The following is a 113,876-nucleotide window of genomic DNA, read 5'->3' as shown; positions in this document are numbered from 1 at the left end:
GCAGGCAAAATGTCGTCCACATTGTAAGCGTCAGAAAGGCCGTCTAGTGGCACGAGCCAGCCATTGGCACCCCAGATCGGCGTCTCGTACATGCCGATGGTCATGATGTCGAACTGACCGCCATTGGTGGTGATGTCAGTGGTCACACGCTGGCGAAGAACGTTTTCTTCGAGCGTCACCCACTCAACGGCAATGCCTGTCTGTTCGGTGAATTGATCGGTGTAGCCCTGCATCCGGATCATATCGCCATTGTTGACGGTCGCGATCGTGATGGTGGCATCCTGGGCGAAAACGGCGCCGCCGGTCATTGTGAGAGTTAGTGCTGTGGCCGCGCCAAGCTTTTTGACGAGAGTCATGTTTTTCCTCCGGTTCTTTGTTGTTATTGGCCGAAGGCTACCGAATGTCGCAGTTCTGAGTCAACAAAATTTTACGCGTGTAAAATTATGACGTGATTTCAAGCAGACTCACGCACCACCAGGCGACCATTGAACAGAGTGGTTGAGCGCTCACCGGCGTCAGCGCCATCCTCTTCGACATGCGCGCGAAGCAGTTCAACCGAACGCCGAGCGATGGTGTCAAAGCTCTGTGAGACGGTGGTCAGTGTCGGGCAGGTGAAGCGCGAAAAGGGGTGGTCATCATGACCGGCCACGCGCAGCGCGCACCCGCTCCCTCGCCCGACGCGAAGACCCGATTCATAGGCCGCGGCCAGCACGCCAACCGCCAGGCGATCATTGCCGCAAAGAATGGTGTTGGTCGACAAGGCACGGTCGGCAAACGCTTTTTTTGCGCCATTATAGCCGATCTGTTCAAAGTCCCAGCCCTCGCCGTCGGCATAGACGATCTGGGGCTCATGGCCGAGCTGCTCCATGGTCTGCACATAGGCTTCAAGCTTGGATCGTACGTTTGGATTGGGGGCCATCCGGCCCTCAAACAGGCAGGGCGGCTCGCCAGTTTCGCAGAGATAGCGGACAATCTCGCCGATGCTCTGGCTATTGTTAAGGCCAACAAAACCCTCGCCAATGCCTTCAATATTGCTGTCAAAAAGCACCGAAGGCACGGCATCGCAGAAACGCGCCAAAGCGCCATGGTCAGACGTCCGACCCAAAGGCGCCAGCAACGCACCGGCGGGCTTCAGCGCAAGAAGACTTTCCAGATTCTCGGCTTCAACCGAGGGCGCACCATGGGAACTGAAAACGATGGGCCGATAGCCAGCGTCGATACACAGCCGCTCGATCTGACGCGCCATTTCCGCAAAGAACGGGTCAGCCAGATAAGGCACCAAAACACCGATACTCTTGGTCAGCCGACGGTTCTGATTCACCGCATAAACGTTTGGGCGGTAGTCATACTGTTCAAGCGCTTGTTCGATCCGCGCACGGGTGGACTTGCGAACGCTGTTGGGATCGAAAAAGTATTTTGAAACGGTCGGACGCGACAGGCCGCTAACGCTCGCGAACTCTTCCATGTTGCGAATTTTCTTATTGCCCTCACCCATGGCTGGCTCCTTGAAGCGTTGCGCCAAGTATGCAGATCGACCCACGGAACAAGCGTCATGAAAACGGACGCCATTGAGCAAGTGAAACTTTACGCGCGAAAAGAATGTTAAGCCCAGCGTAAAAAGCTCGACACCAAGCCGTCAAGGGCACAGCACACTCGGCGGACCCAGAAAGAGCCGCCACCCTAGCGTCAGATGCCCCAAAACAGAGTGGATTGGAGCCTGGCAAGTTTTCAGTCGCCGTTGATCTTGCTCAACACCTGAACACGCAAATTGGTCACATCGTGGATCGCCAGGCGCGAGCCAAATCAAAGCAGCGCGAGCCCGATCAGAGATGCATGACCAAAGAAACTGTCTTTCGTACGTCCAATGTCAGCAAGGTCTACGACACCGGAACCGTAAAGATCAAAGCGCTGCGCGACGTCAGCCTGGAGCTTTATTCTGGCGAACTCGCCGTGCTTCTCGGCCCATCCGGCAGCGGTAAATCCACGCTTCTCAATATCCTGGGTGGCCTGGACCATGCCAGCTCCGGCGATGTCTGGTTTCGTGACCTAGAACTCACCAACCTCAATGATCGTGGACTGACCTACTATCGCCGTGACCATGTCGGGTTCGTCTTCCAATTCTACAATCTGGTTGCCAGCCTGACGGCCCGCGAAAACGTGCAATTGGTCACAGATGTTGCCAAGAACCCGATGAAGGCCGACGACGCATTGGCTCTGGTCGGCCTGACCTCTCGACTGTCCCATTTTCCCGCAGAACTCTCCGGCGGTGAGCAACAGCGCGTTGCCATCGCCCGCGCTATCGCCAAACGCCCAGAGGTATTGCTCTGCGATGAGCCGACCGGCGCGCTCGACAGCAAAACCGGTGTTCAGGTGCTTGAGGCGCTCGACCAAATCAATCGTGACTTCGGCACAACAACCGTGGTCATCACCCACAATGCGGAAATCCGCAGAATGGCCCACCGCGTGGTGCGTTTCCAGGATGGCGGCATCGTCGATCTGGAGGTCAATGACCACCGCATTGCCCCAGCCGAAATCGTCTGGTGAGCGCGATGCACGCTATCGACCGAAAACTGCTGCGAGATTTCAGACGCCTTTGGGCGCAGGCGCTGGCCATCGCCATTGTGCTCGCCTGCGGTGTGGCGATCCTGATCACCTCGTTCGGCATGTACCGAGCGCTCGATGAAACGCGCGATGCCTATTACGAGCGCAACCGGTTTGCCGATGTGTTTTCCGCCGCGCGCCGCGCGCCGATAGATCTTGTGCGTCAGGTCATGGAGATCCCAGGCGTGCAGATGGCCGAGGCGCGGGTGACCGGCGATGTCGTTCTCGACATTCCCGGCAGTGTGGAATCGGCCGTTGGGCGCATCCTCTCACTGCCCGACTTTGGCGAGCCGCAGCTCAACGTGCCTCTGTTGCGATCCGGGCGCCTACCGACATCCACCGGAGAAGTCGCTGTCAACAAACCCTTTGCAGTGGCCAACGGGTTTGCGCTTGGCGACCAGTTTGAGGCCAACCTCAATGGGCGCAAGCAGACACTGACGATCACTGGAACGCTCGACTCACCAGAGTTCATCTACACGCTGGGGCCAGGCGCACTGATGCCAAACGATCTCACGTTCGGGATATTGTGGATGCCGCGCAGCATGGCTGAAGCCGCTTTCGACATGACCGGCGCGTTCAACGACATCAGCCTGGCAATCGATGCGCGCACGCCTGTCGAGCCGGTGCTAGAGGCGTTGGACAATCTGCTCGATCCCTATGGCGGGCTGGGTGCCTATGACCGCGCGGACCAACTGTCCAACGCTTTCATCGATGCCGAAATCACGCAACTACGCAGCATGGCGTTCATTCTGCCACCAGTGTTTTTCGGCATCTCAGCCTTCCTGGTGGCCATGGTCATGGGTCGGATCATCGCCTTGGAACGCAGCGAAATCGGGCTTCTGAAGGCGCTCGGCTATTCCGACCTTGAAATCTGCCTGCATTATTTGATGCTCGCCGGGCTCATCGCGATAGCCGGCATTTTGATCGGCTGGGGCGCTGGCACCTGGCTCGCCCGCGGCCTGGCCGAGCTCTATGCCGGTTATTTCAATTTCCCCTTTCTCATTTTCAACGTGGCGCTTTGGATCTATGGCGTCTCGGCAGCCCTTGCTCTCGCCACAGCCGCCCTTGGCGCAGCACGCAGTGCATTGAAGGCCGCAAGGCTTGCGCCTGCCGTGGCCATGCAGCCGCCAACCCCGGCGCGCTTCCGCCAGAACATCATCGATAAGGCGATGGCCGCCGCCCGCCTTTCGCAGCCCACCATCATGATCCTGCGCAGCCTGACCCGTTGGCCCTGGCGCAGCGCGCTGACCGCGTTGGGCATGACGATGGCGGTCGCGGCTGTGATGACGTCATCTTTCATGGGTGACAGTCTGGACGCCATCGTCGACAGCGCCTTTTACCAATCCAACCGCCAACATGCGATGCTGCTGTTCACCGACGATGTGCCGATCAGCACCTTGGGTGAGGTTGCGCGCTTACCGGCCGTGCGCCAGGTCGAAGGTCAGCAATATCACGGCGCCGTTTTGCGCAATCTCCATTATGAAAAACGCGTGTCCATCGAGGCCCGTCTGCCTGGCATGGACCTCAGCCGGGTTGTGGACGCGGACGGCGCGGTCTTGGACATCCCTCCAGGCGGCATTGTGCTGTCGAACCGCTTGGCAGGTCAGCTTCAGGTCTCGCCGGGCGATGGTCTGGAAGTGGAATTTCTGACCGGACGGCAGGAAACCCATGAGGTGGTCGTGTCCGGACTGATCGACCAATATCTGGGCCTTGGCGCCTACATGGACCTCAACTTTATCAATCAGCTGTTCCGCCAATCGCCGCGCATTTCCGTTGCCAATGTCACCTTGGACGATGCGCAGATTGACGCGCTACACGCCGCCGTCACCGAGATCCCAGAGCTTTCTGGCACCATCATGATGACGCAGTCGCGGCGATCCTTTCAGGAAACGATCCGTCAGAATGTGATCGTCATGAACACGATTTACATGATCATCGCCGTGCTGATCACCATCGGCGTTGCCTACAATGGCGCGCGCGTTCAGCTCTCCGAACGCGCCCGCGAACTGGCGAGCCTGCGTATCCTTGGCTTCACCCGCGGGCAGGTCTCCTACATTCTGGTCGGCGAAACCATGCTTTTGGCGCTGCTTGCTCAGCCGCTTGGCTGGGCGTTTGGGCGGCTTTTTACCGGCGCGATGGTCGAAGCTTTTTCGAGCGACCTTTACGCCTTGCCGCTTGTTTTAAAACCCGCGACCTTTACCACCGCCAGTCTCGTCGTCCTCGCCGCAGCGCTTGGCTCGGTGCTGGTCGTCCGCCGCAGGCTCGACCGGCTGGACCTCGTCGCCGTCATGAAAACCCGGGAGTGATCTGATGCCCAAAGCCGTTCGCATGCTGCTGCTCATCGGCCTTGGTGTCGTTCTGGTCGGCGGGCTTCTCTGGGTGACCTTCCGTACCGAGCCAGTGTTGGTCGACCTGGAAGAGGCGGTGATCGCACCGATGCAGGTGACCATCGACGTCGACGGCAAGACGCGCATTCGCGACATCTATGAGATTTCCGCGCCCATCACAGGTCTTGCGCAACGCTCCCCGGTCGAGGTCGGCGACCAGGTCATGGCCGGTGAGACAGTAGTCGCCGTTGTCGAACCCATCGAGCCGAGCCTGCTTGATGCCCGCAGCCGCCTGCAGGCCGATGCGGCGATACGCGAAGCAGAGGCACGGCTTCTCGTCGCGCAGACCGAATTGGCCAGCGCCGAAGAACATCGTCGGCGCGCGCAGTCGCAATTTGATCGGACCGAGACGCTGGTCTCGCGCGGCGTGGTGAGCACTACACAGCTTGAGGACGCCACCGAGCAGTTGGCTATCGCCAACGCCGCCCAGGCTGCCGCCATCGCAGGCATAAGCATGGCGCAAAGCAGCCTTGAGCGCGCGCAAGCTGAACTGATCGAACCAGGCGATGAGCAGAGCCAGGATGGCGCCTGCTGCGTCCCGCTAATGGCGCCGGCGAATGGGCGCGTGCTCGCCATCAATCAGATCAGTGCCCGTCCCGTTGTGGCGGGAGCACGTCTGGTCACGATCGGCGATCCGACAGAGCTGGAAATCGTCGCCGACATTCTCTCCGTCGACGCTGTGCGCTTGGAAGTCGGTGCGCTGGCGTTCGTCGACCGTTGGGGAGGATCGGATGCCCTGGAGGCGAGGCTGGTGCGCATAGAACCGGCGGCGCGCACCGAAGTCTCAGCCCTTGGTATCGAAGAGCAGCGCGTGGACACGGTCTTTGAGATCACCTCACCCTTGGAGGCGCGCGAAGGACTTGGCGATGGATTCTCCGTTCATCTTCGCATTGTCGAATGGCAATCCGACCAAGCCCTCCAAGTGCCATTGAGCGCGACTTTCCGCGTTGGCGAGGCCTGGGGGCTGTTCGCGGTCGAAGACGGCGTCGCGCACGAGCGTTTGGTCGAGCTTGGCCGGCGCAATGCGCGAACTGTCGAAGTGCTCGGCGGCTTGGAGGCCGGCACCATGGTGGTGACCCATCCCAGCGATGATCTCAGCGACGGCTCGCCAGTGCGCCAACGCACCATCGACATGCGATAGATGGCCGCTAGTCTGACCTTTTGCCAACCTTCGTGAGCGACCCAAAAAGGACCCCCCCGGCGATGAAGGCCGATCAACGCCAAGGCTTGTCAGAACCCGAGGTTGCCGCACGTCGGCAGAGCGCCGGCTGGAACGAAATCCCAGAAGGCCGAAAGGCCCATCCGCTTGCCGTGTTCGTGCGGCAATTCACGGGGTTGCTGGTTCTCATCCTAATCCTTGCCGGCGCGATCGCGATCTATCTAGGCGAGGTCGTGGACGCTCTGGCCATCGGTCTGGTCGTCCTGCTCAACGGTATCTTGGGGTTCGTTCAGGAATGGCGCGCAGAGAATGCTTTACAGGCCCTGCGCGCTATGATGGCGCCCACTGCCCTGGTTCTGCGTAACGGCGAAGAACAGATCATCGCCGCCCGCGAACTTGTGCCCGACGACATCGTCATCCTGGCCACCGGCGATCGTGTGCCCGCCGATATCGATCTGCACGAAACGATCCAACTGAAGATCAATGAGAGCGTCCTCACCGGCGAATCCACAGCCGTCGACAAGGACACAAGCCCAGAGGGCCGGCAGATCTTCTCCGGCACGTCGGTTGTCGCAGGGCGCGGTGAAGGGATCGTCACGGCCACTGGGCTCGACACCGAGTTCGGCAAGATTGCCAAGCTCACCGGCGGCGTTTCGAAACAAAAAACCCAGTTACAAGTCCAGCTCGGTCGCTTGGCCGGTCAATTGGGAGCGGTCGCGCTGCTGGTCGCCTCACTGGTTGTGGGCATCGGTGTTTGGGCGGGCCGCGAGGCGGGCGAACTGTTCATGACAGGCCTGTCACTGGCGGTGGCCGTTGTTCCAGAAGGCCTGCCGGCGGTGGTCACGATCACCTTGGCCTTGGGTGCAACGGCAATGGCGCGCCAAAATGCCGTCGTGCGGCGTTTGCAGGCCATCGAGACGCTGGGCGCGGCTTCGGTCATCTGCACCGACAAGACCGGAACCCTGACAGAAAACAAAATGACCGCGACCCGAATTTGGATGCCGCACGCAGCGTTTTCCGTCACCGGGACTGGCTATGACCCGATGGGCCATATTGCCCGCGACAATCAACGCGTCCGCGCATCCGATGATCTTTGTTTAGATGCTGCGCTTTCTACCGCTGCCCTTTGCAATCACGCCAGCCTGCGACGCCACGAGGGTGAATGGGTCATGCAGGGCTCGCCAACCGAAGGCGCGCTGGTGGTGCTCGCTCACAAGGGTTGGGTGAAGCTGCCGGACGACCGCGAACCGGTTAACGAAGAACCCTTTTCAAGCGAACGCAAACGCATGAGCGTCCTTGTGGGGACGCCACCGACCCTCCATTGCAAGGGAGCGCCGGAACAGGTCCTTGAACGCTGCGATCGTATCGCAACCCCAAGCGGTGCAACTGCCCTCGATGACGCTTGTCGCGGCAGTGTCATGGAAGCCTACCACGCCATGGCCGAACAAGGCCTGCGTGTGATCGCCCTCGCCTCGCGACCCGCCACTGACCCTACCGACACAGCCGAGGAACGGCTGATATTCAGCGCCTTGGTCGGGATCATCGACCCACCGCGCCCGGAAGTTAAAGACGCCGTTCGCCTCGCCCAGTCCGCCGGTATCCGCGTCATCATGATCACCGGTGACAGCCCTGTCACCGCGCAAGCGATCGCTGGCCAACTGGCTATTCCGGTCGAACGCGCTGTGACTGGTCCGGAGATCGAAGCATTAAACAACGACGAGTTGCGCGAAGCACTTGCTGGCGATCTTCTGTTTGCCCGCGCCAAACCGGCCCAGAAAATCCGCATCGTCGAAGCGCTGCAAGCGCAAGACAAAATCGTTGCGATGACCGGGGATGGCGTCAACGATGCGCCGGCGCTCAAGCAAGCCGACATAGGCATTTCCATGGGCCAACGTGGCACGGCTGTCGCCCGCGACGCGTCCGACCTTATCCTGCTCGACGACAACTTTGCGACGATTGTCGCCGCCATCAAAGAGGGGCGGCGCCAGTTCGACAATGTCCGCAAGTTCGTGCGCTACCTGCTCACCTCCAACGCCGGCGAGATCGTCGCCATCCTCGCCAACATCCTGATCGGCGGGCCACTGATCTTCTTGGCAACGCAGATCCTTTGGATGAACCTGGTGACCGACGGTGTGACCGCCGTGGCGCTGGGTTTGGAAAAAGCCGAAAAGGGACAAATGCAGCGCAAGCCGCGCGCGCCCTCAACGCCGATAATCGGTTGGGACGGGCTGTTCTTCATCGTCTTGTTCGCAATCTACACAGGATCCGCCAGCCTTTGGATTTTCTACCAAACGCTACCGCTTGGCGTCGAGGTTGCCCGCACAGCAGCGTTCACGGGCATGATCGTCTTTGAAAAGGTCAGCGTGTTCGCGTTCCGATCGCTGCGCCACCCCTGCTCGCAGATTGGCTGGCTGAGCAACCCGTTCCTTATCGTCACGCTCACCATCACTCTGTTGGCGCAAGTGGCCGCCGTTTACTGGCCGCCGCTTCAACTGCTTTTGCACACTGCTCCCTTGGGCCAAGAGCAGTGGGTAATGATCGCCATACTCGCTCTGCCACTTATTGTGATCCCCGAACTGGTCAAGCTCGTCACACGGCCGAAGATCGCTTGACATTGCTCAACGGATTTCTCGCTCACCGCGCAACAAAAAAGGTCGCAAAGGAGAGGCTCACATGTGGGGTCGCACGCTTCGGATCGTCCGATTAGCTGGCTTCGACATCAAAGTGGATGCCAGCTGGCTCTTGATCGCAGGGCTCATTGTTTGGAGCCTGGCAACGGGCTATTTCGCGCAGACCACACCTGCGCTGAGCGCCGACTGGCGGTTGCTGCTGGCGACCTTGGCGATGCTCGGGCTGTTCGCCTCGCTGATCTTTCACGAGTTGGCCCACGCACTGGTGGCGCGCCAGTTTGGCGTTGGCACGACAGGTATCACCTTGTTCCTGTTCGGTGGCGTCGCCGAGTTGGAAAGCGAACCAAAGACCCCAGCCAGCGAGTTCAAGATCGCCGTGGTAGGGCCGTTGGCCAGCCTCTTCCTGGCACTTAGTTTTTGGGTTGCAACCCATGTGACGCAAGAGCTGTTCGGATGGACGGTGGCTGCCGCCGTGTTCAGCTATCTGGCGGTCGTCAACCTCGCTCTTGCCTTGTTTAACATGGTGCCCGCTTTTCCTCTCGATGGTGGGCGGGTGTTTCGCGCACTCCTCTGGTCGCGGGCTCGCGACCTGATGCAAGCAACGCGACAAGCAGTGATGGTCTCAAGCGCTTTTTCCTGGCTACTGATTGCTTTGGGGCTGATGGGCCTGTTCGCCGGTCAGCTCGCAAATGGCCTTTGGCCGATGCTTCTCGGCCTGTTTTTGTTGGCCGCCTCCCGGGGCACGCTGCAAAAAATGGAAACCGATCTGGCTCTGAAGGGCCGCAGCGTGGCCGACCTCATGAGCCGGTCCGCAATCACCGCCTCGCCGGACCTGTCCTTAGAGACGCTGGCCAACGACATCTTTTTGGCCAATGCGATTAGTTTCGCACCAGTTATCGAAGGAGACACACTTCTCGGCTCCATCGACACGCGCACAGTTCGGCGCATCGACCGCGAAAATTGGCCGACGACAACCGTCGAAGACGTTTTTGAAAGCCTATCGAGCGACAACACCGTTGCGCCCAACCTCAGCGCGCAAAGTCTCATGGAACGCATTGGGCGCACGAACCGCCGCAAGTTTCTGGTTGTCGATGATCACCAGTTGGCCGGTGTGGTCAGCCTGTCGGACCTGGCGAGCTTCCTCGCCGTCTCCAAATCACTTCATCCGTCAGCAGCTTCGACGCGATAGCCTTACGATTTCGATCAGACCGGCCAGAGGTCGCGTATGGATTGCTGCAGACCGGCACGCACATCCTCAACCTCACCAGCAGAAATTTTCTCGTTCAAGGTTTCAAACACGGCCGTGACATCGCTCGCACCACGCCACCCCTCCACGTCGCCCAGCTTGGCTTCGATCGGTTCCATGAACGCCTCAAGGCTTCGCTCATGGACCGGCGTGTGCGAGGGCGACCAGCCTTCGAAGAACATGCCGCGAATGATGAGCGGCATCTGCGCCGAAAGCTGCGCCATTTCATCATGACCAAGATGGTCACGCACCTGCCGAAGCGTCGTCCGCAGCAAGCGCAGACAGTCGCGACTGCTTTCCCACCCCAACCTTTCTTTCAGCTCGTTGATCCACTGGTGGGTGAGTTGAACCGTGTGGTCGATAACCTCCAAACCCTGTGCAGACATGGGACTCTCCTTCGGTTTTCGCGCAACAGAGCGCCGATCAACGCACTACCCTTCCCGGCGATGCAGCCAGTTGACCGCGGTCAACACGATGTGGATGCGGCTTGCTAAACCGCAGGAGCCGAGGCCCAACAGCGGGATCTTGGCGAGCGAAAATCCGACGAACTGGAGGTCTTTCTCATGTCTGATGACAAACAGGTTTCCCAGACGTCGCCCAAACAGGGCGAGTGGCCGTTCCTGCAGACGTTTCAAACCGAAATGAACCGGCTGTTCGATCGTTTCAACGGACCCGATCATTGGCGCGCTGCGCAGGTTGTTCCAGCGATCAATATGGCTGAAAGCGACACCGCCGTTGAGGTGACGGTCGATGTGCCAGGCGTTGAACAACAGGATCTGGACGTTTCGATCGCCCACGACAGCCTCATCATCAAAGGCAAGAAGAGCGACGAGCGCGAGGACAGCGACAAAGACTGGCATGTCGTTGAGCGCAGCTTCGGCAGCTTCCGCCGCGCCATTCCATTGGGCTTCACGCCGGACGACAAGGCGGTCGACGCCAAATATGAAAATGGCGTCTTAAGCCTGCGCATCGAAAAACCGACCGATGCAGATAAGAACGCGCGCAAGATCGAAATCAAACGCAGCTGAACACAAGCGCGCAGGTCTACGATCCATGATGATCGACCTGCGCCAACCACCAAGTGCGAGACGCCCTTATGGCCATCAAGACGATCCTGGTCTGTTTGACCAACGAAGAAACCAGCGACAGCTTGATGCGCGCGGCGTGCGTGTTGGCGCGCGCCCACACCGCGCACCTGATTGGCCTGCACACGATCGAGGCAATGACGGTTTATCCGGGCATCGCCGTGCATATTCCAAGCACTGTCTTTGAGCAGTTCAGCGAGTCGCAGCTTGATCAAGCCGAGAAGATCAAAGCCATTTTCGAGCGGCACACGGATAAGGAAGATTTTGTCGCTGAATGGCGGCTCCAGCACACAAAATCTACCAAAGCCTCTGATCGGATCATCGATAGCGCGCGCATCGCCGATCTGGTCCTGGTCCCCAACGAAAATCCAGCGTTGGAGCGGTCCGACCAGCATCATCTTCAGGAAGAAGTGATCTACGAATGCGGTCGCCCTGTCCTGGTGGTGCCAGCTGACTTCGACGCTGAGACGATCGGCACCCACGTGATCGTCGGTTGGAACGACACCCGCGAAGCGGCCCGCGCTGCCCATGATGCGTTGGATATCCTCCAAGAGGGAGCACGAGCCCATCTGCTGCGCGTCCATGGCGAGGACGATGACCTAACCCATGACGCAACGCTCACCGAGCTGGCGCAGGCCTATGCGCGCCACAATGTCGAGACCAGCATTGGGCACCGGGCCTGGCAGCGGCATCAAGTGGCCGAAATCATCGAGCTGGAAGCCTTTGAACGCGGCTGCGACCTCATCGCCGTTGGCGCTTTCAGCCACTCACGCGCCTATGCCGTGATCCATGGCGCGGCGACCCGCGACCTGTTGCGTGACGCCAAACGACCGGTTCTTTTTTCGCGGTAATCGCCAAAGCAACCTGAACAGGTCTTTCGCCGACCAATTGGCCATGGTCTCACCTAAATCGCGACGCTGGTCCTTACTCCTTGATGTAGGGCTTGCCGTCGGCCGCTGGTGCCCTCGCGCGGCCCACTAGGCCAGCCACCACGATAATGGTCGCGATGTAGGGCGCCATGGCCAAGAACTCTGACGGAATCGGCGTGCCGAGCAGTGCCAGCTTCTGTTGCAGCGAGTCGGTGAAACCAAACACCAGAGCGGCCGCCAGAGCCCCAACCGGATGCCAGCGGCCAAAGATCATCGCGGCAAGCCCGATATAGCCACGACCGCCCGTCATGCCCTCATCGAACCGGCCAACAGAACCCAGCGTGAACCACGCGCCACCAAAGCCGGCCACCATGCCGGCGACCGTGACGTTGATGTAACGGGTACGGTAGACATTGATGCCGAGCGTATCGGCGGCACGCGGGTGCTCACCGACGGCGCGAGCACGCAACCCATGACGGGTGTAGAAGAGATAGTAGGTCGCCACAGCCACCATCACCAAAGCGCCGTAGACGAAAAGGTTCTGGTGAAACAGCACCGGCCCAATCAGCGGAATGTCGCCTAAAAGCGGAACCTTCCAACGCGCGAAAATCGGCGCGTTGTTGAGATGCTGATGCTCGGAAAAAACTTGGCTGCTGACATAAGAGGTCAGGCCTAGCACCAAGAGGTTGATGACGACGCCAGCGATGATCTGATCGACGCGATAAGTCACCACCAGCGCCGCCAGAATGAAGCCGAACAGCCCGCCCACGCCGACTGCGGCTACCAGCCCAAGCGGGCCGCCCAGAAGCGAGCCCATCAGCGCGCCGGTGAAGGCCCCGGCGAGCAGCATGCCTTCGATGGCAATGTTGACCACCGCCACCCGCTCTGAGAGCACGCCGGCCAGCCCGCCAAGCGCGATAGGCACCGCCGCGACCATGGTGGCTTGGAGCATGCCGACCATCGAGAAAGACTTGCCGGCCGTCGCCCAAACCAGGAACGCACAGACGAGCAGTGCCAGGCCGATCCCCAAAGCAAGATTGCTCCACTTGCCGCCACCGCGCAGAACTTCGCGCGCTCCGAGAAAGGCAAGAACCGCCGAAAGCAAATAGAGGACCGGCGCCGCTGGCACGGCAAGAGGCGGCAATTGCAGCGTGTCGCGCGGATGCGACAACCGGAAGACTGCCACGCCCTCGCTTCCAATCGCGAAAACACCAGCCACGAACAGCGCTATCCCAAGCAGGATGATGCCAGTCGTCCGCGACTGGCGGCGCGCTGGTGCGACCCGGGTGGCAGTTGGCGCCATCGTCATGGCTGTGAGGCCTTCTTTGTGCTGGCAAAGCCCCAAGGAAAGATCGCCCGGACGAGCAACGGCGCAGCGATGAACACAATGATCAACGCTTGGATGATCCCAATTAGGTCGATGCTCACCCCAGCATCCACCTGCATCTGCCGACCACCCGCTTCGAGCGCGCCAAACAGCAGGCCGGCGGCCAGAATTCCAAAGGGATGCGAGCGTCCAAGCAGCGCCACGGCAATGGCGTCGAACCCGATGCCGGCCGAAAAGCCGGGCGTCGCGCGACCCAACACACCGAGCGCTTGGTTGGCGCCACCGAGCCCTGCCAAAGCCCCAGCCAACGCCATTACCATCACGATGATGAGGCCGGAGCGCATACCGGCAAAACGGGCGGCGTCAGGATTCTCGCCACTTGCACGGAACTCGAAGCCCCAAGTGGTGCGAAACAGCAGCCAATAAACGAACCAGACCGCGGCAAAGGCCAGAAAAATTCCGGCATGCACCCGAAGATTCGGATCGATCCAGGCCAGCAGTCGCGGCAATTCTGCGGACACGGCGACGGACTGCGAAATTGGATCGGCTCGGCCTGGAAGTTGGACCCAGTCTAGGCGGAGCACATAATCCAGGAAGCGGTAGGAGATGAGGTTGAGCATGATCGTGGAGATCACCTCATGGGCGCCGGTCGCGACGCGCAGCCAACCGGCAATGGAGGCGTAAAGGCCGCCTGCAACGGCGCCAGCCAGCAGGGCCAACGGCAAATGGATGAAAAGGGGAAGGCCTGCGCCAAGAAATCCGACCAGGACCGCGGCTAAGCCGCCCATGAGCAGTTGGCCTTCAGCGCCAATGTTAAACAGGCCGGCGCGAAAGCCGATACCGAGGCCAAGCGCCGCCAGGATGAGGGGCGCCGCTGCCGTCAGCGTTTCGGAGATGGCGTTTAATGAGCCAACCGAGCCGACCAACAAAGCGATGTAGGAACGGCCGATCGTTGCCAGATCGACATCCGTGGCCAACATCACCAACGCGCCCAGCGCCAAGGCAACAATCACCGCGAAGATGGGAACGATCACCAGATCTTCCCATTCGGCACGCGCTGGAGCGGCGCGCTCCAACAAGTGCTGGCTGGCCGTTTTTGTCGGCGTCTTTTCAGGCGCTTTGGCAGGAATGTCGCTCACGCTGCCACCTCCGCGCCTGCACTGGCCGCGCCGCCAGCCATAGCCAGACCGATCTGCGTTCGGTCCGGTGGGCCAGCCGAGGCATCAAACTCGGCGACGATGCGGCCTTTGAACATCACCAGGATACGATCGGAAAGTCCGAGGATTTCGTCGAGCTCGGAGGACACAATTAGGACGCCGTCGCCCTCGTCACGCGCCGCTTTGATCCGCCGGTGGATATAGTCCACCGATCCCACATCCAGGCCGCGTGTTGGCTGGGCAGCGATGAGCAGTTTGGTATCGCGCGCCATCTCCCGTGCAACGATCAGACGTTGCTGATTACCGCCTGAGAGTGTCGCCGCCTTCTCGTGCACGCTCGGTGTGCGGATATCGAAGGTCACGGCAGCTTCGGCCGAGGCCTCGTAAACCGCCGGCCAATCCATATTCGGCCCGCTGGAGAACCGCTCATTGTAGTACGCATCCAGCACCATGTTTTCGGCGATGGTGAAATTGGGAACCAAGCCGTTGCGTTGCCGATCTTCTGGAATGTGGGCGATGCCCATTCGGTGCCGGTCGCGAGCCGAGGCGTTGGTGATGACCTTGCCGTCATAGCTGACCTGACCGGCATCGACCGCGCGTACGCCCCAAAGAGCCTCGACGAGCGCTGTCTGCCCGTTGCCCTGGACGCCAGCAATACCAACAATCTCGCCGCGTCGAACAACCATGTTCAAGTCCGTTACGGCCCGGCCGCCATCATCATGGGAAACGTAAAGTTCGTTGACCTCAAGTAATGGAGCACCGGGCTCAGCCGGTTCTTTGCCAAGATCGAAGTCCAACGGGTGTCCCACCATCATTTGAGCGAGATCAGATTCGGTCAGGGATTTCGGATCGCCCTCGCCCGTGATCCGTCCACGTCGAATGACGCTGATCCGGTCAGAAATCTCCAGGAGCTCATGGAGCTTGTGGGTGATCAAAATGATCGCTTTGCCTGCGTCGCGTAGGGTGCGCACAATGGCGAAGAATTCGTCCACTTCCTGAGGCGTGAGGACGGCGGTTGGCTCATCAAGGATGAGCACATTCGCCTGCCGAAACAGCACTTTGATGATCTCAACGCGCTGCTGAATCCCGACGGGCAGATTTTCGATCAGCGCATCCGGCTCGACTTCCAGCCCATACTGCGCGCTGATGCTCGCCAACTGCTCGCGCGCCTTGTCGATATCGAGCCGATCGAGCTTGCCGACCGGTTCGACGCCGAGCACCACGTTTTCTGCCACCGTGAACACTGGAATGAGCATGAAATGCTGATGAACCATGCCGATACCAGCGCGGATCGCATCGCCCGGGCCCTTGAATGTGACCGGCTCGCCGTCCAGGAGGATGGAGCCCGATGTCGGCGAGTAGAGCCCGCAGAGCACATTCATCAGCGTGGATTTGCCGGCACCATTTTCACCCAATAGCCCGAGCACCTCGCCGCCGCGCACGCTAAGACTGACATTCTCATTGGCCACGACAGCGCCGAAGCGCTTGGTGATGCCGCGCAGTTCAACATCCATCGCGCTGCCCTCAATTGCCGACCATCAAATCCCCGGAGATGATCTGGCTTTGCAGGCTTTCGAGCTGCGTTTTCAGCGTCTGCGGAACCAGCGCGTCCATGTCGTGGAACGGTGCCAGCGCAACACCGCCATTGTCGAGCGTGCCAAGCAAAACGCCGCCCTCAAAATCGCCGCGCATGGCCATCTCGATCACTTCGAACGCGGTCGCGTCCATGCGCTTGGTGACCGACGTCAAATAGACGTGCCCGTTCTGCGCGTCGGTAACGTAGAGGTCGGCATCGACCCCGATGATTTTGAGCAGATCGGGGCCAAGTTCATTGGCAAGCGCTGCGGACCCCAGACCAACCGGCCCGGCCACCGGCAAGACGATATCGGCACCTTCGTCATAAAGGTTCTGCGCGAAGGCACGGCCATCATCGAGCGAGTCAAAATTATTGGTGAAGAGCCCCTGACGTGTCTCCGGGTCCCAACCGAGCAAGGTCACCGAGGTCCCGTTGGTGGCGTTGTAATGGTCAATGCCCCACGCAAAACCGTCCATGAAAATGGTCACCGGAGGAATGTTGATACCGCCAAACGTACCGACCACGCCGGTCTCGGTCATGCCGGCCGCCAGATAGCCAGCCAGGAAAGCCGCCTGATCTGTGGCATAGACTTGGCCGAGCACATTGGGGATGGTCGGGTCGTAGGCGAAATCCACGATCGAGAACATCTGATCGGGATTGGCCTCGGCGGCCGTTTGCGTGGCTTCACCAAGCAAAAAACCGACCGTGATGATCAGGTCGCAATCGCCATCGAGAAGGGAATTGAGATTGGCGTCGTAATCGGTCTCCGCCTGGCTCTCCAAGAAGCGTGCAGTGATGCCCAACTGATCGCGCGCATCCTGCACACCCTGCCATGCGGTTTGGTTGAAACTGTTATCGTCAATGCCGCCTGTGTCCGTTACCTGGCAGACGGAAAAAGCACTTGCCGGGCTGGCTAGGCCAAAGCCGGCGAGAAGGGTTGCAATGAGCATCATCCGTTTCATGGCAGGTCTCCCAATCGTTCCTGTCACGGCCCGTTCGAGCCGCATCAATAAGCAAACACTAAGAGGCAAAGCGTCGGGACCGTTGACATTGCGCAACGCGATGCGCCGGCAAACAGCACGCAAAGCGACAGGCTGCGCTATTGACGAATGATGATCTGCGTGGCGCTGCGACCATGCTCCAGAACCAGGTCAAACAAGGTTCGCGCATGGTCAGGGTGCAACCGCACGCAGCCGTGCGAGGCTGGCTGACCGAGGTTGCCGATCTCGGTCGTACCGTGGATGGCATAACCGCCGTGGAAGAAGATTGAATGCGGCATCGGTGCATTGTCGTAGATCGTCGAATACCACATGCGCTCAAGGCGGACCGGGCGGTAGGTGCCAACCGGCGTGCAGTAACCCGCCCGTGCCGTGGAAACGGACCAAGTGTGCGCGATTCGCGCGTTCTCGCGCACCACCATCTCCTGATCGGAAAGATCGATGGTGACCGACAATGAAGCGGCGAACGCCAGTGCTGCACTCATCACCAGGAGGCAGAACGCGAGAAGCGCCTGTTCGATCCATCGCCCAATGCCTGTCCGTCGGATCATTTGGACCCATCCGTCGCCGCGTCGCCATCATCCTCGATGCCAGGCAGGAGCTGCTCATCAGCCGATGGTGCAGCAGGCTTTGGCAGAAGGCCTTGGCAGTCGATGCGCCCCACAATCATCAGAGCGATCGCGCCAGCACCCAGCAACACCACTGCCAGATTGATCATCCAACCAAGGAACGGCACGAAATTGAGAACGGCCAACACCACCAACCCAACGGCCAGCAGCACAAGTTTCGCCGCGTTGGTGGGACCGTCGGCACCAAAGGCTCCACCCATACGCAAGGACAGCGTGTAGGTGCCGAGCAAATAGGCCGCGACCCAACTGACCACAATGAAAAGCAAGACTATTGGGACCAAGGGCGCGCCGATCAATGTCATCGCGCTAACCGGCACAAGACCAAACAGAAGGGCCATCGCCAGGAACCCCAACAGCAGGGCCAGGCCCGGCCTTGCCAAAGCCACGTGATGCCCCTCCTCGACGCGCCGCGGCAGGAAGGCGAGGAAGACGGCCGCCACAACCAACAGGAAGGCGAGCGTGATCACGAAGCCACCGATCACCGCCACCAGCGATGGCCAGAGCAGGTCTTTCGGGTCCTCCATCGCATCGCGCATTTGCTCAAAGCCATCAAAGCCCGAAAGCTCCACAAACCGCACCCGGTCAGCGGAAATGACCGACTCTGGAATGGCAATTTCCTCCGGCGCCGCATAAACCAGCGTGCCACCAATGCGCGCATCATCGCCAAACCTCAGGCTGCCGCCGCTGAGGTTCACATCGCCCGAAACAGGCGCATCAAGGGTGACACTGCCGCCGGTCGCCATCAGGCTGCCGGCAATGGGGCCATCGACCCGGACCGAGCCGGCCATCAGACGGGCGTTGCCTTCAACGCGGCTGTCATTGAGCAAACGGACAGAGAACCCAGACGCCGTCAGATCCTCGCCGATCCGGGCACCGATGCCGACACTTGCCCCGGCTACGTACAGGTCACCGCCGATCGATCCATCGATCGTGACGTCAAACCCAGCCGCATGCCCGTCGCCAGCGATCGTCCCGTCCAAAGATGCCGAGAATCCAGCTACGAAAGCATCGCGTGCCTGCGTCCCCGAGATAGAAGCATCGGCATCGGCCTCAAAAGCATCGCCGCCTACGATCTCTGCGCCTAGGCCTTGGAGCGGAACGAGAGCCGCAAGCAGCATGGCAATAAGGGTTGTCGGGATCGCGCGGATCATTGCTGGTCTCCTGCTTTGGGAGGCGGGAGAATGCCGCTTGGCACCGTAGAATGGTTGACAAAAGTCAGCCTGGAACATGGCTCCCGGCGCGTTGCCGAGGCTCGTACCCGCGATTCATTGACCAATATCAGTCGGACCTTTTCCTTCGATGAAAGACTCGCCTCCCAAAACCAATAAGAGGAGGAAACGATGTCTATTCGATTGGCCCTTGCTGCCGGCGCCGGTCTGGTTCTGATGATGGGAACCGCCATGGCCGATAGCCATGACTGCGCGCTCAGCTATGAAGTCTTTGAAGGCTCCGTGCCGCACACCGACATGGAAGAATGCCCTGCATCCCTCGAGGCTGGCGACGATGCCTTCTGCCGCGTGGCGGTTCTTGCTGAAGTTGCAACGGTGTTCGTGTTCTCGTTTGAGACGGGCTGCCTTATGCAGGCGCGCAACTATTTCGAAGATGAGTTCACGTTCGAGATTGACTAAGCACTGGCACGGACGGCGTGGCGGTTGAGCATGTCGATGACCGCCGCGTCGTCCACTTGACCAAAATCCAGATAGTGGGCGCCGACTGAGCCGAAGGACGTAGGCGCAGCCAGATAGACAAGCTCATCGCAGAGCGCTTCGAACTCGACCACGCTGCCCGACGGCAGAACCGGCACAGCCAAAACCAATCGCGCCGGATTGGCATGGCGCAAGGCTGCCAGCGCGGCTTTGACGCTGCAGCCGGTGGCGATCCCGTCATCGACCAGAATCACGGTTCTACCCGACGGATCGCTCAAGGTTCGCTGCCCGAGATACTCCGCGCGGCGATGAGCGATCTCATTGAGCTTCTGTTCCATTTGCTCACGCACATAGTCAGAGCTGAGCCGGAGCTGGCGCGTGATATGTCGGTTGAGAACAAGCTCAGGGTTCGCTCCATCGGCGACAGCCCCAATGGCCAATTCCGGTTGATCGGGCGCGCCGATCTTCTTGGCAAACATCGGCTCGAGCGGTGCATCCAACGCTTCGGCAATCTCAACCGCCACCGGAACACCACCGCGCGGCAACCCCAAGACGAGCGGCTGTGCGCTCTTCAGATGGATGAGCCTCGCGGCGAGCCGTCGCCCAGCTTCGGAACGGTTTTGAAGGGGAAGAATGGTCATGGCCGGATCCTACCGGGGACCAACTCAACACCGTTGACCCGCATCAACTCCGATGAGTCCTGCTGGGCTTTCGATGGCGGCGCAGTCAATCCTCAATCGGCGACGGCGAGCCTTTCGACCAAAAAGTCCATCTCGCTGGCAAAGGCATCACCTGACAGGCCGACGAAACGCTGTTCGACGCTGACCGTCACCAGGCCATGGACCGCAGCGAAACAAGTGCGCGTGCGTTCCTGGAGTTGTTCCGGCGAAAGGTCAGGATTCAAGGCGAGCAATGCTTCGCCAATGATCGACAGCAAGGCAATGTTCTCATCGCGATGCTCTTGCGGGATGGACCTCCCCTCCGGCAAACGATGGCCAAAAAGGGCTTCCCAAAGCGCCCGATTGTCCGAGGCAAAGGCAAAATAAGCGTGCGCAAGTGCCTTCAGACGCTCAAGCGGATCGGTTTTTTCCGCAACGGCGACGCCTATAACGGCCTTCAAACGCGCCAGCGTCACCGAGTTCACCCGCGTGATGATGTCGTCTAAGTCCTCATAATACTTGTAGACCGATCCCACCGAATAGCCCGAGCGTTTGGCGATCTCGCGTGCATGCAGGGCGTCGATGCCGCGTTCCTCGACGCAGGTGACAGCGGCTTCCAATAGTTTGCGTGCAGCCTCTTCGCGTTTGGCCTTTTGAACGCCCGCCATGAACTAAAAATCCCTCCGCCTAATTAAAAATGAACTCAGTTCACTTTTTTCTTGACGGTGCCTGAGCACTGTGGTTTTGTCAAATGGTGAACAATGTTCATTTTTTGGAGAAGCCCCATGCTGAAACTGCTGAACACTCTATCTAAGGCGCTGGTATCGAACGCGACTGAACGGGCCGAAGAACGTCACGGCGTGGCGATCCTCGGCCAACAGGTGCGAGAAGCGGCCGCTTCGGTCCGTGCGGCACAAAAGGCCGCCGCCCTGGTGAAAGCTCAGAATGAGCAAGAAAAACAGCGCGCTACAAAAGTTGCCGCAATGATCGACGACCTAGAAACCCGCGCTGGTGCGGCACTCGACAAAGGCGAGGAGGATCTGGCCCGAGAGGCGGCAGAAGCCATCGCGGTTCTCGAAGACGAACGAACTGCTTCAATTAAGGCGCAAGCCGTCTTTGGCGAAGAAATCGCCCGGCTGACGGTTGCTGTGCGCCGTGCCCAAGCCCGCTTGCGCGAACTTCATCGAGGCCAACGCGTCGTCACCGCCCGTGACCAAGTGCGCAAAGTTGGCAACCGCGTTTCTGTCACCGGCCAAGGCGCATTGACCGACGCCGAAGAGACGTTGGCCAAGATCGAAAGCCGCCAGGAGGAGGTCGATCTTGCCGATGCCGCCTACGCGCAGATGACCGTCAGCGACTCCCCTGCCGACATTGTCGATCGCTTGGCCGGCGCTGGTTGCGGCCCGTCCACAACAACATCAGCCGATGACGTTCTGGCGCGCCTCAAAGCCCGCGCCGGCACGGCATCGCCCACCCAGAACGACGCCGCCTAACCGCGCAAAAAAGGAGACAGATCATGAGCGAACAAGCCACCACCCACTCCCGCTATTGGACGATGTTCACGGCGGCCAGCTTCGGCATCGCCGCCACCATGATGGCCCTTGGCATCTACAATCTTCAGGCGAGCTTCTCGGCCAAAGGTTTCTACGCCATGGCCGCGATCATGCTGGTCCACTCTGCGCTCACGCTCAGCAAAACGCTGCGCGATGCTGACGAAGCCAAGAAGCTTCACTACCGCCTGGAGGACGCCAAGACCGAGAAGTTGCTTCTCGATACCTCTGCTTCCGACACCCTCTGACACCGACCCAGCCTGCCGGTCTCCCGAGAGCGGCAGGTCCCCTCGTCAATCGCAGACACGATGGAGCGAACCATGTCTCAGTCACTGATGAAATCCCGGCGGTTTGCACCGCTTTTCTGGACGCAGTTCCTGTCTGCGTTCAACGACAATTTTTTGAAAAATGCGCTGGTCCTGCTGATCCTTTTCCAGGTGTCCGGCGCCAACTCTCCGACCGCCGGTTCTGGCGTACTAGTCACGCTAGCAGGGGCGGTTTTCATCGCACCCTTTCTGTTTCTTTCCGCGCTTGGCGGCCAAATCGCCGACCGCAACGACAAGTCCAATATCGCACGTCGCCTAAAACTTGCCGAGATCGGCGCAGCGGGATTGGCAGTGGCCGGCATGGCGCTTCAATCCTTGCCCGTTCTGTTCGCCGCGCTGTTCGCCTTCGGCGTTGTCTCGGCGCTGTTCAGCCCGATCAAGTTCGGCATTTTGCCCGATCACCTGGAAGCCAGCGAACTGCCCAAAGCCAATGCCTGGGTGGAATCGGGCACCTTTCTGGCCATCCTTGGCGGCACAATCGGCGCTGGCTTCCTATTTGCCACCGGCGCGCCGGTCGCGCTGTTCGGCCCCGTCATGATCAGCCTGGCCGTAGTTTGCTATCTCGCATCGCGCGCTATTCCGGCGACAAAGGCCGGTGCGCCCGACCTGGCCATCAACCCGAATATCTTTGCCTCCACCTGGAGCATTCTTGCTGGGCTGCGCGCTGATCCCCGCCTTTGGCGCACGGCCCTGTTCAACGCCTGGTTCTGGTTTGTTGGCGCGACAGTGCTCTCAGTCATGCCGATCATCGTGAAAGACGTGTTGGTCGGCAACGAGATGGCCGTCACCTATTTCCTCACCGTTTTTGCTGTCGCTGTTGGGCTTGGCTCGGCAGTCGCCGCCTGGCTCTGTGCCGGACGCGTGGTTTTGCTGCCTGCCGTCATCGGCACGGTACTGATGGGCCTCTTCTGCCTTGACTTGTTTCTCGTGCTCGGCGCCTTGGACATGACTGCTGCGCCCAGCCTTACCACCTTCCTGGCTCAGCCGGAGGTGATCCGCGTCAGTGCATCAATGGCCGGTCTTGCCTTCTCCGGCGCGCTTTTAGTGGTCCCGGCCTTCAGTGCCCTACAAACATGGGCGAAGGCTGAACGCCGCGCTCGCACCGTTGCTGGCGCCAACGCCTTGTCCGCCGGATTCATGACAATTGGCGGTCTGGTACTGGCTGGATCGCTCGCCGCAGGTTTTTCCGCAGTCGAGGTCCTGGCCGGGTTGGCTGCACTCAATGCTGCAGCAGCCGTGCTGATGCTGAAGTTCCTGCCCACCAACCCGCTACGCGATCTGGTTTCGATCATCTATCGGGCCGTGTTCCGCCTGAGAGTCGAAGGCGCGGAAAATCTGGAAAAGGCCGGCGAAGCTCCAATCCTGGCGCTCAACCATACCAGTTTCCTCGATGCCGGCTTGGCCTTGACGCTGACGGAGAAGGCGCCGACTTTTGCGATCGACACGCGCATTGCCAAGGCCTGGTGGGTACGCCCGTTTCTAAAGCTTGCCACCGCTCTGCCGCTCGACCCCACCAACCCGCTGGCCATGCGTTCGTTGATCAACGTGGTGAAGTCCGGAGAGCCAATGGCCATTTTCCCGGAGGGTCGCCTCACGGTGACCGGTGGCCTGATGAAGGTCTATGATGGGGCCGCGATGGTGGCCGACAAGACCGGCGCAAAGATTGTCCCCATCCGCATCGATGGCCTGCAGAAAACTCACTTCACCCGCTTGTCGGACGCGCAAGTGCGTAAAAGCTGGTTTCCCAAGGTCAAGGTCACCATCATGGAGCCGCAAGAGCTCGCGCTTGACCCAGACCTGAAAGGCCGTGCGCGCCGCAGTGAGGCTGGATCCAAGCTCTACGCCATAATGTCCGACCTGATGTTCACCACCAGCTTGGACAAAGGCTCGACAGTGCTTGATCGTGTCATCGCGGCCGGCAAGGAGCATGGCATGCGCACGCTTGCCAGCGAAGACCCAGTGACTGGCCCGATGAGCTACGGCAAGCTGCTCACCGGCACCGCTGTGCTCGCCCGCAAGCTGGCAGTGCTGACCGAAGGCGAGAAAACACTAGGCGTTATGCTGCCCACCGCCAACGGTTCTGTGGTGACAACGCTGGCCGTCATGTCGGCAGGCAAGGTGCCAGCCATGATGAACTTCACGGCCGGAACAACCAACATCCTGTCGGCCTGCCAAGCCGCAGAGGTGAAGACCATTCTCTCCTCACGGGCTTTTGTCGCACAGGCCAAACTGGAAGCCGTCGTCGCAGACTTGGAAGGTCATGTCCGCTTCCTCTGGTTGGACGAGTTGCGCCAGACGATCAGCCTGGCTGACAAGCTGAAGGGTCTGCTGACCCGCACGCGTCCGCTCGTGCCGGGCAACAGCCACGACACCGGCGTCATCCTGTTCACATCAGGGTCCGAAGGCGCGCCCAAAGGCGTCGTGCTGACGCATCGCAATATCCTCGCCAACGCGACGCAAGCGGCAGCCAGCATTGACTTTAACCCGACCGACAAGGTGTTCAACGTGCTGCCGGTGTTCCATTCCTTCGGCCTGACGGCGGGCACCATCCTGCCGCTGATCTCCGGCGTGCCGACCTACCTCTACCCCTCGCCGCTGCACTATCGGGTGATCCCGGAACTGATCTACAGCTCCAACGCGACGATCCTGTTTGGTACAGACACCTTCTTGAACGGTTATGCGCGTGTCGCTCACGGGTATGACTTCCGCTCGGTGCGTTACTGTTTTGCAGGTGCTGAGCCGGTTCGGGCCTCCACGCGTGCGCTCTACATGGAGAAGTTCGGCGTGCGCGTGCTGGAAGGCTATGGCGTGACAGAGACCGCGCCGGTCATCGCGATCAACACGCCGATGCACAACAAGCCGGGCACGGTTGGCCGGTTGATGCCGGGCATGCAGGCTTACTTGGAGCCCGTGCCAGGTGTAGACGATGGCGGTCGCCTGATGATCGCAGGTCCCAATGTGATGGCCGGGTATGTGAAGGCCGATCAGCCCGGTGTCCTGCAGCCGCTCGTCGATGGCTGGCACGACACGGGCGACATTGTGAGCATGGACAGCCAAGGGTTCATCACCATCAAGGGTCGCGCCAAGAGGTTCGCCAAGATCGGCGGCGAGATGGTGTCATTGGCCGCTGTTGAGGGCTTGGCAGCTGATGTCTGGTCGGGTGAACTTTCAGCCGCCGCAACCGTCAGCGATCCGCGCAAGGGCGAACGCATCTTGCTCTTCACCGAGGCCGAGGGTGCTGATCGCGCAGCGTTCAACGCTTTTGCAAAGGCAAACGGCGCGCAGGATCTGATGGTACCCGCCGAAGTCCATGTCGTCGATACGATCCCCGTCCTCGGGTCCGGCAAGGTGGACTTCGCCAAAGTGGCCGAGGTTGCGCGGGCCTACACGCAGCCGGTCGCGGCCTAACTCGTCGTAAACAGGGTGCTGTGGCGTGCCAGCGTGCGCCACAGCCCTCACACGGAGCGCCAGCTTCGCCAGCCGCGCCAGAGTGCAACGGTCAAACCGATCAGCAAGAACGCTGCCGCAATCGGCTCGGTGGCAAAAATCGCCCAACCATTGCGCGACAGCAACAGGCTTTGCCGAAGCGCCTCTTCCGCTCCTGGGGCTAGAATGAAAGCGATGATGAACGCTGCCGGCGGAAAGCCGAGCTTGCGCATCGCATAGCCAAGCACTCCGGCGCCAAGCATCACCTGCACGTCCCAAAAACTTAGGCGACCGGTGTAGGCAGCAATCAGCGTCACCATGAAGATGACCGTGTAGACGAAACTTGCCGGGATTCTTGCGATCAGTCGGCCAATCGCCGGCCCAAAGAACCAACCGATCAGGCCATAGAGCAGAATGCCGATGAGGCCGGCGGCAAACAGTCCATAAATCAAATCGCTGGCGGCCACGAAAAGTGTCGGCCCAATGGGGATACCGTGGATGAGAAACACGCCCATCAGAATTGCCGCCACCGTCGTGCCTGGAACGCCAAGGGTCAGCAACGGAATCATCGATGGCCCTGAAACAGCGTTGTTGGCGGCTTCCGGCGCGGCGACACCCGCCAATTTGCCGGTGCCCCATTCATCGCCATCTTTGGCGCGGCGCTTCTCCTCGCCATAGGCGACGAACGCGGCCACCGACGACCCAAGGCCCGGCATGATGCCAATGACGGCGCCGTAGAGCGAAGACCGGGTGATGACACCCCAAAGAGGGCGAACATCCGACCAGGCAAGGCGGCTGCCCTCGGCACTGGCCGGTTCGATCACACGCGCCGCCTGGCCGGTGAGACGGGCCTCGGCCTGAACCATCAGCTCCGAAATCACAAAGACGCCGATGAGAAGCGGAACAAGCGTGAAACCGTTTTCCAATTGCAGAACTCCGAAGGTCCAGCGCGCTTGGCCTGTGATTGGATCCAGTCCAACCAAGGCCACAGCAATACCGAGCACGGTGGCGAGCAAGCCCTTAAGCACCGATGTGCCAACGACCGATCCAATGACCAGAAAGGCCATCATATAGACCGCGAAATACTCCGGCGGGCCGAATTTGGCCGTCTGACTGGCCACAAAAGCGGCGCCCAAGATCAATATGAAATCGCCAATCAAGTCGCCGCTGACGCTAGCAACAGTGGCCATACGCAACGCCCGTACGCTTTCTCCGCGTTTGGCCAGCGGATGCCCATCCGCCATCGTTGCAACCGAGGCGGTCGTACCAGGTGTGTTGAACAGGATCGCCGAAACCGATCCGCCATAACGCCCCGATTTGCCGATGACATAGAGAAAGGCCAGCGCCGCCAGCGGATCGAGATAGAAGGTCAGGGGCACCAGCATCGCGATCGCCGCCGCCGCCGTCAGGCCTGGAAGCGCACCGATCACCACGCCGACAAAGGCTGCCAAAAAGACAAACGCCAAGGCCGTCGGGTTGGCGAACAAGGTCGCGAAGCCGTTCACAATGTCCATGAGCTAGGAGCTTTCTTCTGGCAGCAAAGTCGGATCAGCCGAACAAACTGAGCAGGTCGAACCAGCGACCACGCGGCATGAAAACGTTCATCAGTTCCAGGAACACCAGATGGAGGAGCACCGGCAGCGCGAGCATGCCTGCGCCAAGCACGCGCCAATCGCGCACACCAAACAAGGCAAGGGTGAAACCGGCGACGAAGGCACTTGTGGCCAGATAACCAATGCGTGGCGTGAGAACCACGTGCAGCAAGCCAATGCCGATGAGGCCAAGCGCCAGGACGGGCCGCTGAGCATCGCCTTCACCCTCCTCGCTGCCACCCGAAAAGACCAAGGCCGCGCCACCAAGAACCAGCAAAACGCTCACCACCTGAGGGACAAAACGCGGGCCAATAAGACCAATTTCGGTGATCCGGATATCAAGGCTCAGCCAGAAAAGGCCGAACCCCAGAAGGGCGATACACAGGCCAGTCCAAGTGTCGCGACGCGTCATCATGCCATCAACTTCCATAAAAAGGCCGCCCGGCTTTATGGAAGGAGCCGGGCGGCAGGGCAACGCGGGGGAGACTATTCGCGTGTTGCTTCCACAAGGGGCGTGAGCGTTTCCTGCAGGCCCTCAAGCCGTGCGCGCGCCTCCTCAGGGCTTCCACCTTGGACCGACAGTCCGGCGCGCGAGACCAAGCGACCATACGTTTCACCGCTCACCGTTTGCGCAATGGCCTCGGCCAAGATGGCAGCCACATCGTCGGGTAGATCGCCCGGTGCCATGATCATCTGCGGGTTGGTCAACGGCACATCCGGCAGACCCTGCTCGGCAAAAGTCGGCGTGTCCGGATTGGCAGGGTCACGCTCGCTGCCAGCCACGCCGAGGGCGCGGATTTGGGACTCAAAGCCGTTTTGAAGCTGAACGCCCATGAAGCCAAAATCAACCTGTGCTCCAGCCACGGCGTTGCGCGCCCGACTACCGCCTTGGAAGGGCACGTCTTGGACTTCAATGCCATTGGCCTGCAGAAACGCGACGCCTGTGAGTTGGAACAAGGAGCCGCGGCCAGGATGCGACCAACGCAGCGCGTCAGGATCAGCCTGCGCCGCAGCAACCAGATCGGCAGCACCCGCAAAGGGACTGTCGATGGGCACCAGCAGGCCGGGGATCGAGGCTCCGATCTGGCCAAGAATGCGCATATCCTCCAATGGCTGAACAGCAGCGTCCTCGCCATCATACATCGACTTGACCAGGAACGAGCCAGCGCTCGCCATATAGAGCGTGTAGCCATCGGCCGGTTGGCCCGCGACGAAGTCAGCTGCGATCATGCCAGCCGCTCCGGGCTGGTTGACCACCACCATCGGCATGCCCAGCGCATCGTTGATGGTGCCGGCCAGCGCGCGGGCATAAGTGTCCGTGCCGCCACCGGCATTGAAGCCGACGACCAACGTGATCGGTTTTTCCGGAAAGCTCTGCGCCTGCACCGATGCAACGCCAAGCCCCGTGGCCAAGCTTGTGCCAAGCAAGGCTGCACCAAAAGTCCCAAGCAGTGTGCGTCTTCCAATCATTGTGAGTCCTCCCAGACCAGCTTTCTGTGCGCTTACGGGCTTTATGGTCAGGCTTGTGAATTCTTAAGGCAAATGCAAAGTTGAAATCGACTCTTGCAAAAACCGGAAACAAAATGCATCTCAAATCCTTGACCGCGTTCTGCCTGGTCTTGCGGCATGGCTCACTGTCTGCGGCGGCCAACGCGATGAATTTGAGCCAGCCCGCCGTCTCGCGCCTGGTCTCAAATCTGGAACATGAGATTGGTTTTCAACTATTCCATCGTGACAAACGCGCCTTGCGGCCGACCAGTGAGGCGCGGCGCTTTTATCGTGAAGCCGAACGCATCCTCACCGGCATCGAACAGCTTGGCAGCATTGCCAAAGACATCAAACAGGGCGGCGATACGCGGCTGCGTGTCGTCGTCATGTCACGTCTGGCCACCGGCGTTGTGCCGCAGGCCGTTGCCGCCTTTTCACGCCAGATGCCGGAAGTCAGCCTTACAGTCGAGACCCATCATCGCCGCGATATGGAACGCTGGCTTGGCGGTCGCCAGTTCGATGTCGGCTTTGGCCCGCTGCCGATTGAGGATGAGCTGCTTGATACCGAACCGCTTTACAGCCTGAACGCCGTTGCCGTTTGCGCGCCCGATGGTCCGCTCGCTGGGCGCGATGATGTCTCGGCAACCGACCTCGCAGATCATCAGATGATCGCTCTCACACCCGATACACTGATGCAACGCCAGACCGATGCGATCTTTGCTGCGGCAGGTGTTGCGCCGCAGATCGGCTTGCGCACCTCCTCATCGTTGGTCGCCTGCCTGTTTGCCGCAGCTGGGCTTGGCTACGCGGTGACTGATCCAGCTACCGTCCGCTCCATTGCCGAGCCGGTTGACGCGGTACCGATCACGCCAGCTTTCCCTTTGGACTATGGCGTGCTCCTGCCGCGCGGGGCCTCGCTTTCGCCGGCTGCCGCCGTCTTTCGCGATTGCATGCGCGAGGCGTTTGAAACGCTTTAGCGCGCAGGCGGTACAATATCATGCAAAAAACAAAACAATTCTATGGTTATTTGCATTTGCCGGAATAGTGCACACGCCCGTAGCCTGCAGCAAAGCGGAGGCGTCAATGCGGGTACAATCGGTGGAGGTTCGGGCGGTTCGCATGCCGATGGCGGGCGGACAGCGCAATGCGCGCCGGACCTGGACCCACAAACCGATGCTGTTCTGCTTCGTGACGCTGGATAATGGCGCCATGGGCGTCGGCGAGGGCTGGACATCCTACGCGTCGAGCCGCGCCCTTCAAGCAACCATTGAAGACGATGTCGTGCCGTTGGTTGTCGGCCGCACGCTTGACGATCTCCAGGACCTTAACAGACAAGTCCGCGACAGCTGCGTGATGAGCGGTCGCTACGGCATCTCGGCCGTGGCCCTGTCGGCAGTGGAAATGGCGCTCTGGGATTTGCGGGCGCAGGCGCAAGACCTCCCGCTGTGGCAACTGCTTGGCGGTGTGAGCAACCAGGTGCCGGTCTACGCCTCTGGCGGCCTTTACGGTCCGCGCAAATCCCCCTCCGATCTTGGTGAAGAGCTTGCGGGCTATGTGGCCGGTGGGCATACGCGCGTGAAGCTCAAGATCGGCGGGGCATCCCTTGGCGAAGACGTTGCCCGGGTGGTCGCCGCCCGCCAGGCCGTCGGCCCGAACATCGCGCTATTTGTTGATGCGCACTACACGCTGCGCGAAGCTGAGGCCTTGGCCTTTGCCGAAAAAACAGCCGCTCTTGACTTGGGATGGCTGGAAGCTCCGATCCTTCCTGATGATTGGCAAGGCCACCGGCGCTTGGCAGAAGCGTGCCCCCTGCCCCTATGCGGCAACGAAACCTTGCCCTGGCGCACGTCTTTTCAGGCCTTGGCGGAAGCCGGCGTGCATTACCTCATGCCCGATTTGTCAGCCTGCGGGGGCATCGAAGAAACCATGGCGGTGGGTGACTTGGCACAAGTCCATGGCGGCAAACTGACCTTGCATTCATCAAGCTCTGTCGTGCTTTTCCTCGCTTCACTTCATGTCGGCGCAGCCCATCCTGCCACCCACACGGTCGAACACCACCAAATGCACACCTGGTTCAATGAGGTCGCCGGGATCGGACTTCACAATGTGTCCAACGGGCTTTTCACCTTGCCCGACCGCCCCGGCCTTGGCATCAACGCCCGCGAGTTGGCCAAAGCCTTAAAGCAGCTCGATTAGATTGGCGGTTGGCGGCGTTGGGCTATATGAGGTCCTTCGACCCCAATAAGTCTATCGAGAAGTCTCAACGTGACCCTACTCATTCTCTTTGTCGTGCTTGCGATCGGCGTGTCGTTTCTTTGCTCCATCCTGGAGGCGGTGCTTCTATCGATCACGCCTTCTTTCGTCGAGGCGGCCGAGGCGGACCGCCCAGGGCTCGCCAAGAAGCTGAGGCGGTTACGGACCGATATCGAACGGCCCTTGGCGGCGATTCTATCGCTCAACACGATCGCCCACACCGTCGGCGCAACCGGCGCCGGTGCCCAAGCTGCCGTGGTCTTCAACGATGCCGGCGTGGGGATATTCTCCGCGCTTTTGACGTTGGGCATCCTGGTGCTGTCAGAAATCATTCCGAAGACGCTTGGCGCGACCTACTGGCGCCCGCTCGCACCGTTTGCGGTGCGCGTATTGCCCTGGCTCATTATTGCGCAACTGCCGCTGGTGTGGATGAGCCAAGCGATCACCCGCCTGCTGACGCGCGGCAAGGTCGATTCCGAAGTCTCGCGCGACGAGATCACCGCGCTGACCAACGCCGGGCAACGGTTGGGCGTTGTCGAAGAAGACGAAACGCGCGTTGTCGCCAACCTGTTCCGCATGCCGGAGATCGCCACGCGGGAGGTTATGACGCCGCGCACGGTCATCGAACATGTGGCGGCTGAGGCGACGGTTGCGTCGATACTGGAGGGACGCGAAAGCTTTACTCATTCACGTCTGTTGGTCACGGGCGAGTCCGTCGATGACGTTCGGGGCTTCGTCTTGGCACGCGAGCTGTTGCTGGCCGCCGTGCGCGGCGGTGCGGAGCGTCAGGCACAGGAGTTCGTCCGCGATATGCCACGCATTACCGAAGCGACGGACTTGGATTCGCTCTTTGACATCCTTATGGAGCGCGATGCCCACATTGCGTTGGTGCAAGATGACTATGGGGGCACGGCAGGGCTCGTCACGATGGAAGATGTGCTTGAGACGCTGCTGGGTACAGAGATCGTCGACGAACACGACCAGGCTGCAGACCTTCGAAAGGTGGCACGAGCGCGCGCAAGGCAGCAACGCGAGGTGCGAGACAAGGCCGCCGCTGACTGAGACTAAACGCGCAACGCGGCCGCACTAGTTTTTACCTGCGGCAGCGGCTGGCTTTCGGCCATTACTCGACTGTGAAGACACGCCCATTCAGGCTGTCGGCGAGGCTGAAAGCGTTTAGCAAAAAATGGTGGGCCCGGAGGGACTCGAACCCCCAACCAAGCGGTTATGAGCCGCCGGCTCTAACCAATTGAGCTACAGGCCCTGCAGCATCTTAGCCGTGCGCCCTGCATACCGTGCCAAGCCCAAAGGTCAATGCGAACTTGGCAGTCCATGAGGCGATGCGGGCCATCCAGCACGTCACCCATCATGTCACAATGGCGCCGCAATCGGGGCGCCCTAAGCACCCCTCGCCCCTACCGCCAACAGACATGGTTGCCCCTCGAATGTCGTTTGCCTCTTCGCGCCTTCTCCTCGCCTTTTCGTTCATCGCCTTCGTCCTGACGCTCGGTGCCGTTGCAAAAACCGCCGTCGCCCAGGAAATGACCCATGAACCGCTTGCTGAGGCGACGATCACAATCACCGGTCACGGCTCGCTCAACGCCGAACCCGATATCGCGATTGTCAGCGCAGGCGCTGTCACGGAAGCACAAACTGCGCGCGCGGCACTGGACGCCAACACCAAAATCATGGCCGACACCTTTGCCGCTCTGCAGGCAATGGGCGTTGAAGAGCGCGACATGCAAACCAGCCGGCTCACCGTTGAGCCGCGTTACACCTATTTCGACAGCTCCAATGGCGAGCGTCGTCCCCCGCGCATTGACGGGTACAGCGTTTCCAACCAATTGCGTGTGCGCGTGCGCGATCTGACAATCATCGGCGAAGTGCTCGACGCGTTGATCACCGCCGGTGTCAATCAGATGGGCGGCCTCAGCTTTGCTGTTGACGAACCGGAGGCGCTGTTCGCGCAGGCCCGCCAAGCCGCTGTCGCCGATGCTATGGAACAGGCGCAAATGCTCACCGAAACTGCCGGGGTATCGCTCGGACGGGTGATCTCGATCAGCCAAAACAACGCCCGTCAACAACCGCCGCAGCCGCCCATGGCGCGCATGGCCATGGCGATGGAATCCGCTGATGCCGTTCCCGTTGCCACCGGCGAGCAAGAGCTAAGTGCCCAGGTCACGATCACCTGGGCGATCGACAACGGCGCAAACTGACGCCCGATCGAGCGTGATTCCGGTTCAACGGCGTTAGTGAACCCTTAATCACATAGGCAAAATTGCACGGATGGTGTGGCCGGTCTGTTTACTGGCCACGCGTAGGATGCGGTTTGATCTGATCACGGAGTCAAACCATGTCCATTCTGCAAACATGGACCGACCATCTCAAAAACTATGTCTGCGACCAGCGCGGCGTGGTAGCCGTTATTTTCGGCATTGCGGCCATTCCGATCGTTGGAATGGTGGGTGCAAGTCTGGATTATAGCCGCGCGGCAAACGTCCAAAGCCAGCTGCAAGATGCGCTCGACGGCGCCATCCTGACCGCCGCGCACGAGCGGCAGTTGAGCGACACCCAGCTTGAAACGGTCATCCGAACGCAGATTGAGGCCATGGTCAGCGGCGCTCACGGCGCCGATGCTTTAACGCTCCTGATCAACCGTGACCCGGACGAAGAAACGCTGATGGAAATCAGCGCCACCATGAAGGTGGACACCACGATCCTTGAGATCATGGGGATCAACAGCATTGAAGTTGGTGCGGACGCCGCCGTGAGTGTGGATTTCCGGTCGCTGGAAGTGGCTTTGGTCCTCGACAACACTGGGTCGATGCGATCCTCGGGGCGCATCTCAAGCCTTCGTGAAGCGGCGTCAGACTTTGTCGACGTCGTCACCGAAGAAGGTCAGTCAGACAATGTCATGATTTCTCTGGTGCCCTATACGGCACAGGTGAACATCGGCAACACGACGACGATGGAACAATATCTCGATAAAGACGGGCTGTCCGAGCACCACGCCCAACTGATCGAAGGCCAAGTCATTGCGCGCCAGTCGGGCGGTAGCTGCGTTCCACGGATCAGCAGCGCTGACACGCCGGCTAACTCTGACCTTGATTTCGCCAGTTTGGATACGCCGTCGGTGCCAGGCTTTGCACGCTTGAACTTCCTGGACACCTATGGCGACATTCTGCGTGAACTGGTTGGGGTCAAGGCAGCCAACGCACAGACCGTCACGCCGTATGAATATGTGGTTCAAGGTGGCTGTATCTATAACCCGACGCAGATCAGCCACTGGCAGCTTTATGAGCAAATGGACGACGTGGCGTGGAAAGGTTGCGTGGAAGCGCGCCCTGAACCGTTTGATGTCACCGATACGCCGCCTGATCCGAGTAACCCGGACACGCTTTGGGTCCCTGGATTTTGGATTGACGACGCCACATGGCGCGCAACGAACAATTGGCTGCCCGACCGCGAACCCCCGGGAGCCGATTTTCATCAGAACGGTGAGCACTACAGCGTGTTCAAATATGCCAGCTCGTCCGGTCACAGCGTCGATGAAATCCCCAACAGCACACGCGGACCGGCGCAGAACTGCGGCGATCCGATCGTCCCGCTGACCGACAATTTCACCATGCTGGAAGACCGCATCGACGACATGACCTATTGGCTCGGCGGTGGCACGGTGACAGCGCAGGGCGTGGTCTGGGGCTGGCGCACGCTGTCGCCCGAACAGCCTTTCACGGAGGGCGCTCCGTATGACGAGGTCACCAAAGTCATGGTCGTGATGACCGATGGCCGCAACGAGCTGGTGAGTTCCAGCAACAATGCGCTTCGCTCGCATTATTCGGCTTATGGTCACCTGGCGACAGGTCGTTTCCCCTCGCAATCCGTCAATGGCGCGAGAACCTATATCGATGAGCGCACCTTGGCGGCCTGTGCCAATGCCAAGGCGACAGGGATCATCATTTATACGGTGACGTTTGGCCTGGATTCCGCCTCACGGTCGATGTGGGACACCTGCGCGACGGAAACTGACATGGCCTACCATGTAAATTCCGCTTCTGACCTGATTGGCGCCTTTAACGAAATCGCCGACTCGGTTGGAGAGCTGCGCCTCACCCGCTAATTGGAAGCTGCAAAGACAAAGCCCGCCTGGATCGGATCCAGGCGGGCTTTTTTGCGTTTCCATAGGCAAGCTCAGTTGAAGACTGCTGATCCTTGCTCATCGATCACCTGCTTAGCTTTCATGACCGCAAACTCGGCGGCCTGATCAGAGGAGGTAAAGAGATCAGCGCGGATGACGGTCGCGCGGCGAGCATCGTCTGCTTCGCTTTCGACGATGAAGGCCCGCAATCGGTACTGCCCGCCCTCAGCCATAGGCGCCGCTTCGATGATGAAATCCTTGTAGGTCTCCCGCGCTGCGACCTTGGGCGCACCGCCGGAACTATCACCACCACCAAAAAGCTTCTTCAAAAACGACATGGCGGGCCTTTAATTGTCCAAAAACGAGCGCAGTTTGCGCGAGCGGCTTGGGTGTTTCAGCTTGCGCAGCGCCTTGGCTTCAATCTGGCGGATACGCTCGCGCGTCACCGAGAACTGCTGACCAACCTCTTCAAGCGTGTGGTCGGTGTTCATGCCGATACCGAAGCGCATACGAAGCACACGTTCTTCGCGAGGCGTCAGAGAGGCGAGAACCCGCGTTGTCGTTTCGCGCAGGTTCGACTGAATGGCCGCATCGATGGGCAGAACGGCGTTCTTGTCCTCGATGAAATCGCCCAAATGGCTATCTTCTTCATCACCCACCGGGGTCTCGAGCGAAATCGGTTCCTTGGCGATCTTCAGGACCTTGCGTACTTTCTCAAGTGGCATGGCAAGCTTTTCCGACAACTCTTCGGGCGTCGGTTCACGACCAATTTCGTGCAACATCTGGCGCGACGTCCGCACGATCTTGTTGATCGTCTCGATCATGTGCACCGGAATGCGAATGGTGCGCGCCTGGTCGGCGATCGAACGGGTGATCGCCTGACGGATCCACCACGTGGCGTAGGTGGAGAACTTATAACCACGGCGATACTCGAACTTGTCGACCGCCTTCATCAGGCCGATATTGCCTTCCTGGATGAGATCGAGGAACTGCAGACCGCGGTTGGTGTATTTTTTCGCGATCGAAATCACCAAGCGCAGATTGGCTTCCACCATCTCTTTTTTGGCAATTGCCGCTTCGCGCTCGCCTTTCTGCACCTTGTTCACGATGCGGCGGAATTCACCCACATCAAGGCCAGCCTGCGTTGCAAGCTCGCGGATGTCACCGCGAATTTCCTTCACGGTCTCTTTTTCATCCGCGATAAACGGCTTCCAGCCGGGACCAGCCAGATTGGCGACGCGGCGTACCCAGTTGGCGTCAAGTTCCGAGCCCTGGTGGGTCTTCAAAAACTCCGTGCGATCGACACCATAGCTTTCAGCCAGACGCAACAAACGGCTTTCCATCGACACCAAATTGCGGTTGATCGAATAGAGCTGCTCGACCAACGCCTCAATGCGGTTGTTGTTGAGCTGAAGGCTCTTCACCGCCTTGATCGTGTCGTTCTTCAGGCCCTCAAGGCGGCGTTCCTGGCTTGGCGTCAAAGACGAACCAGCCTTGCCATCCAAATTGACGTCCTGAAGCTTGGAAAGTTTTTTGTAGTTGTCGGCAATGCTGTCGAAAATCTCAACGACCTTCGGCTTCAGCTCCGCTTCCATAGCAGAGAGCGAGAGGTTGATGTCGTCCTCGTCATCATCATCCTCGTCATCATCGCTGTCCGTGTTCTCTCCGTCCGGCGCGTCGTCATTGGCCGCTTTGGGTGCTGCCGAACTTGGTGCAGGCGCGTTTGGCCCGCCTGGACGGTTATGGGTCGGATTGGTCGGCGGAGGCGGTGTCACGCCCTTGCCTTCCGGATCAGCGTAGGTCGCTTCCAAATCGATGATGTCGCGAAGTAAAACCTTTTCTTCGTTCAGTTCGTCGCGCCAAATGATGATGGCCTGAAAGGTCAACGGGCTTTCGCAGAGGCCCGCAATCATTGCCTCTCGGCCGGCTTCAATCCGCTTAGCGATCGCGATCTCGCCCTCGCGGGACAGAAGCTCCACCGTGCCCATTTCGCGCAGATACATACGCACCGGATCATCGGTGCGGTCTGTGGGCTCGCGCTTGGTCGTGGTGGCAACGGCCTTAGTGGTTGTCTCGGCAACAGCGGTTGACGTGCTTTCGGCAGCCTCTTCGGCTTCCTCGGCCTCGACGACGTTAATGCCCATATCGTTGAGCATGGCCATCGTGTCTTCGATCTGCTCCGAAGCAACTTGATCGGACGGCAGCACCGCATTCAACTCGTCATAGGTGACAAAGCCGCGCTTCTTGGCGGCCTTGATCATCTTTTTGACAGAGGCATCATTGAGATCGAGAAGGGGCGCGTCGGCGCCTTCGTTCGAAACTTTGGCTTCAGCCTGTTTTGCAGCCATATGGCAAGCAACTCCTGATCAGGATCGTACGACGCGGCGCAGTCTCGCGCAGCTCGCGCCTAGGAAAAATCGTACATCTGCGCACGCAGTGTAAGGCGTCGGCGTAAAGCGGCTCTTAACCATCACTTTGCGCACTGACCAGACATCAGGACGACACAAAGCAACCGCCCATCACAAGGTGATCGACGGCGTTCGGTTTAGAGGCGCCCTTGCAGATACAAGTTTGCCGGATGTTGCGCGTGTCGAAAAATGGAGCGCCATGGCGTTTGGTCGGCCCGCTGTGTCGCGCACCAGTTTATGTAGGCAATTGGTCCGCCGACGCAACCACCCAAAACCGGCAAAAAGGACGCTTACGGCAGGTTTTTCGTGCTTTTTTGGCGAAAACCTCAGTCAGCTAGCTCGCCGTCTTGACGTTAAGGCTACGCATCATGCTCGCCTCCTCATCAAGCTGCCGCTCCAGCTCGTCAATTTGAGCTTGCATTGAGCGAGCCTCATTCTGGATCGCAACCAACCGTTCCATCGCCGCTTCGCTCATGGATTCAGGCTCCAGCGACAAGGTCGAGGCCGCTTCCGCTTCAATGCAGCGCAGCTCCATCCTGGCGAACAGGAAGGCGAACAACATGCCGATAAAGCGCGGACTCGCCTCTTGTTTGAGAATAGGGAATGGTAAGGCTTCTAGGCTTGTCTGATCTCCAACCGTCCCCTCACCCTGCAAGGCGGTCTCAAGCCGGCGCGCCAAAGCCTCGTCCTGACAGAGCGAAAACACATCGCGGTCTGCAAAACGCATAGCCTCATCGGGATAGCGCTGCGCCAAGGCGAGCAGTTGCATCTCCGGCGTGACAAGCTTTGGCGCCGTGCGGGCCTTTGCGCCCATCGGCTCCGATGATCCGGCCATCCGGCCCGGGCCTGCCGGTCGCGAGCCTTGCGGATTCTGTGCCTGGCGCAGCGCCCGTCGCATCGCGTAAAAGCGGTCCTTCAAAGCCTGATCGTAATGCTGCCGCACGGTCGCATCTTCGATCCCAGCGACAAGGCGCGACAGGCCGGTCTGGAACGCTGCCATGCGCTCAGGTGTTGAAACATCGAGCCCGGCCGTCTCGCGCGCCCACAAGGCCTCGATCATTGGCAACGCATTGGACAATTCAGCTTCAAAAGCGTCGGCCCCACGCGCACTGACGAAATCATCTGGGTCCATACCCTTGGGCAAAAACAGAAATTTCAGGCTCTTGCCGGGCTTGAGCATAGGCAAGGCGCGGTCAATGGCGCGATGGGCAGCACGCTCCCCTGCCCCATCGCCGTCGAAACACACAACCGGCTCATCGGTGAAGCGCCACATCAGCGCGATCTGTTCTTCACCCATCGCCGTGCCCAACGAGGCCACAACCTCCTGAAAGCCAGCACGGTGAAGCGCGATGGCGTCCATATAGCCTTCCACGACAATCAGCCGACCATTTTGGTGCGCGGCCTGGCGCGCGCGCTTGGCGTTGAACACCATTTCGCGTTTGCGGAAGAGATCGGTCTCTGGGGAGTTCAGATATTTCGGCTCGCCATCGCCAAGCACACGCCCGCCAAAGCCGACAACCTTACCGCGTTGGTCCTCGATCGCGACCATCAACCGCCCTCTGAAGCGGTCATATGGCGCGCGCCCACCATCCTCCGGCGCAATGACCAGCCCCGCATCGATCATATCGCCGACGGGCACATCATGGCTTGTCAGGAAACTGATCATCCCATCGCGACGATCGGGGGCAAAGCCAATGCGAAAGGTTTTTTGGATATCTGCGTCGAGCCCGCGCTTCAGCGCATAGGCCAGCGCATGCTGCCCCTCAGGCGCGTGCAAATGCCGCTCGAAATAGCTGGCAGCCAGTTCCAGAACATCGTGCAGCTTCAACTGCACTTTTTGGCGGCGCGCCGCTTCCGGGTCGGGCGCAGGCATCGCCATGCCCGCCTCGCCTGCCAAACGCTCGACCGCCTCGGGAAAGCTCAGTCCATCCATTTCCATCAAAAAACGAAAATGATCGCCTGACTCCGAGCACCCAAAACAATGGTAGCGGCCCTTGCGGTCATCCACATGGAATGACGGTGTCTTTTCGCCATGAAACGGGCAACACGCCCAATGATCGCCTTTGGCCGGACGCGACTTCTTGCGATCCCACGACACCCGCCGCCCGACAATGTCGGACAGCGGGATGCGATCGCGAATGGTCGATAGAAAGCCATCGGTAAAGCGGATCATGGGCGCACCTATCCCGTCCGCTGGCGCGGTGCGTTAGCTGGCGGCAGGGGCACACAAATGCTGCTTGGCAAGGCTGGATGCTTTACAGGCATCGATCTGGCCAGGAAAACGCGCCTTCAAAGCGCTCATGATCTTGCCCATGTCGCGCAGACCTTCCGCGCCGGTCTCATCAATGACCTTCACCACGGCTTCGCTCACCTCATCCTCGCTCAATTGGCGTGGCATGAAGGTGCGAATGATGTCGATCTCATCAGCTTCCTGCTGCGCCAGATCAAGCCGGCCAGCTTCTTCATAAAGCCGGTGCGATTCTTCACGCTGCTTCACCATCTTGGCAAGCAGATCCAGAATGCCCGAGTCCGACAGACGCTCCGACCCGCTGGTCCGCATCGCAATGTCGCGGTCCTTGATGGCAGCGTTGATGAGACGAAGCGTACAGGCCTTACGGCTGTCTTTCGCCTTCACGGCATCTTTCAAACTGTCATTGAGCGTATCACGCATGGAGATCCCATAAAATGTTGAATGCTTTGAATTTTCAGTCAGCGAGCACCGGTCGGCGCCGCGTCTTCAACAAACTGACACACCGACAAAGTTAGCGCAGGCGCGTCCTGAAGCAAAGCATCATTTCCTTTTCCACAGCCCCAACACAGCGTTCACCTGCGATGGACGGTGGAGTTTACAGTTGCGGTTGAGCGGCGTAGCAAACGCCCAAAACCCGAGCCGGCGTGAAAACCGGCAAGCATTGAGTTGCCATTGGCTTGCAATGTGACGAGCGCGCTGATGTAAGAGCTCGGCGCCAAATTGCAAGCCATATCACCTCCCCATTTGGTGCAGGGCTGACCGGTCATTTTTTCATGCCTAGTCAGCTTGCCACACCGCCCTGGAAAGAAACCGATGACCGCCGAAACACTGATCAGTTCAACCCACGAACCTGGCCATGCATCACCTGCCTGGGCGCCACGCCTGAAAACCGGCCGCTTGGTGTTGGCCGATGGCACCGTGTTTGAGGGTTTTGGGTTTGGCGCTACCGGATCGGCGCTTGGTGAGGTGTGCTTCAACACCGCCATGACCGGGTATCAGGAAATCCTGACAGACCCGTCCTATGCCAGCCAAATCATCACCTTCACTTTCCCCCATATCGGCAATGTCGGCACCAACGGCGAAGACCAGGAACAACTTCCACCAAGCGAAGAGTTTGTCGGCGCCCGTGGCCTTATCGTCAAAGCCGATGTCACTGATCCGTCCAATTGGCGCGCCACGCAGCATCTGGATGCGTGGCTAAAGGCACGCGGCATCATTGGGCTTTGCGGCATCGATACGCGCGCCCTGACGGCGCACATTCGCGAGCATGGCATGCCCAACGCAGCGCTCGCCCATGCGCCGGATGGCGTGTTCGATATGGCCGCTCTCTCGGCTGACAGCGCTGCTTGGCCAGGCTTGGTGGATCAGGATTTGGTGCCCGACGTGACCATCGAACAGCCTGAGGGTTGGAGCCAAACCAGTTGGGTTTTTTCAGAAGGCTTTGGCGATGCGACCGATACCGTTCGTCACGTCGTGGCCATCGATTTCGGCGTGAAGCGCAACATATTGCGGCTGCTCGCCGACCGGGGCTGCAAAATCACCGTCATGCCGGCCTCAACAAGTGCGGACGACATTCTTGCCCTCAAGCCGGATGGCATTTTTCTTTCCAACGGTCCTGGCGATCCGGCGGCAACCGGAACCTATGCGGTCGAAACAATCCAAAAACTGATGGAAACCGGACTGCCCATGTTCGGCATATGCCTCGGGCACCAGATCTTGGGGCTGGCCGTTGGTGCCAAGACCAAAAAGATGCATCAGGGCCACCATGGCGCCAACCATCCGGTGATGGACTACACCACCGGAAAGGTCGAAGTGACGTCCATGAACCATGGCTTTGCGGTGGATGGCGACACGTTGCCCGATACAGTCGAGGCAACGCATACATCGCTATTTGATGGATCGAATTGTGGACTGCGCCACAAGACGCTGCCGGTATTCTCAGTCCAACACCACCCTGAAGCATCGCCGGGGCCGCGTGACAGCCATTATCTGTTCGATCGGTTTATCGACCATATGGCCGCCCGTTAGGGCTCTGCCCAAAACTGGCCGCGCGTTAGGGCTCTGGTCAAGCGGCTTACGATTGTTAGAGCGACGTCAGCCCATCAATCACGCGGTCGGTCTCGGCAATCTGTTCGTCGATGACGTCGCGACGCGCGGAAAGCATGTCGCGCTGACGCTCGCACAAGGCACGGACAGCGCTGGCGCGTTCGCTGTCGGTCAGCTCGCTCTCAACCAGCTGAACCAGTTCGCCAATTTCATCCAGACCGAGGCCCATCGCCTTACCCTTCAGCACCAACCGCAAGCGTGCACGGCACGCTTCGTTGTAAAACCGGCGATTTCCAATACGGCGCGGTTGCAACAACCCCTTGCTCTCATAGAAGCGCAAGGTGCGCATGGTCACGCCGAATGCTTCGGCGGTTTGCGAGATCGACTGCTCGGCTTGATCCGAGCCGGGGCGATCCAGCTCTGCGACATCGCTTCCCGATGCCAACTCAGCCGATGCGCTTACAGCGTGCGACGTGTCAAAAAACCAACGCATGTTGGACTCTCCAAGTTTGAAGGCAATGCAACAATCCCACATAAACCCGCGAGCGGTACTACCTGAGGAGGTAGCGCACGGATCTGCAACGTGAAGGGTTGTGCGGTAAGTTTCCTTTACGGGCCTTCGCGTCTTTGCGCTTTTCCGCAGACGTCAAAAACTTGTCCTAAGCGTAAAGCCAACTATTCGACCAAAGTTGTATAGTATAACAATCTCAGGTTTCTTGCGCCCGCACCTGCCTCGGCGACAGGCCAAACCAGCGCTTCGACGCACGGGTCAAATTGGCCTGATTGGCAAATCCCAAACGAAACGCGATTTCACCCATCGGCAATGTCGTCTGCTTCAAAAGCTCGTCGGCAAGGGCCTTGCGAACATCATCGCTGAGCCGCTGATACGTCGTGCCAAGCTCTTCCAGCCGCCGTTGTAGGCTGCGCGGGCTGGTGCCGAGCCGCCGTGCCGTTTCGTTCATATTGGGCCCTTCATCGGCCAAATGGTGCAAAATGTCCTCGCGCGCACGGATCGAGAGATCGTCCGGGATCCGCCGCTCGGCCATCATGCGTTCGGCCAAGGCGATTGCGATTTCATGGGTGTTGGCATCCGCATGAACATTAGGCAGGTCAAGGTCCGTGCGACGGAGCACAATCCGGTTTATCGGGGCGTCGAAGGTCAAATTACTGCATAAGGCTTGCCGATAAGGGCGAAGGTCCTTCGGCTTCGGTCGTTGCAGATATACCCGCCTCGGCTCCCAGGCTTCACCGAAAAGGACACGCATTCGCACCTTGAATAGGCGCGCCGCACGGTCACACAAGACATCGCGCGCGGCGATAAGTGGCGAATAGGCCCAATCGAATTCAACCTCTTGCTCTCCGATGACCGTCGCGGCGAAAGAGACGTCGGCATAAAGCCGCATATAGCGGCAAAGCACCTGAAGCGCTTGATCAAGATTGGGTGCGCTGACAACAGCCATCCCAAACGCTCCCATCGATCCAAGATCGATGTGATCGGCAACATGCAAACCGATGGCTTCATCGTTCAGTATCTTGCCGATCCGTCGCATCAGCTTGGCGAACCGGTTCATACTGATGAACCCATCGAAGGAATCTGAGCGCACATCGTTGAGGCGCAACTTCGCCAACTCTTCGGTCATGACTGCCGATGACAGGCCTTGCTTTTCAGCATGAGCAAGAAGCCCAGCCAGTGCGCGGGCATGGATCAGGAACCGGTCGGCGTCGGCCTCCCAGTCATATTTGCCATCCGTTTGCACGCGAGGGTCTGCGGTCGACGAGGGTGTGTGCGCGTCGTTGTCTCTGTCAGCAGGGGGCAATGCGTCCTTGGCCATCCACAACCCGTGCTTCACGCCACCGCCATCGGGGAAGCGTGCTCGAAAGATAAATATACGGCATGTTGAGACAATTCCGAAGCAATGCTATTGCGCCATGCTTTTTTCTGTTCGGACCTTGGCCGCGCAACGAGGCGGCGATGCTATGCCAGGCTCGCGGTAAACCAGTCTGAGTGGACCGGAACGTCATGACCTCAACGACCCTGGCAGAAACGCCCCTGAAGGCATTTTCAGACGCTTGGCATAACGCCTCAAGCGACAGAAAACCGCCGACGCTGCAGGCACTTGCCGCCCTTGGCGCTCCTCTGGATCATCCAGGTTTCGGAATGTTAGGTCGTTCTGAAAAACAACATCGCGGCAAGAGTGCGGCAGCCTTTCAGGTTTTGGTGGCCGGCCCCAACCATTTCGAATTGGGTGGCAAAATCGCCGCCGGTCAGTGGCTCGATGAAATCGTCCACCCGGCCCATTTGGCTTCGCTGGTCGAGCTCTATGAGACGATTTGCAGCGAACGCACACTGCATCAATGGCGCTGCATGAACATGGTCCGCAACGCCGAGCCGTTCAGTTATACCCGCGTTCTAGGCGCCATCGACGATGATGCCGGCGATGGACGGTGCCTGGCTGGCGTGTGGGTGTGGCACGACGTTCACGCTGCCACCACGTTCGCAAGCTGACGATCCTTCTCGAACCAACCGAGCAGGCCGTCTCTACAGGGACCCAGCCTCGAATGTGTCACATTGGCCCATATCGCCGCTTTCGAAACCGACGCTGAACCAGCGCATGCGCTGTTCCGCCGTCCCGTGCGAAAAGCTTTCGGGCACCACATAGCCTTGCGCACGGCGCTGCATCGTATCATCACCAATCTGGCTGGCCGCATTCAACGCTTCATCAAGGTCGCCACGCTCCAAAAGACCGCGCGCGGCCGCATCATGGCCCCAGACACCTGCCAGGCAATCGGCCTGCAACTCCACCCGCACCGACATGGCGTTGGCGTCGCGCTCGGACATCCGTCGGCGCGCTTCATTGAAGCGACCCAGAATGCCGAGCTGGTTCTGGATGTGATGACCCACCTCGTGAGCGATCACATAAGCTTGCGCGAAATCGCCAGGCGCCCCGAACCGACGGGACAGCTCTGAAAAGAACGACAGGTCGAGGAAAACTCCACGATCGGGCGGACAATAGAACGGCCCGCTGGCGGAGCTGGCAAAACCGCAGGCCGACTGAACTTGCCCGGAAAACAGCGTCAGCGTCGGCGGCTCGTAGCGCATACTGCGCTGATCGAATTTGACCGCCCATACATCTTCCGTGTCGCCAAGCACGCGCGAGGCAAAGTCAGCCAGCTCATCGCCCTGCCCCGGATTAAAGGGCTCGCTTGTCTGCTGCGGCGCGGGCGAAAACTGCCCGCCGCCGCCCGTTGTATCGCCGGTCAGCAGGGTCAGCGGGTTGATCCCAAGCGCCCAAGCAATGATCACTATGACAACGATGCCGCCAAGGCCAAGCCCGCCGCCGGCGCGCGATCCACGCCCGGAGGGAATACGCACCCGCCGTCCGGACGGGATGCGCATGCGGGACCCGCCCATTCCGCTTGGAGAGCGCGAGGCACGCCGTAAATCGCGCACCTTAGTGCTGCGTCTCATATTTCGCCAACGCATGCCGGGGAGTGTCCTTTGTCATCAATACTGGCGGCAAACTGCCAACCCCATTGGCCAAGAGCAAGGCCAATGGCCGCGCAACAACGAAAAACGCCGCGCTAGGACCTGATCCTAAACGCGGCACGTTTCAAAAACACAGATGGAGAACGGCGGAACTTACCAGTCTATGCCGACATACCGCATAATCGCATGCCAAGAGCACGAGAATGTTGCGTGACGATGCAAATCCGGACGACGCGGTTCAACCATTGAGCGGTGAACAATCATATCCGTCAACATGGCGCATCCTTTCTTATTGTTGGGCGCGTGAACCATGACCATTGGTATCACGAGCCGTGGCTTGACCCGGCGCACTCAGTACGCTTTATCGAATGGTATATGCACATTGTGCACCTTATACAATAGCAAAAATGCACTCAGTGCATGTTTTCGCGCACACAGTGCGACTCAGTGGATTGGGAATGGCTGACAAATCCGGCAAAAAAACTCAGGACGATGATGCCAATCCGATGCCAGCGGAGGCCTTTCGCGAGTGGCGCAAGCGCCTGGGGCTGAAGCAGAAGGACGCTGCCGACCTTCTGGGCCTGAAGAAGCGCATGATCCAGTATTATGAGACCGGTAGCCGTAGCGGCAAGCACGTCTCGATTCCCAAGTCGGTTCGCCTGGCCTGCTATGCCCTGGAAGCCGGTGTCAGCGATTTCGACGGTCGGAATGTGCTTGGCGAACCGCCATTCGCACGCACCTTGGTGCACCGAAACGGCCTGCATCCCTCGGCGATCCATGGGGGGCACCAAAGTGCCAGCGAAACAGTCGATGACGGCAAGAACACCGGGCGACCTCCGCCGCTTCCGGTCGGTGAAACGCGCAGCGACTAACCCACGACGTCTTGGGCTTGCGACCAATGGTGAAGCCACCGCCCACAGCTTCGATGGCCGCCCGCCACTCCATCCCTTTCCAACCGCGCACTTGGTCTCTATAGAGCCGTTTCAGCCCCTTTGATGCGCCGATCTGGCTGCCACCATGCGTGATCACATATGCGCGGCTGGGACGCGCGCGCCACACCAGCCAAAACCACCACGTCTAAGCCCACTCCCAGCTTCCCCCTGACCACGAGCCGACCGAACCGCCATGCCAAAACGTACCGACATCCAGTCCATTCTCATCGTGGGCGCAGGGCCGATCATCATCGGTCAGGCATGTGAATTCGACTATTCCGGCACGCAGGCCTGTAAAGCACTGAAGGCTGAGGGCTATCGGATCATCCTGGTCAATTCCAACCCAGCCACGATCATGACCGACCCGGATCTGGCCGACGCCACCTATGTCGAGCCGATCACGCCAGAAGTTGTGGCCAAGATCATCGCCAAGGAGCGCCCAGACGCGATCCTGCCAACCATGGGCGGTCAGACGGCGCTGAACTGCGCGCTTTCACTGCGCAAAATGGGCGTGCTGGACGAGTTCGGCGTGGAGATGATCGGTGCCACCGCCGAGGCCATCGACAAGGCTGAAGATCGCGAGCTCTTCCGCGAAGCGATGATGAAGATCGGCTTGGAAACCCCGCGCGGCGAAACCCTGAAAGGTTCACTGCGCGACAAGCTCGACCCCGATGGCAATCCCATCCTCGACCGCGCCGGCAACCCGATCCGCGAACTGTCGCCAGAGGGTCTCGCCAAAGCGTTGAACTTGCTCGACATGGTCGGTCTGCCAACCGTCATCCGCCCGTCGTTCACGCTTGGCGGTACAGGCGGCGGCATCGCCTACAACCGTGAAGAATTCCTGCAGATCGTTGAAGGCGGCATCGACGCCTCGCCAACCAACGAGGTGCTGATCGAAGAATCCGTGCTCGGTTGGAAAGAGTATGAGATGGAGGTTGTCCGCGACAAAGCCGACAACTGCATCATCATCTGTTCCATCGAGAACGTCGATCCGATGGGCGTGCACACCGGCGACTCGATCACCGTCGCGCCCGCACTCACTCTGACCGACAAAGAGTACCAGATCATGCGCGACGCTTCACTGGCGGTGCTGCGCGAGATCGGCGTCGAAACCGGCGGCTCCAACGTGCAATTCGCGGTGAACCCCGAAGATGGCCGCATGGTCGTCATCGAGATGAACCCGCGCGTCTCGCGCTCCTCCGCCCTGGCATCGAAGGCCACTGGCTTCCCAATCGCCAAGGTCGCCGCCCGGCTTGCCGTTGGGTACACGCTGGACGAACTCGACAATGACATCACCGGTGGTGCGACCCCGGCGGCCTTTGAGCCGACCATCGATTATGTCGTCACCAAAATCCCGCGTTTTACCTTCGAGAAGTTCCCCGACGCCGACCCCGTTTTGACGACCTCTATGAAATCTGTCGGCGAGGTGATGGCCATTGGCCGGACCTTCACCGAGAGCCTGCAAAAGGCGTTGCGCGGTCTGGAGACTGGGCTCTCCGGCTTGGACGACCAGCACATTGAAGGCTTGGGCGGCGATGACGACAAAAACGTCATCCGAGCAGCCATCTCCACGCCAACGCCGGACAGGCTCTTGAAGGTGGCAGAGGTCATGCGCGCCGGTGCGACGGATGAACAGGTCCATGCCGCTTGCAAGATTGATCCCTGGTTCATCGGTCAGCTTCGGCAGATCATCGATCTGGAAGCGCGGGTGAAGGCCCATGGCCTGCCAGACAATGCCGAGTGGATGCGCAACCTCAAGGCCAACGGCTTTTCCGATGCGCGGCTGGGCGCTCTAACTGGCCAGAGCGAAGCTGAGGTCAAAGCCCACCGGCTGGCGCTCAACGTGCGCCCTGTGTTCAAGCGCATCGATACGTGCGCAGCGGAGTTCGCCTCACCGACCGCCTATATGTACTCGACTTATGAGAACCCGTTTGGGCAGGAGGGGGCGTCTCCCGCCAATGAAGCGCAGCCATCGGGTCGCAAAAAAGTCGTCATCCTAGGCGGCGGGCCGAACCGCATCGGCCAAGGGATCGAGTTTGACTATTGCTGCTGTCATGCCGCCTTCGCGCTGAAGGATGCCGGCTATGAAGCAATCATGATCAACTGCAACCCGGAAACGGTCTCGACCGACTATGACACCTCAGACCGGCTTTATTTTGAGCCGCTGACCGCCGAAGACGTGCTGGAAATCCTGACGCTCGAGCAGAGCAAGGGAACGCTGCACGGGGTGATCGTGCAGTTTGGCGGCCAGACGCCGCTGAAGCTCGCCCACGCGCTGCAAGAGGCTGGCATTCCGATCCTTGGCACCTCACCCGACGCTATCGATCTGGCCGAGGATCGTGATCGCTTCCAAAAGCTGCTCAATGAGCTTGGCTTGAAGCAGCCGCCCAACGGCATTGCGCGCTCCAACGAGGAAGCCAAGCAGATTACCACCGAAATCGGTTACCCGGTCGTGGTGCGCCCGTCCTACGTCCTTGGTGGTCGCGCCATGGAGATCGTGCGCGATGATGCGAGCCTCGACCGCTATATGCGCGAGGCGGTGGTCGTTTCTGGCGACAGCCCAGTGCTCATCGATGGCTATCTGGCCGACGCCGTCGAAGTGGATGTCGATGCGCTTTGCGATGGCAAAACCGTGACCGTTTGTGGCATCATGGAGCACATCGAAGAAGCTGGCATCCACTCCGGTGACTCAGCCTGCGCATTGCCAGCACACACGCTGACTGATGCCACACTCGATGAGCTGGAAACCCAAACCAAAAAGCTTGCCTTAGCGCTTAATGTCGGTGGCTTGATGAACGTCCAATACGCCATCAAAAACGGCGACATCTATGTGCTGGAGGTGAACCCGCGTGCATCGCGCACGGTCCCATTTGTCGCCAAGACCGTCGGCGCGCCGATTGCCAAGATCGCCTCGCGCGTTATGGCCGGCGAAGTCTTGGAACCCACGCTCACCGCCTATGGCCGCGCGCCGCAACATCGCAACCTGCCACACATTGCGGTCAAAGAAGCCGTCTTCCCGTTTGCCCGGTTTCCAGGCGTCGACACCATTCTCGGGCCGGAAATGCGTTCGACCGGCGAGGTTATGGGCATCGATACAAGCTTCGGCTACGCCTTTGCGAAGTCCCAGCTCGGGGCCGGATCAAAAGTGCCGCTGCTTGGCAATGTCTTTGTGTCTCTGCGCGACAGCGACAAGCCCAAGGCGCTCGACGCCATCCGCCTTCTGGTCGATCTCGGCTTCGACATTTTGGCGACCTCGGGCACGCAACGTTTTCTCGCCGACCAGGGCATCACCACTGAACGCGTCAATAAGGTACTCGAAGGCCGTCCGCACATTGTCGATGCAATCAAGAACGGCAATGTCCAGCTTGTCTTCAACACCACCGAGGGCAAAAAGGCGCTTGAGGACTCCCGCTCGCTGCGCCAGGCCGCGCTTGTGCAAAAGGTCCCTTATTACACCACAGTGGCTGGCGCTAACGCCGCAGCCCAGGCGATCGACGCGGTTTTGTCCGGTGACATTGCGGTCAAACCGTTGCAGGATTATATGTCAGCGCTGGCATAAGCGGCCGCTTATTTTCTCAAAAAGCAGCCAATCACTCTTGGGCGGCGAGCCTTCTCGCCGCACGCAATCGTTTTGAAGGATAGGACCCATGGAAAAGGTTCCGATGACCATTGCCGGGTATGAAGCCCTGAAGGAGGAGCTTCAGCGCCGTCAGGCTGAGGATCGCCCGCGCATTATCGCTGCGATCGCCGAGGCACGCGCCCATGGTGACCTGTCCGAGAATGCCGAATATCACGCCGCCAAAGAGCAGCAGAGCCTGAATGAAGGCCGCGTCAACGAACTTGAGAGCGTCATTGCGCGCGCCGACGTTATCGATCCGGCAAAAATGTCCGGCGACACGGTGAAGTTTTCCGCCAAGGTTTTGATCGTCGATGAAGAAACCGACGAGGAAAAAACCTACATCATCGTCGGTGACGTTGAGGCGGACATCAAACAGAACAAGATCTCGCTGTCCTCACCGATTGCCCGCGCGCTGATCAACAAGAAGGTTGGCGACAGTGTCGAAGTGGCAGCGCCTGGCGGCAAACGCGCCTTCGAGATCTTGAAGATCAGCTACGGGTAACACCGGTACCGGGTTCCGCTCGGCGCAACTGCAGCAGTCTGATTAGCCAGACCAATAACGCCGCGCACCGTTAGGCGCATCAGTCAGAAACGTCTCAAGCTCCACCGGGTTCATATGGCGGCGCAGTACCTGCGTGACTCCGCCAATGGCGTTCCTCTCAGCAAAATTATGGTTCCGGCGCACGGCACGTACCTCTTCGTAGAGGTCGTCCTCCGATCCGAAGTCGCTTCGGTGCTCATTTGGCTTCCAATCCACGACGAAGATGGCCCTGGCAACCGCTGGCAACAGGCCGGCAAAACGAAGCGCGTCGGTCGGCGAAAGCAGACGACGAAAAACCACCTGGACCGCTTGTAGAACCGTATAGGCCTGATTGCGCGTTGCCAGGTTCAGGTTGTCGCAAAGCTCAGCCAGCAACCGGTCATACTCCTGACCTGCGCGTTGATAGGCTTGTGGCATTGGCACTGGACAATCCGCCTTCTAGTCTTTGCGCCCTCGTAACCGCGTCCGAACTGGATCGACCACCGGCACATGTATTCCAGAATGCATGGCCGAGTACCTCAACAAGGAAACCCAACCATGGAACTTGGCGCTTTTTCCATCAGCTTGCCAGTCAAAGATCTGGCCAAATCCAAGGTCTTCTATGAGGCGCTTGGGTTCACCACCATGGGCGACTATTCCGACCAAGGCTGGATGATCCTGAAAAACGGCGACACCATAATCGGCCTATTCCAAGGTATGTTCGACAAACCGATGCTGACCTTCAATCCCGGCTGGAACCAGGATGCCAAGAACCTTGAGAACTTCAAGGATGTCAGAGAGATACAGGCAGCTTTGAAAGCCAAAGGCCTTCAACTTGAATCAGAAGTTGATGAATCAAGCAGCGGCCCAGGAAGCTTCGTCGTGATCGATCCGGACGGCAATCCGATCCTCGTCGACCAACACGTCTAAGCCGTCATCCGATCGGCGCGACACCGGCATCCTTCACCCGGCGAAGGGTCAAAGCGGTGCGCACAGTCGAGACGTTGTCCGCTTTGGTCAGCTCTTCGATGATGAAGGCTTGGAAAGCGGAAAAATCCTGCGCCACGCATTTCAGGATAAAGTCCACGTCTCCTGAGATCGCATAGCACTCGCGCACCATCGACCAACTCGCAACCCGCGCCTCAAAGGCCACCAGATCGCTCTCGGACTGATTGACCAGCCCAACCATGGCGTAGGCGACCACGTCGTAGCCGAGCGCCTTTTCATCCAGCAGCGCGCGATAGCCACGGATGAGGCCAGCCTCTTCCAGCGCACGCACCCGTCGAAGGCAAGGCGGCGCTGAAATTCCAACGCGGCGCGCCAATTCGACATTGGTCATCCGCCCGTCGCCCTGAAGCTCAGTGAGAATGTGCCAGTCGATATCGTCCAGAAGCGCCTTCATCACCGGGCCCGTTTGCCATTTCTCGAGTCGCGGTCATTTTGCATGCCGCTGGCGCAACATTGTTGCGCAAGTCTTTGATTGACAGCTTCAAGGCAGGCTTTCAAGCAGAGCAAATGGCTGAATTTCGAGCAGACAAAATTGCGAGCACCTCCGGGAGGCTGCGGGTGCTCATTGTGACCGACGGCAAAATGGGTGATCTTGCTCAATGCCGCGGCGTCGCCGAGGCGCTTGGTGCGACCGCTAAGGAAATCACCGTGAAGCCAAGCACACTGGCGGCCATGTTTGGTTCATCGGCAGGCGACAGTGCCTTCAACGCGGCCTTGGCCGAAATCCTGACACCGCCGAATGTGGTGCTCGCCTCCGGGCGGCGCGCCGCGCCTTATCTGAAAGCCATCAAAAAGCCCTGGGGCGATGCGACGCTGACGGTGTTTCTCAAAGACCCGCGCACGGGCGCTGGCGTGGCAGACGTCATTTGGGTGCCTGAGCACGACAAATTGCGCGGTCCGAACGTCATCACCACCGCGACCGGGCCTCATGGCCACACCGCTGCACGCCGGGCAAAGGCTGCAAGCAATCTGCGGGCGCAGCTCACGCGCTATCCGCGCCCCTGGCTCGGCGTTCTCCTTGGTGGCGCGAGCAAGGGCGTCACCTATGAACAAGCCACTATAGACCGTCTGATGGACGCGTTACGAACAGCCAGCGAAGGCGCCGGCAGCGTTCTCATCACGCCATCGCGCCGCACCCCATCAGCGCTTACCGAGGGCCTCAGCGCGATCCACCCCCACACTTGGGTTTGGGATGGCACGGGTGAGAACCCCTACACCGGCATGCTCGGCGCGTGCGATGCGTTTTTGGTGACCGGCGACAGCCACAACATGGTCTCCGAAGCCCTGTCCACCGGCAAACACATCATGGTCTTTCGTCCGGCAGGCTTGCCGAAAAAGTTCATCCGCTTCCTCGATACGATGGAACGCGACGGCGCCATCACTGCCCCAGGACCAGCCGATTTCGCGCACGAACAACCCTCCATCGACGCCACGCCTTTGATCGCCGATGCCATCCGAGCACGACTGAAAGAGCGGCACTGACCCGCCTTAGCCGGGGATAAGCCATCACGACCCGGTGACCGGCTGGTCCCAACGCTTGGCAGCCGGCTCAACCGTGCCTATCTTTTGCGCTAGAAACGCGCTGGCCAGAAACTGCTCTACCAAGTCCGTGCCGCGCACTTAATCCGACCGCAAGGCTCACGCTCATGTCGCAGACGCTTCACACCAAAGTTCTCATCATCGGGTCCGGCCCCGCTGGCTACACCGCCGCGATCTATGCCGCCCGCGCGATGCTCGAACCGGTCCTCGTCTCCGGTCTCCAAACTGGCGGCCAGCTCACCATCACCACCGATGTGGAAAACTACCCAGGCTTTGCCGATGTCATTCAGGGCCCTTGGCTCATGGAACAGATGAAGGCGCAGGCCGAACATGTCGGCACGCAATTCGTTCAAGACATCATCACCGATGTCGATACGACGCAGCGCCCCTTCGTTTGTAAGAGCGACAGCGGCACGATCTACACCGCCGACTCGATCGTGATTGCCACCGGCGCGCAGGCCAAATGGCTCGGCCTGCCGTCCGAGCAGACCTTCATGGGCGGCGGCGTGTCAGCCTGCGCGACATGCGACGGGTTCTTTTACCGCGGCAAGAATGCCGCTGTCGTTGGTGGCGGCAACACCGCCGTCGAAGAAGCGCTCTATCTTGCCAACCTCTGCAATGAGGTCACGCTCATCCATCGCCGCGACGAACTGCGTGCAGAAAAAATCCTTCAAGATCGCCTTCTCAAGCACCCTAAGATCAAGGTGCTTTGGAACAAGCAGGTTGAAGAGATTCGCGGAGAAACCGGCTTCCCGGCCCATGTCACGCATCTGCACCTGAAAGACACCGTCTCCGGCGAGACCATGGATCATCCGACCGACGGTGTTTTCATCGCCATCGGCCATGCGCCGGCTGTCAGCTTGTTTGAAGGCAAGCTGAAGCAAAAGGACAATGGCTACCTCTGGACCGCGCCCGACAGCACCGCCACGAGCGTGCCCGGCATCTTCGCCGCCGGTGACGTGACCGACGATATTTATCGCCAGGCCGTGACGGCAGCCGGGCTTGGCTGTATGGCTGCCCTGGAAGCGGAAAAATATCTCGCAGAACATGAAAGTTTGCAGCAGGCCGCGGAATAGCCGCGCCTTAAGCCACCGCATCGGGTTTTGCCGAGGCGCTGCTTAGGGGTCACTGTGAGCAAGCCTTGAGAGGAAACGACCCATGCCCAACTCCGGCCGCATCATCGTCCATGACGACACCGCTGCGGTGATGGATTGGGACAAGCTGCGCATCTTTCACGCCGCCGCTGAAGCCGGTTCTTTCACTCACGCCGGCGACGGGCTGCACATGAGCCAGTCAGCGGTTAGCCGCCAGGTTTCGGCGCTTGAAGCCGACCTCAACGTCAAACTCTTCCACCGCCACGCGCGCGGCCTGGTGCTGACCGAACAAGGCGAGCTGCTCTATCGCACCGCCCATGAGGTTCTGCAGAAGCTTGACCGCGTTCGCACTCGTCTGTCGGACTCCAAGAACCAACCGACCGGCACGCTACGCGTCACGACCACAGTTGGTCTCGGCTCGACCTGGCTGACGGCGCGTCTGCAAGATTTTCGCGAGCTCTATCCCGGCATCCAGCTGGAACTCATTCTCAACGATGATGAGCTCGATCTGTCGATGCGCGAGGCCGACGTGGCCATCCGGCTGCGCCAACCGACACAGCCTGACCTTGTGCAGCGGCGTCTCTTCACCGTGCATTTCCACGTCTACGCCGCGCCGGAATACATCAAGCGGCACGGCCAGCCGACAACCGTCGAAGAGCTCGATAACCATGTGATCCTCAGCTACGGCTACCCCGCGCCGCCCTATCTCCGGAACATCAACTTTTTGGAGAATGCCGGCCGCGACGAAGACAACCCTCGCCGCGCGCACGTGCGCATCACCAATGTCTATGGCTTGCGCAAAGCCTGCTTGCGCGGCGTTGGTATCGCCATGCTGCCCGACTACATCGTCGAGGACGACAAGAACCTGGTGCCAATTGAATTGGAGGGCGAAACCCTGCCCTTCTTCGACACCTATTTCGTCTACCCCGAAGAGATGCGCAACTCGGCACGGGTCATGGTGTTCCGCGACTTCCTACTGGCGAACGCACGCCGCTGGAACTATTGACGCCGCCCCGGGCAGGCTCTTGACCATCTTGATTCTGAAGCCGAACTTTCGCGATGCTTTTCCGTCTGGTTCAAGCCGTTAGAGACGAGTTTCTCTCGCTCCAATGCGCTGGACTCTCGACAGGAGGATGAGGGCATTTACGTATAACACTGCACATGAAGTGGAGGTTTTTCCGCAATGTTTTCAGCGGGCTATGCGAAATTGTGGATTCTATGTGTCAGTCATGCGCTGGATGCATAACTGACATGCCAGCTTGTTTATTGCGGTTCGGCAGCAATCGCTTAGATATCTTTCCAACACGGTCATGAAGGCGCGTCCCTCCCTGCGCCGACCGCTGTTCCCCTCGAGACGACGCTCCACCCCTCGGACGCGTCGTCCTCAACTCCAAACGCCGGGCTTGATCACACCTTCATGGTGACCAGATCGCCCGGCGTTTTTTTATGGCTGGAATCCAGTGCAACCAATGTGGGCCTTGGGCGTTAGGGGTTAAGCCACCTCTCGGATCCAGTGCCTACGATTGTCCATGGACTTTGTGCCTTTCAGTCTCGACCCGCGCGACATCGTCTATATGGTGGCTGGCCTCGCTTTTTTGGGCCTGACATTTCAGCCAGGCTTGTCGCAGTTCCGGCTGGCCAATATCCCCTTCTTTTACGTCCTGATCGGCGCCGCATTGGCGTTTGCGGGCATCCCAGCGATCGACCCCAATGCTGGTGGCCTTTCGGCGAAAGTGGTGGAGCATGCGGCCGAACTCATCGTCATTATCTCACTGGCCGGAGCTGGCCTCGCGATCGACACGCGCGAGAGCTGGAAAAACTGGAATCCGACCTTCAGGCTTTTGTTGATTTCCATGCCGCTGACGATCGTGGCGGTTTTCCTGCTCGGCCATTGGGTCGTCGGACTTGATTGGCCGAGTGCCATGCTTCTCGCCGCAGCCCTTGCCCCCACTGATCCGGTGTTGGCTCGATCCGTCCAGGTTGGCCCACCTGGCCGCAAGGAAAAACCGATGGAGGTGGCGCTCACGGCAGAAGCCGGTCTCAATGACGGGCTTGCTTTCCCCTTCGTCTACCTAGCGATCGCGGCAGCAACCTTCGCCTATGCAGGCGATGGCTTCCCGCAGTGGATTTGGGGATGGTTCGGCTACGATCTTCTCTACCGCGTCATCGCCGGCTGGTGCATCGGCCATGCCATTGGTCATGTGATCTCAAAGGTCATCTACAGCCGTTTTGGTGATGCCTCACACGGCGGTTGGAACGCAATGCTGGTGGTGCTGGCAGCAACACTGATCTCCTATGGCATCACCGAAACTTTCGACGCCTACGGGTTTCTCGCCGTCTTCGCTGCAGCGCGCGCCGGCCGCGCCAACAGCCGAGGAACGGAGAAGTCGCGCTACGAGAAATATGTACACCACGGTGCCGACCAGTTGGAATCGATCCTCCTGGCATTGATGCTCCTTTGGTTCGGCATGTTTATCGCCTCGGGCGGCCTTGCCGGCCTCACCTGGGTAGAAGTGGCTCTCGCGCTGGTAATCCTGCTTTTTGTGCGCCCGGCGAGTGGCTTCCTGTCGTTGCTGGGCACCCATTGCGAAGACCTTCAACGCTTCAAGGTGGCCTTTTTCGGCATCCGCGGCATGGGCACGGTGTTCTACATCGCCTACGGCCAAAACCATGCCGACTTCACGCAGATGGAAACCATCTGGCGGGTCGCGGCGATCACCATTTTGCTGTCGATCATCATGCACGGCTTCGCGGCGAAATTTGTGCTGCCCGCCGAGGAAGAAGATGAGCCGGACCACCCTTATCGGGCCGAGGACCCAGATTACCGCACGCGATCAAAGTGAACGCCGGTCAGCCGCGTTCCACCCGTGCCAGAGCCAAACCAATGCCCGAGGCCATGAACAGCCCGCCTGTGAGTTTGTGGCGCAGCTTGCCGAGCCGCATAATCGCCGGGCGCGCCGATCCTGCAAACGCCACCCAGAGCAGATCGCCGATCAGGATCACCGTCAGATAGACCAGCGCCGGAACCAATAGCCCGCTAGCGCCGTCTTCCACGCGCACAAACTGTGGGATGAACGCGACGTTGAAGAGCAGCGTCTTCGGGTTGACGATGGAGAGCATCAGGCCCTGCAAGAAGAGCCTGGCTTTCGATGCGCTGACCGCTTCGGGGGCGGCAAGGCCATCGTCAGCCCGCCGCCAGCTCACGATCCCAAGATAAACCAAGTAGGCAACGCCAGCCCATTTCAGCCAGACCAGCGCCGAGGCAGCAACCGCCAACAGTGCGGCCAGACCAACCAGAACTAAGCTCAGCTGAACCGCGATCCCACTTGCCGTTCCAAGCACGGTAACGGCGCCAGCGCGATAGCCATGCGCTAGTGTGTTGGCGATGAAAAGCGCCAGATTGGGACCAGGGATCGCCACCAAAACAGCGGTTGCCCCGATCAGCGCGAGCATGGTTTCAAGCGTCATGACGCAAGGCCTTTAGCGGTCAGTTGGCGACACCGCCAAAGGCCGACATATCGACCCAACCGCTTTCCCCGTCTTCACCGAACGGCACCAGACACCAATCCAGCGACTCGTTGCAGGTTTCGATAAACCCGCCACCGCCCGGCGCAACCGTTCCGGCGACCTCCGAGCCGTTGGGTTCTGTGTACGCCATCACAGGCTCCTCGGAGAGGTTGTAATAGGGAACATCCGGCGAAAAGGCGCTTTGCCAATCAACGTCAGCTGTCATCGCCTCGTCGGCGGCAGCCGCCAACTCCTGCGTCGCATCCTGCGTCGCGTCGACCGCATCACCCGCAGCCGATGCAGCGTCACTGGCGAGATCCTGCGTGCCATCTTGCACAGCGTCAGCCGTCTCGCTGGCAGCACCTGCCAAGTCACTCGCCACTTGCGACAGGCCCTCGCTGGCATTGTCGAGTTGCTCGCTAAGCGAGGTCACGACATCGCTGGCAAGCTCCGAAGCCGCCTCATCGAGCGGCTGGCCATCAGTCACCTGATTGAGTTGTTCAGCGGCCAGATTGGTCAACGCACCCGCCGCGTCTTGAACGATATCGACAGCCTCTTCGGCAGGCGTCAAATCGGTCGGTGGCGCATCGGCCGTCTCCTCTTCCTCTGGGGCGGGGGCAGCAGGCTCAGGCGAATCATATTCATTGAGCTCCGGCCCTTCCGCCTGGTCGGCGTTTTGATCATCGCACGCCGCCAAAAGCAGCGCAGCGGTCAAGGGGAGCAGGGCTAAAAGACGTGTCACGGTGGTTTCTCCATGCTGGATGAACGGGACACGGCGCGCACCAAGCCCTCCGGCGCACCGCACCGCAATCAAACAGCAAAGGGCGCGCCGTGACAATCACAGAACGCGCCCTTCTAAGGGAACCTTGGGAGGAAACTGGCCGTTCTACATGAAGAGGCGCGGGTCCTCGATCTGGCTGTAAAGTTCTGCCACTTCCGGCCCATACCCGTTGTAGATCTGCGTCGGCACGCGATCTTCAACGCCGAGCAGTCGCTCGGTGGCCTGGCTCCATCGCGGATGCGGCACTTCTGGGTTCACATTGGCCCAGAAACCATACTCATTGGCATTCGCCTCTTCCCAGAAGGTCAACGGACGTTGATCGGTAAAGGTGAAGCGCACCAGGCTCTTGGCGCTCTTAAAACCATATTTCCATGGAGCCGCGAGCCGCAGCGGCGCGCCATATTGCTTAGCGACCGGCTTGCCGTAAACGCCCGTCACCATGAAGGCCAGATCGTGCGTTGCCTCTTCGATCGTCAGCCCCTCGGTGTATGGCCACGAATACCAGCTCTGACGCTGGCCGGACGCCATGTCCGGATCGTTGAAGGTCTCCATCACCACGTAGCGGGCTGACGAGAGCGGGCGGGCATAGGCAACCAAATCGCGCATCGGGAAACCGGTCCACGGCACAGTCATCGCCCAGGCTTCGACGCAGCGATGGCGATAGACGCGCTCTTCCAGGCTCATGGCACGGATCAGCGTGTCGATATCGACCTGCCGCTCTTCTTCCACCATGCCGTCGAACGTCACCATCCATGGGCGGGTCTCAAGGTCCTGCGCGGCGCGCCAGATGCCCTTGTGCGAGCCGAATTCGTAGAAATTGTTGTAGGTCGCCGCGTCCATTTCATCGGTCAGCGGCCTGCCGGCATCGGCAAAGCTTGGATTGGTGAAGGCCGGATAAAGATCGGCTGTCGGATCGCCTTCGACCGTCAACGGCACTTCGCTACCGCCCTCGCCCTCAAACAGCCCAAAAAGAGCCTGGCTCTCGCGAGTCGTCGCACCCAATGTGGTGCCAACGGCGCCAAGCGCTAAGGCGCCTTTCATCAGTGCGCGGCGGTTGAGATAGACACTCTCCGCCGTTGCCGCACTTTCGGGCAACTCCCAACGTTTTTTCGATCGGATCAGCATGGTCCTGCGCACCTCATCTGTTGGCTCAAGCGAGCTCGATGCTCAACAGATAGGAGGACAGCCCATCACCGTCCACTCACAAGGCCGTTAGGAGGCCGCCACATCCGAGCGCCATCCCGGAAGTCCGAAGGACTGTCCGGGATGGCACCTCGAGGTGTCACTTTAAGTTTCCACAGAACCGCTGGATGCGCATGCAGGCCTCTTCGAGAGCCTCATCGGACGTCGCGTAGGAAATGCGGAAGTTTGGTCCGAGCCCAAACGCCGAGCCCTGAACCACGGCCACACCTTCGGTTTCCAGTAGCTCGGTCACAAAGTCCTCGTCGGTTTCCAGCACTTTGCCCGACGGCGCCGTCTTGCCCATCGTCCCAGCGCAGGACGGATAGACGTAAAACGCACCCTCTGGCGTCGGGCAGCTGATACCAGCCGCCTGGTTGAGCATGGACACCATAAGGTCGCGGCGACGTTTGAAGGTCGCATTGTTCGGCGCGATGAAGTCCTGTGTGCCGTTCAGTGCTTCGACCGCCGCCCATTGCGACACCGACGATGGGTTCGACGTCGACTGCGACTGGATCTTCGCCATCGCCTTGATGAGGTGCGCCGGACCACCTGCATAACCGATCCGCCAGCCAGTCATCGCATAGGCTTTGGAAACGCCGTTCACCGTCAGCGTGCGTTCATAAAGCTGCGGCTCGACTTGCGCGGGCGTGGCAAACTGAAAATCGTCATAGACCAGATGCTCGTACATATCGTCGGTCATGATCCAGCAGTTCGGGTATTTCAGCAGCACGTCCGTCAACGCCTTCAGCTCATCATGGCTGTAGGCCGCGCCTGACGGGTTGGACGGGGAGTTGAAGATCAACCACTTGGTTTTGTCGGTCAAAGCCGCATCCAGCGCCTCGGCCGTTAGCTTGAAGCTCGTCTCCATCGAGGTCTCGACAAAGGTCGGCGTACCGCCGGCGAGCAGCACCATATCAGGATAACTCACCCAGTACGGTGTCGGGATCAGAACCTCATCGCCCTTGTTGAGGGTCGCAACCAGCGCGTTGTAGAGCACCTGTTTGCCGCCTGTGCCGACGGTGATCTGGCTTGCGTCATAATCCAAGCCATTGTCGCGTTTGAATTTGGCGCTGATTGCCGCCTTCAGCTCCGGAATACCGTCAACAGCGGTGTATTTGGTCTTGCCCTCATTGATCGCCGCAATCGCCGCCTGTTTGATGTTGTCGGGCGTATCGAAATCCGGCTCCCCTGCCCCCAGACCGATCACATCGCGACCGGCTGCTTTCAGTTCGCGTGCCTTGTTGGTCACCGCGATCGTGGCGGAAGGCTTGATGCGGGAAAGCGAGTCGGCGAGGAAAGCCATCGTAAGGGTCCTTTTCGAGTGTGGAAGGCGGCTCTGCTCTAGACCCGCCAAGGTTTGCGTGCAAGCAGACCGATCAAAGCATCGGCCATGCCGTGCGCGGCGATTGAAGGATTGCCCCAATGCACACGCTCTATTCCATGCAGAACTCAGGCAATTGCTACAAGCTGCGGTTGGCGATGGCGCAGCTTGGCATCCCGTTTCAGATCCATGACGTGGACATTTTGAAGGGCGAAAGCCGCACGCCGGAATTTCTGGCCCTCAATCCCAATGGCAAGGTGCCAGCGCTGCGGCTGGAAACCGGCGAACTGCTTTCAGAATCCAACGCGATCCTGTTCTTCCTGGCTGAAGACACGCCGCTGATGCCCGAGGGCAAGTTCTGCCGCGCCGAAGTGCTGCAATGGATGTTTTTCGAGCAGTACAGCCACGAACCCTACATTGCCGTCGCACGCTTCTGGTTGAAGCTGATGAAGGGTGGCCGCGAGCTGAAACGCGACATGCTCGATGATTGGTGGGAGCGTGGCTACCAGGCACTCGGCGTCATGGAGCGGCACTTGGAAACCCAAGAGTTCTTCGCCGCAGGCCAGTACTCCATCGCCGACATCGCGCTTTATGCCTACACCCACGTGGCTGGCGACGGCGAGTTCGACCTTTCGGACTTCCCGCGCACAAACGCCTGGATGGAGCGGGTGCGTGCGCAGCCAGGCCATGTCTCAATGGACTGGCGGCCGTAACGGCAATTAACCATAATTCTGGTGTTTTTCCGCAACACGGCCCCGGTAATGCGCCGGTTAACCATAGCGTAAACCAAAGGTAAATTGCCATCTGACGCCCAACGCGCTTGGTGGACTCCGCTTGAGGGGGCGGAGTTCGTACTGGTGTGAGAGTGTCAAAGTGCTGCGCTACTGCTTCCGATTCTTCCATAGGCTCGTACGAGCGGGCGCCCCCTTTTTGGTCGCGGTTTACGTCGCGCTCAGCTTTGCCCTTCCCATTCCCCATCTGGCTGTGTCGCCGGGCCATGCGGCTTGTGCGCCAGACGCCACACCAGCGGTCGTCGTTACATGTACGGGCACAGATACCAACGGCTACGGGGTTCCGACCCCCGGCATAAACAATCTGGTTGTTGAAGAAGGAGCTCTGGTAACGGACACAACGGGAGCACCAGCTGGCTTTCCAACGGCCGTGATCAATGGGTTTAGCGGTGCAGTCGCCACATTCACTAACAACGGCACAGTGGAAGCCACAAACCCCATCCGAATCGGGGTGTTGCTCGACCAAGTTACGGCCGGCGACTTTGTTAATACGGGGACAATTACGGGCGGTGCGTTTGCCGACGGTGTCGTTATCGGCATCCTTCTCAATGGCGGCGTCGTCAACTCCGGCACGATCACCGGCGATGACGGCCTGATAGTTCTGGACGACACACCAAGCATTACCAATAACGGCACGATAAGGGGTGTTTTCGAAGATGGCATTTATGTTGATGGCACCATCGGCACAGTGACCAACACCGGATTGATCCTCGGTCCTGACGATGCAATCGACGCCATCACCATCACCTCGTTCAACAATTCTGGAACGATTTTCGCCGGTGATGACGGGGTCGATTCCATCACCATCACGTCAATGATCAATTCTGGTCTGATTGACGGTGTCCAAAACGGGATTGAGAGCGACCTCATCGGATCGCTGACAAACACCGGAACAATATTCGGTGAAGAAAATGCCGTTGAGGCCCTGAACATCGATAGCATAACGAACTTTGGGCTTATCGATAGTGAGGGCGACGGCATCGACGTCGACGGGGGCACGGGGGTCAACGATCCCACCAGTGTTATCGGAAGCATCATCAACCACGGCACGATACGGGGCGATGATGACGGGATCGACGTCGGCACCTTAACGAGCCTGGTCAATACTGGCTCGATCATTGGCGATTTTAACGAAAACAATGATGGCTCCGGGATCGTGGCTGCTGTTATCTCCAGCATCGTTAACAGCGGGGTCATCCGTACCGACGGTGACATCAATGCGACCTACGCGATTGAAGAGCGAGAAGCACCCGGTGGCGATACAAGCCTCTCGTTGAATGCCGGATCAATACTCATCGGCCGCGTCGATCTAGGCGGTGGCGCCAACACATTGAACATCGGCTCAGGCTTGTCCTTGAACTCGACATTCGAGTCCGATGGTGGCGCGTCATTAGTGAGTATTGGCTCAACGTCTGGCCATCTTGTTGCGCTGGTGCCCGTCGTCATCAACGGCAACAACGAGATTCAGATCGTCGCTGTAGATCAATCAGCATTCTTGGGTTTTGACGATGCACTTTACGCCTTGGTGTCTGGCATTGGCCGGACGGTGCAGGGGCGGCAAACGGCTGTGCGCTCTGATACGGCGCTTGGGTTCGCCAGCCGCTATGCTGCCGCGCAGGAGACCAGCCTGGCGGCGTTTTCTGATCTTGATCTAGAGGATGCGCCGCACCTTAACCCGAACCGCTTCTGGATCGAAGGCTTTGGGGCCTATCGCGAGGATGACAGCGATCGTGTGGGCAGCTCCTTTGAAAGCCTGACCGGCGGTCTGGTCGCCGGTGTTGATGTGCCTTTGGATGCGCTCACCAGTGTCGGTGTCATGGCAGGCTTTGCCGGCAGCAAATCCGAGAACGAAATCAACACCCAAGAGACGGACACCACCAGCTACTATGCCGGTGTCTATGCCTCGACCGAGGCGCTTGGTCTGGCCTGGGATGCCTCGCTGACGGTTGGCTACAGCGGCTATGATCAGGAACGCATCACCGCCAACAATCTCGTCGCCGGTGGTCTGGAAACGGCCACGGCCGACTTTGGCGGCTGGTTCATCAACCCCCAAGTCACCATGACCCGAGAGGCTGGCAACCTGCTTGCTGGTGCGGGCTTTGGGTCGCTCGTTGCCACCCAAACGCTCGAACAGAGCCTAACCTTTTCTTATGCCGGGCTGTTTCTGGACGGCTACACCGAGACCGGCACCACCAACCCGCTGACGCTGGATGATCGCTCCATCCACGTCGCTTCTGCACGCGCAGCGCTGGCCCTGCCCTTTGAGGCAGCACATGCCGGTGGCGCGGTCACAACCCTGCGCCTCATTGGCGGTGTCGAAGCACGCACCCGGTTCGGCGATGACGATGTATCCGGAACGCTGCTGGGCCAAAGCGTCTCAACCACGCTGGATGATGACAACTTTGACGCCGGCGCTTTTGTCGGGCTAGCTGGCGAGTACCAGACCACAACCGGCCTCACCGCCTACACCAATGCCGAGGCGTTGCTGGACACCAACGCCGCCTGGCAGGTTTCCGCCACCGCAGGCCTTCGCATCGCATTCTAGAATTTGTTCTGGAGCCTGCCCTAACGGCAGCTATGTGATCGCCAACACATCACCCCTGCCACAATTGGGCCATCAAAGGGTACGCAAACGGCCTCACCACGTCCCATGTCAGGCCACACTGCGCTGATCAAACGGCAACATCGAAAGTGATGATCCATGACGGCCCTGGCTATGACCCCCACCTACAGCGTTTTCCAAACCGACACCGACCTCACGGCGCCACCGAAACGGAACCGCCGCCCACTGCGCGCGCTTGGGTTTCTCGGTCGCGTCCTGGAAGGGACCGGCATAGTCGCCATCAGCCTTTTCGTGGCCATCCTGACGCTCACAACGGCCGCGCGCGCCGATACGTTCTTGGCCGACGTCAACGCGACCACCGGCCCGCTGGTCGGCGTCGCGCTGATCGCCATCTTCGTGGTGATGCTGGCCATGGTGCGCCAGACCTGGCGCCAAACCGCCAAAGGGATCGAAAACGCACCGCGCCGCCTTCACCGAGTCGGCTAGGCGGCGCGTGCCATGAGGGAAGAAGCCTTGCGGGTCAGAGCGCGTAGGCTGGGATATCCACGATCCCCTCAGGCGCGTCCTTGGTGATGCGGAAATCCACCATCCGCTTCATCGCCCGCGCCTTTTGCAGACCTCCAAACTTGAACGCCGCCGCCAGCGCCATTTTTGGATAGACCATCGGCCCATCAATGCGCGGCGACAGGTTCTGCAAGCCGAACCGCGAGCGCAGAATGCCGTTGGCGTAACGCACGGCATACTGGGTGCGCACATCAGCGGTGAAATGCTCGGTAGTGATCGAAATATTGAGCATGTCCAGATTTTCCACGCGATGCGGAGCATTTAACGGCCAGTGCAGCATTTCGCCCGGTGCCAGCTCAATCACCTGCGCGTAGTCATCAAACCACGGCTCGTAATTGATCTCTTCTTCGGTCTCGCCGAGGATCACCTTCTCCATTTCCGGCTCAGGCAAAAATGGCGCAGAGTTCGGGTAGAGATAAACTTTCTTGCGACCGCGCACCTGCCACAGGGACTGACCCGGAATATCGCAATGGTAGTAGACCTGCGCGCCCGGCGACGAGACCAAGATACCCATATTGCGCTTGAACGTCTCAAAATCGGGGATGTACTGCTGCATCTCATCGAACATTTCATCGAGCAGCGCGGCGTAACGGTCATCGACTTCCATGACGCGGCGCAGATTGATCCACATCCGCCCCTTTTCGATGGCCTCGAAAACCTCCGCGCCCGAGGCATCACCCTTCTCGCCCTCACGCCAAAAGGCTTTGGGCGCACCAGGCTCTGCCATGGTATTCAAATTGTAGTGCGAGCGCGGAAAGGCATCGACCAGCGCCATCAAGGCCTCATTGGAAAACAGTGCATGCTCATGCAGCGTGTGGTTCAGCTTGACCGTGTGACCGCCCCAAACGGCTTTGTCCTGTTCGGTGAACTCTTTGAAAATCATCGCGCTTGGCTCCCATATCCTCCGGCGCAAGAAGGCCGTGCTGCCCCTGGGATGCCACACCGGTCATAAGCGGAGCTTAAAGTTCAAATGCCGCCTTTTTTCGCGGTTAAGCGTTAACCAGCCTGACCGCCAATTGCAGGACTGGCCGCGCCACCTATGTGGAAACAAAAGCCCCTTAGAGCCTTGGAGCCCCCCATGATCCATGCCCCCCACCTTGCCTTCGCCGCTATTGCAGTCCTCGCCACACCCTTGGCTGCCACGCCAATGCTCGCCAACGCCCAAACCGTGGAAGACACCAGCGGCAGTTGCGCGCTGGTTGCTGAAACCATTGCCACCGGCTTCGAAAACCCTTGGGGCCTGGCGTTCTTGAATGCCAACACCGCGCTGCTCACCGAACGTCCGGGCGCCATGGCGCTGGTCACGCTGTCTGATGGATCGGTGCAGGAGGTTGACGGCGTGCCGCAGGTCGTTGATCGGCGCCAGGGCGGCATGCTGGACGTGGTGACCGGTCCGGGTTTCGCTTCGACCGGCCAGATCTTTTTCTCCTTCGCCGAACCTCGCGACGCCGGCACTGGGACGTCCATTGGGCGGGCGACACTTGAGGGGTGGCGCACCGGCGAGCCATCGCTCACCGATGTGGAGGTGATCTTTCAGCAATCGGGAGCCGATGGGTCCGGCTTCCATTTCGGATCGCGCATTGTCTTCCTGCCTGATGGAACGCTCGCGTTCACCATTGGCGATCGCGGCGAGCCGGATCGCGCCCAAGATCCGATGGATCATGCCGGCTCGGTGCTGCGCATCAATCCCGATGGATCGATCCCAGAGGATAATCCCTTTTCGGGTCCCAACGAAACGCAACCGGCCATCTGGTCGCTCGGACACCGCAACCCGCAGGGTGCAGCGCTCGATCCCGCGACCGGCCTGCTCTGGACCGTCGAACATGGCGCGCGCGGCGGCGATGAAATCAACCAACCGCAGGCAGGCCTCAACTATGGCTGGCCAACCATCTCCTACGGCGTCAACTATTCCGGGACACCAATCGGCGTCGGGACCGAGGCCGAGGGCCTGGAGCAGCCGGTCTATTATTGGGATCCGTCCATCGCCCCATCGGGCATGGCGATCTTGGCCGGCGCTCGGCTCTTCCCCGGTTGGGAGGGCGACATGCTGGTGGGTGCGCTGCGGGCGCAAATGCTCGTCCGGCTGGATCGCATGAACGGCACCATCGTTTCCGAAGAGCGTCTGTTTGAAGGCGCACTGGGTCGCATCCGCGATGTGCGCCAAGGGCCGGATGGCGCCATCTGGCTGCTCACCGACGACAGTGAGGGATCGCTGGTCCGCGTCAGCCCGCAAGAAGGCGCTTGTTGAGGCAATCATCGCTCCTTGGTGCGATCCTTGGTCACAGCGAGCTTGCCCCTCCGGTGCTGACTTCCCAGGTGAATTCGGTCGTCAGCTGGCTCCCTCGGAAGTGAGAGGCTGACGTACTGAAACAAAAAGGATGCGTGTGCATGCGTTTGTTGGCTTGGATCGTTGCGATCCTCGTGGTCGCCGTCGCGGCCTTTTTCGTCGTGGGCCCTGGGCGGGTCTGGCAGCAGATCGCCGGCGACCCTGATACTGGTCCGCAGAGCCTTGAAACCTTGGAACGGACGGGCGCCCCAAATGACGCCTTGCTCGGCCCACAGGACGCATTGGCCGTAGCGCCAGACGGTTCAACGCCCGTTTTCCAAGTTCCGCCAGCCGAGCTGTTCGCGACCCTCCTCGCCCGCATCGAAGAAACCAATGAAATCCGCTGGGTCGAACGCGATGACGACAGGCTCTACGCCCATGGGATCACAGCCTCGCCGACGCTTCAGTTCCCCGACATAAACCACATCTGGGTGCTGCCCGTTGCGACAGAGGATGGCGAAGAACCACGTTCCACGCTCGCCCTCTATGCCGCGGCCCATCTTGGGCAATCTGACCATGGCAAAAACCGGGAACGTTTGGATCGCTGGCTCACACTCCTCGACGACCTGCCGCGGGCCGATTAAAGAAAGAAAGCACGGCGCAATCGGTCGGCTTTATCCCAAATCAACGCCGCGACAACCTGGCCGGGCGACACTTGCCTAAAGCCTCGCCAGAGAACACAATCGCGCGGCTAATCAGGAGGACATCATGCGCCCGCCCCTTTCCGTCGATCTCGCCTTGGACCCGGCCACCGTGCGCCGGTTCATCGACAAGGCCAAAGCGCTGTCCGCTGATCTGAACCTGGAAAACCTCGACCAGACCGCCGACACGGTGGAGTTCGACGAGGAACGCCTGGAAGACACCCATCACCATGACGGCTTGGCCGAAGAAGAGGCCGAGGATCTGACCAGCGAAGAGCTGCGCGAGTTGATCGATGATCTGAACAGCGATGAAGCGGCATCCCTGGTTGCGATTGCCTGGGTCGGGCGCGGTGATTTTGAAGCCAATGATTTTGCCGGCGCCTTGGAGTCCGCAAGAGAACGCGCCGAAGGATCCACCAGCGCGTATCTGATGGGCATGCCGCTGCTCGCCGAGCATTTGGAATCTGGCCTTGATTCGCTGGGCGTTTAGCCTTTTCGCGCTGGCCTGCGCGACCGGCGCCCAAGCTGGCGAAGCTGACGTCATCGCCGCGACGGCAACGCAAGATATGCGCGGCACCTGGACGGTATCGGCCACGATCCTTCATGCCGACACCGGCTGGGAGCACTATGCCGACCGGTTCGATGTGCTCGATGAAGAGGGCAATCTGCTCGGCAGCCGCACCCTGTTTCATCCGCATGTCGATGAGCAGCCCTTCACCCGCTCGCTCAGTGCGCTGGCGATCCCAGACGAAGTGACGGTGATCACCGTGCGCGCCCATGACAGCGTCCATGAGCTTGGCGGCGCGACAGTTGAGATCACCCTTGAGCGCTGACCCCCTGTTTCCAGGCTTTGAGGTTGGCGAAAACACCGGACCGGACGGCGTCACGATCCGCTATGTCAAAGCCGGATCGGGCCCAGCGGTTCTGTTGCTGCATGGCTACCCCCAAAACCGTGCCATGTGGGCCAAAGTGGCGCCGAAGCTTGTCGACAACTTCACCGTCATTGCGGCCGACCTGCGCGGTTATGGTGCCTCGGACAAACCCGAGCCGACGCCGGACGCAGAAAACTATGCCTTCCGCGTAATGGCCAATGATATGGCCGCCTTGATGACCGCTCTCGGTCACGAAACGTTTCACCTGGTCGGCCATGATCGTGGCGCACGGGTCGGCCACCGCTTTGCGCTTGATCATCCGAACCGTCTGCTGTCGCTGACGTTGATGGACATCATCCCCACGATCGATGTCTGGGTGAACATGGATACTGACCTCAGCGTCGCCTATTGGCATTGGCCGTTCCTTGCGCAGCCCCTGCCCTTTCCGGCTGCCCTGATCGGCGCCGATCCGGACATGTTCTTCGAAACTTGTCTAAAGGGCTGGGGCAAGGCCAAGCTCGAGGATTTTGATCCGGCGATGCTCGACGCCTACCGCCAAGCTTGGCGCGACCCGGCGATGATCGCAGCCAGCTGTGGTGATTACCGCGCCGGCGCGATGATCGATTACGCGCATGACGACGTGCAGCCGCGCGCCAAGATTGCCTGCCCGCTCCTGGTGATGGAGGGGCTGGACGGCGTCATGGGTCAACGCTTCAACGTCATCGGCATCTGGAAACAGGAAGCAACCGGACCGGTCAGCCATGCGCCGATGCCCGGTGGACACTTCTTCATCGATCTCCACCCAGAAAAGACGCTCGACGCGCTGCAGGCCTTTCTGACCGACCCGCAGCGCGCGACACAGGCCTAACCCCGCCGGGCAACGATGTAGGGATGGTGCACCTTGCCATCGGTACGGTGATTTTCCGTCGCAACGATGTCGAAACCCGCCCGTTGGATGGCGGCCTGCAGGCCCTCCGGCGAAACGCTGGTCACCTGCGACGGCGCTTTGCCAACCAGCTGCATCAGCGGAACGGCGACCCACGTGATCAGTGGGTTCATCACGCCCAGGCACGGCGTCTTGCTGATCAACAGGCCGCCGGGTTTGAGGCTGGCGCGCAAGCTCGCCAGCAGGGCGTCCATGTCGGCCACCAGATGGAGGATATTGAAGGCCATTACCGCATCAAATCCCCGACCCTCGTAGCGGGCGTCTCCGGCTGAGGCGACATCGAAGCGGGCGTTGGTCACGCCCTCGCGGTGGGCCTTATCGCGGGCAATATCGATCATCGCGCTGGAAACATCGCTTGCTGTGATGTGCGCGGCATGCGGTGCGAGTTTCAGCGCCGTCGTGCCGGTGCCGCAGCCAACCTCAAGCACACGATAATCCTCGTCGAAATAGGAAGCCGTGCGCTCTAGGGTTCGTTTGTAGCCGGCTTCATCACCAACCGCCTGGGCCGCGTACTTTTTGGCGATGCCATCCCAAAAGCGGGCGTCTTTGCGGGTATCTGGTGTCATGGTCGGCGGCTCTAAGGTCAGTGTGGTCATAGCGATCTCCTTTGACCGGCGTCATATCATACGCATTCCACGGGAAAATTGCCCAGGATCGTAGTCGTGATATGCATATTCGCATGAATGGATTCGATTGGAACCAGATGCGCGGCTTCATCGCGGCCGCTGAAACAGGCTCACTGTCGGCGGCAGCGCGCAAGCTTGGTCTGACACAGCCTACCTTGAGCCGACAGGTCGCAGCGCTGGAAGAAGCCCTTGGCCTCACGCTGTTCGAGCGCATCGGCAAGAAACTGATACTTACCGAAACAGGGCTCGACTTGCTCCACCACGGCAAGGCGATGGCCGAAGCAGCCGACGGTTTGGCACTTGTGGCCACAGGACGTTCCCAGACAACCGAGGGGCTGGTCAGCATTTCGGCCGGCGATGGCATTTCGGTCAACGTGATGCCGCGTATCGTCGCCAAAATCCGGGAAGTGGCGCCGCAGGTCAGCATCGAGTTGGTCGTCTCCAACGCCTTGTCGGATCTTCGCCGCCGCGAGGCCGACATCGCCGTGCGTCACGTTGAGCCCACCGAGCCGGATCTGATCGGCAAGAAACTGCGCGATGCCAAGGCCCATTTTTATGCATCAGAAAGCTGGGTCGAGAAGAACGGCCACCCTACAAAGCCGGACGATGTGAATGGGCCGGTTTTCATTGGCTTTGATCGATCGGAGCGGTTCATCGGCTATTTGCAGGCGCTTGGGCTGAAGGTCACAGCGTCCAGCTTTCCTGTATCCTCAGCGAACACGCTCGCCTGCGAGCAGTTGACCCGTCAGGGCCTGGGCATTAGCCCGCTGATGGCCGACACCGCAGACAAGATCCCCGGCCTGGTCCAGGTGCTTGAAGAGGTACCGCCCATATCTTTCCCGATCTGGCTTGTGACCCACCGCGAACTGCGTACCTCGCGTCGTATCCGGCTGGTGTTCGACATCTTGGCTGAGGAGTTGAGCAAGCCCTTCTAGGGTGCCTCGCGCTTGCTCTTAGACTTGGCGAGCGCCAGATTGAGGCCACCGGCGATGAGCCCCCAAAACGCACCAGAAATGCCGAAGATCGACATGCCGGACGCTGCTGCCAGAAACGTCACGGCCGCCGCTGGCCGTTCAGCCTCATCCTTGAAGGCATTAAGCGCCGCCGCGCCAAACGCTGAGATCAAGGCAAGACCGGCCACCGCCTCAATCAGGATCGATGGGGCAAGGCTCACGAACGCGATCACCACCCCGGCAAACAGGCCGAAAACGCAGTAGGCGATACCGCACACCACCGCGCCCCAATAGCGTTTATCACTGTCCGGTCCTGCCTCTTCCCCCGCCAACATGGCCGCCGTGATGGCCGCCAGATTGGAAGAAATGCCGCCAAAAGGTGCCGCCAAGATCGAAAATACGCCGGTCGCCGCCAGTGTGGGTCCAGTTTTCGGCGTGTAGCCGTTGGCTTTCAACACCGCCAATCCCGGCACGTTCTGCGAAGCCATGGTGACGATGAACAGCGGCAGAGCGATGCTGAACACGGCTGGGATCGAAAAGGTCGGCAAGACGACAACCGGCTGCGGAACCAGGGAGTCGGCGATCCCCTGCTGCCAGTCAGGCGGGAACTCCACGCCGAAGAAAACCACCAGAAGGAATGCCGCCAGCGCCGCTGGCACCCCGAAGAACCGGTTGATCCGCGCCCCAACGATCCACGCCACCACGATCGGAAGCCCGAGCAACGGATCGAAGGCAATAGCGCGAAAGGGCGCCAGACACAGGATGAGCAAGATACCGGCCAGCATCGCATTGGCGAGCGAGCTTGGGATTGCCTCGACCGCACGGCCAAAGGGTCGCCAGAGCCCTGAAAGCACGATCAATCCGCCACAGATGAGAAACGCGCCGACCGCGTCGGAAAAGCCACCGGTTACCGCCGCCGAACCGGCCAGCAGCGCAGCGCCCGGTGTGGTCCAAGCCGCGCTGATCGGTTGTTTGGTGCGCAGGCTGAGCAGGATGCCGCACAGCCCCATCGCCACCGCCGATGCCATCAGGCCGGAGGCTGCCTCAGCGTCCGTCGCACCGGTGGCGGTCAAACCGGCCAAGACCACGGCAAAGGACGAGGCGAAGCCGACGAAGGCGGCCAACAGGCCGATGAAGACAGCTTGGGGTGTCAGATCGCGAAGCATGGCTGGCTCATGCCGACCTGACCGGTCGAAAGCAAGCCCAGGCATGCCACAAGCCAGTACGCCTCGCCTGGCTATGGTGTCGAAAGACCTACAAAGAGCCGCCGCCGGGACAGGCCACCCCGGCGAAATCACGGGTCCTTAGAGCGCGATGCGGAACCGAGCGAACCCGTCTGGCCCATCTCCCGCCGGCTCGATGCTCACGCCGGGAACGTCGTCGGCATAGGCCTGCGCCGCCGGTCCTGTGTCGAACAGCACCGTCGTTCCTGGCATCGGTGCAAACGACCAGTTGGCGTCGGCCCGTGGATTGATGGTGCCCTGCTCGACAATGTAGCGCACGATCACATCGCGGTTGGTGTCCGGTCCTTCAAAGATCGTTGTCTCAGGCGACGCACCCGGGAAGCTGCCACCGCCACCTGCACGATAATTATTCGAGGCAATCACGAACTGCTGGTCGGGCGACACCGGTTCGCCATTGTAGGTGAGATCGACGATGCGGTTGGCGTCCGGATTGACCAGATTGCCGTCGGAATCGAACTTCGAGGGCTGCGACAAATCGATCTGGTAGGTCACCCCGTCGATCACATCGAAATTGTAGCTCGGGAAATCTGGATTGAGCAGCACCTGATCATCGCCGCCCGGCTCGATCTGATTGAAGATCCCAGCCGACCGCTCCAGCCAATCCTTCACCTGCTCGCCGGTGACCAAAACCGCCCGCGTGGTGTTGGGGTAGAGATAGAGGTCAGCGACGTTGCGAATGGCCACATCCCCGGCAGGAACATCGGTGTAATACTCCGGTCCGCCACGACCACCGGCTTTAAACGGCGCGGCCGCCGAAAGAATTGGCAAGCCCTCATACTCGGTGCCTGCCAGCATCTGCTGAATGTACCAAGTCTGCGCGATGGAGACGATCTGCACGGATGGATCGTCCGCTACCAACGCGAAATAGCTGTGAAGCGGAGCCGCCGTCCGGCCGACCGCGCGACGCACATAGGCCAGCGTCTCATCATGCTCCTGCTGGACCGATTCCAGAACCTCTGGAACGCTTTCCACAAGCGGTGTGATCGAGCGGTCCTCATTGCGCATGGAAATCGGCCGCGCTTCAGACGTGTGCGAGGCAATGCGCCACTGGCCACCATCATGTTCCAGCATCAGGTCGAGCAGGCCCATATGGCTACCCCAGAAGCCGCCCATCACGGCAGGCTTGCCCATGATGGTGCCCGCTTCGGCATCGACTCCGGGCGTGTCCTCATAATCCGAGCCGGGGAAGACGCGGTGATGGTGCCCGGTCAAGATCGCATCGATCCCGTCAATGGCCGCAAGCGGGACCGACGCGTTCTCCATACCATCGATGGCGTTGGCCTCACCGATCCCAGAATGCGACAGCGCGACGATGATGTCGGCGCCCTCTTCTTTCATCTGCGGCACATAAGCCCGCGCGGACTCGAGGATGTCACGCGCCATCACATTGCCTTCCAGATGACGACGGTCCCAGTTCATGATTTGTGGTGGCACAAAACCGATCAGACCGATCTTGATCGCATGGCTCTCACCAGCCCCGTCGGTGATCTGATGATCAAGGATCAGATAGGGCGGGATGAGCGTGCGATCCTCTATCGGTGATCCGCCCATCTCCAGGGCGACGTTGGCGCACACGAATGGGAAATTCGCACCGGCCAGCGATTTCTCCAGAAACGACAGACCATAATTGAACTCGTGGTTGCCCAGCGTCGAGGCATCAAAGCCCATCACATTCATGGCGTCGATCACCGGATGCGTATCGCCGTCGGCCATCCCGCGCTCATAGGCGATGTAATCGCCCATCGGGTTGCCTTGAAGAAAATCGCCATTGTCGAGCAGCAGCGAGTTGGTGCTTTCATCGCGCACCGATTGGATCAGCGCCGCCGTCCGCGCCAGTCCCACCGTGTCGCGCGGTCGGTCGGCGTAATAGTCGTAGGGAAACACGTGCACGTGGAGATCGGTAGTCTCCATGATGCGTAGATGTGCCTGGTTGGCCGATGCGCGCACGGAGAACGGATGCAGCGCGATCAGCCCTGCTGTGCCTGCCAGAAACGCGCGTCTGTTGAGGGTGAAAGTCATGCCTTGGCCTCCTCTAAAAAATTGTTTCTGAAGGCCAGACTGAATTCATTAGCGAACGCTTACAAGCTGGAAGGCAGGCAATCCGTAATCGCACTTAGCGACGGCGTGCCTTCGCTTGACCGGAAATGTGATTTGCAAAGTGCGGCGAGCCGCCGCAGGCTGACGGCCTCAACGTCCAAGGAAAGGATACGACCATGTTGCGTTCCCTTAGCCTTCTGTTGGCCGCGCCGCTTGGCCTCGGTGTCGCCCTCAGCCTGCCTGCCGTTGCCGCACCGGACCTTCCAAACGGAACCTGCATGACCGACACCGGCGGACAAATCACTTGCGATCTGCGCGCTGTTGTCCCCGCTACACTCGATAAGATCGAGCGCATCAATGGCGCCATGAACGGCGACAGCCTGATGGTGACGCCGTTTGAGGGCACCGCCGCTTGGCTCATGTTGGTCGACGAAACGCATCAATCGCCTGTCGGCCTGATCACCGATGACCGCTATGGCGGCATTCGCGCCGATCTGACCGATATGATCGAACAGGCCGGCGATCGTCGCTTGATCGAAGTGCAAACCTATGACGGCACGTTGGAAACCCTTAGCCCCTTCGGCGAGGACCCCAGCCAAGCTTTGGCCAGCCTTGATGCGTTGCAGGCGCAAGAGGTCGCACCGCAAGATCGTTCCGGGCTCTATCTTTCGGCGCTTTCGGCCATTGAACGGCTGGCCGCACTAGACGCCGATCGCAAAGCTTTGGTGCTGTTCACCGATGGCCTGCAAAACGCCTCGGCCTCTAGCGTCAACCGTCTGATCGACGCTGCCGACGAAGCAGGGGTCATCATTATCGGCATGGCCTATGCGGGGGGTGAGGCGGATCTTGCCAACCACTTGGACCTGCGAGAAATGGCATCGCGCACCCAGGGCACGACCCTCTATCCGTCCATGACCAACCAACGCTTGTCGGATGACAATCTGCGAGGTTTTTTTGCGACGCTGGAAAATGGCGGCACGCTGGAACTGTCGATGGATTCAGCTGAGATGGAAAGCGTGCGGGTTCGCGCCCTCTATTCCGATGGCCGCACGATGGACGGCGAACTGACCCTGCCTTAGAGCCAATAATGATCAGCCCGCGCATCCACATGGTGCGCGGGTCCCATCAGGTGGACTCTTCCAGTTCAATCAGCTCTTCGAGCGTGTAAAACTCATCGACGATGATCCGTGTTTCGCGCTGAAACGCTGGGTCCTGCTTGAGACAACCAAGACCGCACATCTGTCGGGCGGTCATCTCGGTGGTGTCGAGAAACCAGAGTCTGCCGCCGGGGGTTGCCACCCAGCCATCGACGCCTTCTTCTTCGTCTGCCAGCATGTCATCGACCGACGGAATTTCAGACCAGCTGTCGGGATCGTAGCCGCCATGGGTGTGGAAGGAGGCGACGGGCTCGATGTCAAAACCTTCTGGCCAATCGGGCGTGCAGCCGGTTGTGTCGCCTGGCGTGATGTCGCTGGCTACGAGATTATCGTCACGGTCATAGCCGATATAGCCGCAATATTCCGCGTTGCGGGCGAAGGACCGCGGTTGAAGATCGGCGAACACCTGTTTGATGAGCACCAGTTCGTCGGCAGTCTGCGCCACGGCTGGCGTCACACTGCCGGCCAAAAGAACTGCGAAAAAGGTCGTCACGATAGACCGTTTCATGCCAACAAACCTTCCATCCTGTCGTGCTCCTGACAAACCTGACAGGATGCTGCCATCTGGCCCTTTTCCTCACCCTGCCAAGCCGCCATATAGACAGCCATGAGCACCAAGAAAAAGCCCTCCGGATTCGAAGAAGCCCCGCAACCCGCGTTCGACAGCGGTGAACCGGTCGACATCTTCGATCCAATGAAGATCGGCAGCAGTTTCGCCAAGGAAGTCGAGGCTGAATCCAAGAAAGTGCCAGCAAAAAAGAAGCCGACCGGCAAGAAACCGGCCAAATCCGCGCGCGGCACGTCACTCGGCGGCACCCACGATCCGAAGAAACGCGCCGCTGCCGGTCTGAACCCGGTCGCAGGCATGGATGTCTCGCTGGAGGACGCCAAGAATCTGCCAGCCAATGATGGCGTCACAGCCACCGTCAAAGCGCTGGAAGATCTGATCGAAAACGGTCACCCGGCGTTCCGCGAAGGCACCTGGACACCGCACCGCCCCGAACGCCCGGTCAAATCCGAAGGCGGCATCCCGTTCCAACTGAAGTCTGACTATGAGCCCAAGGGCGATCAGCCCACCGCCATCGCCGACCTTGTCGAAGGCATCCAAGATCAAGATCAGACCCAGGTGCTGCTCGGCGTCACCGGGTCAGGCAAGACCTACACCATGGCGCAGGTGATCCAGCGCACCCAGCGTCCGGCGGTGGTGCTGGCCCACAACAAGACGCTGGCCGCCCAACTCTATGGCGAGTTCAAGAACTTCTTCCCCGACAATGCGGTGGAGTATTTCGTCTCCTATTACGACTACTACCAGCCCGAAGCCTATGTGCCGCGCACCGACACCTTCATCGAGAAGGAAAGTTCGATCAACGAGCAGATCGACCGCATGCGCCACTCTGCAACACGGGCTTTGCTGGAGCGCGATGATGTGATCATCGTTGCCTCGGTGTCCTGCATCTACGGCATCGGCTCGGTGGAAACCTACACCGCCATGACCTTTGAGCTGGAGGTTGGCGAGCGCATCAACCAGCGCAACCTGTTGGCTGATCTGGTGGCGCTCCAGTTCAAGCGCAACGATGGCGCGTTCGCCCGCGGTACGTTCCGGGTGCGCGGCGACACGGTGGAAATCTTCCCCGCCCACTATGAGGATCGGGCCTGGCGCATCTCCATGTTCGGCGATGAGATTGAGGCAATTTCGGAGTTCGATCCGCTGACCGGCCAGAAGGCTGGCGACCTGAAAAAGGTGAAAATCTACGCCAACAGTCACCATGTGACGCCACGCCCGACGCTGAACCAGGCGATCACCAAGATCCAGGTGGAGCTGCAATCACGTCTGCAGGAGTTGAAAGGCATGGGCCGCCTGCTGGAAGCCCAGCGGCTGGAGCAGCGCTGCAACTTCGATTTAGAGATGCTGCAAGCCACGGGCAGTTGCGCGGGCATCGAAAACTATTCGCGCTATCTCTCAGGCCGCCAGCCCGGCGAGCCGCCCCCCACCCTGTTTGAATACATTCCCGACAACGCGCTGATTTTTGTCGATGAGTCCCACCAGACCATCCCGCAGATCGGTGCCATGTATCGCGGTGACTTCCGCCGCAAGGCGACGCTCGCCGAATATGGCTTCCGCCTACCCAGCTGCATGGACAACCGTCCACTGCGCTTTGAAGAGTGGGACATGATGCGCCCGCAAACCATCGCCGTGTCGGCCACCCCGGCAGCGTGGGAACTGGAGCAGGCCGGCGGCGTGTTTGCCGAACAGGTGATCCGCCCCACCGGCCTCATCGACCCGCCAGTGGATATCCGCCCGGCAACATCGCAGGTGGATGATCTGCTGGACGAGGTGAAGCACGTGGCCGCCCAGGGCTACCGCTCGCTCGTCACCGTGCTCACCAAGCGCATGGCCGAGGATCTGACGGAGTATCTGCACGAAAACGGCGTGCGCGTGCGCTACATGCACAGCGACATCGACACGGTGGAGCGTATCGAGATCATCCGCGATTTGCGGCTCGGCGCGTTCGATGTGCTGGTGGGTATTAACCTTTTGAGGGAAGGCCTCGACATCCCCGAGGTCGCGCTGGTCGCCATCTTGGACGCGGACAAGGAAGGGTTCCTGCGCTCCGAAACCTCGCTCATCCAGACCATTGGCCGTGCGGCGCGCAACGTGGATGGCCGCGTTGTGCTCTATGCCGACCGCATGACCGGCAGCATGGAGCGGGCGATTGCCGAAACCAACCGCCGCCGCGAAAAGCAGGTCGCCTACAATGAGGAGCACGGCATCACGCCGGAAAGCGTGAAGCGCGACATCGCCGACATTCTCGACAGCCCGTACGAGAAGGACCGCGTGCATGTGAAGTCCGGCATGGTGGACGAGGGCAAGCTGGTCGGCGGCAACATGAAGGTGACGCTGGAAGAGCTTGAGAAGAAGATGCGCGACGCCGCAGCGAACCTGGAGTTCGAGGAAGCGGCCCGCCTGCGCGACGAGCTCAAGCGCCTGCGCGAAACCGAACTGCTGCTCGCCGACGATGCTTTGGCCACGCAGATGCAGGTGGAGGATCGTGCCGGCGGTTACGAAGGACAGAAAAAGGGTGGCGGGGCGAAGCGACGGGCCCGCCGCCGCTGAGTGGTTGTTCCGAAGGAACAGAGCGTGCGGCAAGTGTAATAAGCGCCGCCGGTAACATTGACCGTCATGGCCGGGCCTGGCGGTCGTTCCGGAGGAACGGAGCCGGCAGGAATGACCCGGCCATCCAGCTCTATCGTCTTACACGTGGCACAAGGAAGACGCATCAAGGATGGATTCCCGCCGCAAGGGCGGGAATGACGGCGTGTTAGTACCGAACAGGCTCGCATTCTCGGCATTTGCTTTGCAAACGCCTGCCATGCCCACGCCCTTTGTTGCGCAAAAGGCTGGTTAGAGAATATCCATCGACACGCGGCAGGTGCCAGAGGAGATGCAACCGATGGCGCGCGCGGCACCGCGGCTGAGATCAAGACCGCGACCATGCACGAACGGCCCGCGATCATTGATACGCACGGTGACGGTGCGGTTGTTGGCCAGGTTGGTGACACGCACCTGGGTGCCGAAGGGCAGCGTCTTGTGGGCGGCGGTCAGACCATCGGGATTGAAGGCTTCACCGTTGGCGGTGGTGTGGCAGCACTGATACCAGCTGGCGACCGTCACAGTGTTGTTGGAGAAACCAGGTGTGGTTAGACCGACAACGGCGAACAGGCCCAGAAGGGCCGCGAGGAAAGACTTATTCATGAGGGGGGAACCTTAATCGTCTGTGCGCGAGGCTTGCGTGGAAGCGGTCGCTGTATGGGGGGATGTCATCTGCCCTTGGGTACGCTGCCCAAATCAGATGACGCGCTCAATAGCGGAGCGGCGCAGGTCTGCCCCAAATGCGGCATGAAGATGGCTTTGGACGAGGAACTCCAACGCCAGCGCGAAACGGCGTTTTGGGCGCCCGAGGATGCCCCGCCATACAGAGTGCGGGTTGAAGACAGAGCTGGCCACCAAGATTCCACGACAGTTTGGCAAAAGCACCTAGCCATCGCGGACGACCGGAAACGGGGCAAACAAGTGGAAGCACGACTGAATAAACAATGCGCACATCCTCGCTCCAAAATGATGTTGGACATTTTCGCGCCGATGAACAATATTTCAGACAAACACTCAATTACGGCGCACGATATAAGATGATCAATCAGCTAATTAAGGTAATAGCAAAAAGCAATTGCGTTGCATTTTTGGGCGCTGGTGCATCATTTGGCGCTGTATCTGTTTCTGAACAACGTCCGCCTCTCGGATCCGAACTAGCGACAGCTTTGAACCAAATTGCAAATACCGACAGTCTTGATTTGGAGAACGCGGCGCAAACGCTAATCGACGACCACATTCTACGAGAACGATTGCTGGATTATCTTCGCTCCGTTTTTTCAATCAAACACCCTGGAAAAGAGTACGAAAAGCTCATAAACCAGTCTTGGCGCAGAATTTACACGACGAATTATGACGACGCGTTATTGGTCGCGAGCTCTCGAGGCAAACCATACTCATACGCCACACCCGCTGATGCCGAATTCACACCATCTCGTGACCAGTTAATATACCTGAATGGATCGATTACTGATATCGATACACCAGGATCACTGGACACAGGCCTTGTCCTAGGTCGAAATGCATCTTTTCAAGGACCGTCCTTACCGACATTAGGGATTCAGTTTGAGCAAGATGCATCACTTGCGGATGCAATTATATTTATCGGTTACAGTCTACCTGATTTTCCCATTGAGCAAACAATAAGACGATTGTCTTTGCCAAAGGAAAAAGTTTTTTTTATCAATAAAGGGCCATTAGACTCCAATACTGCTTTCAAATTTAATCAATTGGGTCAGGTTATTGAAATTACATTTGAGGATTTTGCAAATCACTTAAGTCTTATAGGAACAAAAAATGAGGAAAAAACGGAGAACATTTCGCCCTTTAGCCGCACCATTTTTTCTCCCCCTGAAGGCAGTACATCACATATAGCACGGCAATATCTTAAATACGGAATCGTCAACCAAGAAATAGCAGAAATTTCTGCGCTTTCTGAAGCTCCATTCATGATTGAACGGGATATTCTTCCTGAAGTAACAAATGCTGATCACGACCACCGAATCACACTAATTCACGCCAAGCGTGGCAATGGAAAAACAAGCCTTCTGCATCAAGTTGCCATAAAACTCGATTCCAGCGGTGAGAAGGTATACTTTTACACCAATCTCAGCCCCCGTATTTCTGAAGACTTGGAGTTCCTCAAATCGAGGGAAGGATGGATTCTAATTGACAGCAACCAAATGGCCATGCCCGATTTTCTCAATATTCTAGAGGAAAAGGAAATAAAAACCAAAATCATCTACTTTGTTAACACGGCAGCCTATCAGTTATTAGGATTTGGAAGATCGCTAATAGACGGAAATTGCAATGTATTCGATGCAAACAAGATATCTAAGGGCGACTTGGTCGATGTTGAAGATGTCCTTTCAAGAGAGGCCTTGTGGGGAGAAATGCAAAGTGAAAGCACGAATGCCCGCCTTGATTATTTGGAAAACGGCTGCAATGCTGAATTTCTTCCGATTTCGGCTGCCATCATTCGAAATCCCGAAGCCCGACAACAAATTGCCAATGATTTTAGGTCTCTGTTCTCTAAGCCGGGCCAAGATCGCGACCTAGCTATACTTTCTTTAGTATTATCTATTTGCGACATACCTATTAAACTTGCTACAGTAGCGAACTTCAGCCGCCGTCCCGGTCAGGAGCGGCGAAGCAAACTATTTTCAGAGTACTTCACAGTTAGAAATGGGATAGTTTACGCCCCAGGGGAAGCTTTCTCGAAAGAATGCCTAATTCTGGGTAATCTTGATGACAAAGAGTTGCTGAAATTCCTGATTTCAATAGTTAAATCATCATTTAAATATAATCATCATGAATTTAAAAAAATACGTATACAGATAATGAGATTTAGTAATATTGAAAAGATATTTACCGATCTAAATAAGAAGGAACATATAATAAGACTTTACGAAGAGTATGCGCGAATTGCGGATATACGAAAAAACAGGGAATTTTGGCATCAGTTTAGCATTGCCTGCATGGCTTTCCAGGAATTTGACCTAGCTTTTGACCGGCTGAAAACTGCATTTGCGTTGGCAAAACAGACTGCTGATGACCGTGAAACTTACATGATGGACCATCATCACTCGAGGCTATTACTGGAGTCGCGGCGGTCAGATCTAGATTCTTATGATGATCAGGCGGCAGCACTTCAGACAGCCGCAGAATTGGTCGTTCGCCAGGTAACCTCGCCTTATAGATCACACGGCGAGTATCCCTATCGAGTTGTGAGGATGCTTCCAGATTACCTATTGGCTGTTAGGCATGTTTTAACCGTAGCCGATGTTCACCAGATTCAAACCGCGCTCACAGACGTTGAGCGCGCGATTGTTAGTGTGGACAAGTATGGCGATCAATCTTCCGCGTATAATGCCTTGAGGCGCGCTAGAAACGCGCTGCCCAAAGCATAACTGAGATTCTGTTCTGATTGCCGATCAACTTGCCCATTGATTTCGTCTGCCAACCTTGCACGATGAAGGCAGCCCATTAAGGCTGGATCTCAGGATCACGCACGCGTTAGACGCCTGGGGATGGCGACAGTGGATTTGGCAGATTCCGGATCGCCAAAGGCGTCCAGATTAGCATGGGGGGTCCCAAAAGCGTCTACCCCGACCCCGGCTTAGCCCGTCTGATCGTCCAGTTTGGCGTCGGGGGCGTTTTTCATCACAGACGCGATGCCGTTGTCGCAGGAGGCTTCGCTCTCATACATTTCGGACGTGCCGATCACCTGACCGTTCGACGCCTTCAAGTTGAACATCGACTTGCCGTTCTTCGACTTTTTCTTCTCGAAGCGGGCCTCGGAAGCGGCATTCTTACGCACCGATTCAATGCCGTTCATGGCGCTGGCTTTTTTCTTGTAGCCTTCGCTCGCGAGGATCACCTGGCCGTTGCCGGCTTTCAGACGGAACCGCGTTTCGCCGCGCTTATCGGTATAGACTTCAAACTTGCCAGCCATGTTCACTCCCTTTGATCTTCCGATTGGCCTCGAGAAGCCTAGGAAGGCTGGCTTTGTCGCAGGCGTCAACGCCCAAGGGGCGCCTAGCGGCAATTAGGTGAGGATAGCGCCGCAACTTATCCCCGGCCCTTGTTTTTTGGCCACACTGACCTCGCCTTCGCCCGCGGAACAGCGTGTGCACCCGTGAAACCATGTGGGGTGGAGGGCAGGTTGTGCCCGGTGGGTTAAGAGCAATGGAACGGGTCGATCCTTCGATCGGCAACGCCAACGCTCTTTGTCACACCCCGCCAGGCTCAGCACTTTATGTGGGAGCGAAAGCTCCTAGCAGCGCAGCGTCCGTCGAACCGACTAGAATCCGGGGATGCGGCGTCGTCAGTACTGCCATCAGGTGACTTCGGGAGTCACGGGGGCCGGTCAGGCAATAGCGGCGGAATAGGTGATGGCTGGGCAGACTCTCCCAGTCACATGACCGACACCTGAAGGCGGCAGGCGTCTGTGATCGGTGGCGATCCCACCGGCGCATAGTGTGCAGCACCTGCAAGCGGGGCGCGGTAAGCGTCTAGTGCTTAGACTACAGCGACCGGCGTTCTCCGCGCCCCGCTTCGGTTCCATCCTGCGGTTGGGCCGCAGGCCCAGAGCCAAAAGAGATGGCGGTTGTTCCGCAGGAACAGAGCAATGGAGAGACAACCCTGATGCCCCATTGGGCAGTCAGGTTTTTGGCGTTGGGGTGGCAGCGGACCTGCGGTTGTTCCGCAGGAACAGAGCCAAGCGAAGAGCGCCGGTTTCCCAGCGGTTGGGCATTCAGAAAGGGCTCTGGGCCTGCGGCCCAACCGCTCAGAGGGCCAGAGCGACCAAAATGCTGTTTTCCGCGCCGAGCCTCCTGTCCACGATGACGACTGGGCCAGGGCGACCCTTGACCCCTCGCCCGACAGCCGCCACGCTCCTCCTTCACCAAAAGGGAGAAAACCAATGAGCGTAGCTCGCGTCACCGAAATCATCGCCTCATCCACCGTCAGCTTCGAAGATGCCGTCCAGCAGGGCGTCGCCCGCGCTGCCAAGACGCTGAACAATGTCGAAGCTGTCTGGGTGAAGGACCAAAAGGCCACCGTGCGCGACGGAAAGATCGTCGAGTACCGCGTCGGCCTGAAAGTGACCTTCGTACTGGAGGACTAAACTCCAGAGTACGTGTCATCCCGGAAGCGAGCAGGCATGCCTGCTGCGCTATCCGGGATCGCCAAACCATGAAAGAAAGATCCCGGCTTAACCGCATAGCGTTTGGCCGGGATGACAGCAAAAGTGGCGGAAAAGTCCCCTAGCCCTCAAACCCCTGCACAATGAAAGGATTTCCTTCGCGTTCTGCGCCGAGCGTGGACCCAGGGCCGTGGCCCGGCAGAAACTGATAATCATCGCCGAGCGGCAGCACCGTCTGAAAGATGCTTTTCATCAGCGTGCCGTGATCCGAACCAGGCAGATCGGTGCGCCCGATCGAGCCTTGAAACAGCACATCGCCCATGACGATAAACTTGTGGGCGTGGTTCACGAAGATCACGTGCCCAGGCGCATGGCCCGGCGTGAACAGCACATCGAACATCAAATCGCCGACGCTCACCTGATCGCCGCCTTCAAGCCAGCGATCGATGCTGGGCACCTTGACGCCCGGCGTGCCGAACATCGCAGCCTGTGTCGCCACGCCTTGGATCAGTTGCTCATCGGCCCGGTGCGGACCAACGATCGGCACACCAAAATGCGCCGCCACATCCGCCGCGCCACCGATGTGATCGATGTGGCCGTGCGTGAGCAGCACCTGCTCCAGCGTCGCGTTGGCCTCTTCCACTGTCGCAATCAGCTTCTCCGCCTCGCCGCCTGGATCAACGATCGCCGCCTTGCGCGTCTCGGTGCAGATGAGCAGCGAACAGTTCTGCTGAAACGCCGTCACCGGCATCACGGCGACTTCCAAGGTTGGGGTTTTGGGCTGATCAGAAGATGGCTTGGTCATGGCGTCTGCCTGCCACGCGGGCTGCAGGAGCGCAACACCACTTCCAAAACGTCACGCGCCTGTGGCATGGTCGGCCAAACCAACTGGAGATTCCACGATGATCCGCGCCCTCGCCCTGGCTTTCGCAACACTGATGGCTCTGCCCGCTACGTCCGGTCTGGCCGCCGACTACGGTCAGCACCGCGCTCCAGTCTATGGCGACATTCCCGCCTGTGATGCGCGCGGCGTGCTGTCACAGGTTTCGGAGAAAGAGCGCTATCACGGTCAGCGGCCCTATCAGGAGTTGGTCGATGTCGTTCAGTTCGATCACATCCGCCAGACCCGCTACGTGACACCGGCCTATCTCGGTGCGCGCGAACGCCGTTGGTGTCAGGCCCGTGCGCATCTTGCCACCGGCCACACCCGCTCCGTCTACTATCTGATCGAGAGCCGCGCGAGCTTTGTCGGTGTGTCCTATGGCGTGGAGAGCTGCATGGCTGGCCGCGACCTCTGGAATGTCCATGGTGGTGATTGCAGCGCGCTACGCCTTTGGTAATTCGCCTCGAAGATGAACCGCCGGTTGGTCCAATGGGGCGTCATCGCGCTGGCCATTGCCATTGCGGTTGCCACCGGCTGGCAAAACGACCAGCCGCATGAAAGCGCTGACCAACCGTTTGATTTTTACGTGCTGGCGCTCTCCTGGTCGCCGGCCTATTGCGCCACCGAGGCCGGTCAGCGCTCGCCGCTGCAATGTGCGTCCGGCGCCAATTATGGCTTCGTCACCCATGGCCTCTGGCCGCAATTTGAAGATGGCTGGCCAAGCTTTTGCCAGTCGCCCCACGGCGACAGCATGCCGGACGACATCGCCAACACGCTGCTCGACATCATGCCTGACCGCGGCTTGATCGAGCACCAGTGGGACAGGCACGGCACCTGTACCGGTTTTGACCAGCAAACCTACGCCGATCTCATCCGCGATGCCGGCGACCGCATCACACTGCCGTCTCTGTTCGACGGAACAACGCCCGCGCGGCTCGATGCCGACGCCATTGAAGCGACTTTTGTGGATGCCAATTCCGGGCTTCGACGCGACGCCATTGCCATCAGCTGTCCCGGCGGTCGCTTCGCCGAAGTCCGCCTTTGCCTCGACACCACTCTAACCCCGCGCGCCTGCGCCCAAGTGGATCGCAATGGCTGCAGGCAGGCCAATTTGCCCATCGCGGCACGCTGATACCGGCAACCAATGGTCTTTTAGCCAGCTTATTTTGCAACCGATCCCATTTGAACGACACGTTTAAGGTGATGGTTACCTCAGCTGTGAGATACAGCCACTCATGGTCGAGTTCGATTCCAACGCGCTGCGACGCCCGCTGCCTGACCGCAAATTCAAGATGTTTGTGGTTGGGATCGGCCTGTCTTTTTGGCTCGCTTGGGGGATCGCCACTTTTTTCCTGATCGACGGCCACCCGCTGAAAGGTGTTGAGGCCTGTGGCCCGATTGATGGCGCCGGTATTTTCTGGGAATGCGCATCAAGTAAGCTGGATACGCTGATCGCCAGTGGCTCCAATGGTATCATTATCCTCACCATCGCGATGCCAGTGTTTGTGATGGCAGCCAACGTTGAACCGGCGGCACTGCCGCTCGCCTTACCAGGGTTGATGTTCCACATCTTTGGCTTACCAGCTGGGATGTTTGTTCTGGTGCGTTCGCTGCGTCGGATCGTCGAACAGATCAAACACTGAACCCTCTTCCCGATCGCTCAAACCGGCGCGGTTGGCTGGGCGCATAAACGCGCCAGAAGCGCCGCGCGCACCCTTCATGCCTTTTGGAAGTCGATACAAAAATGGCGGCCACCATGTGACCGCCAAACCCTATCCGCAATGGCAAGGTTGGAGCAGCTTAGCCGTTGAGACGGCCAATCACGACCTCAAAATATTCATCCATGAACCGCAGATCACGGACGGCATCGACGCTCTGAACCGCGTAAACCGCGTCCAGCGCAACCGCACGCACATCATGGTGAAAATTCACAAGTGGCACGTCGAGCGGCTCCGGACGCAGGTCTTTGAACTGGGGAGAACCCCAGGCAAAGGCAAATCCAACAAGGAGCAGAGTGCGAAACACCCAATAACCACTTTCTTTGTTGAGCAGCCTTCCAGCTACCTCTTTCCACTTGACGCTATGGGATTAGCAGCGAAGTTTGAAGACCTGTTCAATGCATTAGGTTAAGTTTTAGAGGAATTGTTTTGGCGATTTTACGTAGTGCTGCCGCCTCACCCTTTGTTCGCAAGTGCTCGATTGCCGCAATTGTGCTTGGCCTTGAGGGCGAAATTGAATCCCAACCGGCGAACACAGCCGACCCGCTGGACCCGTTGCGGCAGCAAAATCCGCTTGGCAAAATTCCAACGCTCATCCTGAAAAACGGCGAGACGCTCTACGATAGCCGTGTGATCGTTGCCTACCTGGATCAAATGGCCGGCGGCAACAAACTCTACCCTGTCGATCCCGAACAGCGCATCGCAGCCATGCGGCTCGAGGCGCTCGCAGACGGCATCATGGATGCCGCCATTCTGCAGGTTTATGAAAAGCGCTATCGCGAAGAACATGAACGCAGCCACAGCTGGGTGGAGCGCCAAAGCGAACGCGTTGCCGCGGCTCTTAGCCATTTGGAAGCCAAGCCGCCGCAGACAACCGGCGCTCCGACGGTGGGCACAATCGCATTGGCCTGCGCGCTTGGTTACCTTGATCTTCGCTTTGAAGGCGCATGGCGGCGCAACTACCCCGCGCTTGTTGCCTGGCTGGAGGCCTTCCGGGCAACGGTTCCGGCCTATGACGCGACCGCGCCAGCATCTTAACGACTGAAGACAGGCAAAAAACCTTGGCTTCGGGCCACTTAACGGTACCTTGAGCCCTTGTTTTTTCCGGCACGCTCCACACATGCAGACTTCTTTCTCTGCCCAGCGCGGCGCGCCCCTTCACATTGCTTGATCGCTCGGACCGCCCTCATTGCTTGATTACTTGATCTTGGCTCTCGGCCTTGCCGGGCTTGTCATTGCGGGCGACGCTCTGGTGCGTGGAGCGGTTGGGTTGGCCGAGCGGTTCGGCATACCTCCCCTGATCATCGGCCTGACCATCGTTGCACTCGGCACAAGCGCGCCGGAGCTGATGGTGTCGATCCAAGCTGCTTTTGATGGTGTGGCCGACATCGCGGTCGGCAATATTGTTGGTTCCAACATCGCCAATGTTCTGCTTGTGCTGGGCGTTCCGGCTTTGATTGCCGCAACCCCTTGCGACCAGACCGGGCTAAAGCGCTCAACCGTTTTCATGATGGGCGCATCGCTGTTGTTCGCCGTTTTTGCGTTATCCGGCCAACTCGTCTTCTGGCACGGCCTTGTTTTCTTGGCGCTTCTGGCGGTGTTTCTGGTTGGCTCTTATTTGTCGGCGCGCAAGGCCGGAGCCTCCGGCGATGTCAGCGAACTGGAGACCATCGACGGCGTCGAAGGCGTACCGCATTCCCTTTGGCTCGCGCTGCTTTTCTTCGCGATCGGCATCGTTGGTTTGCCCCTCGCAGCCGACGCAACCGTCGATTCAGCCTCCTCCATCGCCCGCTCATTGGGCGTGCCGGAGGTCATCATTGGCCTGACCATCATCGCCATCGGCACATCGCTGCCGGAGCTTGTGACCACCGTCGTTGCCGCGCTGAAAGGCCAGGCTGATGTTGGCGTTGGCAACGTGATCGGCTCCAACGTCTTCAACATCTTGTTCATTTTGGGTGCGACCGCCAGCATCACGACCGTGCCGATCGCCGAGCAGATATTGCGGTTCGACATTTGGGTGATGCTGGCAAGTTCGGCGCTCTTGCTGCCGCTGGTTCTGATGAAAATGACCATTGGACGGAAGATCGGCCTCGCCTTTTTAGCGCTCTACGCCATCTATCTGGGCCTGCTGATCGCGAAGGCTATCGGCGGATAGTTTTCCTTTCAAAAGGCCGGCCATGCCCTCCGCTTTCACCAACCTACCCCCAATGCTGATCACCGGTGCGGCGAACCGCATCGGCAAAGCCATGGCGAGCCAGCTTGCCGCTTCCGGTACACCAGTTTGCATCCACTACAGAAGCTCAGAAGACGCGGCCCACCAGGCTGTAGCCAGCATCAAAAAAGCAGGTGGCACGGCGGCGGCCGTTCAGGCTGATCTGTTGAATGATGATGATCTCATTGGTCTCGTCGGAAAAGCGTCAGACGCCCTGGGCGCGCCTCTTGGCTGCTTGGTCAACAACGCTTCAATGTTTAAATCCGATGAGGTTGGCGACCTTGGCCCCGATCTCTTCAAAGCCCATTTCGGCGTTCATGCGACCGCGCCTGCCCTGCTGGCAGACCAGTTCGTGAAGCAACTGCCGCAAGGCTCAGATGGCCTGATCGTCAACATCATCGACCAGCGCGTTTGGAAGCTGACGCCCAACTTCGTCTCGTACACAGCCTCGAAGGTCGCTCTATGGGGCCTCACCCAGACGCTAGCACAGGCCTTTGCCGCTACCACCGAAGGCCGCGTGCGCGTCAACGCAATTGGGCCAGGACCGACGCTGTCCAATGAGCGCCAGGAGGACGACGACTTCAAAAAGCAGGTGGCGGGTGTACCCCTGAAACGCAGCCCCGATCTTGATGCCTTTGCGCAGACCATTACCTATCTCTGGCGGATGAAGGCAGTGACCGGCCAAATGATCGCCCTTGATGGAGGCCAGCATCTGGCCTGGGAAACGCCCGATGTCGCGGGCATCAACGAGTAGCAAGCCTACTGCCCCATCTGGCAGGAGAGGCAGGCAGCGCCGACGGTGGCCGATCTGGCTTCGACTGCCATTTCCCGACACAATGGAACCCATGGACCAAAGCGATTCCAAACTTGCTGAACCCAAGCTGCGCGATGCGACAGGCCCCGGCCAGTTGGCAAGCGAAGTCTGGGTTGGCCAAGAGGCTTTGAGCGAAGCCAGCCCTGACACGGACGGCCGCCCGGAATCCGGCTTTGATGTGATCGCCGCCTTTGTCAAAAAGCTGCCGAACACGCCTGGCGTTTATCGCATGCTCAATGACAAGGGCGATGTTCTCTATGTCGGCAAGGCCGCCAAACTCAAAGCCCGTGTGACCAGCTACACACGGCCTACGGGCCTTTCCAATCGTATTGTCCGCATGATCACGCAGACGGCGGCGATGGAGTTCGTTTCCACGCGCACCGAAACCGAAGCGCTGCTGCTTGAGGCCAACTTGATCAAGCGGCTGCGCCCGCGCTTCAACGTGCTGCTGCGCGACGATAAGAGCTTTCCCTATATCCTGATGGCTGAACAACATGAGGCAGCGCAGCTGGTCAAGCACCGTGGCGCCCGCAACAGCCAGGGCAGCTATTTCGGGCCTTTCGCCTCTGCCGGAGCGGTGGGACGGACGATCAACGCGCTGCAAAAGGCGTTCTTGATCCGCACCTGCTCCGACAGCGTTTATGAAAGCCGCACGCGGCCCTGCCTGCTCTATCAAATCAAACGCTGTTCAGCGCCCTGCACCGGAGAGATCAGCCTTGAGGACTACAATGGGCTAGTCGACGATGCGAAGGCGTTTCTGTCCGGAAAATCGAAACAGGTGAAGGCCGATCTGGCCAAACAGATGGAGCATGCCTCTGAGGATTTGGATTTCGAGCGCGCTGCCGTCTACCGCGACCGGATTTCCGCGCTCAGCCAAATTCAGAGCCATCAGGGCATTAACCCGCGCAATGTCGAAGAGGCTGACGTGTTTGCGTTGCATGCCGAGGGCGGGCAGTTCTGCGTGCAAGTGTTCTTCTTCCGCACCGGGCAGAACTGGGGCAACCACGCCTATTTTCCCAAGGCCGACAAATCGGTGGAGCCTGAAGAGGTGCTGCAAAGCTTCCTCTCGCAGTTCTACGACAACAAGCCGATCCCCAAGCTGATCCTGACCTCGCACAAACTGCCCGAAGCCGATCTGATGGCCGATGCCTTCAGTCAGCACGCGGCGCGCAGAATAGAGATCAGCAAACCGCAACGCGGCGAAAAGCGCGACCTGGTGAACCATGCCATCACCAATGCCCGCGAGGCGCTGGCCCGCAAACTCGCCGACAGCGCAAGCCAAACCAAGCTTCTTAATGGCCTGGCCGAAGCGTTGAACCTCGACGCCTCGCCGCGCCGTATCGAGGTCTATGACAATTCCCACATCATGGGCACCAATGCCGTGGGTGGCATGATTGTCGCCGGGCCGGACGGCTTTGTGAAAAACCAGTACCGCAAGTTCAACATCAAGGATTCCACCCTCACGCCGGGCGATGATTTTGGCATGATGCGCGAAGTTCTCACCCGCCGTTTCTCTCGGCTGGTGAAGGAAAATGGAGATGCGGAGCCGACTGACTCTGACGCTTTTCCTGCCTGGCCGGACCTGGTGATCATCGATGGCGGCAAGGGCCAGATGTCAGCCTCAAAGGCTGTTCTGGACGATCTGGGCATCACCGACCGTGTCCAAATGATCGGCGTGTCCAAAGGCCCGGACCGCGATGCCGGCCGCGAGACGCTGCATCCGATGGAGGGTGAGCCCTTCATGCTGCAGCCGCGCGATCCGGTGCTCTATTTCATCCAGCGCCTGCGTGACGAGGCGCACCGGTTCGCCATCGGCACCCACCGGGCCAAGCGATCAGCGCAAATGCGCGAAAATCCACTCGATGAGGTCGGCGGCATCGGCCCGACGCGCAAGCGCGCTTTGCTCAACGCTTTCGGCTCTGTCAAAGGCATCAAACGCGCTGGATTGTCCGATCTGGAACAGGTTCCAGGTATCAGTCAGACTCTAGCACGGACGATCTACGATCATTTCCGCGAAAGCGGGTGACATTTTCAGGGCGCGCTGCTTGATTGACGTCGCCACCGCCAGCGTGGTGAAACCAAGCAACCCAAACGCCAGCGTGAGACGTTTCATGGCCTCGGCCCATAGCACTGTCTACTCCGTGCCGAACCTTTTGACCTACGGGCGGATTGCGGCCATCCCGGCCATCGTCGCCTGCCTTTATTCCTCGCAGCCGCTCTGGCTCTGGATAGCGCTTGTGATCTTTATCGTGGCCGCCATCACCGATTATCTCGACGGCTATCTGGCGCGGGCTTGGTCGCAGCAATCAAGCCTCGGCAAGATGCTTGATCCGATTGCCGACAAGCTGTTGGTTGGCGCGGTGCTCATTATGCTGGCCGCCAATGGCACGATTACCGGACTGGCGCTTATCCCGGCGATTATCATCTTAAGCCGGGAAATCCTGGTATCGGGCCTGCGCGAATATCTTGGTCAGATGAACCTGTCGGTGCCAGTCTCCAACCTCGCCAAATGGAAAACCGCCGTGCAGTTGGTGGCGCTGGCCGTGCTCGTGACAGGCCCCGCCGGCGACGCGTTGATCCCCGGGATGACGCTGGCCGGCATCGTGCTTTTGTGGGCGGCGGCGCTTCTGACGGTCTGGACGGGGTACGATTATGTGCGCGCCGGGATCGGCCATCTCGTAGCCGCCGATCAGGCTTAGCGTCATGAAGCTGCTCTACTTTGCCTGGGTGCGCGAACGCATCGGAACCGACAACGAGACCCGCGACATCCCCGCCGATGTGACAACGGCCGGTGCACTGAAAGCCTGGCTGGCCGGCATCGACGAAGGCTATGCCTACGCCTTTGAAGACCAAGCGATCATCCGCGTGGCGCTCGACAAAACGCTGGTCGATGACGACGCGGCGCTCGGTGGTGCCCAGGAGGCGGCGTTTTTTCCGCCTATGACCGGCGGCTGAGCGCCATGGAACCCAATGTGAAGATCAAGGTTCAGGCTGAACTGTTTGACGCTGGCGCCGAAATCGCCGCTTTGCACGCGGGTAATCCAGCCATAGGCGCGGTTGCCAGTTTCACCGGCTATTGCCGCGATGAAGGTGGGCAACTTGAAGCGTTGGAGCTGGAGCATTTTCCCGGCATGGCCGAAAGCCAGCTAACAGGAATTGCCGAAGAGGCGCGCTCACGCTGGCCGCTGCACGGCATTACCATCATCCATCGGTTCGGCAGATTGGCGCCAGGCGATCCCATCGTGCTGGTGGTCACAGCATCGTCGCATCGCCGGGCAGCCTTCGAAGCCGCCGACTTCCTGATGGACTATCTAAAGACCAAGGCGCCATTCTGGAAAAAAGAACACCCAGCGAACCCTGAACAAGAGGGCCGCTGGGTGGAAGCCAAGGCATCGGACGATGCCGATGCCGATCGCTGGTAACGCGGTCGCTTAGGCCGCGGCTTTGGCGGCCTTTGGCTGAACGGCCTCGGCATAATCCGCCATCATCGCCTGACAAATCGCGCCGGGCGTGAAGGTGAACGGACCGATCTCCGAGACCGGCGTCACCTCGGCAGCCGTACCCGTGACAAAGCACTCGCTGAACGAGGCCAACTCATGGGGCAGGATGCGGCGCTCGACAATCTCAATGCCCCGCGCCTGCGCCAGCTTCATGACCGTGCGGCGCGTGATGCCATCCAAGAATCGATCGGCAAGCGGCGTGTGCAGGACACCATCCTGGACAAAAAACACGTTCGCACCCGTCGCCTCCGCAACATAACCTTCCCAATCGTACATCAACGCGTCCGCATAGCCTTTGGCTTCAGCGGCGTGCTTGGACAAAGTGCAGATCATGTAAAGACCGGCAGCCTTGGCGTGCGACGGCGCGGTGCGCGGATCCGGGCGTCGGTATTTGGCGATATCCAGGCGAATGCCCTTCATCTTTTCTTCCGGCGCAAAATAGCTCGGCCATTCCCATGCGGCGATCGCAACATTGATGCGGTTGGCTTGCGCCGAAACGCCCATCATTTCCGAACCGCGCCAGGCAATCGGGCGCACATAGGCATCGACAAAACCGTTGCGCTTGATCACCTCTTCGCAGGCCGTGTTCAATTCTTCCACGCTGTAGGGCATGACCATGTCGAGGATTTCGGCCGACGTATGCAGCCGCTCATGGTGGGCTGTCTGTTCAAACACAACGCCGCCATAGGCACGCTGGCCTTCAAACACCGCCGAACCATAGTGCAGACCGTGAGTGAGCACGTGGACCTTGGCTTCATCCCATTCGACAAACTCACCGTTCATCCAGATAAGTCCGGACAACTGATCGAAGGGCACACCGGCCATGGTCTTCACTCCCAAATGAAAAACGTTTTGTGTTAAGCACTTGGCTCGGGCATCTCTGCTTACTTGAAAAGCCCGATCCATTCTTTGATCGTTGGGCAGGCGCGCCGATTCCTTTCGGCCAAATGCGAATGCCTAACGATGCGGCACTGAAAGCAAGAAATGAAAACGGCAACGCATCACGAGGACCTTTTCTTTCGCCAACAGAGGCGGCGGTGTAACAACCTTGCCGAAATATGTCAACATGGCTGACATATCTTTCCAACCCGAGCCGCATCGCGATCAGGACAATGATCCCGAAACGCTGGCGATCATTGAGCATCTTTTCTTTGCCTACCGGGACTTTGTCGGCGAACCGGATGCGATTCTGGCTGAACTCGGCTTTGGTCGCGCCCATCACCGTGTCTTGCACTTTGTCCATCGCAACCCCGGCATGACGGTCGCGGTGCTGTTGGAGATCTTGCAAATCACCAAACAGAGCCTGGCGCGCGTGCTCAAAAACCTGATCGAGACCGGCTACATCACCCAGGAAACAGGACCGGATGATCGCCGTCAGCGGCTGCTCTACACGACGGAAAAAGGCGCTGTGCTGGCAGAAAAGCTGATCGCCATACAATCGTCACGGATCGAAGGCGCATTGCAGGCGCTCCCAGCGGGCGGCCGGAGCGATGTGCGCGATTTTCTGCGCGCGCTGATGAATGATCCGGTCACGCCGTTGGAAAGCTTGAACACCGCTGGCAAACCGGGCGATCGCGGCTAGACCGCAGGACCTGGCACGCCGAACAAGGATGTCCGCTATGCCGTCTGCCGCCGCTTCCCTGTCGATTCCCGCCGACACAGCCGCCCACATTCTGATCGTTGATGATGACGCACGCATCGGCGACCTTTTGAAACGCTATCTCGGCGACAATGGCTATCGCGTCACGGTCAGCAAATCAGCTGAAGACGCACGGCGCGCGGCTTCAGGCCTGTCCTTCGATCTGATGGTGCTGGATGTCATGATGCCCGGCGAAAGCGGCTTGGACTATCTTGCCGAGCTGCGCAAAACATCCGCCATCCCGGTGATCATGTTGACAGCACGCGGCGACGCCGGTGATCGCATTGCTGGGCTTGAAACCGGGGCCAACGATTATCTTGGCAAGCCGTTTGAGCCACGCGAACTGCTCTTGCGCATCGACAACATCTTGCGCGCCAGCCAGCAAACGCGCAGCGGCAGCGCCGATGCGGTGGATTTTGGCCGCTTCCGGTTTGCACTTTCCAAACGAGAGCTCACCAAGGATGGCGAGATCGTTCGGCTAACCGAGCGTGAGCGCGAGATTTTGGCCATGCTTGCGGCCCGCCCGAATGCGACGGTCTCGCGTCTTGACTTGCTCGGCGATGATCCCAACAAGACCGATCGGGCCATCGATGTTCAGATGACGCGTTTGCGCCGAAAGATCGAAGAAAACCCCGCTGCACCGGCCCATCTTCAAACCGTGCGCGGCGTGGGGTATCGTCTGATCAGCGACTAGCACCACCGCACCGTCTGTAAGGATCGCCGCCCGCCAATGGCCGACTGGCAAGAAACCAATTCTGACGCCATTGGCCTTGCCGATGCAGATGGCCGCCCGCGACAAGGGTTGGGCGGCCTATGGCGCCGGGTGTCGAGACATTGGTGGAGCGGCACGCGCAGAGCGACGCCATCAGGTGACAGCGCACACGATGAAGCGCCAGGCATCAAGCGCAGTGCATGGGGAGCCATCTTTGCGCCGGTGGGCTCCATGTTCCGCGGCTTGCGCTGGGGATTACGCAAGCTTGGCCAAGTCGCCAAGCCGATCCTGCCTCAGGGACTCTATGCCCGCTCCCTGCTGATCATCATCACGCCTGTGGTGATCCTGCAATCGGTGGTCGCCTTTGTCTTCATGGAACGCCACTGGGAACTGGTGACCGAGCGTTTGTCGCAAGCGGTGACGCGCGATATCGCCGCCGTCATCGAGATGGTCGAGACCTTTCCCGAGAACGAGGCCGACCAAACCGAAGTCATCCGGATCGCCCGCGACGCCCTCGACCTCAACGTCGCGTTCCTGCCCGACACCGCCCTGCCGACGGCGTTGCCCAAGCCATTCTTCGACTTGCTCGACCGCACGCTTAGCCAAGAGATTTCGCGGCGCATTCAACGGCCCTTTTGGATCGACACCGTCGGTCGCTCCAACCTGGTTGAGGTGCGGGTCAAACTCGATGACGGCCAGGTTTTGCGGGTCTTTGCCAGGCGCAACCAAACCTACGCCTCCAACTCCCATATCTTTCTGGTGTGGATGACCGGCGCATCGCTTGTGCTGTTGATTGTGGCCGTCCTCTTTCTACGCAATCAGATCCGGCCGGTCCTGCGCCTTGCCGACGCCGCCGACCGCTTTGGCCGTGGCCAGGAAGTAGACGAGGAAATGAACTTGCGCGGTGCGCGCGAGATCCGCCGCGCGACTATCGCGTTTTGGCGCATGCGCGAGCGTATTGAGCGCCATGTCGACCAGCGCACGGCAATGCTGTCAGGCGTGAGTCACGATCTGCGCACGATTCTAACCCGTTTCAAACTGGAACTGGCACTGCTTGGTGATGAAAAAGCCGCGCAGGAAATGGGCCGTGATGTCGATGAAATGCAGGCGATGCTGGAAGGCTATCTGGCCTTCGCGCGCGGCGATGATGGCGAGGTCAGCGCGCCCTGCAATGTCGAAGAGCTGCTCGCGGATATCGCCCAAACCGCAAGCACCAACGAACACACCGTCGAGGTACGTTTCGACGGCGCGCCGACCGCGTCGGTCAAACCGCTTGCCTTTAAGCGGCTGGTGACCAATCTCGTCACCAATGCCCAACGCCACGCAGACAATGTCGCCCTACGCGGCGAACGCACCGCCGATCAACTGATCGTCACTGTCGATGATGACGGCCCAGGCATTCCCAGCGAAAAGCGCGAGGACGTCTTCCGTCCGTTCTTCCGACTCGATGAGGCACGCAATTTGGATGAAAGCGGCACAGGCCTTGGCTTGGCGATCGCCCGCGACATCGCGCGTGCCCATGGCGGTGACATCACGCTGGGTGACAGTCCGCTTGGCGGATTGCAGGCCAAGATCACAATCCCGGCCTAGCGTCGAGACCCTAGTAGAGGCGCCCGCCATTCGGCACGGTGTCCGTCGGCCGCAGCAGCACAACCTCGCCGTCCCCATCAGGAACGCCGAGCGTCAAAACCTCCGACATCATCGGCCCGATCTGGCGCGGCGGGAAGTTCACCACCGCCATCACCTGCTGACCGACGAGATTTTCAGGCGCGTAGTGCTTGGTGATCTGTGCGGAGCTCTTCTTCACGCCGATCGCATCACCAAAATCGATCTTCAGTTTGATCGCCGGTTTGCGCGCCTCGGGAAACGGCTCAGCTTCCACGATGGTGCCGACACGCACATCGACTTTGAGAAATTCATCGAAGCTAATGGTGTCACTCATGGCACTTAGGCGGCTTCCGGCGCTGGCTCAGCATCATCGTTCCCGCCGCGTCGGCGCATTTGTTCGCGCCACCGGCAGAGCGGTCCGCCGCTCATACCACCTTCGCCACGCAGCATGGTCATCATGCCATCCAGATCGCCAATGCGCCGTTCGGCCTGACGCAGCGCCTTGTCGAGCTCGGCCATGGTGCGCGCCTGGCCTTCATCACTCTCCTGCAAGAACACGCGCATCACCCGACCATAAACCTGCAACAGCCCAGCGCGCACGAGCGCGCCACGGGCACCTTCGACATCAATGTCGGCGCTGGCCGCCATCCGCGTCATGGATTGTGAAGCAATACGCGCAAAGGACATGGCCAGCGCCGGGTCTCGTTTGAGATCACGCTCAAGCTGAATGAGCGCCGGTTTGTAGGGCAAAATCGCATCGAAACGGCGCATGAAGACGTCGAACAACCGTTCGCGAGCCGGCTCTTCGGCCATATCCGGATCATCGCCAGCCAACACAATTTCATCGATCTGTGCTGCGAAGGCTTCGAACAGGTCAAGGCGAGAGGCGAAACTCATCGCCAGCTTGGCGAGCGGCACATCGGCCTTGTCGGCGACGTCTCGCAGCCGGATGTCAGAAAACGACGTTGTCGCCAACAGCATCATGAACGCGTCTATGACGGCTTTGGTCTCGGTCTTGTTGAGCATGCTCTCTCCTGCGACTACCGCAGAATTTACGGCGTCTCGTCGCTTTTGGATGCCGCAAGCGCCACCGATCTGTCAAACGCTGCCTTGGTCGTTTCGCGCATCAGGTCAGCAAGCCGTCCAGTGTCGCGCAAGACGCTCAATCCAGCGGCCGTCGTGCCGCCGGGCGACGTTACATTAACGCGCAATTGCGCAGCGCTTTCGTTTGCATCAGCAAGCAGTTTGCCAGACCCAACAACCGTCTGCCTCGCCAACGCCATCGCCGTTTCCGCCGGCAATCCGAGCGCCTCGCCAGCCTCTGCCAGAGCTTCAACCATGTGGAAGACGTAGGCTGGTCCAGAACCTGAGACGGCGGTCACAGCATCCATCGCGCGTTCGCCATCTACCCAGACGACTTGTCCCACCGCTTTTAGAAGCGCTGTCACGCCTTCGCGCACAGTCTGGCTGGTATCTGGCCCATAGGCCGCCGTGATGCCTGCACCAACGGCTGCCGGAGTGTTGGGCATGGAGCGAATAGAGACGGCTTTTGGAAAGGCACCTTGCAATGTTGCGAGCGTCGTACCCGCGGCGATGGAAAGAACGGTCAACCCATCATGATCAAGACCTGCCAAACCGGGCAGCACAGCCGCTATCATTTGCGGCTTGATCGCCAAGAGAACGAGCGCCGGATGCCTTATGTCGAGCGCTTCGACGGAGCCAAAACAGGAGACGCCCCGGGCGGGCCAGCCTCGATCATCGGTTTCAAGCGCTGGATCGACAAGGCGAATGCTGGCGGGGTCAACGCCCTGTGCCAACCATCCATCGACAAGGGCGCCGCCCATTTTGCCGGCGCCGATCACCACGATGCTGTCAAAGCCGGACATCAGGCCTACGCTTCGCCGGCCGTCTCAAACAGCGCGTCGGACAAGGCATCCTGCGCGCTCTTGCCGGCCCAGACGACATATTGGAACGCCTCATAATAACGCTCGCAGACTTCGGCGGCCGATTCCAGCATCCTGGCGCATTGCTGCGGCGTGGCATCTGCGCCACCGCTGAGGAGCAGCGTTGCCCGGAACACAATCGCCGATTGGTCGCGCCAAAGATCAAAGTGACCGATCCAAAGCTGTTCATTCACCAACGCCAAAAGCTTGGTGATCTCCGTCAGCCGCGTCGGCGGGACTTTGAGGTCAAACCCACACGCCAGATGCAGCGCCTCATAATCCTCCATCCAGGAGAACGAGACATGATAGGACGACCAAGATCCTTCGACCGAAATTGTGATTTCATGGTCGCTCGAACGCTCAAACGCCCACTCATTGAGTGAGGCCAGATGTTCGACAACATCGACGGGATGATTGAGGCGGTCGGCCTCGAAATCGGCAAGCGACATACTGCCTATCCTTTGCCCGAGCCAATCAAAAACCGGTTCGGGAGCCAGCGAATCTTTCGACACGTCAACTATAGGTGAGCGGCAGGCGCCCGGCACCCCACAACAGCCTTTAGCAGGCGGTGCAGCGCAGTATTATCGGTGAACAACTTCGATTGATGGTGTGGATGACTGGGACGGGTGCTCCGGCCCAACGATCCTTAGTCGGTTGACTCGTCAGCAGGTTTTCCGCTGGACAGGGTCGCAATTTGGGCTTCCAGAGCCGCGACGCGCGCTTCCAACGCCTCATTGGCCTCGCGCTGCTTAGCGACCATGTCGCGCAAAACATCAATGTCTTCTTCGCGAGCCAAGTCCATCGTGGCGACCATGCGCTCCATCTGCGAGCGGGCAACCGTTTCCACTTCGCGGCGCACACCATCGGCCAGACCCGCGGCATCGGTCATCAAGCGGCCAAGATCGTCAAACAAACGGCTGTTCGATTGGGTCATGTTGGTGTGATCCTTTTTTGCAACGTCGCGCCACCAGCGCTGCGAAACATATGGTTCAGCCCTCGCGTTCATGCAAGAGAGGGGCAAAACGAGCCATCCGATGATGAGACCGGAGCAACAAGCCTGTCCCTATGATAACCCTGACAACCCTGCCCGCGCTTGCCTTTCCGGTCATCGATCCGGTGCTGTTCGAGATCGGCCCCTTCGCGATTCGTTGGTACGCGCTTGCTTATATTGCCGGTCTCGTCGGCGGGTGGTGGTATGTCCGACGCCTTGTCCAACGCCCGCAGCTTTGGCCCGCCTCTGGTGCCCCCTACAAGCCGGAAGACATTGACGATTTCCTGACCTGGGCAACGCTCGGCGTCATCATCGGCGGGCGCCTCGGCTATGTTATCTTCTACGAACCCGCCCGGTTTTTGGCCGATCCGATCACGATCCTGCAGGTTTGGAACGGTGGGATGAGCTTCCATGGCGGGCTCTTGGGCGTCATCGGGGCGATGATCCTGTATGCCCGCAAACGCCAAGCCAGCGCCCTCTCCCTGTTTGATATCATCGGCGCGGCTGCTCCGATTGGCCTATTCTTTGGCCGACTTGCCAACTTCATCAATGGCGAATTGTGGGGCCGCCCGACCGATCTGCCATGGGGCATGGTTTTTCCGATGGCCGATGATCTGCCGCGCCATCCAAGCCAGCTCTACCAATCATTCGGCGAGGGTGTGGTGCTGTTCCTTGTCTGCGCGATTGCTATCCGTTTGGGCGGTCTCAAACGGCCTGGCCTTGTCGGCGGCATTTTCACGGCCGGCTACGGCATCACCCGCTTCCTGGCAGAATATGTCCGCGCCTTCGATCCTAGCATTGGCCTGATCGGCGGGCTGATCACCATGGGTCAGCTTTTGTCCCTGCCCATGATCCTCGCGGGTCTTGTGCTGATCGCGCTATCGCGCAAAACGCCCGCCAGCGCTGCCGCATGACGCTTCTTCACGATCTTATCCGCACCGAGATCGAGACGTCCGGGCCGATCACTGTCGGCCGGTACATGCAGCTCTGCCTAAGCCATCCCGAGCATGGCTATTACGTCAAAGGCGATCCGCTTGGGCGCGAGGGCGATTTCACCACCGCGCCGGAGATCAGCCAGCTTTTCGGTGAGTTAATCGGCGCGTGGCTTGTCGAAGCCTGGCGCCAGCTGGGACGCCCAGCGCCGTGTGCCTTGGTCGAACTTGGTCCAGGGCGCGGTACGCTGATGGCCGACATCCTGCGCATCGTCAGCCTCGAACCGGCGTTGCGCGACGCGCTCGATACCCACCTTGTCGAGACGAGCCCTGCACTACGCGCCGCGCAGATCACGACACTTGCTGCTGTTGGCGTCACGCCGACCCACCATGGCAGCCTGGAATCGGTGCCTAACGTGCCGACACTCTGGGTGGCCAATGAGTTTTTCGATGCGCTACCGACCAATCAATGGGTTCGCACCCCGAAAGGCTGGAACGCCCGCAAGATTGGCCTCGACGACCAGGGCGACTTGGTCTTCGGCGTCGATCCGACACCCTTACCAACGCTAAAATCCATTGCTGATTGTCCGGCGGGGACCATCGTCGAGCACAGCCCGGCGCAAGACGCCGTGATGCGGCAGCTGGCAAACCACCTGCACACCAATGGCGGCGCAGGCCTCATCATTGATTATGGCGCGCTGAAATCGGGAACTGGCGACACGCTGCAGGCAGTGCGCAACCACCGAAAGACCGATTCGCTTGCCGATCCCGGATCGGCCGACCTCACAACCCATGTCGATTTTGAGCACCTTGCGAACATTGCCCAAGGCAGCGGACTGACGACTCTCGGCATGGCTGACCAAGGACCGTTCCTCCTTGCGCTGGGGCTTCTGGAGCGGGCTGGCCAACTTGGCGCTCACGGCGACACCGCCACCCAAAATGCCATCAGCCTGGCCGTGGAACGGCTGGCCGGCGACGCGGCGATGGGCAAGCTGTTCAAAGTCATGGGTTTTGCCAGTGCCCCAATCTCCCTTCCCGGCCTTGAGCCGATCACCACCTTGAAGGAACTTGCATGAGCGATGCGCTGAAGCCGCTTCTCGACCCAACGCTTGGCGCGATGGAAGGTGTCCGCCATGGCTTCTTTACCCGCCAGGGCGGCGTTTCCATGGGGCTCTACAACAGCCTCAACACCGGGCTGGGCTCACGCGACAACGTCCCTCATGTGAAGGTGAACCGCGCCCGCATCCTGGCTTACCTTGGCGGTGACGCATTCCTCACGGTCTATCAGCATCACAGCGCGACCTGCATCCGCACCGCTGTGCCCTGGCAATCAAACGCCGCCCCGCGCGCCGATGGCATCGTGACGGCAACGCCTGGCCTGGTCATCTGCGCCCAGGCCGCCGATTGCGGGCCGATTCTGTTTGCCGATGAACAGGCAGGTGTCATCGGCGCAGCCCATGCAGGATGGAAGGGCGCGATGACCGGCATTGTCGAAGCGACCTTGGCGCAAATGGAAGCCGAAGGGGCGAGCCGGGCTAACATCAAAGCCGCCCTGGGCCCATCGATTAGCGCCAAAGCCTATGAGGTCGGCGCGGACTATCGGGCGCGTTTCCTTCAGGACGATCCGCAAAACACCCGCTTTTTCACCCCGTCCAAACGCGAGGATCATTTCATGTTCGATCTGCCCGCCTATACGATGGAGCGGCTGGCGCGGGCGGGTATTGCTGCCAACAATTTGGCGCGCTGCACCTACAGCGAGCCAGACCTCTTCTATAGCTACCGTCGCGCGACGCATTTGGGTGAGCCAGACTATGGTCGCCTCGCCAGCGCCATCATGCTGACACACGGGCAACCAACAGAAGAAAACGCTTAACCCTAGACGTGGTAGGGGTTAGCCGCGATAAAGCCGGTCTGTCGCAGACCTTCCCCTACGTTGAGTCGAGTACGCCCTTGTTGAACCGCGTCGCCATCCTTGCCGCCTTGTTGTTACTGGGCGCGTGCGCATCGCCGGAAGGCCCAGGTTCGCTGGAGAGCGTGAGCCCGATCACGCCTCAGCCAGTGTCGCAGGTTCAAACCGCACCACTGCCCGGCACCGTCACGGCCCAGCCGCTGGGAACGCCAGGCGCGCAGCCCGTGCAGACCGCCCAGCCGACATCAATCCAGCCGGGAACTTTACAACCCGGCACCTTACAACCTGGCACCCTCTCACCGGCGCCGGGCACCCAGACGACGCTGCAAGATTTTTCGCGCATCGACCCCAACCCGGTGCCAGGCAGCGATCCTTTTGCAAGCCAGCGCTCCCAAACCCTTGGCGCCTCTGACGGATCTTCAACAGAAACACTGCAAGAGGCCGTACAGGCCGGTCTTCAGCCACAATCGGTGGCGCCAGCGCTAGCGCCGGCAACGCCGCAATGGCCGCGCGTTTCCCTGGCGCCAATCACAACAGCACCCGAGCCGCAAGCAACCCAGCTGTTCGATGCCATCGACGATGCCACCTACCGGCGCGGCATGCAGCTGGCCTTTTTTGGCGATGAAACCGCGCAATTTGTGGTGCGCTCGCAAGTCAGCGCGATTCCTGCTGATCAGGTGACCTCCGTCATCTATGTTTTTGATATCTTCGATGCGCGTGGAACGCTGCGTCACCGCGTATCCGGCGCCCGCTCGATCCCGCGTTCCGGACCAGACGGCTGGGCTTTGGTTGATCCCAATACCGTCCAGCTGATCGCCGATGATGTCGCCGGGCGCATGATGCAGTGGCTGCAGCAGAATCCGGTCTGACCCAAGCTGCGTCTCGCCAGCGTCAACATATCGGTCACCTACGCCCAAAGCGGTGCATGGACTCACGGGTACCCTTTCGCTAACACACGCGCGACCTATCCCGTTCAGGACCGCCCACATGAAGCTTGTCGCCGGAAACTCCAACCTCGCGCTGGCCAACGCCATTGCGGGCTATCTTGATGTGCCGCTCTGCAAAGCGGACGTCCGGCGCTTTGCCGACAAGGAAATATTCGTTGAAATCCAGGAAAATGTCCGCGGCGAGGATGTGTTCGTTCTCCAGTCCACCAGTTTTCCGGCCAACGACAATCTGATGGAGATGCTGATTCTGGTCGATGCGCTGCGTCGATCCTCCGCCAAGCGCATCACAACGGTGATTCCTTACTTCGGTTACGCGCGTCAGGATCGACGCACGGCAGGTCGCACGCCGATCTCCGCCAAATTGGTCGCCAACATGATCACCCAGGCAGGCACAGACCGCGTGCTGACCATTGATCTGCACGCCGGACAAATTCAGGGCTTCTTCGATATCCCCACCGACAACCTTTTCGCCGAGCCGGTGATCTCCAAAGACATTATGGACCACTACACGGCCAACGGTCCGTTGGCGGTGGTGTCACCAGATGTAGGCGGCGTTGTGCGCGCTCGCGCCATCGCCAAGCGCGTCGATGCGCCGCTTGCCATCGTCGACAAGCGCCGCGATCGGCCAGGCGAATCTGAAGTGATGAACGTAATCGGCGAAGTGGAAGGCATGTCGTGCCTGTTGGTCGATGACATCATCGATTCCGGTGGCACGCTGTGCAATGCGGCCGATGCGCTGCTGGGCATGGGCGCCAAAGAGGTCTCAGCCTACATCACACATGGTGTGCTCTCAGGCGGCGCCGTGACGCGGATCGCCGGTTCAAACCTCAAAGAGCTGGTGATCACCGATACGATCGAGACCACCGAAGCGGTGAAAAATGCCCACAACATCCGTGTCGTCACCGTTGCAAGCCTGCTTGGCGAGGCGATCATGCGCACCGCCCTGGAAAAATCAGTCTCCAGCCTTTTCGCCTAAAGCCTCAAAAGGAACAGGCGGACCGATGTATTTTCGATCCGCCTGCTTGCATCACGCATGAGCTGCGCCTCAGCGTAGAACAACCACGCGGTCCAGATCATTGTTGTGATCGATGATGACGCGCACCTTGTCGCCTGCAGAAGCCTGCGGCGGGATGGCGAACCACTCGATCGACTGATCAAGCGTGGTACCGTTGGCCAGATTCATCCGCCCATTATCGCGATCGACGGAAACCACAGTCGTATCAACGTAGGTATCCATGCCGTCAGCCAAGGCTGGTGCGGCGACGCTGCCAGCTGCAAGTGAGGCGGCGGCGAGGGTAAGAGCAAAACGTTTCATGGGTTCATTCCTTCAAGTTGAGTTTCGTTTACATAGTGAACTAAACCGTTTGGTTCAGTTGATGGACAAATGCCACGAGAATGCGCTACGGTCAATGCAAAAATGAACTAAACGGTTTGTTTTATTTTTGTGACCAATCGCCTGCCCCAGATCCGAACCAAAGACTTGATTCATGACTGACACCACGCCGCAGACCCCTTCCGTGCCTGCCGAGGTTCTCCACGCGCTTGACGCGGCGATGACCCGCAAACCTGTCGGGCGCAAAGAGGATCAATTGCTCGACGCGGCCGAAGAGATCTTCCTCTCCCATGGCTATGCTGGCGCGAGCGTTGACGACATCGTGCTCAAAGCGGGCATCTCCAAAGCCACGCTCTACAAATATTTCCATGAGAAGGAGGCGCTGTTTCGCGCTGTCATCGACCGCCGCTGCGTGGAACAGCGCGCGCGTCTGCGTGCGGTGACATTCAATGCATCCACCGAAGATGCACTGATCGAGGGTTGCAAGCTTGCGGTGACGTTCATGGTCTCACCGCTGGCCCAAGCCGTCTATCGCACCTGCGTGGCTGAGGCGCAGCGCCTGCCACATGTCGGCCATGCCTTTTACATCGCAGCCATCATGCCAATGGTCGAACATTTGACGGCCATCTTCGAGCGCAGCGAGGAGGCTGGCGACTTAATCATTCCAGACAAACACTTTGCCGCGCACCAATTCTGGCAGTTGGCGCGGTCCGTATATTTTTATGAGCTCATGTTCCAGGTGCGTGACACGGTTAGCCAAAACCATCGCAACCGCGTCGTCAAAGAAACGCTTGAAACGTTCATCGCCCGTTATGGCACCGAAAGCTTCAAGCCACGCATGGCGGCAGCCCTCGCAAAACTCGACTAGACAAACAGTCGAAACGCAACACCCAGCGCGGCGCATAGGCCCAGCGTCGTGAACAGTCCGCGGTGCAATCCGATCAACAGAATGCCCGCGAGTACAGCGATCGCCAAGGCGGGAACGTTGAGGCTGGAGAGCATGGGCGCTGGCAAGCTCGCTGGGCCCAGGCGGGCTTCACTGACCACATCAAAGAGAACCTGGATCGCGAACCAGACTGCAAGCGACGCGATCACACCGACGACCGCCGCCGTCACGCCGCGCAAGGCATTCTTCAGCCAAACAATTTCCCGCGTGCGCTCAACAAAGGGTGCGCCGAGGAAAATCCAGACAAAGCACGGCAAGAACGTGAACCAGAGCGTCAGCGTACCGCCCAACAGTCCGGCCAGCACCGGATTGAGGTCGAGCCCGGCCTGCGCCGCCGCAACATAGCCGACAAAAACCAGAACGAGGATCAACGGTCCTGGCGTGGATTCGGCCAAGCCCAAACCCGTCACCATGTCAGCGGTGGAAAGCCAGGCAAAATCCTGCACCACGACCTGCGTAATGTAGGCGAGCACCGCATAGGCGCCGCCAAATGTAATGATCGCCGTCCAGGAAAAGAACAAAGCTTGCTGCGTCCAGAGCGACTGCAGCCCAAGGCCGAGTACCAGTAGAACGAGTGGTCCCAGCCAAAGAGCAGCGCAAACGGCAGCGGCCCAAAGCGACGAAGCGTTGCGCGCGCTGTGGGCCGCAACGGGCACCGCTTCAATTCGCTCCTCGCCGCGACCCCAAACGGCAACGCCAATCAAAGCGGCAACGGCAATGACCAGCGGGAAAGGCACATCAAACATGTAAAGCGCCGTGAAGGCTGCCAAAGCAAGGGCAGCGGCCAGCGATGAGGTCAGCGTCTTTTGCGACAATCGGATAAGCGCCTGCAAAACGATGGCCACCACCGCTGCTTGAAGGCCAAACAACAGTCCCTCAACCGCGGGTACATGGCCCAACGTCACATAAAGCGTCGCCAACCCAAGCAGGACGAGGAAACCGGGCAGAATGAAAAGCAGGCCCGCGATCAGGCCACCGCGTGCACCTTGCAAAAGCCAGCCAATATAGGTTGCCAACTGCATCGCCTCCGGACCTGGCAAAAGCATGCAATAGTTGAGCGCGTGCAGAAACCGATCTTCCGGCAACCACTTCTTCTCATCCACCACCACTTTGTGCATGAGGCCGATCTGCGCCGCCGGACCGCCGAACGACAGCACGCCAATACGCGCGAAAGTGGTGGTTACATCACCAAGACTTGCTTGCGCATGGTGGTCGGTCGTGTCGGAATAGCCGGTCGTCATGCCCCGTCCTAGGCGAGGCTCTATGACAGCGCAATGACACTGACGGTGTCGAGCGCAACAGCATTTGCATCGCACACCAATCGGCGTTATAGACCGGCGTCCGCGCCAGACCCCCCTGGAGGCACGCGCGGCGGAAACCGCCGGATTGTCCGGCGTTTTTTATTGTTTCATTGGAGAAATGCCATGCGTGAGAGCTATGAACTGGCTGGCACGCGGCGCGAACGGGTCGGCAAGGGAGCTGCCCGTGCTCTGCGACGCGAGGCCATGCTGCCCGCCGTAATTTACGGCGACAAAAAAGATCCGATCCCCCTTGCCCTTCCCTACAAGGAAGTGAACCTGTTGATCCATGGCGGTGGTTTTATGACCACGGTTGGCACGATCGATGTTGACGGTGAAAAGCACCAGGTGATCGCCAAGGATTACGAGCTCGATCCCGTGCGCGACTTTCCAATGCATGTTGATTTCCTGCGCGTGGCTAAAGGTGCAACGCTGACGGTCAACATTCCGGTGCACTTCCTCAACGAGGAAATCTCGCCCGGGCTGAAAGCTGGTGGCGTGTTGAACGTTGTGCGCCACGAAGTGGAACTCAACTGCCCAGCCAACGCGATCCCTGAGTTCCTGGAACTCGACCTTGGCACCGCTGAGCTTGGCGACACGCTTGGCATCTCAGCGATCAACCTGCCTGATGGCGCCGAACCTACGATCACCGATCGTGACTTCGTGATCGCCACGATCGCCTCGCCTGCAGCGCTGAAGAGCGACGAAGACGAAGCGGACGAGGATGCAGCAGAAACACCGGCCGAAGTGCCGACCGTCGGCGAGGAAGAAGCCGAAGACTAGGTTTGGAAGACTAGGCTTTGGTCCGGTCCACCTGAACGAGGCGAGCCATGCATCTGCTTGTCGGCCTTGGCAATCCAGGCGGTCAGTACGCCCAAAATCGGCACAATATCGGCTTCATGGCCGTTGATGCCATCCATGCGCGCCACGGCTTTTCGCCGTGGCGTTCGCGTTTCTCTGCGCAGGTTAGCGAAGGCCGCATAGAAGGGCCAAATGGCGCCCACAAAGTGCTGCTCGCCAAGCCGACAACCTTCATGAATCTGTCCGGTCAGGCCGCTGGTGAGATCGCCCGCTTCTACAAGCTCGAGGCAGGCGATGTGACGGCAATCCATGATGAGCTTGATCTCGAACCAGGGCGCACCCGGATTAAAGCCGGCGGTGGCCATGGCGGGCATAATGGCTTGAAGAGCCTGGACGCACATCTTGGCAAAGACTATCGCCGCATTCGCCTCGGCATTGGCCACCCTGGCCACAAGGATCTGGTCTCAGGCTATGTCCTGAAAGACTTCCCCAAGGCCGATGAACCCTGGGTAAACGCGGTCTGCGAGGAGTTGGCGCGCTCGATCGATCTGGCACTCGACGGCAAAGACAGCGACCTGAATGCCCGCCTAAACGAGGCGACGGCACAGTGGCGGTCTGAGAAACCCGCCAAGGCTGAGAAGAAAGCTTCAACGCAAACGTCCGCCGCCACCGGAAGCGGCCAATCTCATATCCGTCAGGCACGGCAAACCACAGCACCGAAAGTTCCAACCAAGGGACCGATGGCCGACATGCTGAAAAAGCTGCTCGGCACCAAAGACACCTAAGAAAGAGAGAGCCCGATGGGTTTTAAATGCGGCATTGTCGGCCTGCCCAATGTTGGCAAATCGACCCTTTTCAACGCGCTGACCAAAACGGCGGCTGCCCAGGCGGCCAACTATCCGTTCTGCACCATCGAGCCGAACACCGGCGATGTGGCGGTACCCGATCCGCGCCTGGATGAGATCGCCGCGATTGCCCAGTCGAAAGAGATCATCCCAACACGTATCACCTTTGTCGACATTGCCGGCCTCGTACGCGGCGCGGCCTCAGGCGAAGGCTTGGGCAACCAGTTCCTGGCCAACATTCGCGAGGTCGATGCCATAGTGCACGTCGTACGCTGCTTTGAGGACGAAGACATCACTCATGTCGACGGGAAAATCGAACCGCTGGCGGACATTGAGACCATCGAAACCGAGCTGATGCTCGCCGACCTGGAGAGCCTAGAAAAACGCGTCGTCGCAACGCGCAAGAAAGCTTCCGGCAAAGACAAGGAAGCACTGACCATCCTGCCGATCATGGAACAGGCGTTGGAGATGCTGCAGAACGGCAAACCGGCCCGTTTGGTGGAGCGCTCAGCGGAGGAGGAAAAGGCATTTCAGATGCTCAACCTCCTGACCTCCAAGCCGATCCTTTATGTTTGCAACGTTGAGGAAGACGCCGCCGGCGATGGCAATGCCTACTCGGCCAAGGTTGAGGCCTACGCCAAAGAAACCGGCGCGCGCAGCGTTGTGATCTCTGCGGCTATTGAGGCTGAGGTGGCCGTGCTGCCCCAGGACGAACACGCCGAGTTCCTGGAAACGCTGGGCCTGGAAGAAGCGGGCCTCGACCGCCTGATCCGCGAAGGCTACGCGCTGCTGGGTCTCGTCACCTATTTCACCGCCGGGCCGAAAGAAACGCGCGCCTGGACCATCACCACCGGCACCAAGGCGCCGCAGGCCGCTGGGGTCATCCACACCGATTTTGAACGCGGCTTCATCCGGGCGCAGACCATTGCCTATGACGACTATGTCGCGCTGAAAGGTGAAACGGCGGCCAAGGAGGCCGGCAAGGCGCGCGACGAAGGCAAGGAATATGTCGTCCAGGATGGTGATGTGCTGCTTTTCAAGTTCAACACGTAAGCGCACCTCCCTATCAGTGCCACACACTGGTCATCATGCTAGCCGACGCTAAGTGGGATCACACGTTCGACCCATCCTTTGGAGGCTCCCATGCGCTTGGTTCTCACCCCTGCCCTGCTTGTTTCAACCGCCCTGTTTGCGGCGCCCGTGTCCGCCGAAATCGTCGGCGAAACACATCTCTACACCATCGGTGACCAGACCTTTGAGGGGTATGTGGCCACCAACACCGCTCTTGAGGATCCCAAGGGCACGGTCCTCATCGTCCATGATTGGGACGGCCTTACCGACTATGAGATGCGCCGCGCCGATATGTTGGCCGCGCTCGGCTACACGGCCTTCGCCATCGACGTTTATTCCACCGAAGTGAACCCGCAAGGTTTTGAGGAGTACCGCGCGGCGTCCGGCGCCATGTATGCCGACCGCGAAACCTTCCGCGAGCGTTTGCTGGGCGCCGTCGATGAAGCCGCCAACATTCCAGGCGCCAGCGAGGACATAGTGATGATCGGCTACTGCTTTGGCGGAGCAGCTGTTCTGGAAGCAGCGCGTGCTGGCGCCGATGTCGATGGCTTCGTCGCCTTCCATGCGGGTCTGGGCACGCCCGACGGCCAGGACTGGGCTTCCGTCATGGGACCGATCCAGTTCTACCATGGCAGCGCCGATCCGGTTTCCGGTCTGGCTGATTTGGCCCAGACGCTGAACGAACTTGAGGCGGCAGGTGTTGAGCATGCCGCCGGCGTTTTCGGCGGCGCGCGACACTCGTTCACGGTGTTTAACTCCAGCGACTATCTGCTGGAGGCCGATCAAGCTTCTTGGTCCGGCTTACAAGTGTTCCTGGCTGAAAACCTTTAAGACCAACGCGCTAGCGACGAGCCGTGAACACCCAAACCCACCTGCTCGTCGCTGCCGCCCTTTTCGCCAAACCCGATGCGCCCAAGCGCAACATGGCGCTGATCATCGGCGCGCTGCTGCCGGATGCCGCGATTTTTGCGCTGTTCGGTTGGGCGATGGTGACCGGCGTACCGCAAAGCGAGCTTTGGGGCCGCATCTATTTCTCCGAGCCTATGCTGACCATTACAGCGATCGGCAATTCTGCGCCGCTTTATATCGCGACCGCGCTGCTCGGCTGGTTTTGGGCAAAGTCACAAGCACGGGAAACGACAGGTGAGCCGCTTCCGGCGCTACCCGCATTGACGGTGTTGGGGCTGGCCGCCCTATCCCATCTGGCTGGCGACTTCCCCGTCCATGTGGATGACGCCCACCCGCACTTTTGGCCCCTCTCCGACTGGCGGTTTCGCTCGCCCATATCCTACTGGGATGGCGCCCATCATGGCCGCGCGTTTTCGGCCTTCGAGGCGGCGCTCGGCGTTGCGCTGGCCACGCTCCTCTTCCGCCGGTTCAAGGCATTGTGGGTGCGGTCAATCTTGGCAGCAGGCATCTTCGCTTATCTCGCCATCCCCGTGTTCTGGTTTCTGCAGTTCGGCGGGTGACTTGATCGGAGACTCAAGTCACGCGGCGGCGCCTCGCCGCTAATCGCCTTCAAACTCCATCAGTGCGTGCACCGGCACCCCGAGTGCTTCGATCTTCTTCGCACCCTGCAGGTCCGGTAGATCGATGATGAAGCAGGCTGCGACGACATCCGCTCCCATCGATTGCAGAAGCTTGATCGCCGCTTCAGCGGTACCACCCGTCGCGATCAGATCATCCACAACGATGACTTTTTCGCCCGGCTCGATAGCGTCTTTGTGCATCTCCATTTCGTCAATGCCGTACTCAAGGCTGTAGGCAATGCGCACGGTCTCATGCGGCAGCTTGCCTTTCTTGCGGATCGGCACGAAGCCAGCCGAAATTTGATGCGCCACGGCGCCGCCGAGAATAAACCCGCGCGCCTCAATGCCGGCCACTTGGTCGATTTTCAGCCCGGCATAGGGTTGGACCAACTGGTCGACTGCGCGGCGAAACGCACGCGCATCGCCCAGAAGAGTTGTGATGTCGCGAAAACTGATGCCGGGTTTGGGATAGTCGACAATGGTGCGGATCGCCGATTCAAGTGTCGGATCGGGTTGGATAGCCAAGGATACTCTCCGATTGGGCGGAACACGCCGCGAATGCGACAAACCGGGCTACCCTAGTCGCACACTTGGCTGCTGAAAAGCTCGACCAAGGTCATGCCGCGTTCGCCCACAAAAAAGCCGCCCGGCGGAACTCGTCGGGCGGCTTGAAAAAGATAGGGATGCGATGACCTTAGTGGTCGATCGTGCTCCAGACCCGGCGCTTGGTCATGTAGACCAGACCGCCAAAGATCAGCAGGAACGCCATCACGCGGAAGCCCATCTCCTTGCGGGCATTGAGGTGCGGCTCGGCTGCCCACATCATGAAGGCCGACACGTCCTGCGCATATTGCGACACGGTCTCCGGCGAGCCGTCCGCATAGGCGTGCATGCCTTCGAACAGCGGCGGCGCCATGGCAATCCACTCACCAGCGATGAAGTACGGGTTGTAGTTCAGGCCAATCGGCGCTTCCTCACCTTCCGGCGGCTCTTCATAGCCGGTCAGAAGCGAATAGATGTAGTCTGGACCGTTTTCAGCATAGCCGGTGAAAATATCGAACACGAAGTTCGGGAACCCGCGGGTCGGTGCGCGCGCTTTGGCGAGCAGCGAAAAGTCCGGCGGGTAAGCACCCATCGCCGCGACTGCCGCTTCCTGGTTCGGGAAGGGTGGCGGGAAGCGATCCGAAAGGCGGGCCTCACGCTCGAACATTTCGCCGAACGAGTCCGGCCCGTCCTCAACGAAATAGTTGGCTGCGATGGCGCGAACTTCAGCCTCGGAAAACTCAGGGCCGCCCGGCTCCATTAGGTTGCGGAACGCGATCCGGCTCAGCGCATGACAGGCCGAGCAGTTCTCGGTGTAGACCTGGAACCCGCGCTGCAATTGCGCGGTATCGTAGGTGCCGAAGATACCGGCGAACGACCAGTCCTGCATGCGTGGTGCTTTGGAATCACCGGCAGCCAAGGCGCCCGTTGCCGGCAGTGCCGCCGCCAAGGCAACGGCCGTCAGGGTTTTCAAGATGCGGCTTGAAAAGAAAGCCATGGATAAAAGTCTCCTATTGGCGAAGTCGCCGATTAGCCCTTGGTTTCCGGTGCCGCCGTAGCGCCGGCCGGTTGGCCACCACCTGAGGCAACATCCTTGCCGTTCTTCTTCAGCACAGCTTCGGTGATCGATGCCGGCAGCGGCTTGGGCGTTTCAAACAGGCCAAGCAGCGGCAGGATGATCAGGAAGTAAGCGAAGTAGTAGACCGTCGAGAGCTGCATCAGCGTCACGTAGAGGCCTTCAGCGGGCTTCGAACCAAGCCAGCCCAGGAACACCGCGTTGATGGCAAACACCCAAAATGCGACCTTGAACCAGACCGAACGGAAGGCGCCCGATTTGACCTTGGACGTGTCGAGCCACGGCAGGAAGAACAACACCGCAATGGACGCAAACATCAAGAGCACGCCACCGAGCGCATCGGGCACCGCGCGCAGGATCGCGTAGAACGGCAGGAAGTACCATTCGGGCACGATGTGCGCTGGCGTGACCAAAGGATCAGCGGGGATGTAGTTGTCCGCGTGGCCGAGATAGTTCGGCAGGTAGAACAGGAAGTAGGCGAACAAGATGAAGAACAGCACCATGGCGAACAGGTCTTTGACCGTCGCATAGGGTGTGAACGGCACCGTGTCCGACTTCTGCTTCACTTCCACGCCCGTTGGGTTGGTCTGGCCGGTGATGTGCAGCGCCCAAACGTGCAGGATCACCACACCGAAGATCATGAACGGCAGCAAGTAGTGCAGCGAGAAGAAGCGATTAAGCGTCGGGTTATCGACGGCAAACCCGCCCCAAAGCCACTGCACCAAGGTCTCACCGACGATCGGGAACACCGAGAAGAAGTTGGTGATCACGGTCGCGCCCCAGAAGGACATCTGACCCCAAACGAGCACATAGCCCATGAAGGCGGTAGCCATCATCAGAAGGTAGATGACAACACCGAGGATCCAAAGAACCTCACGTGGCTCTTTGTAGGAGCCGTAATAGAGGCCGCGGAAAATATGCAGATAGACCGCCACAAAGAACATCGAGGCGCCAACCGCATGCATGTAGCGCAACAGCCAACCATAGTTCACATCGCGCATGATGTGCTCAACGGAGTTGAACGCCATGTCGGCGTGCGGCGTGTAGTGCATCACAAGCACGATACCGGTGATGATCTGCGATACCAGCATGATCATCAGGATACCGCCGAACGTGTACATGTAGTTCAGGTTGCGCGGGATCGGGAACTCGACAAACTGCCCGTGCATCATCCGC

At 59.5% G+C, this 113,876-nt stretch carries 110 protein-coding genes and 1 tRNA gene (2 of these 111 running past the window's edge); 64 read left to right on the top strand and 47 right to left on the bottom strand.

What is annotated here, in order from left to right; genetic code table 11:
- Together JJ917_01625 and JJ917_01620 are read right to left on the bottom strand one after the other, a co-directional pair.
- On the bottom strand, positions 1–356 hold the 5' portion of the coding sequence (locus JJ917_01625; GenBank protein MBO6697509.1) for a sugar ABC transporter substrate-binding protein. It extends 955 nt beyond the left edge of the window; only the first 356 of its 1,311 coding nucleotides appear in the window; its start codon is at positions 354–356; its stop codon lies off the left edge, out of view.
- A gap of 98 nt (positions 357–454) precedes the next feature.
- Positions 455–1,495, bottom strand: coding sequence for a LacI family DNA-binding transcriptional regulator (locus JJ917_01620; GenBank protein MBO6697508.1), 1,041 nt, complete (start codon positions 1,493–1,495; stop codon positions 455–457).
- 338 nt (positions 1,496–1,833) lie between these two features.
- On the opposite strand from JJ917_01620, the gene JJ917_01615 reads away from it, so the two are divergent.
- The 5 genes from JJ917_01615 (at position 1,834) to JJ917_01595 (ending at position 9,966) form a co-directional block, all read left to right on the top strand.
- Positions 1,834–2,544 carry an ABC transporter ATP-binding protein gene (locus JJ917_01615; protein MBO6697507.1) on the top strand — a complete coding sequence of 237 codons (711 nt, stop codon included), beginning with the start codon at positions 1,834–1,836 and terminating at the stop codon, positions 2,542–2,544.
- Between the two features lie 5 nt (positions 2,545–2,549).
- Complete coding sequence (locus JJ917_01610) at positions 2,550–4,907, top strand: FtsX-like permease family protein (GenBank protein MBO6697506.1); 2,358 nt, start codon at positions 2,550–2,552, stop codon at positions 4,905–4,907.
- Positions 4,908–4,911: 4 nt separating this feature from the next.
- Complete coding sequence (locus JJ917_01605) at positions 4,912–6,129, top strand: RND transporter (GenBank protein ID MBO6697505.1); 1,218 nt, start codon at positions 4,912–4,914, stop codon at positions 6,127–6,129.
- 62 nt (positions 6,130–6,191) lie between these two features.
- Positions 6,192–8,759, top strand: a complete 2,568-nt coding sequence (locus JJ917_01600) for an HAD-IC family P-type ATPase (GenBank protein ID MBO6697504.1) — start codon at positions 6,192–6,194, stop codon at positions 8,757–8,759.
- A 61-nt stretch (positions 8,760–8,820) separates the two neighbouring features.
- Entirely contained in the window at positions 8,821–9,966 is a 1,146-nt protein-coding gene (locus tag JJ917_01595) for a site-2 protease family protein (protein ID MBO6697503.1), read from the top strand.
- 14 nt (positions 9,967–9,980) lie between these two features.
- Here the strand turns inward: JJ917_01595 and JJ917_01590 are convergent, their stop codons facing one another.
- A complete protein-coding gene (locus JJ917_01590; protein MBO6697502.1) occupies positions 9,981–10,409 on the bottom strand; it encodes a DUF2267 domain-containing protein in 429 nt (142 codons plus the stop codon).
- A 177-nt stretch (positions 10,410–10,586) separates the two neighbouring features.
- On the opposite strand from JJ917_01590, the gene JJ917_01585 reads away from it, so the two are divergent.
- Positions 10,587–11,051 (top strand): Hsp20/alpha crystallin family protein, encoded by a 465-nt coding sequence (locus JJ917_01585; protein ID MBO6697501.1) that lies wholly within the window; start codon positions 10,587–10,589, stop codon positions 11,049–11,051.
- A gap of 68 nt (positions 11,052–11,119) precedes the next feature.
- A complete protein-coding gene (locus JJ917_01580; GenBank protein MBO6697500.1) occupies positions 11,120–11,959 on the top strand; it encodes a universal stress protein in 840 nt (279 codons plus the stop codon).
- A 73-nt stretch (positions 11,960–12,032) separates the two neighbouring features.
- On the opposite strand, the gene JJ917_01575 is transcribed toward JJ917_01580, so the two are convergent.
- The 6 genes from JJ917_01575 to JJ917_01550 form a co-directional block, all read right to left on the bottom strand.
- Positions 12,033–13,286, bottom strand: coding sequence for an ABC transporter permease (locus tag JJ917_01575; protein MBO6697499.1), 1,254 nt, complete (start codon positions 13,284–13,286; stop codon positions 12,033–12,035).
- Positions 13,283–14,443, bottom strand: a complete 1,161-nt coding sequence (locus JJ917_01570) for an ABC transporter permease (GenBank protein ID MBO6697498.1) — start codon at positions 14,441–14,443, stop codon at positions 13,283–13,285. Before JJ917_01570 ends, JJ917_01575 begins: the two co-directional genes overlap by 4 nt.
- Positions 14,440–15,975, bottom strand: a complete 1,536-nt coding sequence (locus tag JJ917_01565; GenBank protein MBO6697497.1) for an ABC transporter ATP-binding protein — start codon at positions 15,973–15,975, stop codon at positions 14,440–14,442. The genes JJ917_01570 and JJ917_01565 overlap by 4 nt, the downstream gene beginning before the upstream one ends.
- Before the next feature lie 10 nt (positions 15,976–15,985).
- Entirely contained in the window at positions 15,986–16,999 is a 1,014-nt protein-coding gene (locus JJ917_01560) for a BMP family ABC transporter substrate-binding protein (protein ID MBO6697496.1), read from the bottom strand.
- A gap of 137 nt (positions 17,000–17,136) precedes the next feature.
- Positions 17,137–17,586 (bottom strand): L,D-transpeptidase, encoded by a 450-nt coding sequence (locus tag JJ917_01555; protein ID MBO6697495.1) that lies wholly within the window; start codon positions 17,584–17,586, stop codon positions 17,137–17,139.
- Positions 17,583–18,815, bottom strand: coding sequence for a hypothetical protein (locus JJ917_01550; protein MBO6697494.1), 1,233 nt, complete (start codon positions 18,813–18,815; stop codon positions 17,583–17,585). The genes JJ917_01555 and JJ917_01550 overlap by 4 nt, the downstream gene beginning before the upstream one ends.
- A 189-nt stretch (positions 18,816–19,004) precedes the next feature.
- Between JJ917_01550 and JJ917_01545 the strand changes: the two genes are divergently transcribed.
- Positions 19,005–19,292, top strand: a complete 288-nt coding sequence (locus JJ917_01545) for a hypothetical protein (protein MBO6697493.1) — start codon at positions 19,005–19,007, stop codon at positions 19,290–19,292.
- On the opposite strand, the gene JJ917_01540 is transcribed toward JJ917_01545, so the two are convergent.
- Positions 19,289–19,951, bottom strand: a complete 663-nt coding sequence (locus tag JJ917_01540) for a phosphoribosyltransferase (protein MBO6697492.1) — start codon at positions 19,949–19,951, stop codon at positions 19,289–19,291. The two genes, JJ917_01545 and JJ917_01540, sit on opposite strands and share 4 nt — an antisense overlap.
- Positions 19,952–20,043: 92 nt before the next feature.
- Positions 20,044–20,637: a TetR/AcrR family transcriptional regulator gene (locus JJ917_01535; GenBank protein MBO6697491.1), complete on the bottom strand. Its 594-nt coding sequence runs from the start codon at positions 20,635–20,637 to the stop codon at positions 20,044–20,046.
- Between the two features lie 117 nt (positions 20,638–20,754).
- Here JJ917_01535 and JJ917_01530 point away from each other — a divergent pair, with 117 nt between their 5' ends.
- The 3 genes from JJ917_01530 to JJ917_01520 all read left to right on the top strand — a co-directional run bounded on the left by JJ917_01530 (position 20,755) and on the right by JJ917_01520 (position 25,253).
- Positions 20,755–21,462, top strand: a complete 708-nt coding sequence (locus tag JJ917_01530; protein ID MBO6697490.1) for a PspA/IM30 family protein — start codon at positions 20,755–20,757, stop codon at positions 21,460–21,462.
- A 23-nt stretch (positions 21,463–21,485) separates the two neighbouring features.
- Positions 21,486–21,767, top strand: coding sequence for a hypothetical protein (locus JJ917_01525; protein MBO6697489.1), 282 nt, complete (start codon positions 21,486–21,488; stop codon positions 21,765–21,767).
- Positions 21,768–21,839: 72 nt separating this feature from the next.
- Entirely contained in the window at positions 21,840–25,253 is a 3,414-nt protein-coding gene (locus JJ917_01520) for an acyl-[ACP]--phospholipid O-acyltransferase (protein ID MBO6697488.1), read from the top strand.
- 47 nt (positions 25,254–25,300) lie between these two features.
- Here JJ917_01520 and JJ917_01515 read toward each other — a convergent pair whose 3' ends face one another.
- From JJ917_01515 to JJ917_01505, 3 genes are all read right to left on the bottom strand, one after another.
- On the bottom strand, positions 25,301–26,785 hold the full coding sequence (locus tag JJ917_01515; protein ID MBO6697487.1) for a tripartite tricarboxylate transporter permease: 1,485 nt from the start codon (positions 26,783–26,785) through the stop codon (positions 25,301–25,303).
- A 34-nt stretch (positions 26,786–26,819) separates the two neighbouring features.
- Positions 26,820–27,278, bottom strand: a complete 459-nt coding sequence (locus tag JJ917_01510) for a tripartite tricarboxylate transporter TctB family protein (GenBank protein ID MBO6697486.1) — start codon at positions 27,276–27,278, stop codon at positions 26,820–26,822.
- 71 nt (positions 27,279–27,349) lie between these two features.
- Entirely contained in the window at positions 27,350–28,333 is a 984-nt protein-coding gene (locus JJ917_01505) for a tripartite tricarboxylate transporter substrate binding protein (protein MBO6697485.1), read from the bottom strand.
- Positions 28,334–28,446: 113 nt separating this feature from the next.
- Between JJ917_01505 and JJ917_01500 the strand changes: the two genes are divergently transcribed.
- From JJ917_01500 to JJ917_01490, 3 genes are all read left to right on the top strand, one after another.
- Complete coding sequence (locus tag JJ917_01500) at positions 28,447–29,328, top strand: LysR family transcriptional regulator (GenBank protein MBO6697484.1); 882 nt, start codon at positions 28,447–28,449, stop codon at positions 29,326–29,328.
- Between the two features lie 106 nt (positions 29,329–29,434).
- Positions 29,435–30,547 carry a mandelate racemase/muconate lactonizing enzyme family protein gene (locus JJ917_01495; protein MBO6697483.1) on the top strand — a complete coding sequence of 371 codons (1,113 nt, stop codon included), beginning with the start codon at positions 29,435–29,437 and terminating at the stop codon, positions 30,545–30,547.
- 69 nt (positions 30,548–30,616) lie between these two features.
- On the top strand, positions 30,617–31,666 hold the full coding sequence (locus tag JJ917_01490) for a DUF21 domain-containing protein (protein MBO6697482.1): 1,050 nt from the start codon (positions 30,617–30,619) through the stop codon (positions 31,664–31,666).
- Between the two features lie 125 nt (positions 31,667–31,791).
- Here JJ917_01490 and JJ917_01485 read toward each other — a convergent pair.
- Positions 31,792–31,868, bottom strand: a tRNA-Ile gene (locus JJ917_01485).
- A gap of 181 nt (positions 31,869–32,049) precedes the next feature.
- Between JJ917_01485 and JJ917_01480 the strand changes: the two genes are divergently transcribed.
- Both JJ917_01480 and JJ917_01475 read left to right on the top strand, forming a co-directional pair.
- On the top strand, positions 32,050–32,820 hold the full coding sequence (locus tag JJ917_01480) for an SIMPL domain-containing protein (GenBank protein ID MBO6697481.1): 771 nt from the start codon (positions 32,050–32,052) through the stop codon (positions 32,818–32,820).
- Positions 32,821–32,957: 137 nt separating this feature from the next.
- A complete protein-coding gene (locus tag JJ917_01475) occupies positions 32,958–34,724 on the top strand; it encodes a hypothetical protein (GenBank protein ID MBO6697480.1) in 1,767 nt (588 codons plus the stop codon).
- A 71-nt stretch (positions 34,725–34,795) separates the two neighbouring features.
- Here the strand turns inward: JJ917_01475 and JJ917_01470 are convergent, their stop codons facing one another.
- The 4 genes from JJ917_01470 to JJ917_01455 form a co-directional block, all read right to left on the bottom strand.
- Positions 34,796–35,080, bottom strand: coding sequence for a transcriptional regulator (locus JJ917_01470; protein MBO6697479.1), 285 nt, complete (start codon positions 35,078–35,080; stop codon positions 34,796–34,798).
- 9 nt (positions 35,081–35,089) lie between these two features.
- Positions 35,090–37,090 carry an RNA polymerase sigma factor RpoD gene (gene rpoD / locus JJ917_01465; protein MBO6697478.1) on the bottom strand — a complete coding sequence of 667 codons (2,001 nt, stop codon included), beginning with the start codon at positions 37,088–37,090 and terminating at the stop codon, positions 35,090–35,092.
- Positions 37,091–37,484: 394 nt separating this feature from the next.
- On the bottom strand, positions 37,485–39,323 hold the full coding sequence (locus JJ917_01460) for a DNA primase (protein MBO6697477.1): 1,839 nt from the start codon (positions 39,321–39,323) through the stop codon (positions 37,485–37,487).
- Between the two features lie 33 nt (positions 39,324–39,356).
- Positions 39,357–39,821: a GatB/YqeY domain-containing protein gene (locus JJ917_01455; protein MBO6697476.1), complete on the bottom strand. Its 465-nt coding sequence runs from the start codon at positions 39,819–39,821 to the stop codon at positions 39,357–39,359.
- 393 nt (positions 39,822–40,214) lie between these two features.
- Between JJ917_01455 and carA the strand changes: the two genes are divergently transcribed.
- On the top strand, positions 40,215–41,429 hold the full coding sequence (gene carA, locus JJ917_01450) for a glutamine-hydrolyzing carbamoyl-phosphate synthase small subunit (protein ID MBO6697475.1): 1,215 nt from the start codon (positions 40,215–40,217) through the stop codon (positions 41,427–41,429).
- A 55-nt stretch (positions 41,430–41,484) separates the two neighbouring features.
- Here carA and JJ917_01445 read toward each other — a convergent pair whose 3' ends face one another.
- Positions 41,485–41,940 (bottom strand): MerR family transcriptional regulator, encoded by a 456-nt coding sequence (locus tag JJ917_01445; protein ID MBO6697474.1) that lies wholly within the window; start codon positions 41,938–41,940, stop codon positions 41,485–41,487.
- Between the two features lie 214 nt (positions 41,941–42,154).
- The gene (locus JJ917_01440) at positions 42,155–43,297 is read right to left on the bottom strand and encodes an AraC family transcriptional regulator (GenBank protein ID MBO6697473.1); all 1,143 of its coding nucleotides are present in this window, start codon (positions 43,295–43,297) and stop codon (positions 42,155–42,157) included.
- A 308-nt stretch (positions 43,298–43,605) separates the two neighbouring features.
- Between JJ917_01440 and JJ917_01435 the strand changes: the two genes are divergently transcribed.
- Entirely contained in the window at positions 43,606–43,953 is a 348-nt protein-coding gene (locus JJ917_01435) for a hypothetical protein (GenBank protein MBO6697472.1), read from the top strand.
- 33 nt (positions 43,954–43,986) lie between these two features.
- On the opposite strand, the gene JJ917_01430 is transcribed toward JJ917_01435, so the two are convergent.
- The gene (locus tag JJ917_01430; GenBank protein MBO6697471.1) at positions 43,987–44,931 is read right to left on the bottom strand and encodes a zinc metallopeptidase; all 945 of its coding nucleotides are present in this window, start codon (positions 44,929–44,931) and stop codon (positions 43,987–43,989) included.
- A gap of 461 nt (positions 44,932–45,392) precedes the next feature.
- Here JJ917_01430 and JJ917_01425 point away from each other — a divergent pair, with 461 nt between their 5' ends.
- The 3 genes from JJ917_01425 (at position 45,393) to greA (ending at position 49,987) form a co-directional block, all read left to right on the top strand.
- Positions 45,393–45,806: a helix-turn-helix transcriptional regulator gene (locus JJ917_01425; GenBank protein ID MBO6697470.1), complete on the top strand. Its 414-nt coding sequence runs from the start codon at positions 45,393–45,395 to the stop codon at positions 45,804–45,806.
- Between the two features lie 253 nt (positions 45,807–46,059).
- A complete protein-coding gene (gene carB / locus JJ917_01420; protein MBO6697469.1) occupies positions 46,060–49,425 on the top strand; it encodes a carbamoyl-phosphate synthase large subunit in 3,366 nt (1,121 codons plus the stop codon).
- Between the two features lie 88 nt (positions 49,426–49,513).
- On the top strand, positions 49,514–49,987 hold the full coding sequence (gene greA, locus JJ917_01415; GenBank protein ID MBO6697468.1) for a transcription elongation factor GreA: 474 nt from the start codon (positions 49,514–49,516) through the stop codon (positions 49,985–49,987).
- Between the two features lie 42 nt (positions 49,988–50,029).
- On the opposite strand, the gene JJ917_01410 is transcribed toward greA, so the two are convergent.
- Positions 50,030–50,449: a DUF2267 domain-containing protein gene (locus tag JJ917_01410; protein ID MBO6697467.1), complete on the bottom strand. Its 420-nt coding sequence runs from the start codon at positions 50,447–50,449 to the stop codon at positions 50,030–50,032.
- A 114-nt stretch (positions 50,450–50,563) separates the two neighbouring features.
- Here JJ917_01410 and JJ917_01405 point away from each other — a divergent pair, with 114 nt between their 5' ends.
- Positions 50,564–50,935 carry a VOC family protein gene (locus JJ917_01405; GenBank protein ID MBO6697466.1) on the top strand — a complete coding sequence of 124 codons (372 nt, stop codon included), beginning with the start codon at positions 50,564–50,566 and terminating at the stop codon, positions 50,933–50,935.
- A 4-nt stretch (positions 50,936–50,939) separates the two neighbouring features.
- On the opposite strand, the gene JJ917_01400 is transcribed toward JJ917_01405, so the two are convergent.
- On the bottom strand, positions 50,940–51,407 hold the full coding sequence (locus JJ917_01400) for an Lrp/AsnC family transcriptional regulator (protein MBO6697465.1): 468 nt from the start codon (positions 51,405–51,407) through the stop codon (positions 50,940–50,942).
- Between the two features lie 113 nt (positions 51,408–51,520).
- Here JJ917_01400 and JJ917_01395 point away from each other — a divergent pair, with 113 nt between their 5' ends.
- The 4 genes from JJ917_01395 (at position 51,521) to JJ917_01380 (ending at position 56,489) form a co-directional block, all read left to right on the top strand.
- Entirely contained in the window at positions 51,521–52,495 is a 975-nt protein-coding gene (locus JJ917_01395; protein ID MBO6697464.1) for a mitochondrial fission ELM1 family protein, read from the top strand.
- Between the two features lie 164 nt (positions 52,496–52,659).
- On the top strand, positions 52,660–53,628 hold the full coding sequence (gene trxB / locus JJ917_01390) for a thioredoxin-disulfide reductase (GenBank protein MBO6697463.1): 969 nt from the start codon (positions 52,660–52,662) through the stop codon (positions 53,626–53,628).
- A gap of 130 nt (positions 53,629–53,758) precedes the next feature.
- The gene (locus JJ917_01385) at positions 53,759–54,652 is read left to right on the top strand and encodes a LysR family transcriptional regulator (protein ID MBO6697462.1); all 894 of its coding nucleotides are present in this window, start codon (positions 53,759–53,761) and stop codon (positions 54,650–54,652) included.
- Positions 54,653–55,175: 523 nt separating this feature from the next.
- Positions 55,176–56,489, top strand: a complete 1,314-nt coding sequence (locus tag JJ917_01380; GenBank protein ID MBO6697461.1) for a cation:proton antiporter — start codon at positions 55,176–55,178, stop codon at positions 56,487–56,489.
- A gap of 7 nt (positions 56,490–56,496) precedes the next feature.
- Here the strand turns inward: JJ917_01380 and JJ917_01375 are convergent, their stop codons facing one another.
- From JJ917_01375 to JJ917_01360, 4 genes are all read right to left on the bottom strand, one after another.
- Positions 56,497–57,114 (bottom strand): LysE family translocator, encoded by a 618-nt coding sequence (locus tag JJ917_01375; GenBank protein ID MBO6697460.1) that lies wholly within the window; start codon positions 57,112–57,114, stop codon positions 56,497–56,499.
- A 19-nt stretch (positions 57,115–57,133) separates the two neighbouring features.
- Positions 57,134–57,895 carry a hypothetical protein gene (locus JJ917_01370; protein MBO6697459.1) on the bottom strand — a complete coding sequence of 254 codons (762 nt, stop codon included), beginning with the start codon at positions 57,893–57,895 and terminating at the stop codon, positions 57,134–57,136.
- A 144-nt stretch (positions 57,896–58,039) separates the two neighbouring features.
- Entirely contained in the window at positions 58,040–59,059 is a 1,020-nt protein-coding gene (msrP, locus tag JJ917_01365) for a protein-methionine-sulfoxide reductase catalytic subunit MsrP (protein MBO6697458.1), read from the bottom strand.
- A 157-nt stretch (positions 59,060–59,216) separates the two neighbouring features.
- On the bottom strand, positions 59,217–60,419 hold the full coding sequence (locus JJ917_01360) for a pyridoxal phosphate-dependent aminotransferase (protein ID MBO6697457.1): 1,203 nt from the start codon (positions 60,417–60,419) through the stop codon (positions 59,217–59,219).
- 119 nt (positions 60,420–60,538) lie between these two features.
- Here JJ917_01360 and JJ917_01355 point away from each other — a divergent pair, with 119 nt between their 5' ends.
- The 3 genes from JJ917_01355 to JJ917_01345 all read left to right on the top strand — a co-directional run bounded on the left by JJ917_01355 (position 60,539) and on the right by JJ917_01345 (position 64,277).
- Positions 60,539–61,150, top strand: a complete 612-nt coding sequence (locus JJ917_01355; protein ID MBO6697456.1) for a glutathione S-transferase family protein — start codon at positions 60,539–60,541, stop codon at positions 61,148–61,150.
- A 217-nt stretch (positions 61,151–61,367) separates the two neighbouring features.
- Entirely contained in the window at positions 61,368–63,773 is a 2,406-nt protein-coding gene (locus JJ917_01350) for an autotransporter outer membrane beta-barrel domain-containing protein (GenBank protein ID MBO6697455.1), read from the top strand.
- Between the two features lie 156 nt (positions 63,774–63,929).
- Positions 63,930–64,277: a hypothetical protein gene (locus JJ917_01345; protein MBO6697454.1), complete on the top strand. Its 348-nt coding sequence runs from the start codon at positions 63,930–63,932 to the stop codon at positions 64,275–64,277.
- A 34-nt stretch (positions 64,278–64,311) separates the two neighbouring features.
- Here JJ917_01345 and JJ917_01340 read toward each other — a convergent pair whose 3' ends face one another.
- Positions 64,312–65,238 (bottom strand): cupin-like domain-containing protein, encoded by a 927-nt coding sequence (locus JJ917_01340; GenBank protein MBO6697453.1) that lies wholly within the window; start codon positions 65,236–65,238, stop codon positions 64,312–64,314.
- 264 nt (positions 65,239–65,502) lie between these two features.
- Here JJ917_01340 and JJ917_01335 point away from each other — a divergent pair, with 264 nt between their 5' ends.
- The 5 genes from JJ917_01335 to JJ917_01315 all read left to right on the top strand — a co-directional run bounded on the left by JJ917_01335 (position 65,503) and on the right by JJ917_01315 (position 69,062).
- On the top strand, positions 65,503–66,603 hold the full coding sequence (locus JJ917_01335; GenBank protein MBO6697452.1) for a PQQ-dependent sugar dehydrogenase: 1,101 nt from the start codon (positions 65,503–65,505) through the stop codon (positions 66,601–66,603).
- A 140-nt stretch (positions 66,604–66,743) separates the two neighbouring features.
- Entirely contained in the window at positions 66,744–67,265 is a 522-nt protein-coding gene (locus tag JJ917_01330; protein MBO6697451.1) for a DUF1499 domain-containing protein, read from the top strand.
- 124 nt (positions 67,266–67,389) lie between these two features.
- A complete protein-coding gene (locus JJ917_01325) occupies positions 67,390–67,812 on the top strand; it encodes a DUF3775 domain-containing protein (protein MBO6697450.1) in 423 nt (140 codons plus the stop codon).
- Complete coding sequence (locus tag JJ917_01320) at positions 67,787–68,155, top strand: hypothetical protein (GenBank protein ID MBO6697449.1); 369 nt, start codon at positions 67,787–67,789, stop codon at positions 68,153–68,155. Before JJ917_01325 ends, JJ917_01320 begins: the two co-directional genes overlap by 26 nt.
- Positions 68,112–69,062, top strand: a complete 951-nt coding sequence (locus tag JJ917_01315) for an alpha/beta hydrolase (GenBank protein ID MBO6697448.1) — start codon at positions 68,112–68,114, stop codon at positions 69,060–69,062. Before JJ917_01320 ends, JJ917_01315 begins: the two co-directional genes overlap by 44 nt.
- Here JJ917_01315 and JJ917_01310 read toward each other — a convergent pair.
- Entirely contained in the window at positions 69,059–69,736 is a 678-nt protein-coding gene (locus JJ917_01310) for a class I SAM-dependent methyltransferase (protein ID MBO6697447.1), read from the bottom strand. The genes JJ917_01315 and JJ917_01310 overlap by 4 nt on opposite strands.
- Before the next feature lie 83 nt (positions 69,737–69,819).
- Between JJ917_01310 and JJ917_01305 the strand changes: the two genes are divergently transcribed.
- Entirely contained in the window at positions 69,820–70,701 is an 882-nt protein-coding gene (locus tag JJ917_01305; GenBank protein ID MBO6697446.1) for a LysR family transcriptional regulator, read from the top strand.
- On the opposite strand, the gene JJ917_01300 is transcribed toward JJ917_01305, so the two are convergent.
- Complete coding sequence (locus tag JJ917_01300; protein MBO6697445.1) at positions 70,698–71,885, bottom strand: benzoate/H(+) symporter BenE family transporter; 1,188 nt, start codon at positions 71,883–71,885, stop codon at positions 70,698–70,700. The genes JJ917_01305 and JJ917_01300 overlap by 4 nt on opposite strands.
- Positions 71,886–72,023: 138 nt before the next feature.
- Complete coding sequence (locus JJ917_01295) at positions 72,024–73,982, bottom strand: bifunctional 2',3'-cyclic-nucleotide 2'-phosphodiesterase/3'-nucleotidase (protein MBO6697444.1); 1,959 nt, start codon at positions 73,980–73,982, stop codon at positions 72,024–72,026.
- Between the two features lie 194 nt (positions 73,983–74,176).
- Here JJ917_01295 and JJ917_01290 point away from each other — a divergent pair, with 194 nt between their 5' ends.
- Positions 74,177–75,079: a hypothetical protein gene (locus tag JJ917_01290; protein ID MBO6697443.1), complete on the top strand. Its 903-nt coding sequence runs from the start codon at positions 74,177–74,179 to the stop codon at positions 75,077–75,079.
- A 46-nt stretch (positions 75,080–75,125) separates the two neighbouring features.
- Here JJ917_01290 and JJ917_01285 read toward each other — a convergent pair whose 3' ends face one another.
- Positions 75,126–75,665, bottom strand: a complete 540-nt coding sequence (locus tag JJ917_01285; GenBank protein MBO6697442.1) for a DUF4329 domain-containing protein — start codon at positions 75,663–75,665, stop codon at positions 75,126–75,128.
- Between the two features lie 99 nt (positions 75,666–75,764).
- Here JJ917_01285 and uvrB point away from each other — a divergent pair, with 99 nt between their 5' ends.
- The gene (gene uvrB / locus JJ917_01280; GenBank protein ID MBO6697441.1) at positions 75,765–78,272 is read left to right on the top strand and encodes an excinuclease ABC subunit UvrB; all 2,508 of its coding nucleotides are present in this window, start codon (positions 75,765–75,767) and stop codon (positions 78,270–78,272) included.
- 288 nt (positions 78,273–78,560) lie between these two features.
- Here the strand turns inward: uvrB and JJ917_01275 are convergent, their stop codons facing one another.
- Complete coding sequence (locus tag JJ917_01275; protein ID MBO6697440.1) at positions 78,561–78,911, bottom strand: septal ring lytic transglycosylase RlpA family protein; 351 nt, start codon at positions 78,909–78,911, stop codon at positions 78,561–78,563.
- Between the two features lie 341 nt (positions 78,912–79,252).
- Here JJ917_01275 and JJ917_01270 point away from each other — a divergent pair, with 341 nt between their 5' ends.
- Positions 79,253–81,715 carry an SIR2 family protein gene (locus JJ917_01270; GenBank protein MBO6697439.1) on the top strand — a complete coding sequence of 821 codons (2,463 nt, stop codon included), beginning with the start codon at positions 79,253–79,255 and terminating at the stop codon, positions 81,713–81,715.
- Positions 81,716–81,924: 209 nt separating this feature from the next.
- Here the strand turns inward: JJ917_01270 and JJ917_01265 are convergent, their stop codons facing one another.
- Positions 81,925–82,260, bottom strand: a complete 336-nt coding sequence (locus JJ917_01265; protein ID MBO6697438.1) for a YegP family protein — start codon at positions 82,258–82,260, stop codon at positions 81,925–81,927.
- A gap of 969 nt (positions 82,261–83,229) precedes the next feature.
- On the opposite strand from JJ917_01265, the gene JJ917_01260 reads away from it, so the two are divergent.
- Positions 83,230–83,433, top strand: coding sequence for a dodecin domain-containing protein (locus JJ917_01260; GenBank protein ID MBO6697437.1), 204 nt, complete (start codon positions 83,230–83,232; stop codon positions 83,431–83,433).
- A 139-nt stretch (positions 83,434–83,572) separates the two neighbouring features.
- Here JJ917_01260 and JJ917_01255 read toward each other — a convergent pair whose 3' ends face one another.
- Positions 83,573–84,217, bottom strand: coding sequence for an MBL fold metallo-hydrolase (locus JJ917_01255; GenBank protein ID MBO6697436.1), 645 nt, complete (start codon positions 84,215–84,217; stop codon positions 83,573–83,575).
- A gap of 136 nt (positions 84,218–84,353) precedes the next feature.
- Between JJ917_01255 and JJ917_01250 the strand changes: the two genes are divergently transcribed.
- The 11 genes from JJ917_01250 to JJ917_01200 all read left to right on the top strand — a co-directional run bounded on the left by JJ917_01250 (position 84,354) and on the right by JJ917_01200 (position 92,500).
- The gene (locus JJ917_01250) at positions 84,354–84,791 is read left to right on the top strand and encodes a hypothetical protein (GenBank protein ID MBO6697435.1); all 438 of its coding nucleotides are present in this window, start codon (positions 84,354–84,356) and stop codon (positions 84,789–84,791) included.
- Positions 84,792–84,803: 12 nt separating this feature from the next.
- Positions 84,804–85,466, top strand: coding sequence for a ribonuclease (locus JJ917_01245; GenBank protein MBO6697434.1), 663 nt, complete (start codon positions 84,804–84,806; stop codon positions 85,464–85,466).
- 103 nt (positions 85,467–85,569) lie between these two features.
- A complete protein-coding gene (locus tag JJ917_01240; GenBank protein MBO6697433.1) occupies positions 85,570–85,977 on the top strand; it encodes a hypothetical protein in 408 nt (135 codons plus the stop codon).
- A gap of 115 nt (positions 85,978–86,092) precedes the next feature.
- A complete protein-coding gene (locus JJ917_01235; GenBank protein MBO6697432.1) occupies positions 86,093–86,464 on the top strand; it encodes a hypothetical protein in 372 nt (123 codons plus the stop codon).
- 17 nt (positions 86,465–86,481) lie between these two features.
- A complete protein-coding gene (locus JJ917_01230) occupies positions 86,482–87,090 on the top strand; it encodes a glutathione S-transferase family protein (protein ID MBO6697431.1) in 609 nt (202 codons plus the stop codon).
- Positions 87,091–87,241: 151 nt separating this feature from the next.
- Entirely contained in the window at positions 87,242–88,207 is a 966-nt protein-coding gene (locus JJ917_01225; GenBank protein MBO6697430.1) for a calcium/sodium antiporter, read from the top strand.
- Positions 88,208–88,229: 22 nt separating this feature from the next.
- On the top strand, positions 88,230–89,018 hold the full coding sequence (locus JJ917_01220; protein MBO6697429.1) for an SDR family oxidoreductase: 789 nt from the start codon (positions 88,230–88,232) through the stop codon (positions 89,016–89,018).
- An 82-nt stretch (positions 89,019–89,100) separates the two neighbouring features.
- A complete protein-coding gene (uvrC, locus tag JJ917_01215) occupies positions 89,101–91,104 on the top strand; it encodes an excinuclease ABC subunit UvrC (protein ID MBO6697428.1) in 2,004 nt (667 codons plus the stop codon).
- An 85-nt stretch (positions 91,105–91,189) separates the two neighbouring features.
- Positions 91,190–91,777: a CDP-diacylglycerol--glycerol-3-phosphate 3-phosphatidyltransferase gene (gene pgsA / locus JJ917_01210; protein MBO6697427.1), complete on the top strand. Its 588-nt coding sequence runs from the start codon at positions 91,190–91,192 to the stop codon at positions 91,775–91,777.
- Positions 91,778–91,781: 4 nt separating this feature from the next.
- Positions 91,782–92,033, top strand: a complete 252-nt coding sequence (gene moaD, locus JJ917_01205) for a molybdopterin converting factor subunit 1 (protein MBO6697426.1) — start codon at positions 91,782–91,784, stop codon at positions 92,031–92,033.
- Between the two features lie 5 nt (positions 92,034–92,038).
- Complete coding sequence (locus JJ917_01200; protein ID MBO6697425.1) at positions 92,039–92,500, top strand: molybdenum cofactor biosynthesis protein MoaE; 462 nt, start codon at positions 92,039–92,041, stop codon at positions 92,498–92,500.
- 9 nt (positions 92,501–92,509) lie between these two features.
- On the opposite strand, the gene JJ917_01195 is transcribed toward JJ917_01200, so the two are convergent.
- On the bottom strand, positions 92,510–93,403 hold the full coding sequence (locus JJ917_01195; protein MBO6697424.1) for a branched-chain amino acid aminotransferase: 894 nt from the start codon (positions 93,401–93,403) through the stop codon (positions 92,510–92,512).
- Between the two features lie 241 nt (positions 93,404–93,644).
- Here JJ917_01195 and JJ917_01190 point away from each other — a divergent pair, with 241 nt between their 5' ends.
- The 3 genes from JJ917_01190 (at position 93,645) to JJ917_01180 (ending at position 96,519) form a co-directional block, all read left to right on the top strand.
- Complete coding sequence (locus tag JJ917_01190; protein MBO6697423.1) at positions 93,645–94,160, top strand: winged helix-turn-helix transcriptional regulator; 516 nt, start codon at positions 93,645–93,647, stop codon at positions 94,158–94,160.
- A 37-nt stretch (positions 94,161–94,197) separates the two neighbouring features.
- Entirely contained in the window at positions 94,198–94,911 is a 714-nt protein-coding gene (locus tag JJ917_01185) for a response regulator transcription factor (GenBank protein ID MBO6697422.1), read from the top strand.
- Positions 94,912–95,160: 249 nt separating this feature from the next.
- Positions 95,161–96,519: a two-component sensor histidine kinase gene (locus tag JJ917_01180; protein MBO6697421.1), complete on the top strand. Its 1,359-nt coding sequence runs from the start codon at positions 95,161–95,163 to the stop codon at positions 96,517–96,519.
- 10 nt (positions 96,520–96,529) lie between these two features.
- On the opposite strand, the gene JJ917_01175 is transcribed toward JJ917_01180, so the two are convergent.
- From JJ917_01175 to JJ917_01155, 5 genes are all read right to left on the bottom strand, one after another.
- Entirely contained in the window at positions 96,530–96,871 is a 342-nt protein-coding gene (locus JJ917_01175) for a tRNA-binding protein (GenBank protein MBO6697420.1), read from the bottom strand.
- A gap of 5 nt (positions 96,872–96,876) precedes the next feature.
- Positions 96,877–97,563: a TetR/AcrR family transcriptional regulator gene (locus tag JJ917_01170; protein MBO6697419.1), complete on the bottom strand. Its 687-nt coding sequence runs from the start codon at positions 97,561–97,563 to the stop codon at positions 96,877–96,879.
- Between the two features lie 26 nt (positions 97,564–97,589).
- Complete coding sequence (locus tag JJ917_01165) at positions 97,590–98,423, bottom strand: pyrroline-5-carboxylate reductase (GenBank protein MBO6697418.1); 834 nt, start codon at positions 98,421–98,423, stop codon at positions 97,590–97,592.
- A gap of 5 nt (positions 98,424–98,428) precedes the next feature.
- The gene (locus JJ917_01160; GenBank protein MBO6697417.1) at positions 98,429–98,929 is read right to left on the bottom strand and encodes a YbjN domain-containing protein; all 501 of its coding nucleotides are present in this window, start codon (positions 98,927–98,929) and stop codon (positions 98,429–98,431) included.
- A 197-nt stretch (positions 98,930–99,126) separates the two neighbouring features.
- Positions 99,127–99,414, bottom strand: a complete 288-nt coding sequence (locus JJ917_01155; protein MBO6697416.1) for an accessory factor UbiK family protein — start codon at positions 99,412–99,414, stop codon at positions 99,127–99,129.
- Positions 99,415–99,545: 131 nt separating this feature from the next.
- Between JJ917_01155 and JJ917_01150 the strand changes: the two genes are divergently transcribed.
- The 5 genes from JJ917_01150 (at position 99,546) to JJ917_01130 (ending at position 104,235) form a co-directional block, all read left to right on the top strand.
- Entirely contained in the window at positions 99,546–100,385 is an 840-nt protein-coding gene (locus tag JJ917_01150) for a prolipoprotein diacylglyceryl transferase (GenBank protein MBO6697415.1), read from the top strand.
- Positions 100,382–101,479 carry a class I SAM-dependent methyltransferase gene (locus JJ917_01145; protein MBO6697414.1) on the top strand — a complete coding sequence of 366 codons (1,098 nt, stop codon included), beginning with the start codon at positions 100,382–100,384 and terminating at the stop codon, positions 101,477–101,479. The genes JJ917_01150 and JJ917_01145 overlap by 4 nt, the downstream gene beginning before the upstream one ends.
- Positions 101,476–102,276, top strand: a complete 801-nt coding sequence (pgeF, locus tag JJ917_01140) for a peptidoglycan editing factor PgeF (protein ID MBO6697413.1) — start codon at positions 101,476–101,478, stop codon at positions 102,274–102,276. The genes JJ917_01145 and pgeF overlap by 4 nt, the downstream gene beginning before the upstream one ends.
- 8 nt (positions 102,277–102,284) lie before the next feature.
- Positions 102,285–103,181, top strand: a complete 897-nt coding sequence (locus JJ917_01135) for a hypothetical protein (protein MBO6697412.1) — start codon at positions 102,285–102,287, stop codon at positions 103,179–103,181.
- Positions 103,182–103,299: 118 nt separating this feature from the next.
- On the top strand, positions 103,300–104,235 hold the full coding sequence (locus tag JJ917_01130; protein ID MBO6697411.1) for a ribose-phosphate pyrophosphokinase: 936 nt from the start codon (positions 103,300–103,302) through the stop codon (positions 104,233–104,235).
- Between the two features lie 69 nt (positions 104,236–104,304).
- Here the strand turns inward: JJ917_01130 and JJ917_01125 are convergent, their stop codons facing one another.
- Positions 104,305–104,574: a hypothetical protein gene (locus tag JJ917_01125; protein ID MBO6697410.1), complete on the bottom strand. Its 270-nt coding sequence runs from the start codon at positions 104,572–104,574 to the stop codon at positions 104,305–104,307.
- Between the two features lie 172 nt (positions 104,575–104,746).
- Between JJ917_01125 and JJ917_01120 the strand changes: the two genes are divergently transcribed.
- A complete protein-coding gene (locus tag JJ917_01120; protein ID MBO6697409.1) occupies positions 104,747–105,460 on the top strand; it encodes a TetR/AcrR family transcriptional regulator in 714 nt (237 codons plus the stop codon).
- Here the strand turns inward: JJ917_01120 and chrA are convergent.
- Entirely contained in the window at positions 105,457–106,779 is a 1,323-nt protein-coding gene (gene chrA / locus JJ917_01115) for a chromate efflux transporter (protein ID MBO6697408.1), read from the bottom strand. The genes JJ917_01120 and chrA overlap by 4 nt on opposite strands.
- 183 nt (positions 106,780–106,962) lie before the next feature.
- Between chrA and JJ917_01110 the strand changes: the two genes are divergently transcribed.
- From JJ917_01110 to JJ917_01090, 5 genes are all read left to right on the top strand, one after another.
- Positions 106,963–107,619 carry a 50S ribosomal protein L25/general stress protein Ctc gene (locus JJ917_01110; protein MBO6697407.1) on the top strand — a complete coding sequence of 219 codons (657 nt, stop codon included), beginning with the start codon at positions 106,963–106,965 and terminating at the stop codon, positions 107,617–107,619.
- A 47-nt stretch (positions 107,620–107,666) separates the two neighbouring features.
- Positions 107,667–108,422 carry an aminoacyl-tRNA hydrolase gene (locus JJ917_01105; GenBank protein MBO6697406.1) on the top strand — a complete coding sequence of 252 codons (756 nt, stop codon included), beginning with the start codon at positions 107,667–107,669 and terminating at the stop codon, positions 108,420–108,422.
- Positions 108,423–108,437: 15 nt separating this feature from the next.
- Entirely contained in the window at positions 108,438–109,535 is a 1,098-nt protein-coding gene (ychF, locus tag JJ917_01100) for a redox-regulated ATPase YchF (protein ID MBO6697405.1), read from the top strand.
- A 90-nt stretch (positions 109,536–109,625) separates the two neighbouring features.
- Positions 109,626–110,384, top strand: a complete 759-nt coding sequence (locus JJ917_01095) for a dienelactone hydrolase family protein (protein MBO6697404.1) — start codon at positions 109,626–109,628, stop codon at positions 110,382–110,384.
- Positions 110,385–110,407: 23 nt separating this feature from the next.
- Entirely contained in the window at positions 110,408–111,022 is a 615-nt protein-coding gene (locus JJ917_01090) for a hypothetical protein (protein MBO6697403.1), read from the top strand.
- A gap of 39 nt (positions 111,023–111,061) precedes the next feature.
- On the opposite strand, the gene JJ917_01085 is transcribed toward JJ917_01090, so the two are convergent.
- The 3 genes from JJ917_01085 to JJ917_01075 form a co-directional block, all read right to left on the bottom strand.
- Positions 111,062–111,601 carry an adenine phosphoribosyltransferase gene (locus JJ917_01085; GenBank protein MBO6697402.1) on the bottom strand — a complete coding sequence of 180 codons (540 nt, stop codon included), beginning with the start codon at positions 111,599–111,601 and terminating at the stop codon, positions 111,062–111,064.
- Between the two features lie 175 nt (positions 111,602–111,776).
- A complete protein-coding gene (locus tag JJ917_01080) occupies positions 111,777–112,622 on the bottom strand; it encodes a cytochrome c1 (protein MBO6697401.1) in 846 nt (281 codons plus the stop codon).
- A gap of 32 nt (positions 112,623–112,654) precedes the next feature.
- A protein-coding gene (locus JJ917_01075; protein ID MBO6697400.1) for a cytochrome b/b6 crosses the window boundary here: on the bottom strand, positions 112,655–113,876 show its 3' portion. The gene runs 71 nt beyond the window's last position; 1,222 of the gene's 1,293 nt are visible here — the last part of the coding sequence; its start codon lies off the right edge, out of view; it ends in the stop codon at positions 112,655–112,657.

The organism is Hyphomicrobiales bacterium (genome assembly GCA_017642935.1).
GTDB lineage: Bacteria > Pseudomonadota > Alphaproteobacteria > Rhizobiales > MH13 > MH13.
This window is presented reverse-complemented; position numbering and strand designations above follow the sequence as displayed.

Excerpts from the sequence above, each read along its gene's own strand:
- JJ917_01335 (MBO6697452.1), top strand. The coding sequence starts at position 65,503 with ATGCTCGCCAACGCCCAAACCGTGGAAGACACCAGCGGCAGTTGCGCG.
- rpoD (MBO6697478.1), bottom strand. The coding sequence starts at position 37,090 with ATGGCTGCAAAACAGGCTGAAGCCAAAGTTTCGAACGAAGGCGCCGAC.
- JJ917_01155 (MBO6697416.1), bottom strand. The coding sequence starts at position 99,414 with ATGACCCAATCGAACAGCCGTTTGTTTGACGATCTTGGCCGCTTGATG.
- JJ917_01460 (MBO6697477.1), bottom strand. The coding sequence starts at position 39,323 with ATGATCCGCTTTACCGATGGCTTTCTATCGACCATTCGCGATCGCATC.
- JJ917_01585 (MBO6697501.1), top strand. The coding sequence starts at position 10,587 with ATGTCTGATGACAAACAGGTTTCCCAGACGTCGCCCAAACAGGGCGAG.
- JJ917_01295 (MBO6697444.1), bottom strand. The coding sequence starts at position 73,982 with ATGACTTTCACCCTCAACAGACGCGCGTTTCTGGCAGGCACAGCAGGG.
- JJ917_01535 (MBO6697491.1), bottom strand. The coding sequence starts at position 20,637 with ATGGCGGGCGTTCAAAAGGCCAAACGCGAAGAGGCTGCACGCAAACTA.
- JJ917_01105 (MBO6697406.1), top strand. The coding sequence starts at position 107,667 with ATGCATCTGCTTGTCGGCCTTGGCAATCCAGGCGGTCAGTACGCCCAA.
- carB (MBO6697469.1), top strand. The coding sequence starts at position 46,060 with ATGCCAAAACGTACCGACATCCAGTCCATTCTCATCGTGGGCGCAGGG.
- JJ917_01575 (MBO6697499.1), bottom strand. The coding sequence starts at position 13,286 with ATGACGATGGCGCCAACTGCCACCCGGGTCGCACCAGCGCGCCGCCAG.
- JJ917_01180 (MBO6697421.1), top strand. The coding sequence starts at position 95,161 with ATGTTCCGCGGCTTGCGCTGGGGATTACGCAAGCTTGGCCAAGTCGCC.
- JJ917_01525 (MBO6697489.1), top strand. The coding sequence starts at position 21,486 with ATGAGCGAACAAGCCACCACCCACTCCCGCTATTGGACGATGTTCACG.
- JJ917_01315 (MBO6697448.1), top strand. The coding sequence starts at position 68,112 with ATGAGCTTGGCGGCGCGACAGTTGAGATCACCCTTGAGCGCTGACCCC.
- JJ917_01325 (MBO6697450.1), top strand. The coding sequence starts at position 67,390 with ATGCGCCCGCCCCTTTCCGTCGATCTCGCCTTGGACCCGGCCACCGTG.
- JJ917_01260 (MBO6697437.1), top strand. The coding sequence starts at position 83,230 with ATGAGCGTAGCTCGCGTCACCGAAATCATCGCCTCATCCACCGTCAGC.
- JJ917_01475 (MBO6697480.1), top strand. The coding sequence starts at position 32,958 with ATGTCCATTCTGCAAACATGGACCGACCATCTCAAAAACTATGTCTGC.
- JJ917_01495 (MBO6697483.1), top strand. The coding sequence starts at position 29,435 with ATGCGGGTACAATCGGTGGAGGTTCGGGCGGTTCGCATGCCGATGGCG.
- JJ917_01150 (MBO6697415.1), top strand. The coding sequence starts at position 99,546 with ATGATAACCCTGACAACCCTGCCCGCGCTTGCCTTTCCGGTCATCGAT.
- trxB (MBO6697463.1), top strand. The coding sequence starts at position 52,660 with ATGTCGCAGACGCTTCACACCAAAGTTCTCATCATCGGGTCCGGCCCC.
- JJ917_01580 (MBO6697500.1), top strand. The coding sequence starts at position 11,120 with ATGGCCATCAAGACGATCCTGGTCTGTTTGACCAACGAAGAAACCAGC.
- ychF (MBO6697405.1), top strand. The coding sequence starts at position 108,438 with ATGGGTTTTAAATGCGGCATTGTCGGCCTGCCCAATGTTGGCAAATCG.
- uvrC (MBO6697428.1), top strand. The coding sequence starts at position 89,101 with ATGGAACCCATGGACCAAAGCGATTCCAAACTTGCTGAACCCAAGCTG.
- greA (MBO6697468.1), top strand. The coding sequence starts at position 49,514 with ATGGAAAAGGTTCCGATGACCATTGCCGGGTATGAAGCCCTGAAGGAG.
- JJ917_01445 (MBO6697474.1), bottom strand. The coding sequence starts at position 41,940 with ATGCGTTGGTTTTTTGACACGTCGCACGCTGTAAGCGCATCGGCTGAG.
- JJ917_01605 (MBO6697505.1), top strand. The coding sequence starts at position 4,912 with ATGCCCAAAGCCGTTCGCATGCTGCTGCTCATCGGCCTTGGTGTCGTT.
- JJ917_01270 (MBO6697439.1), top strand. The coding sequence starts at position 79,253 with ATGCGCACATCCTCGCTCCAAAATGATGTTGGACATTTTCGCGCCGAT.
- JJ917_01565 (MBO6697497.1), bottom strand. The coding sequence starts at position 15,975 with ATGGATGTTGAACTGCGCGGCATCACCAAGCGCTTCGGCGCTGTCGTG.
- JJ917_01380 (MBO6697461.1), top strand. The coding sequence starts at position 55,176 with ATGGACTTTGTGCCTTTCAGTCTCGACCCGCGCGACATCGTCTATATG.
- JJ917_01220 (MBO6697429.1), top strand. The coding sequence starts at position 88,230 with ATGCCCTCCGCTTTCACCAACCTACCCCCAATGCTGATCACCGGTGCG.
- JJ917_01310 (MBO6697447.1), bottom strand. The coding sequence starts at position 69,736 with ATGACCACACTGACCTTAGAGCCGCCGACCATGACACCAGATACCCGC.
- JJ917_01395 (MBO6697464.1), top strand. The coding sequence starts at position 51,521 with ATGGCTGAATTTCGAGCAGACAAAATTGCGAGCACCTCCGGGAGGCTG.
- carA (MBO6697475.1), top strand. The coding sequence starts at position 40,215 with ATGACCGCCGAAACACTGATCAGTTCAACCCACGAACCTGGCCATGCA.
- JJ917_01400 (MBO6697465.1), bottom strand. The coding sequence starts at position 51,407 with ATGAAGGCGCTTCTGGACGATATCGACTGGCACATTCTCACTGAGCTT.
- JJ917_01560 (MBO6697496.1), bottom strand. The coding sequence starts at position 16,999 with ATGAAACGGATGATGCTCATTGCAACCCTTCTCGCCGGCTTTGGCCTA.
- JJ917_01330 (MBO6697451.1), top strand. The coding sequence starts at position 66,744 with ATGCGTTTGTTGGCTTGGATCGTTGCGATCCTCGTGGTCGCCGTCGCG.
- JJ917_01530 (MBO6697490.1), top strand. The coding sequence starts at position 20,755 with ATGCTGAAACTGCTGAACACTCTATCTAAGGCGCTGGTATCGAACGCG.
- JJ917_01245 (MBO6697434.1), top strand. The coding sequence starts at position 84,804 with ATGAACCGCCGGTTGGTCCAATGGGGCGTCATCGCGCTGGCCATTGCC.
- JJ917_01505 (MBO6697485.1), bottom strand. The coding sequence starts at position 28,333 with ATGATTGGAAGACGCACACTGCTTGGGACTTTTGGTGCAGCCTTGCTT.
- JJ917_01300 (MBO6697445.1), bottom strand. The coding sequence starts at position 71,885 with ATGCTTCGCGATCTGACACCCCAAGCTGTCTTCATCGGCCTGTTGGCC.
- JJ917_01275 (MBO6697440.1), bottom strand. The coding sequence starts at position 78,911 with ATGAATAAGTCTTTCCTCGCGGCCCTTCTGGGCCTGTTCGCCGTTGTC.
- JJ917_01405 (MBO6697466.1), top strand. The coding sequence starts at position 50,564 with ATGGAACTTGGCGCTTTTTCCATCAGCTTGCCAGTCAAAGATCTGGCC.
- JJ917_01435 (MBO6697472.1), top strand. The coding sequence starts at position 43,606 with ATGTTAGGTCGTTCTGAAAAACAACATCGCGGCAAGAGTGCGGCAGCC.
- JJ917_01305 (MBO6697446.1), top strand. The coding sequence starts at position 69,820 with ATGAATGGATTCGATTGGAACCAGATGCGCGGCTTCATCGCGGCCGCT.
- JJ917_01160 (MBO6697417.1), bottom strand. The coding sequence starts at position 98,929 with ATGTCGCTTGCCGATTTCGAGGCCGACCGCCTCAATCATCCCGTCGAT.
- JJ917_01600 (MBO6697504.1), top strand. The coding sequence starts at position 6,192 with ATGAAGGCCGATCAACGCCAAGGCTTGTCAGAACCCGAGGTTGCCGCA.
- JJ917_01620 (MBO6697508.1), bottom strand. The coding sequence starts at position 1,495 with ATGGGTGAGGGCAATAAGAAAATTCGCAACATGGAAGAGTTCGCGAGC.
- JJ917_01550 (MBO6697494.1), bottom strand. The coding sequence starts at position 18,815 with ATGATCCGCGCGATCCCGACAACCCTTATTGCCATGCTGCTTGCGGCT.
- JJ917_01200 (MBO6697425.1), top strand. The coding sequence starts at position 92,039 with ATGGAACCCAATGTGAAGATCAAGGTTCAGGCTGAACTGTTTGACGCT.
- JJ917_01250 (MBO6697435.1), top strand. The coding sequence starts at position 84,354 with ATGATCCGCGCCCTCGCCCTGGCTTTCGCAACACTGATGGCTCTGCCC.
- JJ917_01120 (MBO6697409.1), top strand. The coding sequence starts at position 104,747 with ATGACTGACACCACGCCGCAGACCCCTTCCGTGCCTGCCGAGGTTCTC.
- JJ917_01515 (MBO6697487.1), bottom strand. The coding sequence starts at position 26,785 with ATGGACATTGTGAACGGCTTCGCGACCTTGTTCGCCAACCCGACGGCC.
- JJ917_01285 (MBO6697442.1), bottom strand. The coding sequence starts at position 75,665 with ATGAAACGGTCTATCGTGACGACCTTTTTCGCAGTTCTTTTGGCCGGC.
- JJ917_01240 (MBO6697433.1), top strand. The coding sequence starts at position 85,570 with ATGGTCGAGTTCGATTCCAACGCGCTGCGACGCCCGCTGCCTGACCGC.
- JJ917_01190 (MBO6697423.1), top strand. The coding sequence starts at position 93,645 with ATGGCTGACATATCTTTCCAACCCGAGCCGCATCGCGATCAGGACAAT.
- pgeF (MBO6697413.1), top strand. The coding sequence starts at position 101,476 with ATGAGCGATGCGCTGAAGCCGCTTCTCGACCCAACGCTTGGCGCGATG.
- JJ917_01520 (MBO6697488.1), top strand. The coding sequence starts at position 21,840 with ATGTCTCAGTCACTGATGAAATCCCGGCGGTTTGCACCGCTTTTCTGG.
- JJ917_01595 (MBO6697503.1), top strand. The coding sequence starts at position 8,821 with ATGTGGGGTCGCACGCTTCGGATCGTCCGATTAGCTGGCTTCGACATC.
- JJ917_01425 (MBO6697470.1), top strand. The coding sequence starts at position 45,393 with ATGGCTGACAAATCCGGCAAAAAAACTCAGGACGATGATGCCAATCCG.
- JJ917_01430 (MBO6697471.1), bottom strand. The coding sequence starts at position 44,931 with ATGCGTTGGCGAAATATGAGACGCAGCACTAAGGTGCGCGATTTACGG.
- JJ917_01480 (MBO6697481.1), top strand. The coding sequence starts at position 32,050 with ATGTCGTTTGCCTCTTCGCGCCTTCTCCTCGCCTTTTCGTTCATCGCC.
- JJ917_01375 (MBO6697460.1), bottom strand. The coding sequence starts at position 57,114 with ATGACGCTTGAAACCATGCTCGCGCTGATCGGGGCAACCGCTGTTTTG.
- JJ917_01385 (MBO6697462.1), top strand. The coding sequence starts at position 53,759 with ATGGATTGGGACAAGCTGCGCATCTTTCACGCCGCCGCTGAAGCCGGT.
- JJ917_01125 (MBO6697410.1), bottom strand. The coding sequence starts at position 104,574 with ATGAAACGTTTTGCTCTTACCCTCGCCGCCGCCTCACTTGCAGCTGGC.
- JJ917_01345 (MBO6697454.1), top strand. The coding sequence starts at position 63,930 with ATGACGGCCCTGGCTATGACCCCCACCTACAGCGTTTTCCAAACCGAC.
- JJ917_01145 (MBO6697414.1), top strand. The coding sequence starts at position 100,382 with ATGACGCTTCTTCACGATCTTATCCGCACCGAGATCGAGACGTCCGGG.
- JJ917_01195 (MBO6697424.1), bottom strand. The coding sequence starts at position 93,403 with ATGGCCGGTGTGCCCTTCGATCAGTTGTCCGGACTTATCTGGATGAAC.
- JJ917_01540 (MBO6697492.1), bottom strand. The coding sequence starts at position 19,951 with ATGACCATTCTTCCCCTTCAAAACCGTTCCGAAGCTGGGCGACGGCTC.
- JJ917_01080 (MBO6697401.1), bottom strand. The coding sequence starts at position 112,622 with ATGGCTTTCTTTTCAAGCCGCATCTTGAAAACCCTGACGGCCGTTGCC.
- JJ917_01590 (MBO6697502.1), bottom strand. The coding sequence starts at position 10,409 with ATGTCTGCACAGGGTTTGGAGGTTATCGACCACACGGTTCAACTCACC.
- JJ917_01610 (MBO6697506.1), top strand. The coding sequence starts at position 2,550 with ATGCACGCTATCGACCGAAAACTGCTGCGAGATTTCAGACGCCTTTGG.
- JJ917_01265 (MBO6697438.1), bottom strand. The coding sequence starts at position 82,260 with ATGGCTGGCAAGTTTGAAGTCTATACCGATAAGCGCGGCGAAACGCGG.
- JJ917_01455 (MBO6697476.1), bottom strand. The coding sequence starts at position 39,821 with ATGCGTGATACGCTCAATGACAGTTTGAAAGATGCCGTGAAGGCGAAA.
- JJ917_01500 (MBO6697484.1), top strand. The coding sequence starts at position 28,447 with ATGCATCTCAAATCCTTGACCGCGTTCTGCCTGGTCTTGCGGCATGGC.
- JJ917_01095 (MBO6697404.1), top strand. The coding sequence starts at position 109,626 with ATGCGCTTGGTTCTCACCCCTGCCCTGCTTGTTTCAACCGCCCTGTTT.
- JJ917_01510 (MBO6697486.1), bottom strand. The coding sequence starts at position 27,278 with ATGATGACGCGTCGCGACACTTGGACTGGCCTGTGTATCGCCCTTCTG.
- msrP (MBO6697458.1), bottom strand. The coding sequence starts at position 59,059 with ATGCTGATCCGATCGAAAAAACGTTGGGAGTTGCCCGAAAGTGCGGCA.
- JJ917_01555 (MBO6697495.1), bottom strand. The coding sequence starts at position 17,586 with ATGATCCGACGGACAGGCATTGGGCGATGGATCGAACAGGCGCTTCTC.
- JJ917_01470 (MBO6697479.1), bottom strand. The coding sequence starts at position 35,080 with ATGTCGTTTTTGAAGAAGCTTTTTGGTGGTGGTGATAGTTCCGGCGGT.
- pgsA (MBO6697427.1), top strand. The coding sequence starts at position 91,190 with ATGGCCTCGGCCCATAGCACTGTCTACTCCGTGCCGAACCTTTTGACC.
- JJ917_01355 (MBO6697456.1), top strand. The coding sequence starts at position 60,539 with ATGCACACGCTCTATTCCATGCAGAACTCAGGCAATTGCTACAAGCTG.
- JJ917_01340 (MBO6697453.1), bottom strand. The coding sequence starts at position 65,238 with ATGATTTTCAAAGAGTTCACCGAACAGGACAAAGCCGTTTGGGGCGGT.
- moaD (MBO6697426.1), top strand. The coding sequence starts at position 91,782 with ATGAAGCTGCTCTACTTTGCCTGGGTGCGCGAACGCATCGGAACCGAC.
- JJ917_01170 (MBO6697419.1), bottom strand. The coding sequence starts at position 97,563 with ATGCTCAACAAGACCGAGACCAAAGCCGTCATAGACGCGTTCATGATG.
- JJ917_01185 (MBO6697422.1), top strand. The coding sequence starts at position 94,198 with ATGCCGTCTGCCGCCGCTTCCCTGTCGATTCCCGCCGACACAGCCGCC.
- JJ917_01360 (MBO6697457.1), bottom strand. The coding sequence starts at position 60,419 with ATGGCTTTCCTCGCCGACTCGCTTTCCCGCATCAAGCCTTCCGCCACG.
- JJ917_01175 (MBO6697420.1), bottom strand. The coding sequence starts at position 96,871 with ATGAGTGACACCATTAGCTTCGATGAATTTCTCAAAGTCGATGTGCGT.
- JJ917_01545 (MBO6697493.1), top strand. The coding sequence starts at position 19,005 with ATGTCTATTCGATTGGCCCTTGCTGCCGGCGCCGGTCTGGTTCTGATG.
- uvrB (MBO6697441.1), top strand. The coding sequence starts at position 75,765 with ATGAGCACCAAGAAAAAGCCCTCCGGATTCGAAGAAGCCCCGCAACCC.
- JJ917_01615 (MBO6697507.1), top strand. The coding sequence starts at position 1,834 with ATGACCAAAGAAACTGTCTTTCGTACGTCCAATGTCAGCAAGGTCTAC.
- chrA (MBO6697408.1), bottom strand. The coding sequence starts at position 106,779 with ATGACGACCGGCTATTCCGACACGACCGACCACCATGCGCAAGCAAGT.
- JJ917_01290 (MBO6697443.1), top strand. The coding sequence starts at position 74,177 with ATGTTGCGTTCCCTTAGCCTTCTGTTGGCCGCGCCGCTTGGCCTCGGT.
- JJ917_01130 (MBO6697411.1), top strand. The coding sequence starts at position 103,300 with ATGAAGCTTGTCGCCGGAAACTCCAACCTCGCGCTGGCCAACGCCATT.
- JJ917_01110 (MBO6697407.1), top strand. The coding sequence starts at position 106,963 with ATGCGTGAGAGCTATGAACTGGCTGGCACGCGGCGCGAACGGGTCGGC.
- JJ917_01165 (MBO6697418.1), bottom strand. The coding sequence starts at position 98,423 with ATGTCCGGCTTTGACAGCATCGTGGTGATCGGCGCCGGCAAAATGGGC.